The sequence below is a fragment of the Nonomuraea sp. NPDC050680 genome (genome assembly GCF_040654555.1).
Lineage (GTDB): Bacteria > Actinomycetota > Actinomycetes > Streptosporangiales > Streptosporangiaceae > Nonomuraea.
Map to the genome: position 1 here is coordinate 1 of NZ_JBFAIF010000022.1, position 112,242 is coordinate 112,242.

General features: G+C 70.4%; 111 protein-coding genes (1 of these 111 only partly in view). 59 read left to right on the plus strand and 52 right to left on the minus strand.

Features of this window, described 5'->3' with window-relative positions:
• Nucleotides 1-122 precede the first annotated feature (122 nt).
• The 4 genes from infB to rimP form a co-directional block, all read right to left on the minus strand.
• Nucleotides 123-3,305 (minus strand): translation initiation factor IF-2, encoded by a 3,183-nt coding sequence (gene infB / locus AB0H88_RS42745; RefSeq protein WP_357654414.1) that lies wholly within the window; start codon nt 3,303-3,305, stop codon nt 123-125.
• Between the two features lie 112 nt (nt 3,306-3,417).
• On the minus strand, nt 3,418-3,732 hold the full coding sequence (locus AB0H88_RS42750) for a YlxR family protein (protein WP_357654415.1): 315 nt from the start codon (nt 3,730-3,732) through the stop codon (nt 3,418-3,420).
• Nucleotides 3,716-4,720 carry a transcription termination factor NusA gene (nusA, locus tag AB0H88_RS42755; protein WP_357654416.1) on the minus strand — a complete coding sequence of 335 codons (1,005 nt, stop codon included), beginning with the start codon at nt 4,718-4,720 and terminating at the stop codon, nt 3,716-3,718. The genes AB0H88_RS42750 and nusA overlap by 17 nt, the downstream gene beginning before the upstream one ends.
• A gap of 12 nt (nt 4,721-4,732) precedes the next feature.
• A complete protein-coding gene (gene rimP, locus AB0H88_RS42760; RefSeq protein WP_357654418.1) occupies nt 4,733-5,224 on the minus strand; it encodes a ribosome maturation factor RimP in 492 nt (163 codons plus the stop codon).
• Nucleotides 5,225-5,444: 220 nt separating this feature from the next.
• Here rimP and AB0H88_RS42765 point away from each other — a divergent pair, with 220 nt between their 5' ends.
• Both AB0H88_RS42765 and AB0H88_RS42770 read left to right on the plus strand, forming a co-directional pair.
• The gene (locus AB0H88_RS42765) at nt 5,445-5,912 is read left to right on the plus strand and encodes a hypothetical protein (protein ID WP_357654420.1); all 468 of its coding nucleotides are present in this window, start codon (nt 5,445-5,447) and stop codon (nt 5,910-5,912) included.
• Complete coding sequence (locus tag AB0H88_RS42770) at nt 5,909-6,337, plus strand: ferritin-like domain-containing protein (RefSeq protein ID WP_357654421.1); 429 nt, start codon at nt 5,909-5,911, stop codon at nt 6,335-6,337. Before AB0H88_RS42765 ends, AB0H88_RS42770 begins: the two co-directional genes overlap by 4 nt.
• A gap of 45 nt (nt 6,338-6,382) precedes the next feature.
• On the opposite strand, the gene AB0H88_RS42775 is transcribed toward AB0H88_RS42770, so the two are convergent.
• Complete coding sequence (locus tag AB0H88_RS42775) at nt 6,383-7,429, minus strand: DUF5937 family protein (protein WP_357654423.1); 1,047 nt, start codon at nt 7,427-7,429, stop codon at nt 6,383-6,385.
• 68 nt (nt 7,430-7,497) lie between these two features.
• Here AB0H88_RS42775 and AB0H88_RS42780 point away from each other — a divergent pair, with 68 nt between their 5' ends.
• Genes AB0H88_RS42780 through AB0H88_RS42795 form a run of 4 tightly spaced genes read left to right on the plus strand, consistent with a single transcriptional unit; the run spans nt 7,498 to nt 11,303 of the window.
• Complete coding sequence (locus tag AB0H88_RS42780; protein ID WP_357654424.1) at nt 7,498-8,355, plus strand: PHB depolymerase family esterase; 858 nt, start codon at nt 7,498-7,500, stop codon at nt 8,353-8,355.
• Nucleotides 8,352-9,335: a tripartite tricarboxylate transporter substrate binding protein gene (locus AB0H88_RS42785; RefSeq protein WP_357654426.1), complete on the plus strand. Its 984-nt coding sequence runs from the start codon at nt 8,352-8,354 to the stop codon at nt 9,333-9,335. The genes AB0H88_RS42780 and AB0H88_RS42785 overlap by 4 nt, the downstream gene beginning before the upstream one ends.
• Nucleotides 9,332-9,796, plus strand: coding sequence for a tripartite tricarboxylate transporter TctB family protein (locus tag AB0H88_RS42790; protein WP_357654428.1), 465 nt, complete (start codon nt 9,332-9,334; stop codon nt 9,794-9,796). Before AB0H88_RS42785 ends, AB0H88_RS42790 begins: the two co-directional genes overlap by 4 nt.
• A gap of 1 nt (nt 9,797) precedes the next feature.
• On the plus strand, nt 9,798-11,303 hold the full coding sequence (locus tag AB0H88_RS42795) for a tripartite tricarboxylate transporter permease (protein ID WP_357654430.1): 1,506 nt from the start codon (nt 9,798-9,800) through the stop codon (nt 11,301-11,303).
• 86 nt (nt 11,304-11,389) lie between these two features.
• Here AB0H88_RS42795 and AB0H88_RS42800 read toward each other — a convergent pair whose 3' ends face one another.
• Complete coding sequence (locus AB0H88_RS42800) at nt 11,390-13,132, minus strand: proline--tRNA ligase (RefSeq protein WP_357654432.1); 1,743 nt, start codon at nt 13,130-13,132, stop codon at nt 11,390-11,392.
• A 69-nt stretch (nt 13,133-13,201) separates the two neighbouring features.
• Nucleotides 13,202-13,885 carry a hypothetical protein gene (locus AB0H88_RS42805; RefSeq protein ID WP_357654434.1) on the minus strand — a complete coding sequence of 228 codons (684 nt, stop codon included), beginning with the start codon at nt 13,883-13,885 and terminating at the stop codon, nt 13,202-13,204.
• Between the two features lie 123 nt (nt 13,886-14,008).
• On the opposite strand from AB0H88_RS42805, the gene AB0H88_RS42810 reads away from it, so the two are divergent.
• The gene (locus tag AB0H88_RS42810; RefSeq protein WP_357654436.1) at nt 14,009-14,986 is read left to right on the plus strand and encodes an acyl-CoA dehydrogenase family protein; all 978 of its coding nucleotides are present in this window, start codon (nt 14,009-14,011) and stop codon (nt 14,984-14,986) included.
• On the opposite strand, the gene AB0H88_RS42815 is transcribed toward AB0H88_RS42810, so the two are convergent.
• Nucleotides 14,972-15,400 carry a hypothetical protein gene (locus AB0H88_RS42815; protein ID WP_357654438.1) on the minus strand — a complete coding sequence of 143 codons (429 nt, stop codon included), beginning with the start codon at nt 15,398-15,400 and terminating at the stop codon, nt 14,972-14,974. The two genes, AB0H88_RS42810 and AB0H88_RS42815, sit on opposite strands and share 15 nt — an antisense overlap.
• A gap of 151 nt (nt 15,401-15,551) precedes the next feature.
• On the opposite strand from AB0H88_RS42815, the gene AB0H88_RS42820 reads away from it, so the two are divergent.
• The 5 genes from AB0H88_RS42820 (at nt 15,552) to AB0H88_RS42840 (ending at nt 22,070) form a co-directional block, all read left to right on the plus strand.
• A complete protein-coding gene (locus tag AB0H88_RS42820) occupies nt 15,552-16,619 on the plus strand; it encodes an LLM class flavin-dependent oxidoreductase (protein ID WP_357654440.1) in 1,068 nt (355 codons plus the stop codon).
• On the plus strand, nt 16,616-17,815 hold the full coding sequence (locus AB0H88_RS42825) for a hypothetical protein (RefSeq protein ID WP_357654442.1): 1,200 nt from the start codon (nt 16,616-16,618) through the stop codon (nt 17,813-17,815). The genes AB0H88_RS42820 and AB0H88_RS42825 overlap by 4 nt, the downstream gene beginning before the upstream one ends.
• Nucleotides 17,816-17,940: 125 nt before the next feature.
• Nucleotides 17,941-19,446, plus strand: coding sequence for an AMP-binding protein (locus tag AB0H88_RS42830; RefSeq protein WP_357654444.1), 1,506 nt, complete (start codon nt 17,941-17,943; stop codon nt 19,444-19,446).
• A gap of 133 nt (nt 19,447-19,579) precedes the next feature.
• Complete coding sequence (locus AB0H88_RS42835) at nt 19,580-20,881, plus strand: FAD-dependent oxidoreductase (RefSeq protein ID WP_357654446.1); 1,302 nt, start codon at nt 19,580-19,582, stop codon at nt 20,879-20,881.
• A 16-nt stretch (nt 20,882-20,897) separates the two neighbouring features.
• Entirely contained in the window at nt 20,898-22,070 is a 1,173-nt protein-coding gene (locus AB0H88_RS42840) for an aldolase (RefSeq protein WP_357654448.1), read from the plus strand.
• A gap of 97 nt (nt 22,071-22,167) precedes the next feature.
• On the opposite strand, the gene AB0H88_RS42845 is transcribed toward AB0H88_RS42840, so the two are convergent.
• From AB0H88_RS42845 to AB0H88_RS42865, 5 genes are all read right to left on the minus strand, one after another.
• Nucleotides 22,168-22,848 carry a copper homeostasis protein CutC gene (locus AB0H88_RS42845; protein ID WP_357654449.1) on the minus strand — a complete coding sequence of 227 codons (681 nt, stop codon included), beginning with the start codon at nt 22,846-22,848 and terminating at the stop codon, nt 22,168-22,170.
• A gap of 132 nt (nt 22,849-22,980) precedes the next feature.
• Nucleotides 22,981-23,583, minus strand: coding sequence for a GNAT family N-acetyltransferase (locus AB0H88_RS42850; protein WP_357654451.1), 603 nt, complete (start codon nt 23,581-23,583; stop codon nt 22,981-22,983).
• Between the two features lie 198 nt (nt 23,584-23,781).
• Nucleotides 23,782-24,531 (minus strand): GntR family transcriptional regulator, encoded by a 750-nt coding sequence (locus AB0H88_RS42855; protein WP_357654453.1) that lies wholly within the window; start codon nt 24,529-24,531, stop codon nt 23,782-23,784.
• A 768-nt stretch (nt 24,532-25,299) separates the two neighbouring features.
• Nucleotides 25,300-25,734, minus strand: coding sequence for a zinc ribbon domain-containing protein (locus AB0H88_RS42860; protein WP_357654455.1), 435 nt, complete (start codon nt 25,732-25,734; stop codon nt 25,300-25,302).
• Nucleotides 25,735-25,791: 57 nt separating this feature from the next.
• Nucleotides 25,792-26,961, minus strand: a complete 1,170-nt coding sequence (locus AB0H88_RS42865) for an acetyl-CoA acetyltransferase (protein WP_357654457.1) — start codon at nt 26,959-26,961, stop codon at nt 25,792-25,794.
• A 232-nt stretch (nt 26,962-27,193) separates the two neighbouring features.
• On the opposite strand from AB0H88_RS42865, the gene AB0H88_RS42870 reads away from it, so the two are divergent.
• The 8 genes from AB0H88_RS42870 to AB0H88_RS42905 all read left to right on the plus strand — a co-directional run bounded on the left by AB0H88_RS42870 (nt 27,194) and on the right by AB0H88_RS42905 (nt 34,616).
• Nucleotides 27,194-27,715, plus strand: coding sequence for a flavin reductase family protein (locus AB0H88_RS42870; RefSeq protein WP_357654648.1), 522 nt, complete (start codon nt 27,194-27,196; stop codon nt 27,713-27,715).
• Nucleotides 27,716-27,751: 36 nt separating this feature from the next.
• Nucleotides 27,752-28,867 carry an acyl-CoA dehydrogenase family protein gene (locus AB0H88_RS42875; protein WP_357654458.1) on the plus strand — a complete coding sequence of 372 codons (1,116 nt, stop codon included), beginning with the start codon at nt 27,752-27,754 and terminating at the stop codon, nt 28,865-28,867.
• Between the two features lie 23 nt (nt 28,868-28,890).
• Nucleotides 28,891-29,664 (plus strand): SDR family oxidoreductase, encoded by a 774-nt coding sequence (locus tag AB0H88_RS42880; protein WP_357654460.1) that lies wholly within the window; start codon nt 28,891-28,893, stop codon nt 29,662-29,664.
• A 32-nt stretch (nt 29,665-29,696) separates the two neighbouring features.
• Entirely contained in the window at nt 29,697-30,059 is a 363-nt protein-coding gene (locus tag AB0H88_RS42885) for a PadR family transcriptional regulator (RefSeq protein ID WP_357654461.1), read from the plus strand.
• On the plus strand, nt 30,056-31,030 hold the full coding sequence (locus tag AB0H88_RS42890) for a hypothetical protein (protein WP_357654463.1): 975 nt from the start codon (nt 30,056-30,058) through the stop codon (nt 31,028-31,030). The genes AB0H88_RS42885 and AB0H88_RS42890 overlap by 4 nt, the downstream gene beginning before the upstream one ends.
• Before the next feature lie 151 nt (nt 31,031-31,181).
• Nucleotides 31,182-32,441 carry a DUF2252 domain-containing protein gene (locus tag AB0H88_RS42895; protein WP_357654464.1) on the plus strand — a complete coding sequence of 420 codons (1,260 nt, stop codon included), beginning with the start codon at nt 31,182-31,184 and terminating at the stop codon, nt 32,439-32,441.
• Nucleotides 32,442-32,593: 152 nt separating this feature from the next.
• Nucleotides 32,594-33,796, plus strand: a complete 1,203-nt coding sequence (locus AB0H88_RS42900; protein ID WP_357654466.1) for a hypothetical protein — start codon at nt 32,594-32,596, stop codon at nt 33,794-33,796.
• A 73-nt stretch (nt 33,797-33,869) separates the two neighbouring features.
• On the plus strand, nt 33,870-34,616 hold the full coding sequence (locus tag AB0H88_RS42905) for an SDR family oxidoreductase (protein WP_357654468.1): 747 nt from the start codon (nt 33,870-33,872) through the stop codon (nt 34,614-34,616).
• A gap of 23 nt (nt 34,617-34,639) precedes the next feature.
• Here the strand turns inward: AB0H88_RS42905 and AB0H88_RS42910 are convergent, their stop codons facing one another.
• Complete coding sequence (locus AB0H88_RS42910) at nt 34,640-35,422, minus strand: hypothetical protein (protein WP_357654470.1); 783 nt, start codon at nt 35,420-35,422, stop codon at nt 34,640-34,642.
• Between the two features lie 322 nt (nt 35,423-35,744).
• Here AB0H88_RS42910 and AB0H88_RS42915 point away from each other — a divergent pair, with 322 nt between their 5' ends.
• Together AB0H88_RS42915 and AB0H88_RS42920 are read left to right on the plus strand one after the other, a co-directional pair.
• Entirely contained in the window at nt 35,745-36,440 is a 696-nt protein-coding gene (locus AB0H88_RS42915; protein ID WP_357654471.1) for an NIPSNAP family protein, read from the plus strand.
• A gap of 56 nt (nt 36,441-36,496) precedes the next feature.
• The gene (locus AB0H88_RS42920; RefSeq protein ID WP_357654472.1) at nt 36,497-37,021 is read left to right on the plus strand and encodes an AAA family ATPase; all 525 of its coding nucleotides are present in this window, start codon (nt 36,497-36,499) and stop codon (nt 37,019-37,021) included.
• 37 nt (nt 37,022-37,058) lie between these two features.
• Here AB0H88_RS42920 and AB0H88_RS42925 read toward each other — a convergent pair whose 3' ends face one another.
• Together AB0H88_RS42925 and AB0H88_RS42930 are read right to left on the minus strand one after the other, a co-directional pair.
• Nucleotides 37,059-37,976 carry an SDR family oxidoreductase gene (locus AB0H88_RS42925; protein WP_357654473.1) on the minus strand — a complete coding sequence of 306 codons (918 nt, stop codon included), beginning with the start codon at nt 37,974-37,976 and terminating at the stop codon, nt 37,059-37,061.
• A gap of 31 nt (nt 37,977-38,007) precedes the next feature.
• Nucleotides 38,008-38,760 carry an SDR family oxidoreductase gene (locus AB0H88_RS42930; RefSeq protein WP_357654474.1) on the minus strand — a complete coding sequence of 251 codons (753 nt, stop codon included), beginning with the start codon at nt 38,758-38,760 and terminating at the stop codon, nt 38,008-38,010.
• Nucleotides 38,761-38,806: 46 nt separating this feature from the next.
• On the opposite strand from AB0H88_RS42930, the gene AB0H88_RS42935 reads away from it, so the two are divergent.
• The 4 genes from AB0H88_RS42935 to AB0H88_RS42950 all read left to right on the plus strand — a co-directional run bounded on the left by AB0H88_RS42935 (nt 38,807) and on the right by AB0H88_RS42950 (nt 42,269).
• Nucleotides 38,807-39,544 (plus strand): enoyl-CoA hydratase family protein, encoded by a 738-nt coding sequence (locus AB0H88_RS42935; protein WP_357654476.1) that lies wholly within the window; start codon nt 38,807-38,809, stop codon nt 39,542-39,544.
• 8 nt (nt 39,545-39,552) lie between these two features.
• A complete protein-coding gene (locus AB0H88_RS42940; protein WP_357654651.1) occupies nt 39,553-40,326 on the plus strand; it encodes a CoA-transferase in 774 nt (257 codons plus the stop codon).
• On the plus strand, nt 40,313-41,098 hold the full coding sequence (locus tag AB0H88_RS42945; protein ID WP_357654478.1) for a CoA-transferase: 786 nt from the start codon (nt 40,313-40,315) through the stop codon (nt 41,096-41,098). The genes AB0H88_RS42940 and AB0H88_RS42945 overlap by 14 nt, the downstream gene beginning before the upstream one ends.
• 139 nt (nt 41,099-41,237) lie before the next feature.
• Nucleotides 41,238-42,269, plus strand: a complete 1,032-nt coding sequence (locus tag AB0H88_RS42950; RefSeq protein ID WP_357654479.1) for a nitronate monooxygenase — start codon at nt 41,238-41,240, stop codon at nt 42,267-42,269.
• Nucleotides 42,270-42,278: 9 nt separating this feature from the next.
• On the opposite strand, the gene AB0H88_RS42955 is transcribed toward AB0H88_RS42950, so the two are convergent.
• Genes AB0H88_RS42955 through AB0H88_RS42965 form a run of 3 tightly spaced genes read right to left on the minus strand, consistent with a single transcriptional unit; the run spans nt 42,279 to nt 45,637 of the window.
• On the minus strand, nt 42,279-42,950 hold the full coding sequence (locus tag AB0H88_RS42955) for a pentapeptide repeat-containing protein (protein ID WP_357654480.1): 672 nt from the start codon (nt 42,948-42,950) through the stop codon (nt 42,279-42,281).
• 4 nt (nt 42,951-42,954) lie between these two features.
• Nucleotides 42,955-44,433: a glycoside hydrolase family 3 N-terminal domain-containing protein gene (locus AB0H88_RS42960; RefSeq protein ID WP_357654482.1), complete on the minus strand. Its 1,479-nt coding sequence runs from the start codon at nt 44,431-44,433 to the stop codon at nt 42,955-42,957.
• A 52-nt stretch (nt 44,434-44,485) separates the two neighbouring features.
• Nucleotides 44,486-45,637 (minus strand): acetyl-CoA C-acetyltransferase, encoded by a 1,152-nt coding sequence (locus tag AB0H88_RS42965; protein WP_357654484.1) that lies wholly within the window; start codon nt 45,635-45,637, stop codon nt 44,486-44,488.
• Nucleotides 45,638-45,735: 98 nt separating this feature from the next.
• Here AB0H88_RS42965 and AB0H88_RS42970 point away from each other — a divergent pair, with 98 nt between their 5' ends.
• On the plus strand, nt 45,736-46,407 hold the full coding sequence (locus AB0H88_RS42970) for a TetR/AcrR family transcriptional regulator (RefSeq protein ID WP_357654486.1): 672 nt from the start codon (nt 45,736-45,738) through the stop codon (nt 46,405-46,407).
• The gene (locus tag AB0H88_RS42975; protein ID WP_357654488.1) at nt 46,404-47,084 is read left to right on the plus strand and encodes a DNA alkylation repair protein; all 681 of its coding nucleotides are present in this window, start codon (nt 46,404-46,406) and stop codon (nt 47,082-47,084) included. Before AB0H88_RS42970 ends, AB0H88_RS42975 begins: the two co-directional genes overlap by 4 nt.
• Here AB0H88_RS42975 and AB0H88_RS42980 read toward each other — a convergent pair.
• Nucleotides 47,077-47,916, minus strand: a complete 840-nt coding sequence (locus AB0H88_RS42980) for a LysR family transcriptional regulator (RefSeq protein ID WP_357654652.1) — start codon at nt 47,914-47,916, stop codon at nt 47,077-47,079. The two genes, AB0H88_RS42975 and AB0H88_RS42980, sit on opposite strands and share 8 nt — an antisense overlap.
• A 114-nt stretch (nt 47,917-48,030) precedes the next feature.
• On the opposite strand from AB0H88_RS42980, the gene metE reads away from it, so the two are divergent.
• Nucleotides 48,031-50,190 (plus strand): 5-methyltetrahydropteroyltriglutamate--homocysteine S-methyltransferase, encoded by a 2,160-nt coding sequence (metE, locus tag AB0H88_RS42985; protein WP_357654489.1) that lies wholly within the window; start codon nt 48,031-48,033, stop codon nt 50,188-50,190.
• Between the two features lie 64 nt (nt 50,191-50,254).
• Here metE and AB0H88_RS42990 read toward each other — a convergent pair whose 3' ends face one another.
• The 6 genes from AB0H88_RS42990 to AB0H88_RS43015 are packed head-to-tail and all read right to left on the minus strand — an operon-like array spanning nt 50,255 to nt 56,013.
• Nucleotides 50,255-51,100 carry a phosphotransferase gene (locus tag AB0H88_RS42990; RefSeq protein ID WP_357654491.1) on the minus strand — a complete coding sequence of 282 codons (846 nt, stop codon included), beginning with the start codon at nt 51,098-51,100 and terminating at the stop codon, nt 50,255-50,257.
• A gap of 43 nt (nt 51,101-51,143) precedes the next feature.
• Nucleotides 51,144-52,049, minus strand: coding sequence for a carbohydrate ABC transporter permease (locus tag AB0H88_RS42995; protein ID WP_357654492.1), 906 nt, complete (start codon nt 52,047-52,049; stop codon nt 51,144-51,146).
• Between the two features lie 14 nt (nt 52,050-52,063).
• A complete protein-coding gene (locus AB0H88_RS43000) occupies nt 52,064-52,978 on the minus strand; it encodes a sugar ABC transporter permease (protein WP_357654493.1) in 915 nt (304 codons plus the stop codon).
• Nucleotides 52,978-54,390 carry an N-acetylglucosamine/diacetylchitobiose ABC transporter substrate-binding protein gene (ngcE, locus tag AB0H88_RS43005; protein WP_357654495.1) on the minus strand — a complete coding sequence of 471 codons (1,413 nt, stop codon included), beginning with the start codon at nt 54,388-54,390 and terminating at the stop codon, nt 52,978-52,980. Before ngcE ends, AB0H88_RS43000 begins: the two co-directional genes overlap by 1 nt.
• 18 nt (nt 54,391-54,408) lie before the next feature.
• A complete protein-coding gene (locus tag AB0H88_RS43010; protein WP_357654496.1) occupies nt 54,409-55,143 on the minus strand; it encodes an SIS domain-containing protein in 735 nt (244 codons plus the stop codon).
• Nucleotides 55,144-56,013 (minus strand): MurR/RpiR family transcriptional regulator, encoded by an 870-nt coding sequence (locus AB0H88_RS43015; RefSeq protein WP_225299302.1) that lies wholly within the window; start codon nt 56,011-56,013, stop codon nt 55,144-55,146. It abuts the gene before it with no gap.
• Nucleotides 56,014-56,092: 79 nt separating this feature from the next.
• On the opposite strand from AB0H88_RS43015, the gene AB0H88_RS43020 reads away from it, so the two are divergent.
• The gene (locus AB0H88_RS43020) at nt 56,093-57,049 is read left to right on the plus strand and encodes a BadF/BadG/BcrA/BcrD ATPase family protein (RefSeq protein WP_357654499.1); all 957 of its coding nucleotides are present in this window, start codon (nt 56,093-56,095) and stop codon (nt 57,047-57,049) included.
• 4 nt (nt 57,050-57,053) lie between these two features.
• Here the strand turns inward: AB0H88_RS43020 and AB0H88_RS43025 are convergent, their stop codons facing one another.
• On the minus strand, nt 57,054-58,124 hold the full coding sequence (locus tag AB0H88_RS43025) for an acetyl-CoA acetyltransferase (RefSeq protein WP_357654501.1): 1,071 nt from the start codon (nt 58,122-58,124) through the stop codon (nt 57,054-57,056).
• A gap of 289 nt (nt 58,125-58,413) precedes the next feature.
• On the opposite strand from AB0H88_RS43025, the gene AB0H88_RS43030 reads away from it, so the two are divergent.
• The 3 genes from AB0H88_RS43030 to AB0H88_RS43040 are packed head-to-tail and all read left to right on the plus strand — an operon-like array spanning nt 58,414 to nt 60,892.
• Nucleotides 58,414-59,262: a LysR family transcriptional regulator gene (locus AB0H88_RS43030; protein ID WP_357654502.1), complete on the plus strand. Its 849-nt coding sequence runs from the start codon at nt 58,414-58,416 to the stop codon at nt 59,260-59,262.
• Between the two features lie 15 nt (nt 59,263-59,277).
• Nucleotides 59,278-60,018: a MerR family transcriptional regulator gene (locus AB0H88_RS43035; RefSeq protein ID WP_357654504.1), complete on the plus strand. Its 741-nt coding sequence runs from the start codon at nt 59,278-59,280 to the stop codon at nt 60,016-60,018.
• A 10-nt stretch (nt 60,019-60,028) separates the two neighbouring features.
• Nucleotides 60,029-60,892 (plus strand): alpha/beta hydrolase, encoded by an 864-nt coding sequence (locus AB0H88_RS43040; protein ID WP_357654505.1) that lies wholly within the window; start codon nt 60,029-60,031, stop codon nt 60,890-60,892.
• Nucleotides 60,893-60,896: 4 nt separating this feature from the next.
• Here the strand turns inward: AB0H88_RS43040 and AB0H88_RS43045 are convergent, their stop codons facing one another.
• On the minus strand, nt 60,897-61,574 hold the full coding sequence (locus AB0H88_RS43045) for a ThuA domain-containing protein (RefSeq protein WP_357654507.1): 678 nt from the start codon (nt 61,572-61,574) through the stop codon (nt 60,897-60,899).
• 128 nt (nt 61,575-61,702) lie between these two features.
• Here AB0H88_RS43045 and AB0H88_RS43050 point away from each other — a divergent pair, with 128 nt between their 5' ends.
• On the plus strand, nt 61,703-62,464 hold the full coding sequence (locus AB0H88_RS43050; RefSeq protein ID WP_357654508.1) for an SDR family oxidoreductase: 762 nt from the start codon (nt 61,703-61,705) through the stop codon (nt 62,462-62,464).
• 38 nt (nt 62,465-62,502) lie between these two features.
• On the opposite strand, the gene AB0H88_RS43055 is transcribed toward AB0H88_RS43050, so the two are convergent.
• Complete coding sequence (locus AB0H88_RS43055; RefSeq protein WP_357654510.1) at nt 62,503-63,075, minus strand: helix-turn-helix domain-containing protein; 573 nt, start codon at nt 63,073-63,075, stop codon at nt 62,503-62,505.
• Nucleotides 63,076-63,159: 84 nt separating this feature from the next.
• Between AB0H88_RS43055 and AB0H88_RS43060 the strand changes: the two genes are divergently transcribed.
• The 5 genes from AB0H88_RS43060 (at nt 63,160) to AB0H88_RS43080 (ending at nt 70,193) form a co-directional block, all read left to right on the plus strand.
• On the plus strand, nt 63,160-64,809 hold the full coding sequence (locus tag AB0H88_RS43060) for an FAD-dependent oxidoreductase (RefSeq protein WP_357654512.1): 1,650 nt from the start codon (nt 63,160-63,162) through the stop codon (nt 64,807-64,809).
• On the plus strand, nt 64,806-66,242 hold the full coding sequence (locus tag AB0H88_RS43065) for an ATP-binding protein (protein WP_357654514.1): 1,437 nt from the start codon (nt 64,806-64,808) through the stop codon (nt 66,240-66,242). The genes AB0H88_RS43060 and AB0H88_RS43065 overlap by 4 nt, the downstream gene beginning before the upstream one ends.
• A 153-nt stretch (nt 66,243-66,395) precedes the next feature.
• Nucleotides 66,396-67,529, plus strand: a complete 1,134-nt coding sequence (locus tag AB0H88_RS43070; protein WP_357654516.1) for a M20 family metallopeptidase — start codon at nt 66,396-66,398, stop codon at nt 67,527-67,529.
• A 61-nt stretch (nt 67,530-67,590) separates the two neighbouring features.
• A complete protein-coding gene (locus AB0H88_RS43075; protein WP_357654517.1) occupies nt 67,591-68,646 on the plus strand; it encodes an LLM class flavin-dependent oxidoreductase in 1,056 nt (351 codons plus the stop codon).
• Between the two features lie 17 nt (nt 68,647-68,663).
• Nucleotides 68,664-70,193, plus strand: a complete 1,530-nt coding sequence (locus AB0H88_RS43080) for an AMP-binding protein (RefSeq protein WP_357654518.1) — start codon at nt 68,664-68,666, stop codon at nt 70,191-70,193.
• 100 nt (nt 70,194-70,293) lie between these two features.
• Here the strand turns inward: AB0H88_RS43080 and AB0H88_RS43085 are convergent, their stop codons facing one another.
• Complete coding sequence (locus AB0H88_RS43085; protein ID WP_357654520.1) at nt 70,294-70,887, minus strand: TetR family transcriptional regulator; 594 nt, start codon at nt 70,885-70,887, stop codon at nt 70,294-70,296.
• A 106-nt stretch (nt 70,888-70,993) separates the two neighbouring features.
• Between AB0H88_RS43085 and AB0H88_RS43090 the strand changes: the two genes are divergently transcribed.
• Nucleotides 70,994-72,208, plus strand: coding sequence for a cytochrome P450 (locus AB0H88_RS43090; RefSeq protein ID WP_357654521.1), 1,215 nt, complete (start codon nt 70,994-70,996; stop codon nt 72,206-72,208).
• A gap of 32 nt (nt 72,209-72,240) precedes the next feature.
• Here the strand turns inward: AB0H88_RS43090 and AB0H88_RS43095 are convergent, their stop codons facing one another.
• Nucleotides 72,241-73,149 carry a cyclase family protein gene (locus tag AB0H88_RS43095; RefSeq protein WP_357654523.1) on the minus strand — a complete coding sequence of 303 codons (909 nt, stop codon included), beginning with the start codon at nt 73,147-73,149 and terminating at the stop codon, nt 72,241-72,243.
• Between the two features lie 30 nt (nt 73,150-73,179).
• On the opposite strand from AB0H88_RS43095, the gene AB0H88_RS43100 reads away from it, so the two are divergent.
• Entirely contained in the window at nt 73,180-74,442 is a 1,263-nt protein-coding gene (locus AB0H88_RS43100; protein ID WP_357654524.1) for a serine hydrolase domain-containing protein, read from the plus strand.
• Nucleotides 74,443-74,537: 95 nt separating this feature from the next.
• On the opposite strand, the gene AB0H88_RS43105 is transcribed toward AB0H88_RS43100, so the two are convergent.
• The gene (locus AB0H88_RS43105; RefSeq protein ID WP_357654653.1) at nt 74,538-75,365 is read right to left on the minus strand and encodes an SDR family NAD(P)-dependent oxidoreductase; all 828 of its coding nucleotides are present in this window, start codon (nt 75,363-75,365) and stop codon (nt 74,538-74,540) included.
• Entirely contained in the window at nt 75,365-75,970 is a 606-nt protein-coding gene (locus tag AB0H88_RS43110; protein ID WP_357654526.1) for an isochorismatase family cysteine hydrolase, read from the minus strand. The genes AB0H88_RS43105 and AB0H88_RS43110 overlap by 1 nt, the downstream gene beginning before the upstream one ends.
• A gap of 162 nt (nt 75,971-76,132) precedes the next feature.
• Between AB0H88_RS43110 and AB0H88_RS43115 the strand changes: the two genes are divergently transcribed.
• Genes AB0H88_RS43115 through AB0H88_RS43140 form a run of 6 tightly spaced genes read left to right on the plus strand, consistent with a single transcriptional unit; the run spans nt 76,133 to nt 83,198 of the window.
• Entirely contained in the window at nt 76,133-77,932 is a 1,800-nt protein-coding gene (locus AB0H88_RS43115; protein WP_357654527.1) for a protein kinase, read from the plus strand.
• 39 nt (nt 77,933-77,971) lie between these two features.
• A complete protein-coding gene (locus tag AB0H88_RS43120) occupies nt 77,972-78,331 on the plus strand; it encodes a Zn-ribbon domain-containing OB-fold protein (RefSeq protein ID WP_225299262.1) in 360 nt (119 codons plus the stop codon).
• On the plus strand, nt 78,328-78,651 hold the full coding sequence (locus AB0H88_RS43125) for a VOC family protein (RefSeq protein WP_225299260.1): 324 nt from the start codon (nt 78,328-78,330) through the stop codon (nt 78,649-78,651). The genes AB0H88_RS43120 and AB0H88_RS43125 overlap by 4 nt, the downstream gene beginning before the upstream one ends.
• 34 nt (nt 78,652-78,685) lie before the next feature.
• Entirely contained in the window at nt 78,686-80,224 is a 1,539-nt protein-coding gene (locus AB0H88_RS43130) for a class I adenylate-forming enzyme family protein (RefSeq protein ID WP_357654529.1), read from the plus strand.
• Nucleotides 80,225-80,227: 3 nt separating this feature from the next.
• A complete protein-coding gene (locus AB0H88_RS43135; RefSeq protein ID WP_357654531.1) occupies nt 80,228-82,462 on the plus strand; it encodes an acetate--CoA ligase family protein in 2,235 nt (744 codons plus the stop codon).
• On the plus strand, nt 82,449-83,198 hold the full coding sequence (locus tag AB0H88_RS43140; RefSeq protein ID WP_357654532.1) for a glucose 1-dehydrogenase: 750 nt from the start codon (nt 82,449-82,451) through the stop codon (nt 83,196-83,198). Before AB0H88_RS43135 ends, AB0H88_RS43140 begins: the two co-directional genes overlap by 14 nt.
• Here the strand turns inward: AB0H88_RS43140 and AB0H88_RS43145 are convergent.
• Entirely contained in the window at nt 83,192-83,839 is a 648-nt protein-coding gene (locus AB0H88_RS43145) for a PaaI family thioesterase (protein WP_357654534.1), read from the minus strand. The two genes, AB0H88_RS43140 and AB0H88_RS43145, sit on opposite strands and share 7 nt — an antisense overlap.
• A 287-nt stretch (nt 83,840-84,126) precedes the next feature.
• Here AB0H88_RS43145 and AB0H88_RS43150 point away from each other — a divergent pair, with 287 nt between their 5' ends.
• A complete protein-coding gene (locus AB0H88_RS43150; RefSeq protein WP_357654535.1) occupies nt 84,127-86,037 on the plus strand; it encodes a CHAP domain-containing protein in 1,911 nt (636 codons plus the stop codon).
• 646 nt (nt 86,038-86,683) lie between these two features.
• On the opposite strand, the gene AB0H88_RS43155 is transcribed toward AB0H88_RS43150, so the two are convergent.
• From AB0H88_RS43155 to AB0H88_RS43180, 6 genes are all read right to left on the minus strand, one after another.
• Nucleotides 86,684-87,046 carry a hypothetical protein gene (locus AB0H88_RS43155; RefSeq protein ID WP_357654537.1) on the minus strand — a complete coding sequence of 121 codons (363 nt, stop codon included), beginning with the start codon at nt 87,044-87,046 and terminating at the stop codon, nt 86,684-86,686.
• A 109-nt stretch (nt 87,047-87,155) separates the two neighbouring features.
• Nucleotides 87,156-88,355, minus strand: coding sequence for a helix-turn-helix transcriptional regulator (locus AB0H88_RS43160; RefSeq protein WP_357654538.1), 1,200 nt, complete (start codon nt 88,353-88,355; stop codon nt 87,156-87,158).
• Between the two features lie 4 nt (nt 88,356-88,359).
• Entirely contained in the window at nt 88,360-88,878 is a 519-nt protein-coding gene (locus AB0H88_RS43165) for a flavoprotein (RefSeq protein ID WP_357654539.1), read from the minus strand.
• A 120-nt stretch (nt 88,879-88,998) separates the two neighbouring features.
• On the minus strand, nt 88,999-89,832 hold the full coding sequence (locus AB0H88_RS43170; protein ID WP_357654541.1) for a TIGR03619 family F420-dependent LLM class oxidoreductase: 834 nt from the start codon (nt 89,830-89,832) through the stop codon (nt 88,999-89,001).
• On the minus strand, nt 89,829-90,794 hold the full coding sequence (locus AB0H88_RS43175; protein ID WP_357654543.1) for an acyl-CoA dehydrogenase family protein: 966 nt from the start codon (nt 90,792-90,794) through the stop codon (nt 89,829-89,831). Before AB0H88_RS43175 ends, AB0H88_RS43170 begins: the two co-directional genes overlap by 4 nt.
• 71 nt (nt 90,795-90,865) lie before the next feature.
• Entirely contained in the window at nt 90,866-92,035 is a 1,170-nt protein-coding gene (locus AB0H88_RS43180; protein ID WP_357654545.1) for an acyl-CoA dehydrogenase family protein, read from the minus strand.
• A 66-nt stretch (nt 92,036-92,101) separates the two neighbouring features.
• Between AB0H88_RS43180 and AB0H88_RS43185 the strand changes: the two genes are divergently transcribed.
• Both AB0H88_RS43185 and AB0H88_RS43190 read left to right on the plus strand, forming a co-directional pair.
• Complete coding sequence (locus AB0H88_RS43185; protein WP_357654547.1) at nt 92,102-93,148, plus strand: helix-turn-helix domain-containing protein; 1,047 nt, start codon at nt 92,102-92,104, stop codon at nt 93,146-93,148.
• On the plus strand, nt 93,132-94,412 hold the full coding sequence (locus AB0H88_RS43190; RefSeq protein WP_357654549.1) for a MucR family transcriptional regulator: 1,281 nt from the start codon (nt 93,132-93,134) through the stop codon (nt 94,410-94,412). The genes AB0H88_RS43185 and AB0H88_RS43190 overlap by 17 nt, the downstream gene beginning before the upstream one ends.
• A 106-nt stretch (nt 94,413-94,518) precedes the next feature.
• Here the strand turns inward: AB0H88_RS43190 and AB0H88_RS43195 are convergent, their stop codons facing one another.
• The 4 genes from AB0H88_RS43195 to AB0H88_RS43210 all read right to left on the minus strand — a co-directional run bounded on the left by AB0H88_RS43195 (nt 94,519) and on the right by AB0H88_RS43210 (nt 97,767).
• On the minus strand, nt 94,519-95,490 hold the full coding sequence (locus tag AB0H88_RS43195) for an alpha/beta hydrolase (protein ID WP_357654550.1): 972 nt from the start codon (nt 95,488-95,490) through the stop codon (nt 94,519-94,521).
• Nucleotides 95,491-95,716: 226 nt separating this feature from the next.
• Nucleotides 95,717-96,430, minus strand: coding sequence for a polyprenyl diphosphate synthase (gene uppS / locus AB0H88_RS43200; protein ID WP_357654551.1), 714 nt, complete (start codon nt 96,428-96,430; stop codon nt 95,717-95,719).
• A gap of 13 nt (nt 96,431-96,443) precedes the next feature.
• Nucleotides 96,444-97,340 carry a class I SAM-dependent methyltransferase gene (locus tag AB0H88_RS43205; protein WP_357654553.1) on the minus strand — a complete coding sequence of 299 codons (897 nt, stop codon included), beginning with the start codon at nt 97,338-97,340 and terminating at the stop codon, nt 96,444-96,446.
• Nucleotides 97,327-97,767, minus strand: a complete 441-nt coding sequence (locus AB0H88_RS43210) for a hypothetical protein (RefSeq protein WP_357654554.1) — start codon at nt 97,765-97,767, stop codon at nt 97,327-97,329. Before AB0H88_RS43210 ends, AB0H88_RS43205 begins: the two co-directional genes overlap by 14 nt.
• 472 nt (nt 97,768-98,239) lie before the next feature.
• Between AB0H88_RS43210 and AB0H88_RS43215 the strand changes: the two genes are divergently transcribed.
• Complete coding sequence (locus AB0H88_RS43215) at nt 98,240-99,106, plus strand: LysR family transcriptional regulator (RefSeq protein WP_357654556.1); 867 nt, start codon at nt 98,240-98,242, stop codon at nt 99,104-99,106.
• Between the two features lie 47 nt (nt 99,107-99,153).
• On the plus strand, nt 99,154-99,759 hold the full coding sequence (locus AB0H88_RS43220) for a VOC family protein (protein WP_225299235.1): 606 nt from the start codon (nt 99,154-99,156) through the stop codon (nt 99,757-99,759).
• A 71-nt stretch (nt 99,760-99,830) separates the two neighbouring features.
• On the opposite strand, the gene AB0H88_RS43225 is transcribed toward AB0H88_RS43220, so the two are convergent.
• The 3 genes from AB0H88_RS43225 to AB0H88_RS43235 all read right to left on the minus strand — a co-directional run bounded on the left by AB0H88_RS43225 (nt 99,831) and on the right by AB0H88_RS43235 (nt 100,864).
• The gene (locus tag AB0H88_RS43225; RefSeq protein WP_357654557.1) at nt 99,831-99,953 is read right to left on the minus strand and encodes a hypothetical protein; all 123 of its coding nucleotides are present in this window, start codon (nt 99,951-99,953) and stop codon (nt 99,831-99,833) included.
• Between the two features lie 162 nt (nt 99,954-100,115).
• The gene (locus AB0H88_RS43230) at nt 100,116-100,703 is read right to left on the minus strand and encodes a hypothetical protein (protein WP_357654558.1); all 588 of its coding nucleotides are present in this window, start codon (nt 100,701-100,703) and stop codon (nt 100,116-100,118) included.
• Nucleotides 100,700-100,864 (minus strand): hypothetical protein, encoded by a 165-nt coding sequence (locus AB0H88_RS43235; protein ID WP_357654559.1) that lies wholly within the window; start codon nt 100,862-100,864, stop codon nt 100,700-100,702. Before AB0H88_RS43235 ends, AB0H88_RS43230 begins: the two co-directional genes overlap by 4 nt.
• Before the next feature lie 177 nt (nt 100,865-101,041).
• Between AB0H88_RS43235 and AB0H88_RS43240 the strand changes: the two genes are divergently transcribed.
• From AB0H88_RS43240 to AB0H88_RS43250, 3 genes are read left to right on the plus strand one after another with little or no spacing between them, the layout of a single operon-like run.
• Nucleotides 101,042-101,320 carry a GntR family transcriptional regulator gene (locus tag AB0H88_RS43240; protein WP_357654560.1) on the plus strand — a complete coding sequence of 93 codons (279 nt, stop codon included), beginning with the start codon at nt 101,042-101,044 and terminating at the stop codon, nt 101,318-101,320.
• A 56-nt stretch (nt 101,321-101,376) separates the two neighbouring features.
• Nucleotides 101,377-101,748: a type II toxin-antitoxin system RelE/ParE family toxin gene (locus AB0H88_RS43245; RefSeq protein ID WP_357654561.1), complete on the plus strand. Its 372-nt coding sequence runs from the start codon at nt 101,377-101,379 to the stop codon at nt 101,746-101,748.
• Nucleotides 101,745-102,104 carry a helix-turn-helix transcriptional regulator gene (locus AB0H88_RS43250; RefSeq protein ID WP_357654562.1) on the plus strand — a complete coding sequence of 120 codons (360 nt, stop codon included), beginning with the start codon at nt 101,745-101,747 and terminating at the stop codon, nt 102,102-102,104. Before AB0H88_RS43245 ends, AB0H88_RS43250 begins: the two co-directional genes overlap by 4 nt.
• A gap of 271 nt (nt 102,105-102,375) precedes the next feature.
• Here AB0H88_RS43250 and AB0H88_RS43255 read toward each other — a convergent pair whose 3' ends face one another.
• Genes AB0H88_RS43255 through AB0H88_RS43265 form a run of 3 tightly spaced genes read right to left on the minus strand, consistent with a single transcriptional unit; the run spans nt 102,376 to nt 107,169 of the window.
• Nucleotides 102,376-103,152 carry an ATP-binding cassette domain-containing protein gene (locus tag AB0H88_RS43255; RefSeq protein ID WP_357654564.1) on the minus strand — a complete coding sequence of 259 codons (777 nt, stop codon included), beginning with the start codon at nt 103,150-103,152 and terminating at the stop codon, nt 102,376-102,378.
• Between the two features lie 40 nt (nt 103,153-103,192).
• Complete coding sequence (locus tag AB0H88_RS43260) at nt 103,193-105,928, minus strand: ATP-binding cassette domain-containing protein (protein ID WP_357654566.1); 2,736 nt, start codon at nt 105,926-105,928, stop codon at nt 103,193-103,195.
• The gene (locus tag AB0H88_RS43265) at nt 105,925-107,169 is read right to left on the minus strand and encodes an ABC transporter substrate-binding protein (protein WP_357654568.1); all 1,245 of its coding nucleotides are present in this window, start codon (nt 107,167-107,169) and stop codon (nt 105,925-105,927) included. Before AB0H88_RS43265 ends, AB0H88_RS43260 begins: the two co-directional genes overlap by 4 nt.
• Before the next feature lie 146 nt (nt 107,170-107,315).
• On the opposite strand from AB0H88_RS43265, the gene AB0H88_RS43270 reads away from it, so the two are divergent.
• The 3 genes from AB0H88_RS43270 to AB0H88_RS43280 are packed head-to-tail and all read left to right on the plus strand — an operon-like array spanning nt 107,316 to nt 109,327.
• Nucleotides 107,316-108,404 carry an alcohol dehydrogenase catalytic domain-containing protein gene (locus tag AB0H88_RS43270; protein WP_357654570.1) on the plus strand — a complete coding sequence of 363 codons (1,089 nt, stop codon included), beginning with the start codon at nt 107,316-107,318 and terminating at the stop codon, nt 108,402-108,404.
• 36 nt (nt 108,405-108,440) lie between these two features.
• Nucleotides 108,441-108,953, plus strand: a complete 513-nt coding sequence (locus AB0H88_RS43275) for a cupin domain-containing protein (protein ID WP_357654571.1) — start codon at nt 108,441-108,443, stop codon at nt 108,951-108,953.
• Complete coding sequence (locus AB0H88_RS43280) at nt 108,950-109,327, plus strand: VOC family protein (RefSeq protein ID WP_357654572.1); 378 nt, start codon at nt 108,950-108,952, stop codon at nt 109,325-109,327. The genes AB0H88_RS43275 and AB0H88_RS43280 overlap by 4 nt, the downstream gene beginning before the upstream one ends.
• Here AB0H88_RS43280 and AB0H88_RS43285 read toward each other — a convergent pair.
• Entirely contained in the window at nt 109,324-111,537 is a 2,214-nt protein-coding gene (locus tag AB0H88_RS43285; RefSeq protein WP_357654573.1) for an MMPL family transporter, read from the minus strand. The two genes, AB0H88_RS43280 and AB0H88_RS43285, sit on opposite strands and share 4 nt — an antisense overlap.
• Nucleotides 111,538-111,633: 96 nt before the next feature.
• On the opposite strand from AB0H88_RS43285, the gene AB0H88_RS43290 reads away from it, so the two are divergent.
• Complete coding sequence (locus AB0H88_RS43290) at nt 111,634-112,161, plus strand: helix-turn-helix domain-containing protein (RefSeq protein WP_357654574.1); 528 nt, start codon at nt 111,634-111,636, stop codon at nt 112,159-112,161.
• A gap of 6 nt (nt 112,162-112,167) precedes the next feature.
• Here the strand turns inward: AB0H88_RS43290 and AB0H88_RS43295 are convergent, their stop codons facing one another.
• Nucleotides 112,168-112,242, minus strand: partial view of an ROK family transcriptional regulator gene (locus AB0H88_RS43295; protein WP_357654575.1) — the final stretch only. Its footprint extends 990 nt past the window's final position; the window shows 75 of its 1,065 coding nt (coding positions 991-1,065); its start codon lies beyond the right edge, outside the window; it ends in the stop codon at nt 112,168-112,170.

Below are 112,242 nucleotides of genomic sequence, written 5' to 3' on the forward strand. Positions count from 1 at the left end.
TTCTGCCCCACCTCGGGGTGGTGTTTTGTGCCCCCCCCCCCGGCGCGGCGGGTGGGCTCCGCGGGCGTCGCGGGGGGCGCCCCGCCCCCCGCCCGCCCCCCCCCCCCCCCCCCGGCCGCGTGTTACGCTCGCGGCTTCTCCCGCATCTCGAACGTCTCGATGACGTCGTCGATCCGGATGTCGCTGTAGCCGACCCCGATACCACACTCGAAGCCATCGCGGACTTCGGTCGCGTCGTCCTTGAAGCGACGCAGCGACGAAACGGTGAGGTTGTCGGCGACGACGACGCCATCGCGGATGATCCGGGCCTTGCTGTTGCGCACGATCGTGCCGGAGCGGACCAGCGAACCGGCGACGTTGCCGATCTTCGGCACCTTGAAGACCTCGCGGACTTCGGCGGTGCCCATCTGGACCTCTTCGAACTCGGGCTTGAGCATGCCCTTGAGCGCCGCTTCGATTTCCTCGATCGCCTGGTAGATGACCGAGTAGTAGCGGATGTCGACGCCCTCGCGCTCGGCCAGGTCGCGCGCCCGGGGCTCAGGCCGGACGTTGAAGCCGATGATGACCGCGTTGTCGTCGGCGACGGCCAGGTTGACGTCGTACTCGGTGATCGCACCGACGGCGCGGTGCAGGACACGGAGCCTGACCTCGTCGCCGACATCGATCTTGAGCAGGGCGTCTTCCAGGGCTTCCACCGAACCGGACACGTCACCCTTGATGATGAGCTTGAGCTCGTCGACGCGACCCTTCTCGAGGTTGCTGAACAGCTCCTCAAGGGTCAGGCGGCGGCTCGACCTCGCCATGTCGGCGCTGCGCTTGCGCGCCGCGCGCTGCTGGGCGATCTGCCGGGCCATCCGGTCGTCGGTGACGACGATGAAGTTGTCACCCGCGCCCGGCACGGCCGTCAGACCCATCACCAGGACCGGACGGGACGGCGTGGCCTCTTCGACCAGGTCGCCGTTGTCGTCGAGCATCGCCCGGACGCGGCCGTAGGCCTCGCCACAGACGATGGAGTCGCCGACGCGCAGCGTGCCGCGCTGGACCAGGACGGTCGCGGTAGGGCCACGGCCCTTGTCGAGGTGAGCCTCGATCGCGATGCCCTGAGCGTCCATCGCCGGGTTGGCGCGCAGGTCGAGCTCGGCGTCCGCGGTGAGCAGGATGGCCTCGAGCAGCTGCTCGATGCCGGTCCCGTTCTTGGCGGAGATGTCGACGAACAGCGTCGAGCCGCCGAACTCCTCCGCCACCAGGCCGTACTCGGTGAGCTGGGCACGGACCTTGTTGGGGTCGGCGCCCTCCTTGTCGACCTTGTTGACCGCGACCACGATCGGCACGTCGGCCGCCTGGGCGTGGTTGAGCGCCTCGATCGTCTGCGGCTTCACGCCGTCGTCGGCCGCGACCACCAGCACCGCGATGTCGGTCGCCTTGGCACCACGGGCACGCATGGCGGTGAACGCCTCGTGACCCGGGGTGTCGATGAAGGTGACCTTGCGCTCTTGACCCTCGTGCTCGGTGGCGACCTGGTAAGCGCCGATGTGCTGGGTGATGCCACCCGCCTCGCGCGCCACCACGTTGGTCTTGCGGATGGCGTCGAGCAGCTTGGTCTTACCGTGGTCGACGTGACCCATGACGGTCACGACCGGCGGACGCGCGGCCAGGTCGGCCTCGTCGCCCTCATCCTCGCCGAACTCGATGTCGAAGGCCTCGAGAAGCTCGCGGTCCTCCTCCTCCGGGCTGACGACCTGGATGTTGTAGTCGAGCTCGGAGCCGAGCAGCTGCAGCGTCTCCTCGTTGACCGACTGGGTGGCGGTCACCATCTCGCCGAGGTGCAGCATGATCTGCACCAGCGCGGCGGGATTGGCACCGATCCGGTCGGCGAAGTCGGACAGCGACGCACCGCGCGGAAGGCGGATCGTCGCGCCGTTGCCGCGAGCGACCTGCACGCCGCCGATCGCCGGGGCCGACATGTTGTCGAACTCCTGGCGCCTCTGGCGCTTGGACTTGCGGCCACGCGTGGGACGGCCACCGGGACGCCCGAACGCGCCCGCCGTGCCGCCACCGCGGCCACGGCCGCCGCCACCGGGACGACCGGCGAAACCGCCGCCGCCACCGGGACCACCGGTGCTCGTGCCCGGACGACCGGCGCCACCGCCGCCACCGGGACGACCGGCGAAACCGCCGCCGCCGCCGGGACGACCGCCGCCGCCACCGCCACCGGGACGGCCACCGCCGCCACCGCCGCCGGGACGACCGCCGCCACCGCCGGGACGGCCACCGCCGCCGCCACCACCGGGACCGGCGGGACGACCCTGAGGCATCATCATCGGGTTGGGACGCGGACCGCCGGGACGGGGACCGCCCGCACCGGGACCGGGACGCGGGCCGGCCGCACCGGGCGGACCAGGACGCGGACCGGCCGCACCGGGCCTGCCGTCGCCGCCACGACCCTGCGGCGGACGCGGGGCCGCACCGTCGCGCGGCGGACCGTCACGACGCTCGCGCTGCCCGGGACCGCTGCCGCCACCGTCGCGGTTGGCACCGGGACGCGGCGGCCGGGACTGGCCCATGCCGCTGGCGTTGGACGAGAACGGGTTGTTGCCCGGACGCGGACCGCGCGGACCCGGCTTGGGACCGGGACCCGGACGAGGACCGCCACCGGAAGGGGCACGGTCGGACGGGCCGCGATCAGACGGACCACGGTCGGACGGACCACGGTCGGAACGCGGAGCCGCCGGGCCGCCGCCACCGGAGGGCGCGCCGGAACGCGCCGCGGGGCCGGGCTTGGGACCCGGACGGGCGGCGGGACCGGGACGCGGGCCCGGAGCGGGGGCGCCCGGAGCGGGCGCGGGACGGGTGCCGCTGTCGAAACGCGCCTGCGGAGCGCCGGACGTGTCGGCACGCTCGGGCTCAGGCTGCGGCTGGTGCGGCATCGGCACCGGCGGGCGCGGCTGACCGCCGCCCGCAGGACTTGCCGGACTTGCCGGACCCGGACGCGGACCAGGCCTGGGGGCCGGACCCGGACGCGGGGTTGATGTTGGGGCCGACGCCTCCGCGGCGCCGTTACCGGCCAGGCTGTCCGCCGGCCGGGGAGCAGCCCTTGGCGGCTGCGGCTTGGACGACGAACCGCCGCCCCTCGAGGACCCACCCTTGGATGCGCCCAATGCTTCGGTGAGCCTGCGGACCACCGGCGCCTCGATGGTGGAGGACGCCGAACGGACGAACTCCCCCATCTCCTGGAGCTTGGCCATGACGACCTTGCTCTCTACGCCGAACTCCTTAGCGAGCTCGTATACCCGGACCTTCGCCACTGCACTCCCTTACTCGGCCCGGGAGGCTGGCTGTGCCGTCCGGACCGTCGCTACCTTGACATCTTCATCGCCGCGTGCTCATCAGGCGCTCATAGCAATCTGACTCCGCCCATCAACTCGGCGTCCTACATGACATTTCTTGGTTCTCCTTCTCCAGGTGCACCCGCACGCGCGAGACGTCAAGCGGCCCCGGCACGCGGAACGCGCGCGGAAACGCTCGGCGACGCTCGGCAAGCTCCAGACACTTCTCGGACGGATGCAGTGACGCACCTCGACCAGGAAGCCGTCCTCGCAGGTCAGGGATCACGCGATCCTCGACCCGCACCAAGCGGAGCAGGTCGGACTTAGCCGTACGGACCCTGCAGCCCACACAGGTGCGCTGTGGAGCCGCGTGGCCACCATATTCCAGCTTACCGTGTTGACGCATCTACGGAACCGGCAGCATCCTCGGCCTGGGTGTCAGGCCGGATGTCAATCCGCCATCCAGTGAGCCTGGCGGCAAGCCGGGCGTTCTGCCCCTCTTTGCCGATTGCCAGGGATAGCTGGTAGTCGGGCACGGTCACCCGCGCGACCCGGCCTTCGAGATCGAGGACCTCAACGTGAGAAACGCGGGCGGGCGACAGGGCATTCCCCACGAACTCGCCGGGGTCCTCGGACCAGTCGATGATGTCGATCTTCTCGCCGTGCAGCTCGGTCATCACGTTGCGCACGCGCGAGCCCATCGGGCCGATGCACGCGCCCTTGGCGTTGACGCCCTGCCTGCGCGACCTGACCGCGATCTTGGTGCGGTGACCGGCCTCCCGGGCCACGGCGGCGATCTCCACCGTGCCGTCGGCGATCTCCGGCACCTCCAGCGCGAAGAGCTTCTTGACCAGGCCGGGATGAGTGCGCGACAGCGTGACCGAGGGGCCCTTGTGGCCCTTCTTCACCTGCACCACGTAGGCGCGGATGCGCTCGCCGTGCACGTAGTCCTCGCCGGGCACCTGCTCGTTGTGCGGCAGGACGGCCTCGATCTTGCCGAGGTCGACCAGCACCACGCGCGGGTCCTTGCCCTGCTGGATCACGCCGGAGACCAGCTCGCCCTCACGGCTGGCGAACTCGCCGAAGTTGATCTCGTCCTCGGCGTCGCGCAGCTGCTGCAGGATGACCTGCTTGGCGGTGGTCGCCGCGATTCTGCTGAAGTTGCCCGGCGTATCGTCGAACTCTCTGACGATCTCGCCCTCGTCGTCGATCTCGGCGGCGAAGATGGTCACGTGCCCGCTCGTCCTGTCGAGCTCCGCGCGCGCCTTGGGCGCGGCACCCTCGGTCCGGAAGTAGGCGATCAGCAACGCGTCTTCGATCGCCTTGACGACCAGGTCGAAGGAGATGTCCTTCTCCCGCTCCAGGCTGCGCAGGACGCTCATGTCGATGTCCACGAGGCTTTCCCCTTAGCCTTCGTCGCCGTCGACGTCTTCGTCGTCGAACCGGCGGAACTCCACCTGCACCCGTCCACGGGCCAGGTCCTGATAGTCGAATCGGCGTCCGGCGCCGTCGACGTCGAGCTCGACGCCGCTCTCGTCGGCGGAGCGTACGCGGCCCTCCACCACGGAACCATCTCTCATCTCGGCCTTCACCAGCCGCTTGGCCGCACGCCGCCAGTGACGCGGCTCGGTCAGCGGGCGGTCGACGCCCGGTGAGGAGACCTCCAGCGTGTAGGCCGACTGGCCCATCGCGTTGGCGTCGTCGAGTGCCGCGGAGACGACCTGGCTGACGTCGGCCACGTCGTCGAGGCTCACGCCGCCGTCGCGGTCGACGATCACACGCAGCAGCCGGCGCTTGCCGGCCTGGGTGACCGTGACGTCCTCCAGATCGAGGCCCTCCGCGCCGACGACGGGCTCAAGGAGCTTCATCAGGTGGTCGCGGGGTGATGCGCTGCCCATATCGACCTCCCTATTGTCATGTCTCAGCCGGGCGGACCTCGCCTCTGGCTCTCAAGTCGCCTGGCCGCTCAGCCAGCTACGACAGTTGACACCCTATCTGTACGAGGGCACGAAGAGAGCGCCACTCGGCACGTGCGAATGGCGAGCGTCGCCTGACACGGGGAGCGAGCGCGAGACCGTACGATGCTATCTGCGTTCCGTTTACAGGAGGTCCCTGCCCGTGCGCCCGCGTTCCCTCTCACGGCGAGCCGTGCTGGCGGGCGGAGCGGCCGCCGCGGCCCTGTCGGGATGCGGCGCGTCCGACACCCCCCAGCCGTCGCCCACCCCGTCGGATGATCCTGAGCGGGCGCTACTGCGGCAGCTGATCGCCGACAAGCAACACACGATCGCCCTCTACTCCGCGCTGATCGCGGGCGGCGCGACCAAGCTGACCCCGTTCCGTGATCGCCACCAAGCTCACCTCGACGCGCTGCGCAAGCGCCTGCCCGGTGGCCCGACGACGCCCTCGGCCTCGGCGACCGCTCCCGTGCCCAAGACGTCACTGTCGCGGCTGCGTGAGGCCGAGCGCCGGTCGGCGGCGCTGCGCGTCCGCCAGCTCGCCGGTGTCTCACCGCAGCTGGCCCAGCTCATCGCCGCCATCGGCGCCTGCGAGGCCGCCCACGTCCTGGCCCTGCCGAGGTCGGCGTGACACCGGCCGATGTGGAGAAGCTGCGCAAGGCGCTGTCCGCCGAGCACGCCGCCGTCTTCGCGTACGGGCTGATCGGCGCGCGCACCACGGGCTCGCTGCGGACACGGGTCACGAACGCGTTCGACGCCCATCGCGCCAGACGCGACCAGTTGCGCACCGCCATCACCATCCGAGGCGGCACGCCGTCCGAGTCCGAGGGGGGCTACGCCCTGCCGATCGTGCCGTCGACGGCGGCGCAGGCGATCCAGCTCGCGGTCCACGTGGAGGCCGGCATCACGGCCGCCTACCTGGAGCTGGTGGCGTCGGACGACGCGTCGCTGCGCCGGTACGCCGCGCTGGCCATGCAGGAGTCGGTGGCCCGTTCCTACTCCTTCCGCCCCGCGATCACCACGGCCTTCCCCGGCATGTCGGGGCCCACCGGCTGAGGGATAGCCCCTCCGGGGGAGCGGAAGTAATCGGATGCGGGCCGCCTACCGGTAGAGCACCGTCAGCAGGTCGGTGCCCAGGCGTTCGATCGCCTCGGCGTCGAGTTGGTAGTAGACCACCGAGCCGCGCCGGTGCACGTGGACCAGGGCCGCCTCCCGCAGGTGGCGTAGGTGTCTCGAGACCTGAGGGGCGGTCATGCCCAGTTGGTTGGCGAGTTCCGAGGTGGCCACCGGGTTGCGCAGGATGGCGTAGCAGAGCTTGAGACGGGTCGGGTGCTGCAGGACGGCCAGCCGTTGCCGGGCGGTCTCCAGTGACACCCCGGCGGAGGTGCCCACGCCGTACTGGATGACCACCGGGTGGCCCGGGTAGTGCTTGACCACGAAGTGCGGGCGGCCGTACAGGCTGGGGACGAGCAGGCAGGGCCGGTCGGCGCCGATGTGGGCGGTGGCGTTGTAGAGCTTGTCCAGGACGATCCTGCGGCCGCCCTCGACGGCCGTGGCGGTGGGGAAGCCGGCCAGTGCCATGGGGCCGTGCACCGCGATCGCCCGTTCGCGCACCGCGGCCTCGGCGGCCAGGGCCGTCCGCAGGCCCGGCCAGTGCGCCTCGAAGGCCGCGGCGGCGAAGTCCGCCAGGAAGCCGGTCAGCTCGCGCCTGAAGCCCCACGGGTCGTCCCGCACGCGGGTGCCGAGCTCCACCCGGCTGGAGGAGATCAGTCTGAGGCGCTGGAGCACGTCGCCGCCGACGCCGGCGCTGTTCTTGCCGATGAGCGCCTGGAGGGTCATGGCGGTGAAGTCGCCGATCGGCAGCGCCTCGATCTCGGCCAGTTCGTCTTCGAGCGTCCTGGACCGGCCGGCGGACAGCGGCAGCAGGTAGCGGGCCCGGAAGGCGCTCCACAGGGGTGCCCACGCCGTCGCCCTGGCCAGCAGGTCCTCGTCGGCCTCCGTGTGGACCCTGGCCACCCAGCGGGCCGCCGCGGGGTGGTGTCCCGGCTCGTCGAGCGCGTGCAGGCAGGCGCAGAGCTCGGCCAGCGGGGAGACGCCCACGGTGATCGAGGCCGGGTCGGTGGAGGACAGGAGGAGCGTGACGGGCACGTTGCACATTACCGCGTTGGCGGCAATCTCCTTGTCCGAAACTGGTTATATGTCCAGGCTGTGGCGCCATGGTCAAGGCACCCCTACACGAAAGCGGCGGAGTCAAGCACCCCCGGGAGTTCTACTTCAGCGGGTCCACCACCATCTTCGCCTCCCGGTACGACCAGCGCTTCTCCTACTGCCTCTACGTGCCGACGGCCCACTCGCCCGACGGCCCGCCGGTGCCGATCGCCGTCCTGCAGCATGGGACGGGACGGCGCGGGCCGCAGTACCGCGACAACCTCGCCGAGTGGGGTGAGCGGCAGGGCTGCCTGGTCCTGGCGCCGCTGTTCCCCGCGGGCATCGAGGACGCGAACGACCTGCACGGCTTCAAGTTCATCAACTACCGCGGCATCCGCTTCGATCATGTGCTGCTGGCGATGGTCGAGGAGGTCGGCGAGCGCTTCAACGTCGACACCGGGCGGTTCCTCCTGCACGGCTTCTCCGGCGGCGGCCAGTTCGCCCATCGGTTCGCCTACCTGCATCCGGACCGGCTGGCCGGAGTGTCAATTGGCGCACCAGGGCGGATATCGTACATCGACTGGGACAGTCCGTGGTGGATCGGGCTCAAGGGGTTCGAGGAGGAGTTCGGCCAGGCGCCCAGGATCGAGGAGCTCGGGGCGGTGCCGGTACAGATGGTCGTGGGTGCCGAGGACGTCGAGACCTGGGAGATCAACAACCAGGGCGACGCCAACTGGATGGACGGCGCCGACGCCTACGGGACCACCCGTGTCGAGCGGCTGGCGGCGCTGCGTGACAACTTCGCCGCGCACGGCATCAACGTCAGGTTCGACGTCGTGCCCGGCGTGGCGCACCAGCCGATGAGCGTGCTGGAGCCGGTCAAGGACTTCTTCACCTCGATTCTCACCCCCCGGGAGACCTCATGAAGATCATTGTTGCCGCGGCCGCCCTGACGATACTGGCCACCGGTTGCGCGGTCGGCGAGAGCGCCGAGGCGGGCGCCGAATACCCGAGCAAGCCTCTGACGATCATGGCGCCGGGCAGCCCCGGCGGGGGCTGGGACACCCGTGCCCGCGGCATCGCCGGCGCGCTCAGTCAGTGCGAGATCACCACCGCGAAGGCCACGGTCGTCAACGTCCCCGGCGCGGGCGGCACGATCGGGCTGGCCCAGTTCGCCAAGAGCAAGGGCGACCCCTACCAGCTCATGGTCATGGACAGCGCGACCATGCTCGGCGGCATCGTCAACAACCACTCGCCCGTCGACCTGACCACGCTCACCCCGATCGCCGGGCTGAGCAGGGGGCCGAGCGCGATCGTGGTGCCGAAGTCCGCGCCGTACGCGGACCTGAAGTCCCTGCTCGCCGCGATGAAGAAGGACCCGCACGGCGTCAAGTGGACCGGCGGCTCGCTCGGCGGCCCCGGGCAGATGACCGTGGCGGGGCTGGCCAAGGGCCAGGGCATCGACGCCAAGCAGGTTAACTACGTGCCCACGGCGGGCGGCGGCGAGTCGATGAACCTGCTGCTCAGCGGGGCCGCCACCGCGGGCATCGACACCGTCGCCGAGCTTCGCGCGCAGCTCCAGGCCGGAGAGCTCAAGGCGCTCGCGGTGGACGGCGACAAGCGGATCGAGGGCATCGACGCGCCGACGCTGAAGGAACTGGGGCTGTCGGATCAGGCCATCTCCACGATGGCCGGTGTGCTCGCCCCTGCGGGGCTGTCGGCCGAGCAGCAGCGAAACGTCGTCAAGATGATCGACAAGATGCGGCAGACGACGTGCTGGCAGCAGGTGCTCAAGCAGAACAACTGGGTCGACGCCTGGACCCCTGGCGACTCGTTCAAGCAGGTGCTCACCGAGCAGCGCGGGCAGATCACCACACTCCTCGGCGAGCTGGGACTCGGCAAGTGAGCACCCGGCTCGTCTCCGCGGGGTTCCTGGCGGTCGCGCTGGTCGTGCTGGCGCAGGCGTTCATGATCCCCGACGGGGGCGGTTACCAGGCCGTCGGGCCCCGCGCCTTTCCGCTCCTGGTCGGCATCGGCATGGCGGTGGTGGCCGTGATCGGGGTGGTGCAGGCGTTCCGCGATCCGGTGACCCGCGAGGGCGCGGACGAGGGCGCGGACGAGGGCGTGCACTGGCGTCCCGTGCTGCTCCTCATCGGCGCGCTGGCTCTGTACGCCGTCCTGCTCGCGCCTGTGGGCTACTGGCAGGCCACCACGCTGTTCTTCGTCGCGGTCGCCCGCGTGCTCGGCAGCCGCAAGCTGGTGCGCGACATGGTCGTGGGCCTGCTGCTGGCGCTGGCCACGTATGTGCTGTTCGACCGGGTGCTGGGCATCACGCTGCCTCCGGGCCTGATCAGATTGGCGATCTGAGATGAGCGTACTGGGCCACCTGCTCGACGGCTTCGCGCATGCGCTCACCCTGCAGAATCTGCTGCTCGGCCTGCTCGGCGTCACCGTCGGCACGCTCGTCGGCGTGCTGCCGGGCCTCGGCCCGGCCACGACGATCGCGCTGCTGCTGCCCCTGACGATGGTGTTCGATCCGGTGGGCGCGTTCGTGATGTTCGCCGGGATCTACTACGGCGGCATGTACGGCGGCAGCACCACCGCGATCCTGCTCAACATCCCCGGCGAGACGGCGTCGATCCCCACCACGCTCGAGGGATACCCGATGGCGCGGAAGGGCCGGGCCGGGGCCGCGCTGGCCACGGCGGCCATCGGCTCGTTCGTGGCGGGCACGATCTCCACCGTCGTGATCACGTTCCTGGCGCCCGGGATGTCGGCCATCGCCAAGTCGATCCAGCCCGCCGAGTACTTCTCGATCATGGTGCTCGCCTTCGTCACCGTCACCTCGCTCATGGGCGACTCGATCGTGCGCGGCCTGTCCAGCCTCTTCCTCGGGCTGGCGATCGGCATGGTGGGCATCGACCAGATGACCGGCCAGCCGCGCCTGGCCTTCGGCGTACCGGACCTGTACGAGGGCCTGCCGGTCGTGGCGCTGGCCGTCGGCCTGTTCGCCGTGGCCGAGGCGGTCGCCACCGCGGCCCAGCGGAACCGGCGGGAGCAGCCGCCGGTGAAGGTGACCGGGCGCATCGGCATGACCCGCGAAGACTGGCGCCGGTCCTGGCGGCCGTGGCTGCGGGGCACCGCGTTCGGCCTGCCGATCGGCTCGCTGCCCGCGGGCGGCGCCGAGCTGCCCACCTTCCTCAGCTACAACGTCGAGAAGCGGCTGGCCAAGGACCCTGAGGAGTTCGGCCACGGCGCCATCGAGGGCGTGGCGGGGCCCGAGGCGGCCAACAACGCGGCGTTCTCCGGCGTGCTGGTGCCGCTGCTCACGCTCGGCATCCCCACCTCGGCCACGGCCAGCATGCTGCTGATCGCCTTCCAGATCTACAACGTGCAGCCAGGCCCGCAGCTCTTCGACCAGCAACCGGTGCTCGTGTGGACGCTGATCGCCAGCCTCTACATCGGCAACGTGATGCTGCTGGTGTTGAACCTGCCGCTGATCCGGCTGTGGGTGAAGCTGCTGAGCGTGCCGGCCGCGCTGCTGACGGCGGCGATCCTGACGTTCGCGACGCTGGGCGTCTACGCCACCTCGCAGAGCGTGTTCGAGATCCTGGTGGCGTACGGGTTCGGGCTGGTGGGGTTCGTCCTGCGGCGGGCCGGCTACCCGGTGGCGCCGCTGATCCTCGGGGCGGTGCTCGGGCCGCTGATGGAGGTGCAGTTCAGGCGGGCCCTGGCGTTCAGTGAGGGGGATCCGGCGGTGTTCTTCACCCGGCCCGTGTCGCTGGCCATCCTGGTGATCGCCGCCGCCTGCCTGATCGGGCCCGTGGTGCTCCGCCGGCGCGGCAGGATCTCCATCCCCGCGGCCATGGACTGACGCGCCGCACGGCTCCCCCTGGCAAAGCCGCACGGCTCCCCCTTGGACGAAGGGGGAGCCGTGCCGCGCGTTATGAGCAGTTCGCGTTATGAGCAGGCGGCCAGCACGCGGTCGGCGGCCGTGTCGAGCGGGATCTCCTCCTTGGCGCCCGTGGCCCGGTCGCGGAGCTCGACCACACCCTGAGCCAGCCCGCGGCCCACGACCACGATCGTGGGCAGGCCGAGCAGTTCGGCGTCCTTGAACTTGACGCCGGGCGAGACCCCGGCCCGGTCGTCGACGAGGACGCGCAGCCCGCGGGACTCCAGCTCGGCGGCCAGTTGGAGGGCCGCCTCGATCTGGTTGTCCTTGCCCGTGCCCACGATGTGCACGTCGGCGGGCGCGATCTCGCGCGGCCACACCAGCCCGAGCTCGTCGTGGGCCTGCTCGGCGATGACCGCCACGGCGCGCGAGACGCCGATGCCGTAGGAGCCCATCGTGATGCGGATCGGCTTGCCGTCGGGGCCCAGGGCGTCGAGCCCGGCCGCGTCGGCGTATTTGCGGCCGAGCTGGAAGATGTGCCCGATCTCGATGCCACGGTCGATGGACAGCGGCGAGCCGCAGCGGGGGCACGGGTCTCCGGCGCGCACCTCGGCGGCCTCGATGGTGCCGTCGGGGACGAAGTCACGGCCCGCGACCACGTGGGCGGCGTGCTTGCCGCACTCGTTGGCGCCGGTCACCCAGGAGGTGCCGGTGACCACCCGGGGGTCGACAAGGTAGCGGATGCCGAGCTCGCGCAGGACCTGCGGGCCGATGTAGCCGCGGATCAGGCCGGGGTGCTTGGCGAAGTCCTCGGCCTCGAAGATGGCGGGCTCGCCGGGGGCCAGCGCGGCCTCCAGGCGCTTGAAGTCGACCTCGCGGTCGCCGGGCACGCCGACGATCACCGTCTCGACCTTGTCGGAGCCGGGCGTGGTGACCTTGACGACAACGTTCTTCAGGGTCTCGGCGGCGGTGATCGACAGGCCGTGGTGCTCGTTGACGTAGGACACCAGCGACTCGATGGTCGGGGTGTCGGGGGTGTCGAGGACGCGCTGCGGCTCCAGCCCGTCGAGGGCGCGGGCCGGGGGCGCGGTCGTGGTGACGGCCTCGGCGTTGGCCGCGTAGCCGCAGGAGCGGCAGGCCACGAACGTGTCCTCGCCGGTGGGCGTGGGGGCCAGGAACTCCTCGGAGGCCGAGCCGCCCATCGCGCCCGACGTGGCGAACACGATCTTGTAATCGATGCCGAGCCGGTCGAACGTCCGGATGTAGGTCTCGCGGTGCTGCTCGTAGGAGTGCTTGAGCCCTTCGTCGTCGAGGTCGAAGGAGTAGGCGTCCTTCATCAGGAACTCGCGACCGCGCAGGATGCCCGCGCGGGGCCTGGCCTCGTCGCGATACTTCGTCTGGATCTGGTAGAGCGTGACCGGATAGTCCTTGTACGAGGAGTATTCGCCCTTGACCATGTCGGCGAAGAGCTCCTCGTGCGTGGGACCGAGCAGGTAGTCGGCGCCCTTGCGGTCCTTGAGCCGGAAGATCGTGTCGCCGTATTCGGTCCAGCGGCCGGTCGCCTCGTAGTATTCGCGCGGCAGCAGGGCGGGGAACAGCACCTCCTGGCCGCCCATCCGGTTCATCTCCTCGCGGACGACCTTGGCGACGTTTTCCAGCACCATCTTGCCGAGGGGCAGCCACGAGTAGATGCCGGGCGCCACGCGCCGGACGTAACCGGCGCGGACCAGGAGCTTGTGGCTCGGCACTTCCGCGTCTGCCGGGTCGTCCCGCAGGGTGCGAAGAAACAACGACGACATGCGCAGCGACACGGCTACTCCTTGTTCGGCCTGGATATGAGGACTACAGGCTATCGACTCGGAGCGACCCGCCGCGCGGCCTTATCCCGCGACGGGCACCCAGGCGCCCAGCGAACCGGCCACTCCGATCGTGAACAGGCCGACAAGGATCGCCGCCAGCGCCAGCGCGCGCACCCGGCCCGCCACGCTGCGGCGCAGCACGAGCACCAGCACGACGGACAGGGCGCCGACCACGGGCGCGGGACCGGGCAAGAACGCGGGGTCGCTGTGGATGAAGCCGGGCGTCGCGCGGTCGACCACGTCGGCGAGCAGCAGGGCGCCGATGAGACCCGCGGCCAGGTCGCCCCAGCCATCCGACCTCCTCGTCACGTAGGCGAGCAGGCCCAGCCCGACCAGCAGGCAGAGTGTCCAGTTCAGCCCGGCCGCGGAGCCGCCGACGCCCACGCCGCCGATGTCGGGCTCGCCGCGCAGCATGCTGCCGCCCAGAGTCACGACGATCATGGACAGGGAGGCCAGGAACGTGGTGAGCAACGCCCACCCGAAGCCCGCCGCGCTCGCCCCGACGAGCAGGGCCAGGCCCAGATACATGTAGGGGTCATAGAGCCGGCCGAGCCATTGGGGGCCGTGGCCGGCGGCGACTATGCCCACGAGCCCGACGACCACTCCGCCGAGGAAGGCCCCCAGCACATGGCGCTCGATGCAGCGCTGCCCACGGTCGTACGCGGCGAACTCCGCGTAGTCGATCGTGCTCTCCTTTACGGCCATCGCCTGGTCAACCCTCCCTTCGAAGCTTGTCGCAATACCACAACCAGATTATGTGGCCGTCCAGAAAAGGCAAATTTAGGCCAACCGAATGCAACGAAGCAATCGCTTGGTTAAACTGTCCCGGTGACCGTCACAGACGAGCTGCGCTCCGTCGTCCGCGCCTATCTCGCCGACCGCCCCGCCGCGCCCTGGGCGGCGTTCGCGCGCGACCTGGGCACCGCGGGACTCGCCGTCCCCGAGGAGTACGGCGGAGCGGGCTGCGGCCCGGCCGAGACCGCGGTCGTGGCGGGCGAGCTGGGCAGGACCCTGTCCCCGTACCCCTTCCTGCAGAGCGCCGTCCTGGCCGTCGAGGCGCTCAAGGCGGGCGGCGACCAGGCGGCGATGGCCCGGCTGCTGCCCGCGCTGGCCGACGGCTCGGTGACGGCGACCGTCGTCCTGCCGGGCGACGGCGACCTGACCCTCCGGGACGGCCTGCTCACGGGCGTCGTCACGTACGCGCTGGAGGGTGACGTGGTGCTCGCCTACACGGACGGGCTCCTGGTCGAGGCGGTGCCGACGCGGCGCGTGGCGTACACGACCATGGACGAGAGCCGGCCGCTGGCCGAGCTGACCTTCGACCACGTCCCGGCGCGGCCGGCGGGCGACGGCGCGGCGTGGAGCCGGGTGCGCGACCTCGGTGTCGCGGCGCTGGCGGCCGAGCAGGTGGGCGGGGCCGAGCGCTGCCTGGAGATGGCCACGGCGCATGCGCAGCTGCGCCACCAGTTCGGCAGGCCGATCGGCTCCTTCCAGGCCATCAAGCACAAGCTGGCCGACCTGCTGCTGCTCGTGGAGTCGGCCAGGTCGGCGGCGCTGGCGGCGGCCGAGTCAGAGGCCCTCGCGGCGATCGCCGGGTCCTACTGCACCGAGGCGTATCTCACGGCGGCGGGCGAGAACATCCAGGTCCACGGCGGGATCGGCGTGACCTGGGAACATCCGGCCCACCGCTACCTCAAGCGGGCCACCTCCGACGCCCAGCTCTTCGGACCGCCGCAGGCGCACCGCGAGCGGCTGGGCGCGCACGTCTTTCAGGCCAGGTCCCAGGCCCGGCTAACCGCCCAGTAGCGTTTCCCAGGGGCGCGGAGCGTTGGTGGCGCGGGTGGTGTCGAGCGCCTCGGCCAGCCGCCAGAAGCCCGGCTTGTCGCGTACGCGCTCACGGCCCAGCGGATCGATGGCCCGCAGTTCGAAGCGGACACCCATCACCTCGAGCACCGCCGACCGGCTGTCGCCCGGCCCATCGGGCGTGCCGAGCTCGTCCTCGTAGGCGGGAGCGCGCACCTGCTCGGCCAGCAGCGCCGCCACCTCGGAGGCGTACGGGCCGTCACGCCACTCGATGTGCCAGCTGTGGTCGGCGCCCCGCCACCAGGTCAGATCCCGGCAGGACTCGATGAACTCGGCCTCGGTCGCGAGCGCGGCCATCACCCGGCCGAACGCCTCGTAGGTGCGCCCGCTCGTGAGCGAGAAGTCATCGGCCCGCATATCGGGGAGCGTGCCATCTTTCGGCCGCCTTAGCGCGTGCTTTCGCCTCACGTGCATCACTCTGATCGCGAACGCGCCCTTCCCGCAAGTCTTTGGTGCTGGTAGTCTCTACCAAGCGAGCGCTTGTTTCACTACTTTCGCCGGAGGCGCGATGACGTCCCTACGGATCAGCCTGGGCTACGAGCTGGAGGTGCGCGGCCGCTCCCGCGAGGTCGAGCAACAGGCGTTCCAGAACGTGATCGACCAGGTCGTGCTCGGTGACCGGCTCGGCTTCGACACCGCCTGGTTCGTCGAGCACCACTTCACGCGGGGGTTCTCCCACTCCTCCGCGCCCGATCTCGTGCTGGCCGCGATCTCCCAGCGGACCGAACGCATCCATCTCGGGCTGGGCGTGGTGCTGCTGCCGTTCCAGTCGCCGATCCGCACGGCGGAGCGCGTCGCCACCCTCGACGTGCTGAGCGGCGGCCGGGTGGAGTTCGGCACCGGGCGGGGGGCCTCCCCTCTGGAGTACCAGGCCTTCCAGCGGCCTTTCGAGAAGTCCCGGCAGATCTGGGAGGACTCGCTGGACACGACGCTGGCCATCTGGCGGGCCGACGGGGAGCCGGTCAGCCGCTCGAACGAGTTCTTCGAGATCCCGGACGTGGCGGTCTACCCGCGCCCCGTGCAACAGCCGCATCCGCCGGTCTGGGTGGCCTCGACATCGCTGGAGGGCTATCTGGCGGCGGCCGACCACGGCTACAACCTGCTCGGCATGACCATGGTCAAGGGCATCGACGACGTGGCCGCCGACATCGCCCAATACCGCGAGCGCCTGGCCGCCGCCGGGTTCGACCCCGCCTCCCGCCGGGTCGCGCTGATGATCCCCTGGTTCGTCGCGCCCACCCGCGACCAGGCCAACGAGACGGCCGCCGACGCCGTCCTCTGGTACATCCGCCGGCAGGTCAACCTCGTCACCCCGCCGGACTACTACGACGCCCGGCACGCCACCCATCGCGTCCTCGGCCAGCTCGCGGCCGGGATGCCGCCCGAGGAGGCGATGGCGACGCTGCGGGAGCACCTGATGGTCGTGGTGGACGACGTGGCGGGTTCGCGCAAGGCCCTGGCCAGGATCGCCGAGGCCGGGGCGACGGATCTGATCATCCAGGCGCAGGTGGGCGGGCTGGCGCACGAACGGGTCTGCGAGGCGATGAAGCTGTTCATGACCGAGGTGACCAAGTGACCAGCCCGGACACCGGCTCCGTGACCGGCCCCGGCCCCGTGACCGGTTCCGGCTCCGACCCCGTGACCGACCCCGTGACCGGCGCCGTGAGCGGCCGGGACGCGTCGGCGGAGGCCGCCGCCGCGCGGTGGCTGACGCGGGACGACCTCCGCGCGGGCGCGCGGTCCGCGACGGGGCTGCTGCAGGTCGCGCCCGACGCCTCCAGCGCCTTCCCGCTGGGGCCCGGCGACCGCGCGGCGGCGGAGGAGCTGACCGGGGCGGCGCTGCGGGCGGCGGGCGTGGGCGACCGCGACCGGGTGGTGGTGGCGCTGGCCGAACCGGCGGGCGCGCTCTGGGCCACCGCCGCGGCGGATGTGGCGTCGGCGGCCGCCTCGGTGGGCCCGCGAGGCCGCATGCGGTTGATCCACACGCTGTCCGCCCTGGGAGCCACCACGCTGGTCGCCACCCCTACGGGCGCGATGGACCTGCTGGCCAGGCTGCACCTGGAGTTCCTGCTGGACCCCCTTGACCTGGGGCTGCGGCACATCGTCCTGACCGGGGAGATCGCCTCGAAGCGGACGCTCAGCCATCTGGCGGGCGAGTTCGACGCCCACGTGACCGAGGTGTACGCCGACCCGTTCGGCGGCGGCGCCCTGGCCTGGCGGTCGGCGGAGAACGACCCGCTCACCCCGCTGGCGGACGGCCTGCTGCACCTGGCCTCGCTGACCAAGGACGTGCTGCGGCCGTCGGAGCCGTCAGGCGTGGCCGAGCTGGTGATCACGCCCCACGGCCACTCGGCGCTCGGCGACGCCGTCCTGCGTACGGGCCAGGTGGTGCGCACCGACTCGCCCGCGGCCGACCCCGAACTGCCCGCTCCCGTCCACACGGTCGGCGAGTACGTGCTGGTACGGGGCGTGTGGCTGTCACTGCCGCGTGTCGACAAGGCCCTGGCCAAGATCGACGGCGTGTCCAGGTGGGAGCTGGCGATCAGCAGGCAGGGCACGCTCGACGCGGCGGTGCTCACCGTCACGTTCGGGCGGGAGAGTCTCGTGCGCAACCCGATGTGGCGCAACCGGATCCAGCAGGCGATCCAGGGGCTCACCCCGATCTCGCTCGGCGTGGAGATCGCGCCGGAGGTCGCCGAGGCGCCGAGCCCCGGCGTGCTGATCGACCTGCGCGGCCACCACCTGGGCCGCGACCGGGCGCTCATCGTGTAGCCGCCCGCCCGCCCGTCCAGGGTCCGTACGAGAGCCGAGGTCTGTACGACAGCCGGGCGCTCGGCCTGTGGAGCAGGAGGCGCGAACCGATGGGACCGATGCCGGACTGGGGAACGCTCCCCCGCATGCTCCGTGACCAGGCGGACCGCCACCCGGGCACGGTGGTGATCGTCGACGGCGACACGCGCGTCACCATGGCGGAGCTCCGCGCCGGAGCCGCCCGGGTGGCGCACGAGCTGATCGAGCTCGGCGTCCGGCCGGGCGACCGGGTGGCCCTGTGGGGCGTGAACGACCCGTACTGGGTGAGGCACGCCTTCGGCATCTGGGACGCCGGTGCGGTGATCGTGCCGCTCTCCTCGCGCGCCAAGGGCCTGGAGGCGGCGGCGATGATCGAGAAGACCGGCGCCGAGGTGCTCATCACGGGCGAGGGCCCGCCCGGAGTGGTACTCGCCGATCTCCTGCCGCCGGGCGCCACCCCGCGCCACGTCCTGGGCCCCGGCCCACGTCTCATGGAGCCGCCGGGCGTCGAGGCGGAGCCGCCGGGCGTCGAGGAGCGGGCGCTGGCCGTACGGCCCGGCGATCTGTGCGAGATCATGTCCACCTCGGGCACCACCGGCACCCCCAAGGGCGTGATGCTGGACCATGCCCAGGTCCTGCGCGGCTACTGGGACTGGTCCGAGATCGTCACCCTGGACGAGCACGACCGCTATCCGGTGATCGCCCCGTTCAGCCACGGCTTCGGCCTCAACGCCGGGCTGATCGCCTGTGTGCTCCGCCGGGCGACCATGATGCCGATCAGGATCTTCACTCCCGACGCCCTGATGTCCCTGATCTCGGCCGGCCGGGTGAGCATCCTGGCGGGCCCGCCCACGCTGTTCCACCGGCTGCTCGACGAGCTGGACCGCGCCGACTGGGACGTCTCGTCGCTGCGCGTGGCCATCTGCGGCGCCGCCGCCGTGCCCGCCGCGCTGATCACCCGCCTGGTCGAACGGGTGGGGCTGGAGCGGATGATCAACGCCTACGGCCTGATGGAGGGCACGGTCGTCTCCATGACCAGGGCCGGTGACCCGATCGAGGTCATCGCCGCGACGACCGGCCGGGCGGTGCCGGGCATCGAGGTGCGGATCGTCGACGACGACGGCAAGGAGGTGGCCGCCGGGGAGCGCGGGGAGATCCTGCAGCGCGGGTACGGGGTCATGCGCGGCTACTGGGGCGAACCCGGCAAGACCGCCGAGGTGGTCGATCGGGACGGCTGGCTGCACACGGGCGACATCGGCGTGCTCGACCCGGCGGGCAATCTGGCCATCGTGGACCGCAAGAAGGAGCTCTACATCGTCAACGGCTTCAACGTCTCGCCCGCCGAGGTGGAGTCGCTGCTGTTACGCGCGGGCTCGCTGGCGCAGGCGGCCGTGATCGGCGTGCCCGATCCGGTCTCCGGCGAGGCCGGTTGGGCGTACGTGGTGCCCAGACCGGGGATGACGGTCGATCCGGGCACGCTGCTCGCCTGGGCGAAGGACAACATGTCCAACTACAAGGTGCCGAAGCGGGTCATCGTGGTCGAAGCTCTGCCGGCCAACGCCAACGGCAAGATCGACAAGATGGCCCTCCGCGCCCGCGCGTCCGCCTCCTGAAGGCGCTGCCGCCCCATTCGCGAAAGATGGGTTCATTCGTACCGGCGATCGGGGATACATCGATCACAGTGCCGAGTTGTACTGGTGGGACGCATGCCCCGTGTAACAGAATCGCCCACATAGAGGAGGCAGCGTGACGTTGCGCGTGGCGGTCATCGGGTCGGGCCCTGCCGGTATCTACACGGCCGAGGCCCTGGTCAAACAGGCGCAGGAGGACGTCCAGGTGGACGTCGTCGAGCGGCTGCCCACGCCCTACGGGCTCGTCCGCTACGGCGTCGCGCCCGACCACACGTCGATCAAGTCGATCGCCAACTACCTGCGCCGGGTGCTCGAACTACCCGAGGTCCGCTTCCTCGGCGGCGTCACACTCGGCGAACACCTGTCCGTCGAGGACCTGCTGGGCAGCTACGACGCGGTCGTCTACGCCACGGGCGCGATGGTCGACAGGAAGCTCGGCATCCCGGGCGAGGACCTGCCGGGCAGCGTGGCCGCCACCGACTTCGTCAACTGGTACTGCGGCCACCCCGACGTCTCCGCCTCCATGTTCACCCTCGACAGCCCCGAGATCGCGGTCATCGGCGTCGGGAACGTGGCCGTCGACGTGGTCCGCGTCCTGGCCAAGACCGCCGAGGAGCTCAGCTCCACGGACGTACCGCACGACGTGCTCGAACGTCTCGGGGAGAGCCAGGTCAAGGCGATCCACATGATCGGCCGCCGGGGTCCTGAGCACGCCAAGTTCACGCTGAAGGAGCTGCGCGAGCTCGGCGAGCTGGCGAACGCCGACGTCTGCGTGCGCGAGGACGAGGCCGTGGTGCTGGGCGGCGACTTCCCCCGGCAGATCCGCGGCAACATCGACGTCCTGCGGTCCTGGGCGGCCCGCGCCCCCGTCGGCCGCCCGCGCCGCCTCGATGTGCGCTTCTGGCTGCGCCCGGTGGAGATCCTCGGCACCGACCGGGTGGAGGGGCTCAGGCTCGAACGCACCCGGCTGTCGGAGGAGGGCCGGGTGGTGGGCACGGGCGAGTTCGAGACGATCCCGGTCGGCATGGTGCTGCGCTCGGTCGGATACCAGAGCGTCCCGCTGCCGGGGGTGCCGTTCGACGAGCGGTCGATGACCGTGCCCAACGAGGCCGGCCGGATCCGTGAGCGCGAGTACGTGGCGGGCTGGCTCAAGCGCGGCCCCACCGGCGTGATCGGCACCAACAAGTCGGACGCGGCGGAGACGGTCCGTACGCTCCTGTCCGACCTGGCCGGCCACGATCGGCCGCGGTCGGCGCCCATCGACGCGCTGCTGGACGAAAGAGGCGTACGGCCGGTGACCTACGACGAGTGGCTGGCCATCGAGGCGGCGGAAGGCGCCCTGGCCAAGTCGCTGGGCCGCGGCGAGCGGGTCAAGCTCGCCGGCCTGGAGGCCATGCTGCGGGCCTGCCGGCCCTGACGGCATGCGTGTCACCGTGACAGATCAATCCCTGCCCGGGTTCGCCGAGGCCCACCGGGTCCAGCGGGCCCGCTATCCGGCCGCCGAGCCGGGTTGGCAGCCGGACTGGCAGCCCGTGCACACCGTCTACGTCCCGGCCGACCGGGTGTCGCCGAGCACGGTCGCGGGGTGGGGCGCGCAGGCGCTCGGCCTGGTCAAGGAGCATCTGAGCGGCCCGGACGAGCTGGCCGGCCTGTTCGGGCTGCCTGCGGCGCCGGCGCGGGACGTACACGAGAGGGTGCTGCGCAAGCTCGCCCGCGAGCCGATCGAGGACCTGCGGATCGACTTCGAGGACGGGTACGGCGTACGACCCGGCGACGAGGACGGCCACGTCGAGCAGGCCGTCGTGGCCGTGGCCGCGATGCGGGCGGCCGGAGCGCTGCCGCGCCGGTGGGGGCTGCGGGTCAAGTCGTTCGCCGACGGGGATCCCGGACGGTCGGTGCGGACGCTCGACGGGTTCGTCACCGGCATCGTCGAACGGGTGGGCGAGTTGCCCCCGGGGTTCGTGGTCACTTTTCCGAAGGTGCTGATGGAGTCGTATCTGGGACAGTTCTGCGGCTTCCTGGAGCGGCTCGAACGGGAGCTGGACGTCCGGCTGCGGTTCGAGATCCAGGTCGAGGCGCCGCAGACCGTGCTGTTCCTGCGCGGTGAGCTGGCCGAGTCGTTCGGGGGGCGGCTGGCGGCCGCGCACTTCGGGGTGTTCGACTACACGGCCGCGCTCGGGCTGCCGCCGCACGAGCAGCGGCTCGACCATCCGGCCTGCGACCACGCCCGGCACGTGATGCGGACGGCGTTCGCGGGCACGGGGGTCGAGCTCTCCGACGGCTCGCTGGCCGCCGCTCCCGCCTCCGGGTCGGCCGAGGACGTGTACGCGCTGTGGCGGCGGCACGCCGAGCTCGTCAGGCACTCGCTGGGACACGGCTTCTACCAGGGCTGGGACATGCACCCCGCACACCTGGTAAGCCGGTTCGCCACGGTCTATGCCTTCCACCTGGCGCGCTACGACTCCTACCGCGACCGGGTGCGGGCCTGGGAGGAACGGCGCGCGGCCGGGGGCGGCGTCATGGACGAGCCCGCCACGATCAAGACCCTGGTCGCCGCGCTCCACCGCGCCGACGCGGCACTCGCGCTCCCAGGCCACTCGGGCTGAGGCCGCTCGGGCTGAGGCCGCTCGGGCTGAGGCCGCTCGGGCTGAGGCCGCTCGGGCTGAGGCCGCTCGGGCTGAGGCCGCTCGGCGGCCCTAGGGATCAGTCGCGGTCGACCAGGCTGCGCCACTGACGGACGCGGCGCTGGTCGACCGGCAGCGACCAGCTCTCCCGTACGGCCGAGCCCACGTGGAACGCGCGGATGCCGTAGTCCAGCAACGACGGCACGTAGGCCGGTTTGAGCCCGCCGCCCGCCAGGATGATCGAGCCGTCACCCGCGTCCGCCCGGCTCTTGAGCAGCGGCAGCCCGAACCGCACACCGGCGGGTGAGCCCGCCGTGAGCACCGTGGCCAGGTTGGGCAGCAACCGCACCGCCCGCCACGAGGCCTGTACGTCCGCCGCGTGGTCGACGGCCCGGTGGAAGGTCCACGGCAGCGGCGACACCGCGTGGATCAGCGCCTCGGTGGCCGCCAGGTCCACGACGCCCGCCTCATCGAGGAAACCGAACACGAACCCCGCGGCGCCCGCCTGAGCCAGCGCCTTGACGTCGAGACGGAGCCGCTCGAGCACCTCGGCGTCGGCGGTGAAGTTCGCCGCGCGACGCAGCATCACCATCTGGGGCAGCGGGCACTCCGCGGCGATCGCGGCGACCGTCTCCGGAGCGGGAGTGAGCCCGTCGGCACCCATGTCGGCGACGACCTCCAGACGGTCGGCTCCACCCTGCTCAGCGGCCACGGCGTCGCGCACGTTCAGCGCGATCACCTCTAGGAGGGATCCGGTCATGCTGGAGAGGTTATATGGTGCTGTGTCCATTTGTGCCGGAAAGCACCAGGTGACCTGGGCGGGAACGCGGCTTCGGGCCGTGCCCTACCGGGGAGCAGGGCACGGCCGTACCGGCCACGGCCGATCAGGGCGTCAGACGCCGATCAGCTCGGCGACGGTGAGGTCGCGGAAGGCCGTCGTGACGGCCTCCTCAGCGGGCCGCTCGAAGAGGGCGCCCGAGGAGCGGTGCGGCAGATCGACCGTCCGCACGTGCCGGAAGCCGCGGCGCCGGTAGTACTCCTGCAGCCGCGGGTTGTTCTTGGCGCAGTCGAGCCGGAGCCTGCGCAGCCCGGAGGCGTACGCCGCGGAGCCCGCCCAGTCCAGCAGGGCGTCTCCGAGGCCGAAGCCCGCCCAGGGCCGGGCGACGGCGAGCTTGTGCACGTACATGGCGGAGCCCGGGTCGTCGGAGCGGCGCCAGAACTCCGGGTCGGCGTGGTCGTCGAGGGCGATCGTGGCGACAGGCGGGGCCTCGTCGTCCAGTTCGAGGTATCGGAGCTCGTCGTCCACGAGGTAGAGCACCCGCTCGGCGATGAGGGGCTCGATCCGCTCGGGCCCGAAGCCGCCGCGCGGCCACTGCCGCACGCCCTGGGAGTACAGCCATTCGGCCGTGTCGGCGAGCAGGGTCAGGACGCCCGGGAGATCGGAGGCGTCGGCCCGGCGGAGAGCGAGCGGGTGGAGCAGTGTGTTGGAAAGCACGGTTCAGCCCTTCATTACATCGGGTGTCCATGCAGCCACAGAACGTAATGGTTGGAGCGCGCGCTGGGTCGCATGGGGGGTTTGAGGCGATATCTATCGAGAAATCGCGCATGAAGGGAGTGCGCAGGACTCCCTCTGCCCAGCGAGGCGGGAGGCTCGTCTTAGGCGGCCGGTGGGATCACCCCCAACCGAGCTCGCTCAGCGGCGATCGAGCTCGTATCTGATCAAGTGCTTGTCGGCGGGGAGCACCGACACCGCGACACGCACTGGCATGTCGCCGTTGTCATAACCAACGCGGACGTAGACCACGACCGGTGTGCCGAGCTCCAACTGGAGACGCTCGACTTCTTCCTGGTTGGGCATCCGCGCCCAGATGTCATCCACCACCCGCACCTGCTCGTGACCGAGCTCTTCCAGGACCCGGTTCGCCCCCCGCGGAATGTCGCCCGGCCGGGCGATCTCCGTGCTGGCCACCAGGTCACGTGGATAATAGGAATCGTTGGTGTTGTACGGCTGCCCGTCGACGAACCGCAGACGCCGTCGGACGACGGCCAGTTCGCCTTCGGCCAGCTCGAGTCGGCTGGCGATCTCCTCGACCGGGGAGACGGTCAAGACCTCTATGTACTGGCTGGGGGCACGACCTTCCTGCGTCACGGCGAAGGCGAACGCCTCTCGCAGCTCGCCGGACGGTTGCGGCTCCAGCTCTCGCTGCGGGTAGATCAGCAGCGGCCGGCGGTCCCGGACGACCGTGCCACGTCGCGGGGTTCGCGTGACCAACCCTTCGTTGACCAGCTCCCCTAGGGCGAGTCGGACGGTGTTGCGGCTCACCCCATGGTCTTCCATGAGCTGCGCCTCGGTCGGCAGCTGCGCCCCGGGGCCGAGTACACCGGAGTAGATGGCTCTCCTCAGCTCTGAGGCCACCAGCTGGTACAGGACCGACCTTGCCACTTTCACCCCTTTTGTTCCAACAATTTAGACGATCTGGTTCTAACAGGCCACAACCCCTTGACCGATGGCCATTGACAGCCGCATCATCCAATCGTTGGTACAAATCCATCGAAAGGCCGGTGAGGGGGTGAGGGCCGGTGTTACCGGTCCACGCGGGTACGCCATACCTGCCCTGGCATGACCCTTGTGAAGCAACACGTTTACTGCGTTACGCGTTGCCTCGCGAGAGACTCAGCCACACCTATCAGAGCAACGGCAGTGGCATGTCCGTTTTATCCGTGTTGACCGAGGTAACTGTGTGGAGCAAAGACGGTTCCTTCATCTGGAATGAGGAGGGCGCCACCGTCTCACATCCCATCGATGACCCCCTCGGTGCGGCCCAACGCATCGCAGACCACTACCGACATCCGGAGTCCTCGCAAGAGGGTCGCTCCCCCACGAACTCCGTGTGCGAACACTCGACCTAGGACTCCATCCCTCGCCGGAGTCCTGGCGTCGCCGCACACGGGGCAGGAAGCGCGTCCTGGCGGGTCCCCCACGCCCGCCAGGGCGCGCGTTCCTCCTTTTTCTCATGATTTACGGCACTTCGCGCCTTTTACCACCATTTTTCTTGCCAAGTCGTACCCGCGCCATAGACCGCCCCGGTAGCGCCCCGCCCAAGAGTCAGGTAGGCGTGGCCGGCCGCAGGGATCAGGCGGCCGGACCGGGATTGGCCTTTCAGGTCCATTAGTACCTATCGTTCCCGACTTGGTGGCGCCGCGAAGGATTTCACGGGGATGCGTGCCACGCAGTCGGCCGCCAATTGAGCAGTGCCAGGTCATCGCCCATGTCCGCATACACCCCTTCGACCGCCTGACCGTACTCGGGCTCGCGATAGCCGTCCCACCCGCCGTGGATCAGGCAGCCGGGCACGGCGGCGAGCCGGACCAGGACCACGACGTACGGCTCGCTCGCTCCGGGCATGAACGGCCGGCGGTTGACGATCCAGCTCTCCACCGTGCCCGCCGGCTCGACGGCCTCCCAGCGCCAGTCCTCGGTACGGCAGGCCGGGCAGAAGGCCCTGGGCGGGAAGCGGGCCGTGTGGCAGGTGTCGCAGCGCTGGACCGCGAACTCATGACCGGCCAGCCGGGCCCACCAGTCCTTGGAGTCGCGATCAGGCGTCGGCCGTACCCCTTGGGGCGGCCTGCCGTACCGGTCGGACATGGATCGCCCTTTCTGAGGTCGGACATGGATCAACCTCCGCTGAGGTCGGGCATGGGGTCAGCCCCTTCTGAGCAGGAGGGCCGAGGTGGCGGGCAGGATGTAGCCGGGCTGGGCGGTGGACAGGGCCACCTCGGCGCCCGCGACCTGCCGGTCGCCCGCGTCCCCACGCAACTGGGAGACGGCCTCCGCTATGTGGTTGACGCCGTGGACGTAGCCCTCCGACAGGAAGCCGCCGTGCGTGTTGACCGGGAGCGCGCCGTCGAGGGCCGTGGCGCCCGAGGCGACGTACGGGCCGCCCTCACCCTTGGCGCAGAAGCCGTAGTCCTCCAACTGGACGATCACCGAGTAGGTGAAGCAGTCGTACAGCTGCGCCACGTCGATGTCGGCCGGGCCGAGTCCGGCCTGGGCGTACAGGCGCGGGGCCAGCGCGGCGGCGGCCGTGGTGGTGGGGTCGGCCCGGCCGCCGGACAGGTGCGAGTCGCCACCGCCCCAGGCCGCGCCGGAGATCAGCACCGGCGGGCGGCGCAGGGAGCGGGCGCGGTCGGCGGTCGTGATGACCAGGGCGCACGCGCCGTCGGTCTCCAGGCAGCAGTCGAGCAGGCGGAACGGCTCGGCGATCCATCTGCTGTCCAGGTAGTCGTCCAGAGTGATGGGCGTGCGCATGAGAGCGCGGGGATTCTTGACGGCGTTCGCCCGCTGAGTGACGGCCAGCTGCCCGAAATGCTCCGCCTTGGTGCCATATTTCTGCATGTGAGCGCGGGCGTACATCGCGTATTGCTGGGGCGGCGCGAAATAGCCGTAAGGCGCTTGATATTGCACCTCGGGGCTCACCGGAAGGCCCCGGCCGGTGCCGCCCATGCGGAACTCCGACCGGGCGTTGATCGCGCGGTAGCAGACGACGGTCTCCGCCACGCCGGCCGCCACGGCCAGCGCCGCCTGCGCCACGACCGCGTGCGAGACGCTGCCGCCGCCGAACTGGTCGAGGTACCAGGCTGGATCGGCCAGACCGAGCGCGGGTCCCACCAGGGACGGGGCCGCCGAGTCGCCCACGCGATGGGTCGCGAGGCCCTCGACGTCGCCGGGGCCGAGGCCGGCGTCGTCGAGGGCGGCCAGGATGGCGCGGCAGGCCAGGGTGAGCGTGCTGACCCCCGAGTCCTTGGTGAAGGGCGTGTATCCGACGCCCACCACAGCCGTACGATCCCGGAACTCAAGCAAGCGCTTGGCCATCCTGAAACGCTAGATCGGACCGTCCACATATGTCAACGGGGGGTATGCCCCGGCATTTCGCTTGACACCTTTTCCGTCGCACGCCTACCGTCCAAGCAAGCGCTTGGTAAGATACGATGCAGACGGCGATGAGGAGGAGACCATGAGCACACACGCTGCCCGGCTGATCACGCCGGACGGCTGTGGCGGCCCCCCGGTGCCGTACCAGCGCAGGACTCTCAACGGAGCCTCGATGCCGAACGGCCAGTCCCACGAGAGCGGCAACGGCCAGCTCGACAGCCGGAGGTTCAGGTCGGTGCTGGGCAGGTTCGCCACCGGCGTGGTGGCGATCACCGCCCTCGACCCGGCCAGCCGCGAGCCGTGCGGCCTGGCGGCCAACTCCTTCACCTCGGTGTCGCTGGACCCGCCGCTGGTGGCGTTCTGCGTGGCGCACACGAGCACGAGCTGGCCCAAGGTGCGCGGCGCCAAGGTCATCACCGTGAACGTGCTCGCCGAGCACCAGCAGCACGTCTGCGCCCAGCTCGCGAGCCGGGGCGGCGACAAGTTCGCCGGGCTGCGGTGGACCGGCTCGCCCGGCGGCAACCCGGTGCTCGAAGGGACCCTGGCCTGGCTCGACTGCGCGGTCGAGGCCGAGCACATGGCGGGCGACCACGTGATCGTGGTGGCCCGGGTGCTCCAGCTCGACACGCACGCGGACGGCGGCCCGCTGCTGTTCTTCCGCGGCGGCTACGGCGGCTTCGTTGAGCCCCAGTGACGGTGTTCGCGTTGAGCCTGCGGTGAGGAGGCGCACGTGAGCCTGCGCGAGGAGGCCCGCGCCTGGCTGGCCGAGAACCTCACCGGAGACTTCGCGCACGCCCGCGGCCTGGGCGGCCCAGGGCGCGAGCACGAAGGCCACGAGGTACGGCTGGCCTGGGAGCGCCATCTCGGCAAGGCGGGCTGGACCTGCCTGGGCTGGCCCGTCGAGTACGGCGGACGCGGCGCCTCGCTCGCCGACCAGGTCGCCTTCCACGAGGAGTACGCCCTGGCGGACGCCCCCGCCCGCGTGGGCCACATCGGCGAAGGACTCATCGGGCCGACGATCCTGGAGTTCGGCACCGAGGCACAGAAGGCCCGTTTCCTGCCACCGATTCAGCGGGGCGACGAGCTGTGGTGCCAGGGCTACTCCGAGCCGGAGGCGGGCTCCGATCTGGCCAACGTCCAGACGAAGGCGCACCTGGTGGGCGACGAATGGGTCATCACCGGGCAGAAGGTGTGGACGTCACTGGCCCACGTGTCCGACTGGTGCTTCGTGCTCTGCCGTACGGAAGCGGGCTCCCAGCGCCACCGTGGGCTGTCGTACCTGCTCGTGCCCATGGACCAGCCCGGCGTCGAGGTACGGCCGATCGTGCAGATGACCGGGACGTCCGAGTTCAACGAGGTGTTCTTCGACGGGGCCAGGACCGCGGCCGGGAACGTGCTCGGCGCGCCCGGCGACGGGTGGCGCGTCGCGATGGCCACGCTCGGCTACGAGCGCGGCGTCTCCACGCTGGGGCAGCAGATCGGGTTCCGGCGGGAACTGGCCCGGGTGATCGAGGTCGCCGAGCGAACGGGCGCGGCCGACGACCCGGTGCTGCGTGACCGGCTGGTGCGGTCGTGGCTGGAGCTGGAGATCATGCGGCTCAACGCGCTGCGGGCCGATCCGGGGCCGGTGACGTCGATCGCCAAACTGTACTGGTCGGAGTGGCATCGCCGGCTGGGCGAGCTGGCCCAGGCCGTACAGCACAAGTCCGGACTTGTCGCCCGCGACGGCGAGCTCAACGACCTCCAGCGGCTGTATCTCTTCAGCCGGGCGGACACGATCTATGCCGGTTCCAGCGAAATCCAGCGGAACATCATCGCCGAGCGCACCCTGGGACTCCCCCGCTGACGGATCTCTCTGATCGGAGCACTATGGCACCGCCCTATCCGAGAGCGCACGGGCTGCTCGACGGCAAGGTCACGCTGGTCACGGCCGCGGCGGGGGCCGGAATCGGCTACGCGACGGCCAAGCGCTGCGCCGAGGAGGGGGCCACGATCGTCGTCTCCGACCGGCACGAACGCCGCCTGTCCGCCGCGGCCGACTCGCTGACCGAGCTCACCGGCGTCAAACCGCTGGCGGTGCCGTGCGACGTGACGTCGGAGGCCCAGGTGCTGGCGCTGTTCGACGCGGTGGTGGAGGCGCACGGGCGGCTGGACGTGGTGGTCAACAACGCCGGCCTCGGTGGTACGGCCTCACTGGCCGAGATGACCGACGAGCAGTGGCACACCGTCATCGACGTCACCCTGAACGGCACCATGCGCTGCACCAGAGCCGCGCTCAAGCAGATGATCGCCCAGGGCTCCGGGGTGATCGTGAACAACGCCTCCGTGATCGGCTGGCGGGCGCAGCGGGGGCAGTCGCACTACGCGGCGGCCAAGGCCGGGGTGATGGCGCTGACCAGGTGCGTCGCGCTGGAGGCCGCCGAGCACGGCGTCCGGGTCAACGCGGTGGCGCCTTCGCTGGCCGTCCACCCGTTCCTGGCGAAGGTGACCAGCCAGGAGCTGCTGGCGGAGCTGGCGGCCGCCGAGGCCTTCGGGCGTTCGGCGGAGCCGTGGGAGGTGGCGAACGTGATCGTCTTCCTGGCCAGCGACTACTCCTCGTACATGACGGGCGAGGTCGTCTCCGTCTCCTCCCAGCACCCGTGACTATATCCTGAGTGACAGGATATAGTGGGACGGTGAACATAACAGAACCCATGTTCCTGGCGCTCACCGCGCTAGTGGACGAGCCGCGGCACGGCTACGGCATCGTCCAGGAGGTCGATCGGCTGTCCGAGGGGCGGGTGCAGCTCAAGATCGGCTCCCTCTACGGCGTGCTGGACCGGCTGACCGGGGAGGGCCTGGTGGCGCTCGACCGGGAGGAAGTGACACAGGGGCGGCTACGCCGCTACTACCGGCTGACGGACTCGGGAGCGGGGGCCCTGGAGGAGGAGGCGGCCCGCCTGGCGGCCAACGCCCGCGCGGCGGCCACCCGCCTCCGGGACCGAACCACCCGCCTGCACCCCGGAACGGCCACCGCTTTCGCCGGAGGTGCCGCGTGAACGAGTTGCTCGAACAGCGCTACCGCACCGTCCTGTGGCTGCTCCCCCGCTCTTACCGGGCCGAGCGGGAGGAAGAGATGGTGGCCGCGTTCATGGAGTTCTCCGGCGATGTGCCGGATGAGGAGAACCCTCGGCCGCGCTGGGGCGAGATCGCCAGCGTGCTCGCCCTCTCGATGCGCGTACGGCTCGGCGGAGCGGGCGCGACGCCCCGGTTCGTCGCCTGGGGAGCGGCCGTCAGGCTGGTGGCGACGCTGGGGCTCGCCTTCCACGCGGCGGCCGGCACCTTGACCCTCGTCTCCCTCGCCTTCATAACGCCCGACTCGATGATGCGGCCACTCGGTGAAGTCGCGGCGGCTCTCTGGGTGACGGCATTCGTCCTGCTGATGCGCGGTCATGTCCGGATAGCCAAGCCGGTGGCGCTGGCGGCCGGCGCGGCGGCCCTGGTCGAGCTCGTCGACTGGCAGAACTGGGCCAGCCAGTTCGTTCCTCTGGACGCGGTGCCACCGGCACTGAATGTCGTGGTACCGCTGGCGGCCCTGCTCGCCGGCTTCCACCACGACGTCCCGCCGGTGCGGCGAGCCTGGGGACTGACCGTCCTGCCGCTGGCCGCCGGGCTGCTGTTGAGAGCCGTCATCCTTGCCCTTTTGGGGTCCGCGTTGGGGGAGGTGCCGGTGTTGTGGCCGTGGGTGGACCTCATGGGTCTGGCCACGGTGGTGCTCGTGGTGGCCGGGATCGTCTGCCTCGCGCGCGACCTGCCCGCGCACGTGCCGCTCGCGCTGGCCATCCTCGGGACGTTGATGCTGCCGTCGCGACTGTCGTTGGTGGACAACAGCTACCTGAGCTCGGGACCGGCAGTGCTGTGGGCGTCCAGCGTGGGCCAGTGCGTGGCGCTGATCGTCATGGTGACAGTCCTCGCGGTCGCGGGCTTCCGCGGCTTGCCGGCCGTACGAGAGGAACGCGCCACAGTCTAGTCACGAGGGCGGCCGCGTCAGGTCTCCTGCCGACGGGGGGCTGGGACGGGCGGTCCACCCTGACAGGGAAAGACCAGGGTAGGCGGGCGAGCTGGGAAGACTTAAGGTCCGAGACATGGGCACACGCGCTTCCCACCTGCTAGATGTCCTCATGACAGAGTTCGGCGAGTCGATCAAGCGAGACCCCGCGGCATTCAGGCGGAAATTTCGGAAAATGGCGGCCTCCCCTTTTGCCTTCTACCGGGGCAGCGCCTGCCTGTTCTACGCGGACCTCACCGAAGGGTTCGCGGACGCCTCCTACCTTGACGAACCGACCAGCCGCGTATGGATCCACGGCGACCTGCACGCCGAGAACTTCGGCACCTACATGAACGCCTCAGGCGTGCTGGTCTTCAACGTCAACGACTTCGACGAGGCGTACGTGGGCCCGTACATCTGGGACCTCAAGCGGTTCGCCGCCAGCGTGGCGCTGATCGGGTACGCCAAGGCCCTGTCGGACGAGGCGATCAGCGGGCTCGTGAGCGACTTCGCCGGCGCGTACCTGGCCGAGCTGGGCGGCATCGCGCGCGGCGGGGACGACGCGATCGGGTCGCTCACGCTCGACACCACCACCGGCGTGCTGCACCGGGTGCTCCAGACGGCCCGGCTGAGCACGCGCGTGGCGATGCTGGACGTCGAGACCCTGATCGACGACTACGACCGGCGGTTCGCGATCATGGACGGGCGCGAGCCCGTCGACGCGGCGACCCGCGACTGCGTGACGGCGGCGTTCGAGGACTACCTGACGACGCTGCCCACGCAGTCGAACCCGGTCGAGCACGTGATCAAAGACGTGGCGTTGCGCAAGGGCGTGGGGATCGGGTCGGCGGGGCTGCCGTCGTACAACCTGCTGCTGGAGGGGCGGTCGCAGGCGCTGGAGAACGACGTCATCCTCTACATGAAGCAGGCGCAGGTGCCGGCGGTGGCCCGGCACGTCCCCGATGAGAAGGTCGCCCGCTACTTCCACCACCAAGGGCATCGCACCGCGGAGTCGCAGCGGGCGTTGCAGGCGTACGCCGATCCGTGGCTGGGCTACACGACGCTGAACGGCGTGGGGCAGTTGGTCGCGGAGGTCTCGCCCTACTCCGCCGACCTGAATTGGGACGACGTCAACGAGCCGGCGGAGCTGCGGTCGATCATGCGGGATCTGGGCCGGGCGGTGGCGCGCATGCACTCGGTGGCGGACGACGAGTCGAGCCACGACCTGGTGAACTTCTCGACGGAGGAATCCATCATGGCCGTGGTCAACGGCGACAGGCCCGGATTTATCGGGATGTTGGTGGATTTTGCGCACCGTTATGGGGCACAGGCCCGGGAAGACCACCAACGGTTCGTCGACCTCTTCCGCAACGGCCGCCTTCCGGGGGTGTGAGCGCCCCCGTTCCGCGCGAGTGTGGCCGCCCCGCCCCGCGGGTGCGGCCGCCGGCTCTCCCGGCACGGTCCCGAGCGCGTGGCCCGGTTGTTCGGACGTGGTTCGAGCAGAGACGTGGGCTTAGACGTGGGCGGAGACCTGGAAGGAGCATCGTGAGGCGTCTGGTGGGGTTGCTGCTGGGGACGGAAGAGGACTGGCCGTCGGCGTTCGAGACGGTGCTGAGGCGGTTGGGGCCGGTCAAGGGGGTCGGCGAGTTCGACGTGGAGCGCATCACGATCGAGCCGTTCGACCTGCGCGACCAGCCCCGCCACGATCTGGTGATCGACCGGCTGGCGTACTGGTACTACCACCCGCGCGAGTGGCTCAAGAAGATCGCCATGATGGACGACGTCTATCTGCTGAACAGCCCCTTCACCTTCCAGTCGATGGAGAAGCACGCCGCCTACTGCGCCATGATGCGCCTCGGGCTGAAGGTCCCGAAGACGGTGCTCGTGCCGTACAAGAACCCGCCCGACAACACCAAGTACGCCTACACGGCGGCCCGCTACAACCAGCCGTTCGATCTTGACGCGGTCGCGGAGGGGATCGGGTACCCGCTGTTCATGAAGCCGTACGACGGCGGCGCGTGGCGCGGGGTGTCGCTGGTACGGGACCCAGACGAGCTCCATCGGGCCTACGACCAGAGCGGCGAGATGCTCATGCATCTGCAGAAGGCGGTCGACGGCTACGACGCGTTCGCCCGTTCGCTGTCGATCGGAGCGGAGACGATGGTGATGCGGTTCCGGCCCGAGGAGCCGATGCACGCCCGGTACGTCGTGGACCACGAGTTCCTCGCCCCGAGCGTGGGCGAGGAGGTGGTCACGATCGGGCGGCTGGTGAACGCGTTTTTCCGGTGGGAGTTCAACTCCTGCGAAACCCTGGTCAAGGGTGCGGAGGTGCACCCGATCGACTACGCCAACGCCTGCCCGGACGTGGCGCTGACGAGCCTGCACTACTACTTCCCCTGGGCGATCAAGGCGCTGGTGCGGTGGAGCGTGTTCTGCGTGGGCACCGGGCGGCGGCCACGGCTCGATCTGGACACGCGGGAGTACTTCGCGGTCACCGGGTCCTACGAGGAGCGACTGGCGGCCTATCGGCAGCTGGCCGACGCCTACTTCGAGACCGACCGCTACCAGGACTTCTGCGACAGTCGACTGTCCCACCTCGACGAGATCGTGCTGGACTGGGTGGCGGGGCCGGACTTCGACCGGCTGCTGGTGGACACGGTGACGGCCACCTATCCCGCGCACGAGAGGGACCGCTTCGTGGAGCACTTCCGCGGCCTGCTGGGGCTGTGGGTGAAGGATTCCGGCTGAGCGCCGCGCCTTCGAGGCTGGGCTCGCGATGCCCGCTGGCTACCGACCAGTCGGTATGGCATGCTTCCGGAACATGACGCTGTTCTCGGTGGAAGGCAAGACCGTCGTCGTCACCGGCGGCTCCCGTGGCATCGGACGCATGATCGCGACCGGGTTCGTCGAGGCCGGGGCGACCGTGTACATCTCCGCGCGCAAGGTCGCCGAGGTGGAACAGACCGCCAAGGAGCTGGGCTGCGTGGCCGTGCCGGCCGATCTGTCCACACCCGAGGGGGTGGGCGCGCTGGTGGCCGCGGTGGACGGGCCGCTGGACGTGCTGGTGAACAACGCGGGCGCGGCGTGGGGCGCGCCGCTGGCGGACTATCCGGAGCACGCCTTCGACAAGCTCTGGAACATCAACGTCAAAGGGGTCTTCTTCCTGACCCAGCGGTTCCTGCCGCGGTTGCGGGCGGCGGCCAGCGCGGAGAATCCGGCCCGTGTGATCAACATCGGGTCCATCGACGGGATCCGGGTGCCGTCCGTGGAGAACTTCGCCTACTCCGCGTCCAAGTCCGGCGTACACATGCTGACCCGGCACCTGGCCAGGCAGTTGGCGCCCGAGCACATCACCGTGAACGCCATCGCGCCGGGGCCGTTCGAGTCGAAGATGATGGCGTTCGCCCTGGATGATCCGGCCATTCGGGAGAGCATCGCGGCGAGTGTGCCGATGGGCCGGATCGGTCACCCCGACGACATGGCCGGGGCGGCGATCTACCTGTCCTCACGTGCCGGGGCCTACCTCACGGGCACGGTCATTCCGGTCGACGGCGGCATCTCCTGCTGATCCCCGATCCCGGGAGGCGGATCTCAGAGGAGCTCGCGCAGCGCGGTGGCAAGGTTCGCGGCCGCGCTGGGCTCGTAGCGCAGGAACAGGTACGGCTCGGTGAGCTCGACCTCTATGACCACCGGGGTGCCGTCGGGAAGCCGGACCAGGTCGATCCTGGCGTACAGAAGGGCCTGGGGGATGGCGGCAAGCACCTTCTCAGCGAGTTCGACCTGGTCCGGGGCCGGTGTGCGCGGTTCGGCCCGAACCTGGTCCGCGCCCGTCTTTCCCGGGGACAGCATGGGGTTGCGCCGGACGGCATGGCTGAACCGGCGGTTGAAGTACAGCAGTGAGGTCTCGCCCTCCGCCTCGACCATGTCGAGGTAGGGCTGGACCATGGGGGTGCGACCGGCGGCCACCAGCGCGGTGGCGTGCGCCTCGGCCTCGTCGCGGTCGGCGGTCCTGATCGTGTCTCGGGCACCCGCCGAGATGGCGGGCTTGACGACGTACTCCTCCCAGTGCGGCAGGTGTTCCGCGGACCAGTGGGTCGGCACGATGGGCACGCCCAGGTCCCGGAGGTAGGTCTTGTCGGTGTTGGATTCGAGCACGGCGGCCGGGTTGAGTAGCCTGGTGTCGCGCTCCACCCGGCGCGCCCAGGCGAGGAAGTCTCCCCGGCGATCGAGGTAGTCCCAGACCGAGCGGACGACCACCGCGTCATAGGCGCTCCAGTCGACCGTGGGGTCGTCCCATTGCTCTGCACGACCCTCGATGCCCGCCTCGCGCCATGCGGCCAGGGTGACGTCACGCTCATCGTCGTGATCATCCACGTCGCGAAACATCGCATATGCGCAAATAGCCATCCGGCGATGCTAATACGCCGCGAGACCGACCATTCCGGACCGCTCGTGTGACGTACCACCCGGGGAACCATCAGGATCACCGCACCTAGTCGGAAGTGGTGCCGCATGAGACGGCACCGGCTCAAGAGCACACCGCCATCCCCGTTGACCTTCTTTGACCTTTGAGGATCAAAGCCAAAGCGATCATATAACTAAGAGTAGTGAGATCGTTACTCTTAGCGATTAGAACATTCTTCTGGGACTCCGCTACTGACAGTCGGTGTCAGTGATCGGCTCGTAGCCTCCGCGCATGATTTACGAGCTGCGCAACTACACGATGCGTCCCGGCGGGCGTGACACGCTGATCGAGTTGTTCGAGCGTGAGTTCATCGAAGGGCAGGAGGCGGCCGGAATCGGGGTGGTCGGTCAGTTCCGGGACCTGGACAACCCAAACATGTATCCATGGATACGGAAATTTCCGGATATGGAGGCTCGGCGGGCGGCCCTCACCGCCTTCTACGGCGGCCCGATCTGGAAGGCCAACCGGGACGCGGCCAACGCGACGATGATCGACTCCGACAACGTGCTGCTGCTGCGCCCAGTGCCCGTGCCCGCCGCCGGCGCCTCACCCGAAGCCGCTCCCCATCACGATCCCTTTTCCGGTACGGTCCGGCCGCCCGTCGGCGCCACCGTTCTGCCCGAGTCGCTGTACGTCGCGATGATCTACCACGTCGAGGACGGGTTCGCCGAGTTCTTCGCGCGGAAGGCCGTACCCGTGCTCAGTGAAGCCGGGGTGCCGCCGGTGGCGTGCTTCGAGACCGAGGCCGCCGAGAACACCTTTCCCGCCCTGCCCGTACGTACAGGGGAGCAGGTGTTCGTGTGGTTCGCCCGGTTCGATCGGCCCTCGGACGAGCGTGATGTGGCGCTGCCCGGACTGGAGTCCCGGTTGACCTCTCCGCCGCAGCGCCTCCGCCTGGCTCCCACGGCTCGATCAGCGCTTCGCTGAGGCTCCGGGCAACGGGCTGGGTCGAATGTCGGGTCAAAGCGCGGACAATGGTGGGCATGGAGGTAGTGATCGTGTCCGGGCCGCCGGGGGCGGGCAAGTCGACCGTGGCCCAGCTGCTGGCCGATGCCGTCACGCCTAGTGTGCATCTGCATACCGATGACTTCTGGGCGTTCATCCGGCGAGGGGGCATCGCGCCGTACCTGGCGGAGTCTCGTCGTCAGAACGAGACCGTCATGAGCGTGCTGGCGGGCGCGGCGTTCGGGTACGCCGACGGCGGCTATCACGTGGTGGTGGATGGCGTCGTAGGGCCGTGGTTCGTCGATGCCTTCATCAAGGTACGGCGTGCTCCGCTGCACTATGTGGTGCTCCGGCCCGACCGGGAGACGACGCTGGTCAGGGCGACGGGGCGGGGGCTTGACGCGCTTACGGATCCCGAGCCGGTGCTGCGGATGTACCAGCAGTTCGTCGACCTGGGCGAGCTGGAGTCGCACGCCTTCGACTCCAGCGGCCTGACCGCCGAGCAGACGGCCGCGGAGATCCGCACCCGACTGTCCGAGGGCGCCTACCTGCTCATGCCGTAGCCGATTCCAGAGCCTGCCTTCGACCCGTGAACGGGCCTTACGACGGAAGTGGGCCCGTGCCGTAGGCGGGCAGTGGGTCGGGGGCGTCTTTGAGGAGTTTCGCGACCGCGTCGCCCACCTCGGCGGGGGACCAGCGGGCGCCGCGATCCGCGCGTGGGCCGTGGGTCCAGCCGGTGGCCAGGGAGATCACTCCGCCCTCCACCTCGAACACCCGTCCCGTCACCGCCTCCGAGGCCGCCGAGCCGAGCCAGACGACCAGTGGTGACACGTTCGCCGGATGCATCGGGTCGAAGCCGGAATCGGGCGCGGCCATGGTTTCGGCGAAGACCTCCTCGGTCATGCGGGTGCGGGCGGCGGGGGCGATGGCGTTCACCGTCACGCCGTACCGGCCCAGTTCGGCGGCGGCCACCTGGGTCAGCGCGACGATCCCCGCCTTGGCGGCGGAGTAGTTGGACTGGCCGACGCTGCCGAGCAGGCCCGCGCCCGACGAGGTGTTGATCACGCGGGCGGCCGCGGGTGCGCCGGACTTGGCTCGTTCGCGCCAGTACGCGGCGGCGTGCCGCATCGTCAGGAAGTGGCCCTTGAGGTGGACTCGGATGACCTCGTCCCAGTCGTCTTCGCCCATGGAGACCAGCATGCGGTCGCGGACGAACCCGGCGTTGTTCACCAGCACGTCGAGCCCGTCGTACGCGCTGACGGCCGTCTTCACCAGCCGGGCCGCGCCGTCCCAGTCGGCCACGTCGTCGCTGCTGGCCACCGCCTGGCCGCCGAGCGCGCGGATCTCCTCGGCCACGGCCAGCGCGGGCCCGCCGGACCTGCCGTCGCCGCCGAGGCCGGTGCCCAGGTCGTTGACCACGACGCGAGCGCCCTGCCTGGCGAACTCCAGCGCGTGCTCCCTCCCGATGCCCCGCCCGGCTCCGGTCACGATCACGACGCGGCCGTCACAGATTCCCACACGGACCTCCCAGGAAGATCAAGCAGAGATATCAGGAAATGTCGCTCGAAGCCAGGTTTTGCCAGGCGGGAATCTCGCCGCCTCCGTGCACGTGTACCTGCGCCCCCGTCACATAACCGGGCGCGGCCAGCCACAGGCAGACCGAGGCCACGTCGGCGGGCGTCGCCATCCGCCCGGCCGGGATGGCGGTCCCCACGTCCCTGCCGCCGTAGTGGTCGGCGGAGTCCGCGGTGGCGGCCAGTCCGACGACGACCGTGTTGACGCGTACATCCGGAGCCCACTCGGCGGCCAGGCAGTTCGCCAGGTGATGCAGTCCCGCCTTGGCCGCGCCGTACGCCGAGGTGCCCGGCGAGGGCCGCACGCCGCTGGAGCTGCCGATCATCACGACGGAGCCGCCCGAGGCGGCGAGCAGCGGGTAGGCGCGCTGCGCGACGAGCAGCGGGGCGATCAGATTCAGCTCGACGACGCGCGCGTGCAGGCGTGGTGACGTGCCCGCCAGCAGCGCGTACGGCGAGCCGCCCGCGTTGTTGACGACCACGTCCAGCCGGTCGAGCCCGGAGAACAGCCGCTCCAGGTCGTCGGCGTCCCGCACATCGGCCCGCACGAACCGCACCCCGGGGCCCAACGAGGGCGCGCCCACCATCGACGGTGGTGGGTCGTGCCGGGCGCAGACGATCACTTCGGCGCCGGCCGCCGTGAAGGCGGTGGCGATGCCCGCGCCTATCCCCCGAGTCCCGCCGGTCACCAGGACGACCTTGCCCGTGTAGTCGTAAGTCACCGTCACGGGTGCTACCGTACCAAGCAAGCGTTAGGTGCAACCAGGGAGCGGGATGGGAATCACGCTGCGGGACGGCCCGATCGCCGAGGTCGTCGTGGACGTCCCACCGGTGAACGCGCTGCCGGCACGAGCCTGGCACGAGCTGGCCGGCGCCGTGACGGCCGCCGGGCAGGACGAAGCGACCAGGGTCGTCGTGCTACGAGCCGAGGGCCGGGGCTTCAACGCCGGCGTGGACATCAAGGAGATGCAGGCCACGGAGGGTCACACCGCCCTGATCAATGCGAACCGGGGATGCTTCGCGGCGTTCGCGGCCGTGTACGACTGCGCGGTGCCCGTGATCGTCGCCGTGCACGGCCACTGCGTCGGCGGCGGCGTGGGCCTGGTGGGCAACGCGGACGTCGTGCTGGCCAGCGAGGACGCCTACTTCGGCCTGCCCGAGGTGGACAGGGGCGCGCTCGGCGCCGCCACCCATCTGTCCCGGCTGGTGCCGCAGCACCTCATGCGCGCCATGGTCTACACGTGCCGGAACGTGACGGCGGCCGAGCTGCACGCGTTCGGCTCGGTGCTGGAGGTGGTGCCGCGCGACAAGCTGCGGGACGCGGCGCTGGAGGTGGCGGGCCAGATCGCGGACAAGGACCCGTACGTGATCCGCCGCGCCAAGGAGTCGCTCAACGGCATCGACCCGGTGGACGTGAAGCGCTCCTACCGCTTCGAGCAGGGCTTCACGTTCGAGCTGAACCTGATGGGCGCGGGCGACAGGCACCGGGACCGCTTCGTGGAGGGCTCGTGAGCAAGGTCATGTCCGTCGAGGAGGTCGCGGCCGAGGTCGAGAGCGGCATGACGGTCGGCATCGGCGGCTGGGGGTCGCGCCGCAAGCCGATGGCGCTGGTCGCCGGCCTGCTGCGCTCGAACGTCCGGGATCTCACCCTCATCTCCTACGGCGGCCCGGACGTCGGCATGCTGTGCGCCGCCGGGAAGGTACGCAGGGTGGTGGCACCGTTCGTGACGCTGGACTCCATCCCGCTCGAACCGCATTTCAGGCGGGCCAGGCAGGGCGGCACGATCGAGTTCACCGAGTATGACGAGGGCATGTTCATGTTCGGGCTGCTGGCGGCGGCGCATCGGCTGCCGTTCCTGCCCACGCGGGCCGGTCTCGGCTCCGACGTCATGCGGGTGAACCCCGATCTGCGCACGGTCCGCTCGCCGTACGAGGACGGGGAGGAGCTGGTCGCCGTGCCCGCGCTGGCCATGGACGTCGCGCTGGTGCACCTCAACCGGGCGGACCGGCGCGGCAACGCGCAGTACCTGGGCCCCGATCCGTACTTCGACGACCTCTACGCCAAGGCGGCGGCCCGGTGCTTCGTGTCGTGCGAGCGGCTGGTGGACACCGCCGACCTGCTGAAGGAGGGGCCGGTGCAGTCGCTGCTGATCAGCCGGTCGATGGTGAGCGGTGTGGTCGAGGCGCCGGGCGGCGCGGGCTTCACCGCGTGCGAGCCCGACTACGGCCGCGACGAGCAGGAGCAGCGGCGCTACGTGGACACGCCGTGGGAGGAGTTCCATGACCCAGCCTGACGTGCCCGTGAGCAGGGCTGACGTGCCCGTGACCAAGCCTGACGCGCCCGTGAGCAGGGCTGATGTGTGCGTGGTCGCCTGCGCGGAGGCGTTCAGGGGTGACGGGGAGATCCTCGCGGCCGGGATCGGCGGGGCGGTCACCGTGCTGGCGGCCCGGCTGGCCAGGATGACCTTCGAGCCCGATCTGCTCACGCATGACGGCGTCTGCCTGCTGACGGGCGACGTGCCGGCGCTGGGCGAGCGGCCCGAGGTGGTGGAGGGCTGGCTGCCGTTCCGCGATCACCTGTGGCTGGTCCTGAACGGCCGGCGGCACGTGATGCTCGGCGCGAGCCAGATCGACCGCTTCGGCAACTCGAACATCTCCTGCATCGGCGACTGGGCGCGGCCCAAGGCGCAGCTCCTCGGTGTACGCGGCGCGCCGGGCAACACGCGCTGCGACCCGACGAGCTACTGGATCCCCCGGCACTCCCCCAAGGTGTTCGTGCCGCGGGTGGACCTGGTCAGCGGTCTCGGAACCGACAGGGGGGCCCACGACCTGCGGCGGGTGGTGACGAACCTGGCCGTGCTGGACTTCCGCACGCCGGACGGGTCGATGCGGCTGGCCTCGGTGCATCCGGGGGTGAGTGTCGCGGACGTGGTCGCGGCGACGGGGTTCGAGCTGACGGTCCCCGAAGACGTACCCGAGACCCGTGAGCCGAGCGCCGAGGAGAGCAGGCTGCTGAAGGAGGTGCTCGACCCGCGCGGGTCCCGCGAGCGCGAGGTGGCGGCGTGAAGAGAGCATGGAGCGGCCCCAGAGGTGGCGGCGTGAAGAGAGCATGGAGCGGCCCCAGAGGTGGCGGCGTGAAGAGAGCATGGAGCGGCCCCAGAGGTGGCGGTGTGAGGAGAGCGCGGAGCGGTCCCGAGGGGACTGCGTGAAGACCGCGCTGACGGAACTCGTGGGGTGCCGGTATCCGATCGTGCAGACCGGGATGGGGTACGTCGCGGGCGCGCGGCTCGCGGCGGCCACGTCGGAGGCGGGCGGGCTCGGGATCATCGCGGCCGCCACGATGTCCGTCGGCGAGATGACCGAGGCGATCAGCGGCGTTCGGGAGCGGACGGACGCCCCGTTCGGGGTGAACATCCGCTCCGACGCCGACGACGCGGCCGAACGGGTGGAGGTCATGATCCGCGAGGGCGTGCGCGTGGCGTCGTTCGCGCTGGCGCCGCGGCGGGAGCTGATCGACCGGCTGAAGGGCGCGGGCGTGGTCACGATCCCGTCCGTGGGGGCACGGCGGCACGCGGAGAAGGTGGCCGCCTGGGGCGTGGACGCGGTGATCGTCCAGGGCGGCGAGGGCGGCGGCCACACCGGGCCGGTCGCGACGACGCTGCTGCTGCCCCAGGTGGTGGACGCGGTCGACATCCCGGTGATCGCGGCGGGCGGCTTCTTCGACGGGCGCGGGCTGGTGGCGGCGCTGGCGTACGGGGCGTGCGGCATCGCGATGGGCACCCGGTTCCTGCTGACGAGCGACTCCTCGGTGCCGGACGAGGTGAAGAAGGTCTACCTGGCGGCGGCCGACACGCTGGTCACCACCCGGGTCGACGGCGTGCCGCATCGGGTGCTCAGGACGCCGTTCGTGGAGTCGCTGGAGCGCTCCCGGCTACTCAGGGCCGTGGTCAACGGCGCCAGGTTCAAGCGGCTGTCAGGGCTGACGTGGGCCCAGATGATCCGCGAAGGGCGCCGGATGCGGCACGGCCGCGAGCTGACCTGGGCGCAGGTGCTGCAGGCGGCCAACACGCCGGTGCTGCTGCGGGCCGCCATGGTCGAGGGGCGGGCCGACCTGGGGGTGATGGCCTCCGGCCAGGTGGTCGGGGTGCTCGACGACCTGCCGTCCTGCCAGGAGTTGATCGACCGGGTCATGTCCGAGGCGGCGACTGTGCTGGACCGCCTCAGGGCCGAAGAATGAAGGAAGAGCTCAGAGCACCGTGATGCCGCGGGCGGCCAGGATGGCCGCCGCCTGGACGGGGTTGATCGTCGCCCCCTGGAAGGCCCGCAGCTTGGCGTCGTCGGGCTCGCCCAGGTCGGCGCCGCGCAGGTCGGCCTTGGCGAACACGGTTTGGATCAGCTTGGTCCCGCGCAACCGGCAGTCGCTGAACGTCGCCTCGGTGAAGTCGCAGCCCGACAGGTCGGCGTCGTCGAAGCGAACGCCCTCGATGAACTCCCCGCGCAGCGAGCAGCCGCCGAGGTTGGCCATGGTCAGGTTGGACCGGGAGACCTTGAAGCCGGTGCCCCGCGCCGCGGTGAGCGACGTGCCGATCATGCGGCACCCGGTGAAGGTCACGTCCGTCACCAGTGCCCCGCCGAACTGGGCGGAGGACAGGTCGACGTCGGTGAACCTCACGTCGATGAGCTCGGCGTCGTTGAACCTGATCCGCATCCCGCCGCCGCCCGTGAACACCGCGTTGTCGAGGTCGGCCCGCCGGAAGTCGGCCTGTTCGAGCACGCACGACTCGAAGCGGGCGCCGGCCAGCGGGGCCCGCCGGAGGTCGGCCTCGGTCAGGTCACAGTTGCGGAAGACGTGGGTCTCGTCCGGTGCGAGCCGGTCGGTGAGCGTGGTCTGGGAGAGGTCCTCGCCGTCGAAGTTCACGGTGTCAAAGGGTACCGGTGATCACTTCGGCGGCGGCCTGGCCGCAGACCCTGGCCGAGCCGTACGTGGCGATGTGCACCGCGCCCAGGTCGGACCGGGCGGGCAGGCCCATCTCGACCACCACGGCGTCGGGGCGGGCGCTGAGCAGGTGCCGCAGCGCCTCGCTCTGCCAGAGGTGGCGGTGCGCGTCGCGGACCACGACGACGAGGGGGCGTCCGGACGCGGCGGCGATGAGCCGCTCCAGCACGGCCCCGGTCGCCTCGCCGGCCGTCAGGCGGGTCACGGCGGTGCCGGGCAGCAGCCTGCCCAGGGGCTCGCCGACGCCCCACGGCGTGTTCTTGTCGATGGCCAGGTTCATCTCGGGGGCCAGCTCCACCACGTGCGCCGCGGCGGTGAGCGGCAGGACGGGGTCGTTGGTGCGGCGGGTGATCCTGATCGCGCGGCGGGCGGCGGACAGGCCGAGGTAGCCGTCCTCGGGGACCGGGGTGCCCGCGCCGGCGGTCCAGGCGGCCAGCTCGCCGACCCGGCGCGCGGCGTCGGCCAGGCGCTCCTCCGGCAACAGGCCGTCGCGTACGGCTTCGGCGATCGCGTCGCGCACCTCGACGGCGGTCGCCTCGCCTGAGTGCTCGCCGCCGACGCAGATGGCGTCGGCCCCGGCGGCGATCGCGCGGGCGGCGGCGCCCCCGATCCCGTACGGCCCGGAGACGGCGGCCATCTCGATGCCGTCGGTGACGATCAGGCCGTCGAAGCCCAGCTCCTCGCGCAGCAGCCCGGTGAGCACCTTGGGGCTGAGCGTGGCGGGCAGGACGGCGTCGTACGCCGGCACCAGCAGGTGGCCGGTCATGACGGCCTTGACGCCTTCCTGGATCGCGGCGCGGAAGGGGCCCAGCGCGTACTCGATGCCGTCGGTGGCGACCACGGGCACGCCGTGGTGGGAGTCGATCGAGGTGTCACCGTGGCCGGGGAAGTGCTTGGCGCAGGCGGCCACCCCGGCGGACTGCAGGCCGCGGACGAACGCCCTGGTGTGCCGGGAGACCAGTGCAGCGTCGGCGCCGAAGGAGCGCAGGCCGATGACCGGGTTGTCGGGGTTGGAGTTCACGTCGGCCGAAGGGGCGAAGTCGATCGTGATTCCCGCGGCCGCCAGCTCCGCCCCAAGGTCCCTGGCCACGGCCTCGGTCAGCGTCACGTCGTCCACGACGCCGAGCGCGTAGCCGCCGGGACGGCTGCTGCCGGTGGCCACCTCCAGCCGGGTCACCTCGCCCGACTCCTCGTCGATGCCGACCACTATGGCGGGGTTCTCCGCGCGCAGGACGGCGGTCAGCTCGGCCACCTGGGCCGCTCCCGTGATGTTGCGGGTGAACAGCGCCACCCCGGCCAGCCCCTCCCCCAGGCGGCGGCGGAGCCAGTCGGGCGGGGTCGTCCCCTCGAATCCGGGCAGGATGACGGCATCGGCAAGGCACAGCAGGTCACCGCTCTTGAGCATGAACCGCAATCTAATAGGAAAGTTTCCTATTCGCTAGTGGCATCGCCGGACGTCATAGGCGTTCGATGATGGTGACGTTCGCCTGGCCGCCTCCTTCGCACATCGTCTGCAGGCCGTACCGGCCGCCGGTCCGCTCCAGTTCGTGCAGCAGCTTCACGGCCAGGACCGCGCCGGTCGCGCCGAGCGGGTGGCCGAGCGCGATCGCGCCGCCGTTCGGGTTGACCCTGACGGGGTCGGCGCCGCTCTCCTTCAGCCAGGCGAGCACGACCGAGGCGAACGCCTCGTTGATCTCCACGGCGTCGATGTCGCCGATCGTCATCCCGGTCTTGCGCAGCGCGTGCTCGGTGGCCTGGATCGGCGCCGCGAGCATCATGATGGGGTCGCCGCCGCGCACCGACAGGTGGTGCACGCGGGCGCGCGGGCGCAGCCCGTGCTCCTGTACGGCCCGTGGCGACGCGATGAGCAGGGCGGCGGCGCCGTCGGAGATCTGCGAGGCCAGGGCGGCGGTGAGGCGTCCGCCCTCGACCAGGGGCTGGAGCCCGGCCATCTTGGCGGGAGTGGTGTCGCGGCGCGGACCCTCGTCGGTGGCGACGCCCTCGTAGGGGGTGATCTGATCCGCGAAGCGGCCGGTGTCGATGGCGGCGATGGCCCGGCGGTGCGAGTCGTAGGCGAACGCCTCCATGTCCTCTCGGGAGATGTCCCACTTGGCGGCGATCTGTTCGGCTCCGGTGAACTGGGAGACCTCCTGCGTGCCGTACCGGGAGAGCCAGCTCTTGGAGCCGCCGAAGGGGGTGTCGTGCCCGAGCGGGCGGCCGGCGAGCATCGCCGAGGAGATGGGGATCATGCTCATGTTCTGCACGCCGCCGGCCACCACGAGGTCGCTGGTGCCCGAGAGCACGGCCTGGGCGGCGAAGTGCAGCGCCTGCTGCGAGGAGCCGCACTGGCGGTCGACCGTGACGCCGGGCACCTCCTCCGGCAGCCCCGCGGCCAGCCAGCAGGTGCGGGCGATGTCGCCAGCCTGCGGTCCGATGGTGTCCACACAGCCGAACACCACGTCCTCCACGGCCGCCGGATCGGCGCCCGTGCGGGTCATCAGCTCTTGGAGTACGTGCGCGCCGAGGTCGGCGGGGTGGGCGCCGGCGAGGCCGCCGTTCCTGCGCCCGACCGGGGTCCTGACCGCGCCGACGATGTATGCCTCGTTCACTCCCGCATCGTAGCAAGCGCTTGGTCGCGCGCGGAATGCCGGGTGAGCTGGGCGGGTTCGGTGAACAAGCGATTGTCTGAGGGCTCATAATGGAGCATGTGACAACGCGAAAGAACTCCGGGCAGAGCGCGGCCGCCCCGGCGAAGCGCCAGCGCGCCACCTCGTCCGGGCCGGCGTCGGAGCGCCGTGACCACCTCGTCAAGCTCGCCGCGGAGCTCTTCGCCCGCAAGGGCTTCCAGGCCACGACCGTACGCGAGATCGCCGACGAGGCGGGCATCCTCTCGGGAAGTCTCTATCACCATTTCGATTCCAAGGAGACGATCGTCGACGAGGTGCTCTCCACCTTCCTCGACGACCTGGTCGCCCGCTACCGGGCGGCGATCGGCTCGGGCGCCGACCCGCGCTCGATCCTGTCGGAGATGGTGCGCATCGGCTTCGGCACGCTGGAGCCGCACCGGGCCGCGATCACCGTGATGCAGAACGACTGGAACTATCTGCGGCAGTTCGAGCGGTTCAACTACCTGGTCAAGGCCGAGGACGAGGTCGAGCAGATCTGGGTCGCGCAGATCAAGGCGGGCCAGGCGGCCGGGCAGTTGCGCGCCGATGTGGACCCGAAGCTCACCTACCGGATGATCCGCGACACGATCTGGGTGGCGGTGCGCTGGTTCCGTCCCGGCGGACGGCTCAACACGACGGGCCTGGCCGAGCACTACATCACCGTGCTCTTCGACGGCCTGGCCACGGGTGAGCGGACCACCCAGCAGGCATGACCCTTGGCACGGCGGTGCGTAAGGCACTGCGGGAGGCGGCGGAGCCCGCGAAGGCCGCCACGATGCGCGCGTACATGAAGTCCGACATGCCCTTCCTCGGTGTCCAGGCGGTGTCGAGGCGGGCCGTGCTGCGGCGGGTCTTCTCGGCCCACCGCATCGGCACGGCGCCGGAGTGGCGCCGGACGGTGCTCGGCCTGTGGCGCGAGGCCGAATACCGCGAGGAGCGTTATGCCGCGATCGACCTGACCGGCTATCACCATTACCGGGAGTTCCAGACTCTCTACACACTGCCGATGTACGAGGAGATGATCGTCAGCGGCGCCTGGTGGGACCTGGTCGACGAGCTGGCCACGCACCGGATCGGCGGCCTGCTGACCGCCTTCCCCGACTCGATGCGCCCGCTCGTGCTGGACTGGGCGCGCGACGACGACCTGTGGAAACGCCGCACCGCGATCCTGAGCCAGAACCGGTTCAAGGCCCGCACCGACACGGCCCTGCTCTACGCCTGCATCGAGCCGAGCCTGTCCGACAACGACTTCTTCGCCCGCAAGGCGATCGGCTGGGCACTGCGCGAATACGCCAAGACCAACCCGGCCGAGGTCGTCCGCTACGTACGGGCCAAGGGCATCTCAGGTCTGAGCCGTCGCGAGGCCCTGCGCAACCTACCGGCTACCTAGTCCACAGGGCATCCTGTACGGCCTGCACCAGGGCCATCAGCTCGGGCGTGACCCGCTCCCTCGCCCAGGCCAGCGCGTACGTGATGCGCAGGTCACCCACGTCGAGCGGGACGAACCTCAGGTCGTCGCGGCGGATCGTCCTGGCCAGCAGCTGCGGGATCGGCAGCACCCCGGCACCCGCCGCGACCAGGTCGAGCGCGGCGGCGAAGTCGTCGTCGGCCACCATGCGTGAGCGCCCCGGCAGCCCGGCCCAGGCCCGGCTGCCGGGGGTCAGCAGCACCTGCCCGGCCAGGTCACCGGCGACGACCTTGGCCCTCGGCTCCAGCACATGGCCCAGCGGCACCGCGAGCTGGTCCACCGAGACGTGGAACCTGGCGGCGGTGACGAACCGCGCGGGCGCGGGGGTGGCCAGGATCGCCGCCGACACCTCGCCCCGCTCCAGCGCGTCGGCGGCCGCCCCGCGACCGGCGACCGTGAGCTCCACGCCGATGGCCGGCGTGCGGGCCGCCAGCCGGCGGGCGACCCGGGCCGCCAGCGCGCCGACGAGCGGTGGATAAGCAAGGTGAATGGTCGGCCGGGCCAGCCGGGCGGCTTCGGCCGCGAACGCGGCGGCGGCGGTCAGCAGCTCGTCGGCGTGCGGAAGCAGGGCCCGGCCCTCGGCGGTCAGCCGCACCGCGCGGGCGCTCCGGTCGAACAGCCTGGTCCCGGTCGCACGCTCCAGTCTGGTGATGGCCTGGCTCATGGCGGGCTGGGACATGCCCAGGTCGGCGGCGGCGATCGAGAAGCTGAGCCGGGCCGCCACGCGGGCGAAGCACTGGACCTCCTTGAGCATAAGCAGCACGAATACAGGATGCATCAGGTGGGACCGGTGTGGTGAATTTCTCCGCGTTCGATCAATCAACGTTCCATCAATCAACGTTCGATCAGTCAACGCAGGGAGCAGTCGATGTCGTCATTTCCCCGGTCCACCGTGCTCGGATACCCGAGGATCGGCCAGCGTAGGGAGCTGAAGCGGGCTCTGGAGTCCTACTGGGACGGCCGCTCGACCCGGGCGGAGCTGGAGGAGGCGGGCGCCGAGATCCGGGAGCGGACCTGGCGGCGGCTCGACGAGCTGGGCCTGGCCGGGCTGCCGTCCAACACCTTCTCGCTCTATGACCAGGTGCTCGACACGGCCGTACTGCTCGGCGCGGTGCCCCGGCGTTATCTGGCGGCCGAGGACCCCTACTTCGCGATGGCCAGGGGCACCGCCGGGCTGGCGCCGCTGCGGATGACGAAGTGGTTCGACACGAACTACCACTACATCGTGCCGGAGATCGACGACGAGACCGTGTTCGAGCTCGACGCCGCCAAGCCGCTCGCCGAGCTGCGGCAGGCTCGGGAACTGGGCTTCGAGACGCGGCCCGTGGTGGTGGGGCCGGTGACGTTCCTGCTGCTGGCCGGGGCGCTGGAGCGGCTGGATGAGGTGCTCGGCTGCTACGAGGAGCTGCTGGCGATCCTGGCGGCCGAGGGCGTGCAGTGGGTGCAGCTCGACGAGCCCGCGCTGGTGGCCGACCGGACGCCCGAGGAGCTGGCCGCCGTCACCGCCGCATACGAGCGGCTGGGGTCCGCGCCTTCGCGCCCCGGGCTGTTCGTCGCCTCCTATTTCGGTGATCTGGGCGAGGCGCTGCCCGTCCTGGCCGCGACGCCGGTGGAGGCGATCGGGGTGGACCTGGTGCGCGGCGGGCTGGACCGGCTGCCTGCGCTGGCGGGCAAGACCGTGGTGGCGGGCGTGGTGTCCGGGCGGGACGTGTGGCGTACCGCTCCCGGGCGGGCGCTGAGCCTGCTGCGGGCGGTGCGGGAGCACGCGGCGGACGTGGTGGTCAGCACCTCGTGCTCGCTCCTGCACGTGCCGTACGACGTGGCGGAAGAAGCAGGGCTCGACCCGGCGCTGCGGGCGCGGCTGGCCTTCGCCGAGCAGAAGGTGGCGGAGGTGGTCGAGCTGGCGCGCGCCGACTTCCGGGGCGCCGAGGCGCCGGCCGCGTCGGTGGCGCTGGCGGACCCGGTCGTGTTCGAGGGGCGCGGGCCGTACGCGGAGCGCGCCGCGGCGCAGGCCGCGCATCTGCGGCTGCCCGTGCTTCCGATCACCACGATCGGGTCGTTCCCGCAGACCGGCGAGCTGCGCGCGGCCCGCGCGGCCGTGGTGGCGGGGACGCTGCCGGAGGCCGACTACGAGCGGCGGGTCGAGGCGGAGATCGAGCGGGTCATCCGGCTCCAGGAGCGGCTCGGCCTCGACGTCCTTGTGCACGGTGAGCCGGAGCGCAACGACATGGTCCAGTACTTCGCCGAGCACCTCGACGGCTTCGCGGTGACCGCCAACGGCTGGGTCCAGTCCTACGGCTCCCGGTGCACCAGGCCGCCGATCCTGCACGGCGACGTCGGGCGGGCCGCGCCGATCACCGTACGGTGGGCGCGCCACGCGCAGTCGCTGACCGACAAACCGGTCAAGGGCATGCTCACCGGGCCCGTCACGATCGTCGCCTGGTCGTTCGTTCGCGACGACCTGCCGCTGCGCGATGTGGTGTTCCAGGTGGCCGACGCGGTCCGGGACGAGGTACGCGACCTGGAGGCGGCGGGCGTGTCGATCATCCAGGTGGACGAGCCCGCGCTGCGCGAGCTGCTGCCCCTCAGGCGGGCCTCGCAGGCCGACTACCTGGAGTGGGCCGTGGCCGCGTACCGGCGGGCCACCTCGGGGGCCGGCGACCGCATCCAGATCCACACGCACCTGTGCTATTCGGACGCCGACCAGATCCTCGCGGCGATCGACGGCCTGGACGCCGACGTCACCACGATCGAGTCGGCCCGCTCCGGGGCCCGGATCCTGGGCGCCGTGGGCTCCTTCGGGCGGGGGCTCGGGCCGGGCGTCTACGACATCCACTCGCCGAGGGTGCCGGGCGAGGCCGAGGTGGCGGAGTTGCTGCGCGAGACGCTGAAGGTGCTGCCCGCCGAGCGGGTCTGGGTCAACCCGGACTGCGGGCTGAAGACGCGGACGTACGAGCAGGTGGAGGCGGCGCTGGCGAACGTGGTGGGCGCGACCAGGCGGCTGCGCGACGAACTCGGCGCTACGTGATCAGCTGACGGTCCATGCGAGGCGCTATGCGATCAGCTGACGGTCCATGCGAGGCGCTATGCGATCAGCTGAAGGTCCACTCGAGGTGGGCCAGGGCGGCGTCGGCGTAGTGGCGCGGGCCGGTGCTCAGGCCGTAGGCGAGGTCCTCGATGAGCGCGCACCTGGCGTAGAAGACGGCCCTGGCCCGGTCGAGCTCGTCGAAGTCGCGGTCGTAGTGCGCCAGGGTCCGCTCGAAGACCTCGGGGCCCAGGTCGCGGTAGATGAGCGCGAAGTCGTGCGCCGGGTCGGTGAGGGCGGCGTCGGTCCAGTCGATGACGCCCGTCAGCGTGCTGGTCGCGGCGTCGGCCAGGAGGTGCTCGCTGCCCAGGTCGTTGTGGCAGAAGCGCAGGTCGTGCGGCTCATCGGGCGGCGTGTCGCGTAAGAACCGCTCCACCAGCGGACGTTGCTCCGCCGGTACGTGCCGCTCGACGTCGCGATAGTCGAGCCCGGCGTCCACCAGCAGGGTGGGCGCCGGGTAGAGGTCGGGCGGCGCCAGCGTGCGCAGGTTCTCGGTCGGGGCGCTGTGCAGGGCGCCCAGCAGGCGGCCGAGCGGGGCGGCCAGCGACGCGGGGTCCGGCACCGGGTGCTGGTTGAGCGGCTCGCCCGGCAGCTTGCGGTAGGCGATCACGCCCTGCTCGAAGTCGGCGAAGACCACCTCGGGCACCGCCACGGTGGCCAGCTCGCGGACCGCGGCCAGCAGCTCGACCTCGCGCCGCGTGGCCACCGGATCGGCGGCCTTGCCGCCCCTGACGATCAACTCACCGTTGACCTCGTAGACCTCGTGGTCCAGGCCCTGCCCGGACTCGGTCAGAGAGCGCACCTCGACGTCAGGGAGGTGGCGGGCCAGCAACGCGCGGATGTCGCCGATCACACCCGCAGCTTAGGTCCGCCAGGTCGAGCGCGCGAGAGGATATTTACTTGAGCGCCCCCGCGGTCAGCCCCGACTGGATCTGGCGCTGGAAGACCGTGTAGACGACCAGCATCGGCAGGATGGCCAGCGTCAGGGCGGCGAACAGGGCGGACCAGTCCTGGTCGTAGCCCGCGGCCGTCGAGATGTCGGCGATGCCCTGCGTCAGCACCCACTTGTCGCGCTCCTGCAGCAGCACCAGCGGCAGCTGGTACTGGTTCCACTGGCCGAGGATGTTGAAGATCGTGATGCTGACCAGGCCGGGTCTGGCCATGGGCAGCATGATCTGGAAGAACACCCGGGTGTGCGAGGCGCCGTCGACCATGGCCGCCTCCGCCACCGCCGTGGGCAGCGTACGGAAGAAGGCCGACAGGAAGAAGATGGTGAACGGCATCGAGTAGGCGATGTAGACCAGCACGAGACCGGCGTGCGTGTTCAGGCCGATGAACGGGCCGATGAGCGGGACGTTGCCCATGTTCTGCACGACGAAGAACAGCGGCGACAGCGCCAGGTAGACCGGGAAGGCCAGGCCCGACACGAACAGCAGGTAGATGGCCCGGTTGCCGCGAAAGGGGTAGCGCGACAGCACGTACGCGGCCATCGAGCCAAGCAGCATGGTGCCGAACACGCTGAAAATGACCACGATGACGCTGTTGAGCATGTACTGGCCGATGTGCGCCTGATCCCAGGCTCTGGCGAAGTTGTCCCAGCGCAGGCTGGCCGGCAGGGACCAGGCGTCGCCGAAGATCTCGTCCTCGCTCTTGACCGACGCCAGGAACGTCCACAGGATCGGCACCACCGTGAGCACGGTCCACAGCAGCAGCGCGACGTGCGACAGGATCGCCAGCGGCCCGAGCCGCCTGCGGCTCTCCTGGCGGGCCAGCTTACGCGAGGTCGCTATGGTCCAGGGCATCAGTACTCATTTCGCTAAAACTCGATTCGTTCACGCCGCGTGAAGCGCAGCGAAAGGATCGCGAACCCGACGGTGAAGAAGAACATCACGACGCCCAGGGCCGAGGCGTATCCGAAGCGGAAGTATTGGAAGGCGTTGCGGTAGACCTCGGCCGCCATGACCGTGGTCGACCAGTCGGGCCCGCCGTGCTGGTCGGTCATCACCCACACGATCGCGAACACGTCGAGCGCCAGAATGCCGAGATAGACCCAGGCCACCTGGACGGTGTCCCAGAGCAGCGGCAGGGTGATGCGGAAGAACAGGCTCAGCCGCCCGGCGCCGTCGATCTGCGCCGCCTCGAACATGTCCCTCGGGATGGAGGCGAGCCCGGCGGAGAAGAGCACCACGTAGAACCCGACCGCCTGCCACACCATGACGCCGAGCACCGACCAGAAAGCGACGCCCGGGTCCGACAGGAAGCCGATCGGCTTGCCGCCCAGCGCCATCAGCGGCGCGTTCAGCATCCCGCTGCCGTCCGGCCGGAACACCTGCTGGAACAGCACCGCCACGACCGCGACGGCCAGCACCTGCGGGAAGAAGAACACCACGCGGTAGAACTTGGAGCCCCTGATCCCGCCCACGGCCCGCCCGCCGCCGCCCACGTTGAGGAGGAAGGCGAAGAACAGGGCGATGATGATCGTGACCAGGGGCAGCAGGACGAGCAGCGCGGCGTTGTGTGTGACCGCTTTCCAGAACGTCCCGTCTCCGAGGAGCCGGCGGAAGTTCTCCAGCCCGATGAAGGCCGGCGTGGCCGAGACGCCGCGCCAGTCAGTCATCGAGATGTAGAACGCCTGGAGGTACGGGGAGATCACATAGATCAGGTAAAGGGTCACCGGGGCTGCCAGGAACGCGGTGATGAACAGCCCTCGGCGATACCTGTTGAACAACATCAGCGCTTGTACTTCTTGATCGAGGAGTCGTTCTTGATCTCGTCGGACTTCTTCTGGAGGCGCTCCAGGTACTTGTCCGGTGTGAGGCCGCCGGTCATGAGCTCGCCGGTGGCGGCGACGGCCTCGTCCTTGAGCTGGAGGTACCAGGTCTGCCAGCGGTAGTAGACGATGTTCGCGCCGGCCTCGGCGTAGGCCTTGGTCGCGCTCGCGGCGCCCGGGGAGAGCTGACGGCCCTCGCCCGCGCCCTTGACCGTCGAGACGGTCTTGACCATCTCACTGAACTCGCCGGCCGCCTTCTTCGACAGCATGGCCCGCAGGTACTCCATGCCGCCCTGCGGGTTGGCGCCCTTGGCGGGGACGATGAAGTTCTCGCTCGGCTGGCTGTGCAGCGTGCCGTAGGGCATCTTGTCCGAGCTGGTGAAGTCGGGGACGGGGAACATGCCGTACTCGAAGTCGGCCGGGGTGGTGGTCTTCTGCTCGTTCTCCAGCCAGGAGCCGGAGGGCAGCATGGCCACCTTGTACTTGTTCTGGGCGGTCTGGGTCTGCACGTGGTCGAGGCCGGCGGTGCCCTCCATGAGGTACTTGGCGCCGATCTCGGCCCAGGCCGTGGCGGAGGTCTTCATGGCCTCGGTGGTCCAGGCGCCGTCCTCGAGGTTGTCGATGTTGACCAAGACCTCGGGGCCGCCGATCTTCGCGGCCATGGTGAGCAGCACTTCGTACAGATATTGCGGGAATTTTCCGGCGTAGGTGAAGGGGGCCATCTTGCCGGACTTTTTGATTGCCTCGTTGAGCTTGAGGAACTCGTCCCACGTCTTGGGGGGCACCCAGCCGTTGTCCTTGAACGCCTTCTGCGAATACCAGATGCCGAAGATGTAGTTGACGTAGCCGAGCACGCTGAACGTGCCGTCGTAGGTGCCGATGTCGATGACGGCCGGGTCGAGGGTGTCCCTGACCTTGGTGCCCGGGTCGTCCCATGAGGGCGCGTCGAGCAGCGGGGTGAGGTCCTGGAGCTGTTTGTCCTGGGCGAGCGCGCCGAAGTCCATGGCGTTGGCGCCCGAGTTGTCGATCACGTCGGGCGGGTTGCCGCCGGCGAACCTCGGCTGGAGGACCTTGGTGATCTCCTTGGTGGCGTTGTGCTTGATCTCCACCTTCGGATACTTCGACTTGAACAGCGGCTGGTGGATGTTCTTGGCGTAGTCCTGGCCGAAACCGCCGTCGAAGATCCACACCTCGAGCGGCTTGCTGTCCGAAACCCCGAAGGGGTTGGCCGCGCTGGTGGCGACCGGGGCGGCAGACGACGAGGCCGACGGCTTCGCGGCCGGAGTCGCGCACGCGGCGAGCGCGCCCGCCACGGGGACCAGCGCGGCGCTCCGGAGAAGCTCGCGCCTGGTGAAATGGGGGGTGTTCGGCATATTTCTACTCCTGACTAGTCATGCTCCACGTCGGATCCGCCCTGCGTAGCGGCTCTCCAGGGCCTTGTTGTGCTCGTCGCCGCCGGCCACGTTCACCGACAGGTAGATGGGCGGCGTCTCGCCGAGCGCCACGAGCTCGGCCACCGCCTCGGTGACCACCATCTGCGCGAGCAACGCCGAGGTGACGGTCGAGATCGCGCCGTAACCGCCGCCGCCCGGCAGTTCGAGGATCGCGTCCCCGTACGGCGCGCCGTTGTCCAGCACAACGTCGGCCAGGTCGAGCAGCTTGCGGCCCGACGGGTGGCGTGAGGTCATCTGGCTGCTGTGCTGGACCGAGGTCAGCGCGATCAGGGGATGGCCGCGGTCCTTGACGATCGTGGCCAGCTCGACCACGGCTCCGTTGATGCCCGAGCTGGAGATCAGCACGAACACGTCCTGCGGCGCGACGGGCGCCAGCTCATAGATCCGGTGGGCGATCTCCGGATCGCGTTCGAGCTCGGGGGTGAGCACGCTCGGCGGCTGGCCGCCAAACAGGACGAGGTCGCGCGGGGTGAGCCGGTTGCTGGGCACCAGTCCCCCGGCCCGGCCGGCGATCTCCATCGCGATCGCCTCGGAATGCCCGGACCCGAACGCGTTGACCACGCCGCCCGCCCGGATCGACGCGACGAGCAGCGCGGCGGCGCGGCGTACCGGCTCCGCCTGTGTTTCCACGACCTGGTGTGCCAGCTCCAGGGCCTTCGTTGCGAACGTCATTCAGCCTCTCTCCACCCGGTGGCTCTCCACGGCGCTGATCGTGAGCCCGAACGCCTCGTTGGTGCGCTCGTAAGTGCGCTGGGCCACCGCCACGTAGACGGCGTCGAGGACGAACAGCTGCGAATGGACGGCCGCCAGCCCGCCGAGCCGGAAGGTGGTCTCCCTGCTCGCGGTGGTGAGCACCAGGTCGGCCAGCTCGGCCAGCGGCGAGCGGGCGAACGAGGTGACGGCGACCGTGGTGGCGTCGTGGCTGCCGGCCTCGGCCAGGGCCTCCATGACCTCGCGGGTCCGGCCCCGATGGCTGATGCCGATCGCGACGTCGCCCGCGCCGAGCAGCGCGGCGTCCGACAGCGCGACGTGCGCGTCACCCGCGCTCCAGCCCGGGATGCCGATGCGGCGCAGCCGGCCCTCGAACATGGTGGCGACGTTCCCGCTGGTGGAGACGCCGATGAGCAGGACCCGGCGGGCGGCGACGATGGCGTCGGCCACCTGGGCGACGATCTCCGAGTCGAGCTGGGCGGCGGTGTCCTGGATGAGCCGGGCGTCGGCCGCGGCCATCACCTCGATCGCCGAGTCGAGCGGGTCGTCGGGCCCGATCTCGTGCCCCACGCCCGCGCCCCAGCCCGCCTGCGCGGCCCGGCCGGTCTCGGTGGCCAGCGCCACGCGCAGCTCGGCGTACCCGGAGAAGCCGAAGGCCCGGCAGAACCTGGTCACGGTCGCGGGCGAGCTGCCCGCGCGCTCGGCCAGCGCGATGATGGTCGACCGGGCCGCCTCGGCCGGATCGCCGAGGATCACCTCGCCGACTCTGCGCAACGCCTCCGGCAAACCGGGTAGTTCTGTTTCCACACGCCCGAGGGCCCCTGAAGTCACGAATATTCCTTCCGGATACCCGGTCTTCCGCCGAAAATTATTCTTGCTTCTCCGCTGAGTCAAGTCCCACAATCGGACCGTGACCAATTCGCTCTCCATCGGACTCGCCCTTGGGGTTGACGCCGGCGCCACCTCCACCCGCGTCTCGGTGCACGCGCTCGACGGCACCCGCGTCGGGTACGCCAGGGCGGGCGCGGGCAATCCGAGCGCCCACGGCCTGGCGAACGCGGTGGCGGCGATCGAGACCGCGCTCGGCGGGGCTCTGGCCGGGCTGGAGGCGTCGTCGGTCGTCGCCTCGCTGGCCGGGGTCTCGGGGTTCGTCGACGAGATGGTGCCGGCGCTGGCCAAGGTGTGGGCGGGGCATGGCATCGCCTCGGGGCCGCAACTCATGGGGGACACGGTGATCGCGTATGTGGCGGGGTCGCCCGAGCCGGACGGCTCGCTGCTGCTCTCGGGGACGGGGGCGGTGGCGGCCCGGATCACCGGCTACGAGCTGGACGTGATCGCCGACGGGCTGGGCTGGCTGCTGGGCGACGCGGGGTCGGGCTTCTGGATCGGGCGCGCGGGCGCCAAGGCCGTCGTCGCGGCGCTGGATCGCGGCTCCTCGGAGGGACCGCTGGTCGAGCTGGTCGTCGAGCACTTCCTCGGGGCCGAGCGCGGCCCCACGCCGCGCAAGGTGGCCGATCGGATCGTCCGGCTGGCGCAGGCCGACCACATGCGCCTGGCCGCCCTGTCGGCGCTGGTCAGCCGGGCCGCCGAAGCGGGCGACCCGCTCGCGCTCGGCATCGTCCGCCAGGCCGCCGAGCACCTGGCCGCCACCGTGCGGCGGGTGCACCGGTCGGGGCCGGTGGTGCTCGCCGGGAGCGTGCTGACGAGCGAGGGTCCGGTACGACAGGCCGTACACGAACTGCTGGCCGGTGAGACCGTGGCCACGGCGCGGGACGCGGCGGGGGCGGCGGCCTGGCTGGCGGCGCGCGACCTGCTGCCGGAGGCCGACCGGCGGGCCTCGCACGCGGCGTTCACGGCCGGTCCTTGACCTTCTACCCCACCAGGAGCGCCGCGCTGCCGTAGCTGCCGCCGAAGCCCGTTGCCAGCGCCACCTCACGGCCGCCGCGCACTTCCCGGACCGCCTGTGCCACGTTGTTCAGGCCGTGAACATAGCCCTCCGACAGCAGGCCGCCGTGCGGGTTGATCCAGGAGTGCCGTCGCTCCAGCAGGTACGGGCCCAGGTCCTCGCGGCGGACCAGGCCGAAGTCCGCCAGTTGCCGTGGGACCAGCCATGAGTAGGCGTCGTAGGGCAGTGCCGCGTCCACGTCCGACGGCCGCATGCCGGATGCCTCCCACAGCATGGGGGCCACGTACGCGGAGAAGACGGCGCTCACGTCCGGCGCGCGGTCCATCGAGGAGCAGCCGGGGCCGCCGCCGCGTACCACGGCCTGGATGCGCGGGCCGCCGAGCACGCCGCTGACCAGCAGCGCGCACGCGCCGTCGGTCTCCTGACAGCAGTCGGCGGTACGGAGTGGGGTGCACACGTACGGTCTGGCCAGGTACTCCTCGAACGACAGCGGCTCCCGGCGCAGGGCACGAGGGTTGGTCTCGGCGTTGTCCCTGGACTGGGCGACGACGGCGTGGAGGTGTTCGGGGCCGAGGCCGGTGTCGTGCAGGTAGCGGGTCGCGGCCAGGGCGAAGAGCGGGATCGGGCCGGCCATGCCGTAGGTGAACTGCTCCTGGGGGCCGGTGGAGACGGTGTTCATGCGCTTGCCAGAGCGGCCGTTAAGCGCCCGATAGATCAGGATATTTCGCGCTAAACCGGCGTGTATCAGCATGGCCGCATCGCCCAGGATCGAGGCGGCCTGGGTGCCGCCTCCGGCTATGTCGTTGTGCCAGCCCAGCCGGTCGATGCGCAGCGCGCGGGCGACCTGGGTGACGGGGGCCGAGTCGTTCATGTGATAGCTCAGGACCGCGTCCACCTCGGCGGGCGCGATGCCCGCGTCGGCGCACGCCGTACGACAGGCCTCGACCGCCAGGTCCAGCTCGGTGCGGCCGGACTCGCGCGTCAGCGCGGTCATGCCGACACCGGCCACGGCCGCCCGGCCGGCGAAGGGCTGCATGCCACCTCCTGTCTCGCTGAAGGCTGCCTGGCTGACGGGCGTCGGGTCACTCGCCGGGGCGGGGCGCGATCCACCCCGGCGGGTGACGCATGTGGTGCTCGACCGTCACGCTAACGCGGCGGCGGTCTCCACACAAGCGCTTGCTCGGCATCTCCCCACGGGCGTACCGCGAGAGGCACTCACCGGCCGGCCGCGGAAACAGTCACCCCCCGGCAACCTTCACAGCGGCTGGTCCGTTCTGTAATACGGAGGTGCGACGATAGCCCATCCCCATCACCTCGAGGTGACGATGGATCTACGCCACGTACGCTACGCGATCACCATCGCCCGTGCGGGCAGCCTGCGCCGTGCGTCCACCGTGCTCCACATCGCCCAGCCCACCCTTTCCGAGCAGCTCAGGGCGCTGGAGAAGGAGATCGGCGTCGAGCTGTTCACCCGCTCGTCCAGCGGGGTGCGGCTCACCGAGGCGGGTGAGGTGTTCCTGGCCCAGGCCACGGTGGCGGTCGACGCTTTCGAACGGGCGGTGGCCGCCGCCCGGGGCAAGGGGCAGACGGTCCGCCTGGGGGTCGCCGACGGGCTGGGGGATGTGGTGGCCCGGCTCCTGTCGCAGGTTCAGGGGTCGCGGCTGCGGGTCGCTCCCATGTGCACGGCCGAGCAGATCATCTCCATCATGGACGGAACCCTCCAGGCCGGGCTCGGGTACGCCCCCGGCTCGCTGCCCAGAGGCGTGGCCCGGATGCTCGTCCAGCGGGCCCAGGTGCTCGCCCTGCTGCCCCGCGATCACCGGCTGGCCTCGGTCGAGCGGCTGCGGCTCGCCGATCTGGCGACGGAACCGCTCGTCATGCCGGAGTCCGACGCGGTGGCGGGTGCGCGCCGGTTCCTCGAAGGGTTCGTCCGGCTCGGCCTGCATCCCCGGCTCGGTCCCGGCGCGCCCACCCATGACGCGGCCGTCGCCCTGGTCGAATCGGGGGCCGGCTACACGCTCTGCGTGCGCGGCGGCCTTCCGGTGCCGGAACGCCTCACCTTCATCCCCGTCGCCGAGGAGATTCCGCCTCTTGAGGTGGTATTCCTGTGGAACCGGCAGGCCGACGTGGATGATCTCGTGCACGCGGCCCGGCATCTCGCGCGCTCTGGATAGCGCTATTATCTATCGATGCGCGTTTCGGAACTGAGTGTCGAGTCCGGTGTCGCGATCGCGACGATCAAGTACTACCTCCGCGAGGGCCTGCTGCACCAGGGCCGGCAGCTCGCGGCCACCAGAGCCGACTACGACGACTCCCACCTGCGCAGACTCCGCCTGATCAGGGCGCTGCTCGAAGTGGGCCGGCTGCCCGTCGCCGCCATCAAGCAGGTCATCGAGGCGGTGGACGACGAGTCGCTCTCGGTGCACCACATGCTGGGCACCGCCCAGTACGCCCTGGGCCCCACCATCGAGCCGGAGCCCGGCGAGGAGTGGGACGCGGCGCGCGGCCAGGTCGACCTGCTCATCGAGGAGCTGGGCTGGGACATCGCCGCCACCGCTCCCACGCGGGACGAACTTGCCCAGACCGTCGTCAGGTTGGGCCAGCTGGGCTTGTCGACCGACCTGACGGTCTATGCGCAGACGGCTCAGCGGCTCGTGGCCGAGGTGGAGATGGACACGGTGCCGTTCGACGGGCCACGCGAGGCCGCCGTCGAGGCGCTGGTGCTGGGCACGGTCCTGTACGGGAGGGCCTTCGACGCTCTGCGCCGCCTGGCCCACGAGTCGGAGTCTGCGCGCCGGGTCGGCGGCGTCGCGGAAAACCTGAGCGTTGCGGAAAACCTGAGCGGTCCGGAGAACCTGAGCGCTCCGAAAGATCTGAGCGTTCCGGAAGACCCGAGCGGGCGCGTGGATGGAAGCGGTCAGCCGGGGTAGGCGCGGGCGAATGTTCGACGACTTCGTGACCGACCGGATCGACGTGGGCCAGGCCGAGCTGTTCGTCCGGCACGGCGGCTCCGGCCCGCCCGTCCTGCTGCTGCACGGCCACCCGCGCACCCACGCCACCTGGCACCGGGTGGCTCCCCTGCTCGCCCCGGACCACACCGTGGTCTGCCCCGATCTCAGGGGGTACGGGCGCTCGTCCAAGCCGCCGACGACCGCCGATCACGAGCCCTACTCCAAGCGCGCGATGGCCGGGGACATGGTCGCGCTGATGCGTTCGCTCGGCCACGAGCGGTTCGCCGTCGTCGGTCACGACCGCGGGGCGTATGTGGCCCAGCGACTGGCGTTCGATCATGCCGACGCGGTCACGCGGCTCGTCGTGCTCGACAGTGTGCCCATCGGTGAGGCACTCGCCCGTTGCGACGCCGGCTTCGCCGCGAGGTGGTGGCACTGGTTCTTCCTCGGCCAGACCGCCAAACCGGCGGAACGCGTGATCAACGCCGACCCCGACGCCTGGTATCGCACGGGGCCCGAGCAGATGGGCGCCGAGGCCTACGAGGACTTCCACCGGGCGATCCACGACCCCGAGGTCGTACACGCGATGTGCGAGGACTACCGGGCGGGGCTGGGGGTCGACCGGGCGGCCGACGACGCGGACCGGGCCGCCGGGCGGCGCGTCGCCTGCCCGGTGCTCTTCCTCTGGGCGACAAGGGATGACATGGAGGATCTGTACGGCGACCCGCTGGCGGTCTGGCGCGCGTGGGCGTCCGACGTGCGCGGGCACGCCCTGGACAGCGGCCACCACCTGGCCGAGGACGTTCCGGACGAACTGGCCAAGGCCATCCGCTGCTTCGTGGCCGGCGCGTAAGCGCTCAGTCGGTCACGGTCACCGGGCGTTTCAGCAGCCACAGGGCGGCCCGTTGCAGCAGCGTGCGGTGGATCTCGTTCTCGTAGGACCTGACGTCGTGCCCCAGCGCGTCGTACACGACCCTTCCCCGCCGCACCGGCCGCGCCCACACCAGCGGCTGCCCACTGGCCGACGACGCGAGCGACTGTACGTCCGGCAGCACGTCGAGGTCGCTGTAGACCTCGTCCACCAGGTCGAAGTCGCGCAGCCCCTCGACAATGGGGTGGTCGCCGTGCACGCGTACCCCGGTCCAGCCCAGCGGCGGGTGGTGGGACTTGGGCCAGGTCCAGCAGCCGCCCAGCACGCGCGGCCACCCCTGCCAGTCGTCGAAGCAGATGGACGCCGTGTGCATGCACAGCAGCCCGCCGCCCCGGTCGAGGTGGTCGAGCAGGGTGGTGCGGGCCTCGGCGGGCAGTTCGAAGCGCCACTCGTCACGCAGGTCGGCGAAGCGGTCGAGGCCCATCTGCCAGCGCAGCGCGTTGACGGTGATGAGCTGGACCTCCGACGGCTCGCTCAGCGCGCCCGCGATGTCCTCGGTGATCTCGGATTCGATCCCCACCCCGGCGAGCACTTCGGCGAGTGCCGCCGACGTGGCCTCGAAGTCATGGAACAGGCCTCCCGAAAGAATCAGATTTCTCGCCACGTCCCAACCTCATCATGCTTGTCCCGGCATTTCTACCCGCGGCCAGCCGCATCCACGGCCTGTACGGTCTGCTCAAGTCGGACAAGCTCTCACGGATCCGGACCGCCTGACGACCTATAGTCACCCTCATGGATCTGGGCATCAAGGGCAAGGTCGCGTTGGTCACCGGAGGCAGCGCGGGCATCGGTCTCGCGGCGGCCAAGAGCCTGGCGCGAGAGGGCTGTGCCGTCTGCGTCAGCGCGCGTAATCCGGAACGACTGGCCGACGCGGTGGTCGAGCTGCAGGAGTTCGGCGGCGTGGTGCACGCCGTGCTCGCGGACGTGGAGGACCACGACGCCGCGGTGCGGGTGGTCGCCGAGACGCGTGACGTGCTCGGTCCCGTGGACATCCTGGTGGCCAACGCGGGCGGACCGCCGCCGGGCCGGTTCGTGGATGCCGGCCTGGGCGACTGGGACGTCGCGGTGCAGCGCAACCTGCTCGGCACGGTACGCCTGCTGTACGCCGTGCTGCCGGAGATGCGCGCCCGCGGCTGGGGCCGCATCGTCACGATCACCAGCGGATCGGTGCGCCAGGCGATCGACGGCCTGGCCCTGTCGAACGCGACCCGCTCCGCCGTGGCCGGGATCGTGCGTACGCTGGCCCGCGAGGTCGGCGGCGACGGGGTCCTGGTGAACAACGTGCTGCCGGGCCCGATCGATACCGAGCGGCTGCGTGAGCTCGCGGGCGACGACGAGGGCCTGGCCGCGCGGGGAGGCGGGGTGCCGGTGGGGCGCGTCGGGCGTCCCGAGGAGGTGGGGGACGTGGTGGCGTTCCTGGCCAGCGAGCGGGCCTCGTTCGTGAACGGGATCTCGATGCTGGTCGACGGCGGGGAGAGCCGCGTCATCGCCTGACCAAGGTCGCGAGGCTGACGACGGCCGGGAGAGGCGCGTCATCGCCTGACCAGGGTCGCGACGATCGCGGCGGCCCACGCGTCGGCCGGCTGCCGCGGCTCGGTGAAGAAGGACAGGTGGGCGCGGTGGAAGCAGGCGCCCATCAGCAGTGAGGCGGCGGCCCCGGCGTCCATCGCGCCGTCCAGCCTGCCGAGCCCCTGCTCGGCCCGCAGGATCTCGGCGAGTGCCTCGATCGGCAGGTGCGGGCCGGTGCCCGTCGTGGCGAGCATGCGCCTGAACCCGTCCAGAAGCGACGGATCGGACATCATCCCCGAGCCGATGGCGGCCGCCCGGCCGTAGAAGTCGAGGGCCGCCAGCGCGAACTCGGTGAGGTTGGCCGCCAGGTCACCCTGCCCGACGCGCTCGCGCAGCGCGGCCAGCGCCGGGGCGAGCGCGGGCAGCCGTTCGAGCAGCACCGCCAGGATCAGCGCCTCCTTACCCGGAAAATGCTTGTAGAGCAGCGCCTCGGAGCAGCCCGCCTGCGACGCGATGCGTTTCGTGGTCGCCCCCGCCATGCCGAATTCGTGAATGGCCTGCTCGGCGGCGTCGATGATGCGATCGCGCGTGTTCATGGGCGCATCCTAATAGTGAGCGCTCACTGACTTGGCAGAACATGGCATCCTTCCTAAAGGGACATATGTGGGGAAGGCAGAGCCATGGACAAGCCGGTCATCGTGACGGTGGACGACGACCCGGGCGTATCGCGGGCGGTCGCTCGCGACCTGAGACGCCGCTACGGCCAGCAGTACAGAATCGTCCGGGCGGAGGCCGCCGACCAGGGCATGGAGGCGGTGAAGGAGATGCGGCTGCGCGGCGACGACGTGGCCGCGATCTTGGCGGACTACCGGATGCCGCAGATGAACGGGGTGCAGTTCCTTGAGGCGGCGATGGACATGTATCCATATGCGCGCCGGGTGCTGCTGACCGCCTACGCGGACACGGACGCCGCGATCCAGGCGATCAATGTGGTGGACCTCGACCACTATCTGCTCAAGCCGTGGGATCCGCCGGAGGAGAAGTTCTATCCGGTGATCGACGGCCAGTTGGACGCCTGGCACCGTACCGAGCGCATCGAGGTGGCCGAGCTGCGCGTGGTGGGCGACCGCTGGTCGGCGCCGTCGTACAAGGTGCGGGAGTTTTTGGCCCGCAGCCACGTGCCGTACCAGTGGCTGCTGGCCGAGGACCCGGAGGGCGCGGAGCTCGTGGCGGCGGTCGGCGCGGACTGCCGGCTGCCGCTGGTGGTCACCGCCGACGGTGTGTCGATGCAGGCGCCCGACCAGGCGTCGCTCGCCTCGGCCGTGGGCCTGTCGACCACGCCGGCGACCGACTTCTACGACCTGATCGTGATCGGCGGCGGCCCGGCCGGGCTGGGCGCGGCGGTCTACGGCGCCTCCGAGGGGCTCAACACCGTGCTCATCGAGGCGCACGCCTCCGGCGGACAGGCGGGTCAGAGCTCCAGGATCGAGAACTACCTGGGCTTCCCCGACGGCGTGTCCGGCCAGCAGTTGACCGACCGGGCGCGCAGGCAGGCGCTGAAGTTCGGGGCCGAGCTGCTGAGCGCGCAGAAGGTCAGCCATCTGGAGCCGCGCGGCCAGGCCAGGGTGGTCGGGTTCAAGGAGGGCGGCGAGATCGCCGCGCACGCGGTGATCCTGGCGACCGGCGTCACCTATCGCCGCCTGGACGCGCCCGGCCTGGACGACTTCGTCGGCCGGGGCGTCTTCTACGGCGCGGCGCTGACCGAGGCGCCCTCCTGCAAGGACAGCGAGGTCTACATCGTCGGCGCGGCCAACTCTGCCGGTCAGGCGGCCGTCTACCTGTCGGGATTTGCGAGCACGGTTCATTTGTTGGTGAGAGGTGACGGTTTGGAGAAGTCCATGTCGCACTACCTCATCGAGCAGATCACCGCGATCCCGAACATCGAGGTCCACTTCCAGACGCAGATCACCAGCGCCGCCGGTGACGGGCACCTGGAACGCCTCACGCTCTCCACGAAGGGCGAGGAGTGGGTGGCCGAGACGCAGTGGCTGTTCGCGTTCATCGGTGCCGAGCCCTTCACCTCCTGGCTCGGCGACACGATCGAACGCGACGCCAAGGGGTTCGTGCTGACCGGGCCGGACCTGGTGCAGGGCGGCAAGCGGCCGCGCAACTGGACCCTGAGGCGTGAGCCGTACTTCCTGGAGACGAACGTTCCGGGAGTGCTCGCGGCGGGTGATGTGCGGGCCGAGTCGATCAAGCGGGTGGCCTCCGCCGTCGGTGAAGGCGCGATGGCAGTCGCGCTCGTGCATCGTTACCTGGAGAAGCAATGACGATCGACATCGACGAACTCCGCAAACTCTTCCTGTTCGAGCGCCTGACGGACCACCAGCTCACCAAGCTGGCCCTCAGCGGCGAGATGCGCAACTACGCCCAGGACGAGATCATCATCCAGCAGGGCGATCCGGCGGAGTGCTTCGCAGTGCTGGTCGAGGGCGAGATCCAGATGATCCAGGAGACGGTCACGGCCGGGACCGTCGCCATGCCGCGCAGCGCCCAGCCGGGTGTCTACGGCGGGGCCACCAGCGCCTATCTCGGCTCCCGGGCCCCGGAGCGCTACCAGCACAGCCTGCGGGCCACGGCGCCCTCCCGGATGTTCCTGCTGCCGGCCAGGAAGTTCGCGCACATCGTGGCCGAGTGGTTCCCGATGGCGATGCACCTGCTCGACGGCATGATGTCGGGCGGTCGCATGCAGCGGGAGGTCATCGACCGGCGCCAGCGGCTGACCGCGCTCGGCACGATCACCGCCGGGCTCACCCACGAGCTGAACAACCCGTCGGCGGCGGCCGTACGGGCGGTGAGCGAGCTGCGCAAGCTCATCAGGACCTCACGCGTGCAGCTGGCCCAGCTCGCCGAGGACGGCATACCGCCGGAGCGGCTGCGGGCCCTGATCGACATGCAGGAGCAGTGCACCGCCGCCGTCGGCAACCTGCCGCCGCGCTCGCCGATGGAGATCTCCGACGCGGAGGACGACCTGGGCGAGGCCCTGGAGGAGCTCGGCGTGGACGACGCGTGGGAGCTGGCCCCGGCACTGGTCAACGCCGGATTCAGCCGCGTCCATCTGGAGAAGGTGCACAAGAAGGTGGGCCAGGAGCACACGGGCGCCGCGCTGCACTGGCTGGCCGAGGCGGTCGAGATCTCGCAGATGCTCGGGGAGGTGACCGAGGCGACCGAGCGGATCACCTCGCTGCTCGCCTCGGCCAAGCAGTACTCCCAGATGGACCGCGCGCCGTTCCAGGTCTGCGACGTGCACGACCTGCTCGACAGTACGATCGCCATCTTCCGCGGCAAGATCCCGCCCGGCATCACCGTGGTCACCGACTACGACCGGACGCTGCCGGCGATCCCGGCCTACGCCGGCGAGCTCAACCAGGTGTGGACCAACCTCATCCACAACGCGCTCGACGCGATGGATGGGGAGGGCACGCTGACCATCCGCACCGCGCACGACGAGGACGAGGCGATCATCGAGATCGGCGACACCGGCCCCGGCGTACCGGACGCGATCAAGGACCGGATCTTCGAGCCGTTCTTCACCACGAAGTCCGTCGGTCAGGGCACCGGTCTCGGGCTGGACATCTCCTACCGGATCGTGGCCGGCCGGCACGGCGGCGAGCTCAAGGCGCGGTCGACGCCCGGCGACACGTGGTTCGAGGTACGGCTGCCGCTGCGCGAGCCCGCGGCGGCCGCTTCACCGGCCGCATGAAACCAGCCGCATGAAACCAGCCGCATGAAACCAGCCGCATGAAACCGGCCGCATAAGAGGTCTCATAGGTGCCACAGGCTTGGTCCTAAAGGCGTGGAAACTGTCACATTCGCGTCGCGTGTCAGGGTCGTGTCTCCTGGATAAGGGATTCATGTGCCCATCACACGCTGGACCAGCCAAGCACTGCCCGCGATGCTCGACGACCTCCGGACGGTCGTCGAGCTGGAGACCCACAGCTACGACAAGGCCATGCTCACCCGAGGGCTGAGCGTCGTCCGCGCCCTGGTGGAGGAGCGGCTCGGTGTGCCGGACCAGGCGGTCGTGCACGACGGCGGCCAGTACGGCGACGTCCTGGAGCTGACCTATCGCGGCACCGCCCCCGGCGCCGTACTCATGCTCTGCCACTACGACACCGTCTGGCCGACGGGGACGCTCGCGGATTGGCCGTTCACCATGGCGGACGGAAGGATCACCGGGCCGGGCGTGTTCGACATGAAGACCGGGCTCGTGCAGTCGGTCTGGGCGCTCAGGGGCCTGCGCGAGCTCGGTCTGCCGCACCCGAGCCTGACCTACCTGTTCAACGGCGACGAGGAGATCGGCAGCCTGTTCTCCCGGCGGTACATCGAGGCCGCCAGTGCGGACGCGCTGGCCAGCCTGGTCTTCGAGGCGTCGCTTGACGGCCTGCTCAAGACGGCCCGCAAGGGCGTCGGGAAGTTCGAGGTGGCGGTCAAGGGCATCGAAGCGCATGCCGGGCTCGACCCCGAATCGGGCGCGAGCGCCATCCACGCGCTGGCCGAGCTCGTCACCCAACTCGCCGGATCCGACGCGCGGGAGCTCGGGACCACCCTGAACGTCGGGCTGATCAGCGGCGGCACCGGGCGCAACGTCGCGGCGGGCCGCGCCACCTGCGGTATCGACGTCCGGGTCGCGCAGGCGCCGGAGATGGGGCGCATGAACGAGGTGCTCGCCGGCCTGCGCGCCTCCGATCCGCGCGTGACGGTCACGGTCACCGGCGGCTGGAACCGGCCGCCCATGACGCCCAACCCGCCGTCGCGCCGGCTGTTCAAGGAGGCGCGGGCGGTCGCGGCCGGGTTCGGCTGGGAGCTGGAGGAGGCGGCGGTCGGCGGGGCCAGTGACGGCAACTTCGTCTCCGCGCTGGGCCGCCCGGTGCTCGACGGGATGGGCGCGGTCGGCGCCGGCGCGCACGCGCGGCACGAGCACGTGCTGGTCGAGCACATTCCCGAGCGGACCGCCCTGACGATGGGGCTGCTCACCGCCCTCGCCTAGGAAACAGGGCCCGTGGTACTCTCCCAAGCGAGCGCTTGGTTTACCACTGAGGGGCCGCCGCATGAAGTTCTCGACCTTCCACCTCTTCCACCGGTTCGACGGGCAGAGCTTCAAGGACGTCTACGACTACCACCTGGAGCTCATCGAGCTGGCCGAGGAACTGGGGTTCGACGGGGTACGGCTGGCCGAGCACCACTTCCGCGACTACGGCGTCGCGCCGAACCTGTTCACCATGCTCGCCCACGCGGCCGCCCGCACCTCGCGCATCCGCCTGGGCACGGGCATCGTGGTGCTGCCCCTGCACAACCCGATCCACGTGGCCGAGGAGGCCGCGCTGGTGGACGTGCTCTCGGGCGGCCGGCTGGATCTCGGGATCGGGCGCGGCTACCAGAGCTTCGAGTTCGAGGGCTTCGGCATCGACCTGGCCGAGGCCCGCGACCGGTTCAACGAGGCGCTGGAGGTGATCCTGGGCCTGTGGACCCAGGAGGCGTACCAGCACGAGGGCAAGTTCTACCGGACCGGCGCCGAGGTGGCGCTGTCACCGCGCCCCCTCCAGGCGCCGCACCCGCCGATCCACGTGGCCGCCGTCTCCCCCGAGACCGTCACCATGTACGGCGAGCGCGGGCTGCCCATCCTGGCCGACCCGGCGGCGACGTTCCGCAAGGTCGTCAAGGCGGCCGAGACCTGGCAGGAGACGGCCGCCCAGGCGGGGCACGCGGGCGGGAGCGAGCTGGTGGTGGCGCGCAGCGTCTACGTGGCGCCGACGGTCGAACAGGCGCGCGAGGACCAGGCCAGGTTCGAGGCGTCGTTCGACCGCTCGCGGATCTTCAACGAGCGCAGCGCGCCGATCGACCCGAAGACGGGCAAGGCCGCGCAGGGCTTCGAGTACTACCAGGACCGCTACCTCAAGGGCGGCTCCGTGTCGGCCGACTTCCGCTGGGAGCAGCTGGAGGTGATCGGCGACCCGGCGCGGGTCATCGACCAGATCTCACTGCTGCGGGACGCCGGGTTCGCCAACCTGCTCTGCGACTTCGGCAGCACCCGGCCGATGCCGCTGGAGGAGATGAAGAAGGTCATGCGGTTCTTCGCCGCCGAGGTCATGCCCGCGTTCCACTGACGTTCCCAGGAGCTGCGATGATCCACAGCCTGTCGCTGTCCGACGTACTCGCCGAGCACGCGCGCAGCCGCCCCCAGGTGACGGCGGTGGTGGACGGGGAGGTGCGGCTCACCTACCCCGAGCTGGACGAACGGGTCAGCCGCCTCGCGGACGCCCTCGCCGGCGCGGGCGTGACGGCCGGCGAACGCGTGCTCTGGCTCGGCCAGAACTCGCACGCGGTGCTGGAGCTGCTGCTGGCGTGCTCGCGGCTGGGCGCGATCTTCTGCCCGGCCAACTGGCGGCAGTCGGCGGACGAGCTGCGCTTCGTGGTCGAGGACCTGACGCCGCGCGTGGTCGTACGGGAGCCGTCCGACGCCACGGCGGCCCTGACCGACGGCACCACCCAGGCCGACGCCACCACGGCCCTGTCCGCTGGCAACGCGCTCTGGGTGGAGGCCGGAGCCGGCTACGAGCGGCTGGTCGAGAGCGGCACCGCCAGGGACTTCCCGCCCGTCGAGGACACCGAGCCGGTGCTGGCCCTCTATACCGCCGCCTTCGACGGCCGCCCCAACGCGGCGCTCCTCAGCAGCGCGGCGCTGCTGGCCCACGGCGCGTCCCTGCTCGTGGTGCGCCAGATGGAGCCCGGCTTCACCTTCCTCAACAACGGGCCGCTCTTCCATGTCGGCACGATGATGTTCTGCCTGGCCACCCTCCAGATCGGCGGCACGAACGTCTTCACCCCCGCCTTCGACGCCGAGGAGGTGTGCCGCCTGATCGACGCCGAGCGGGTCACGCAGGCGTTCCTGTTCGGCCAGATGATCGACGCCGTGACGAAGGCGAACACCGGCGGCAAGTACGACCTGTCGTCCCTGAGATTCGTCTCGCACTCCGCGGAGTGGGACGCGATGATCACCGTGGACGACTCCCCCTGGTGCCGGTCCAAGATGGGCGGATACGGGCAGACGGAGGTCGGCGGCATGCTCACCTTTCTCGGCTTGGCCCCGGGCGCCGCCGGGTTCGCCGGCCGGCCGTCGCCGCTGGTCCAGGTCCGCATCCTGGCCCCCGACGGCACCGAGCTGCCGGCGGGCGAGGTGGGCGAGATCTGCGCCCGCGGCAAGACCCTCTTTTCCGGATATTTCGCCCGTCCCGACTTAAATGCAGCAAAGTCGGCGTACGGCTGGCATCACACCGGCGACCTCGGCCGTCGCGAGCCCGACGGCACGATCACCTTCATCGGCCCCCGGCTGCGCATGATCAAGTCCGGCGCCGAGAACGTCTACCCGGCCGAGGTCGAACGCGCGCTCAAAGCCCACCCGGCCGTCGCCGACGCCGCCGTGATCGGCGTGCCCGACGCCACCTGGCATCAGGCGGTCAAGGCGGTGGTGGCGCTCAAGGAGGGTGCGGCGGCCACGGCCGACGACCTCATCGAGCACGTCAAGAGCGCGCTCGCCTCCTACAAGAAGCCGCGCGAGGTGGCGTTCGTCGACGCCATTCCCAAGCGCGGTTTCACCCCGGACTACGACGCCCTGGACGCCGCCCACGGCGGCGGCAACTATCCGGGCACCTGACGGTTCACCGGCGCAGGAGGACCCGCGCCTGACGGTTCACCGACGAAGGAGAGCCCGCGTCTGACGGTTCACAGGCGCGGGTGGGCTCGCGCCGGACGGTTCACAGGCGCAGGCCCTCCTCCAGATGGGCGAGGGCCTTGTCGATCTCGGCGGGCCCGTCCACCTTGGAGTCCTCCTTCACCCAGTCGAACCAGACCGCGAAGATCACGCCGGCGATCGCCCCCGTGATGTTGCGGATCTCCGGATCGGACGCGTCCCGCCCCGCCCGCCTGGCCAGGATCTCCTGCATGGACCTGAGCGCTCCAGAGACGTTCGTCAGGCTCGCCGCCCACAGCTCGGGCACCGAGAACATGAGCTTTTCCCGCTCCACCCCTTCGGCGATCTCCTCGTCCGTCCGGGCCGCCGTCACCTCCCGCAGGGCGACGCGGACCGCGCTTATCGGGCTCAGATCGGCCGGAGCGGCGCTCAGGGCCTCGGCGAAGGGCGGGAGCTGGTCGTTGAACACCAGATCCTCCTTCGAGGCGAAATAGCGGAACACCGTGCTGGGCGCGACCTCCGCCGCCTCGGCGATCTGCTCGACCGTGGTCGCGGAGTAGCCCTGCTCGCGGAACAGCCGCAGCGCCTCCTTCTGGATCAGCGCCCGCGTCTTGGCCTTCTTCCGCTCGCGCAGTCCCTGGGCCGGTCGATCGCTCATGTCGTCGATTGTCGGGGTTGCGGCATAGAGCCGTCCACTCACAAGATCCCAAATTTCGCTATACAACTCTCAAATAGGAGTCTACTCTCGAAATATGCGACTTCCCATGGAGAGAACACCGGGCTGCCCCTTCGACCCGCCTCCCGCGCTGGCGAAGCTGGCGCCGATGGCGCGTCTGGACTACCCGGACGGGCACGTGGGCTGGCTCGCGACGGGCTACGAGGCCGCGCGGGCCGTGCTGAGCGACCCTCGATTCAGCTCCCGCCAGGAGCTCAAGCACAGCGCCGTACGCATGACCTCGCAGTTCGGCCAGGACCGGCCCGCGCCGCCCGGCATGTTCGCGACGACCGACCCGCCCGAGCACACCCGTTACCGCCGCCTACTCACCGGCCAGTTCACGGTCCGGAGGATGCGGCTGCTCGAACCGCGGATCGAGCAGATCACCGCCGACCACCTCGACGCCATGGCCGCGGCGGGGCCGCCCGTGGACCTGGTGCGGGCGTACGCGCTGCCGATCCCGTCCCTGGTCATCTGCGAACTGCTCGGCGTGCCGTACGAGGACCACCACTTCTTCCAGGAGCAGACCGCGCGGCTGGTCGCGATCGACGAGGAGGGCGTGCCGGAGCTGGCGGCACTCGTCAGTTACTTGGGCGAACTGGTACGACGCAAGCGAACCGAGCCGGGCGACGACCTGATCAGCGGCCTGACCGACGACCTCGACGACGAGGAACTGACGAACGTCGCGCTCATCCTGCTCGTCGCCGGCCACGAGACCACCGCGAACATGCTGGGCCTGGGCGTCTTCGCACTGCTGGAGCACCCGGAGCAGCGGGCCCTGTTCAGCGGCGAGAGCACGGGCGGGGGCACAGGCTCAGCCGCAGGCGGAGGCGGAGGCGAGGGCACGGGCGCAGGCGCGAGCGCGGTCGAGGGTGCGGTCGAGGAGCTGATGCGCTGGCTGTCGATCCTGCATGCGGGCGCGCCGACCCGGGTCGCTCTGGAGGACGTGGAGGTGGCGGGCGAGCTGGTCAGGAAGGGCGAGACGGTCGCGCTGTCACTGCCGGCGATCAACCGGGACCCAAGCCTGTTCACCGACCCGGACGAGCTGCGGCTCGACCGGGCCGAGGCGCGGCGGCACCTGGGCTTCGGGCACGGCGTGCACCAGTGCCTGGGGCAGCAGCTGGCCAGGATCGAGATGCGGATCGGCTACCGCAGGCTCTTCGAACGCTTCCCCGGCCTGCGGCTGGCCGTGCCCGCCTCCGATGTGCCGCTGAAGGAGCGCTCGGGGGTCTATGGCGTCGAGTCCCTGCCTGTCACGTGGTGATGATCGGGCCCGGAGGATGGGGTTGACCGGGCTCAGAGGATGGCCAGTGGGTTGAGCGGGCTCCCGGTCCCGCCCTCGATCCTGAGCGGGGCCGCGACGAACACGAACTCCGTACGGCCCGCCGCGCTCAGCTCCTCCAGCCAGAGCAGCTCGATCAGGTGGATGCCGTGGCGGTGGAGCAGGATGAGGTGGAGATCGTCGTCGAGCGGCTCGTCGGATAGCTGGTGGGCGTTCAGCCCGCCGATCGCGGCGTTGTCGGCGGCCACCACCGAGACGTCCCGCTCGGCCAGCCAGCGCCCCGCCTCGGCCGACAGTCCCGGCTGTCCCGACCAGTACTCCTCGCGCGAGCGCTCCCACACGGCGGGCCAGCCGGTACGGATCACCGCGACGTCACCCGCGCGCGGCACGGCGATCTCCGCCAGCAGTTCCGCCGGGATACGGAAGTCGGCGGGCAGGTGGTCGAGCCCGAGGTGGCGGGGCACGTCGAACAGGACGCCCCTGGCGACGACCCCGCCCACCTGCTCGATGCCGCACCGGGTGGCGCCGTAGGAGCGTACGCGCGCGGCGGGGTGGCCGTTGTAGAGCTCGTCGCCCGACCACATGTGGCAGAGCGCGTCCATGTGCGTGGTCGTGCCGTGGTGGGTGACGATCAGCGCGTCGTCGGCCATCCGCAGCCCCGCGCCCACCGGCCGGGCGCCGGCCGCGTAGTCACCGCCGTCGACCGACATGAAGTGCTGCGGCAGCGGGCGGCCCTTCAGATGGGGCACGGTGCCGGGCGCGGGCGAGGAGGTGGCGCCCCTGATCGGCATGGACAGGCTGAGAACTTGGCCGGTCCGCGCAGTGGCCAATCCGGCCAGTACCAAGTTGCCAGTGAGCAGGTTGAGCGTGCCCCGTTGATCCTCTGGGCCGAAACGTCCCCAATTGTTAGGCTCGGCTGCCAAGTACGTGCTCCCTTCCTGTCGGAGGTCTTGATGCACTGCGATCCCCGGTTCTCCCGCGTGCGCGAGGCGTTCGAACGCCATTTCGCCGATGGCCTCGAGCTGGGGGCCGCGTTCGCCGTCTACCTCGACGGCGAGCTGGTCGTGGACCTGTGGGACGGCGTGGCCGAGCACCGCACGGGACGGCCGTGGGAGGAGGACACCCCCGCCTTCGCCTACTCCTGCACCAAGGCGATCACCGCGACCGTGCTGCTCCAGCTGGCCGAGCGGCGACAGATCGACGTGACCGCGCCGGTGGCGGAGGTCTGGCCGGAGTTCGGGGTGCGGGCCAAGCAGCGCGTCACCGTCGAGCACCTGCTCAGTCATCAGGCGGGGCTGCCCGCGCTGGACGAGCGGGTGCCGGTGGCGGAGTTCGAGGACCAGCCCGCGATCGCGGCGCGCCTGGCCGGGCAGCGGCCGATCTGGCGGCCCGGCTCGGCGCACGGGTATCACGCCCTGACCTACGGGTTCCTCGTGGGCGAGGTCGTGCGCCGGGTGACGGGCAAGTCGGTGGGTGAGCTGGTGGCGGCGGAGATCTCCGGACCGCTCGGTCTCGATCTGTGGGTCGGGGCGCCCGACGAGGTGATCGCCAGGGCCGCCCGGCTGACGGCGGAGCCCCCGCCCGGCAGCGAGAGCGGCCGAGGCGTGCTCCCGCCAGGTAGCGAGAGCGGCCGGGGCGTGCCCGCGGCCGGGAGCGGGCCCGGCAGCGGCAGCGGCCAGGCTCGCCGCACCCCCGGTGCCCTGCCCCGCGCGCCCATCGGACCGCCGAAGGATCCGATCGCCGCGATCGCCCTGGCCGCCGCGGACCCGGACAGCCTGATGAACCGCACCATGGGCAACCCCCGCATCCAGGACCTTCAGGGCGGGGCCAACAACCCCGTGATGCTGCGGGCCGGGTGGCCCGCCGTGGGCCTCGTCACGACGGCCAGGTCCCTGGCGGCGTTCTATCGCTCGCTGCTCGGCGGCGACCTGCTGCGTCCGGAGACGCTGGCGGACGCCATCCGCCCCCGGGCATCGGGGCCCGACCAGGTCCTGCTGCTGGAGAGCGCGTTCGGGCTGGGCTTCATGCGGCCCGCCATGTCGTTCTTCGTGCCGTCCGTGACCGCGTTCGGGCACACCGGCGTGGGCGGGTCCATCGGCCTGGCCGACCCCAAGTACGGCGTGGCCGCCGGATATGTCATGAACAAGATGGCCGACGTCTTCGCCGGCAACCAGCGGGCGATCCGCCTCATGGAGGCCGTCTACCGATCCCTGTGATCGCGTCGGCCGCACCGGGGTCGTGCGTCGCGTCGTGCGTCGCGTCGTGCGTCGCGTCGTGCGTCGCGTCGTGCGTCGCGTCGTGCGTCGCGTCGTCACTGCATCGTCACGCCGCCGCTGACCGACAGCGTCTGGCCGGTGATGTAGGCGGCGCGTTCCGTACACAGGTAAGCGACCAGGCCCGCCACGTCGGCGGGCGTGCCGAGGCGGCGGAGCGGGACGGTCCTGACGATCTTGTCGACCAGCCCGGGCTCGGCCGCCGAGACGCGCCGGAGCATCGGCGTGTCGGTGGGCCCCGGGCAGACCACGTTGGCGGTGACGTGCGCCCTGGCCGCCTCGCGGGCGAGCGTCTTGGCCAGGCCGAACAGCCCCGCCTTGGTGGCCGCGTAGGCGCCCTCGCCTCCGGAGCCCGCCCTGGCGCCGTCCGACGAGATGAACACCAGCCGCCCCCACCCCCGCTCGATCATCCCCGGCAGCATCAGCTTGGTCAGCAGCATCGGGCCGCGCAGGTTGACCTGCCACATGAGATCCCAGTTCGCCGGGTCACTGGCGACGAACGGCTCGACGATCGACACCCCGGCGTTGTGCACGAGGATGTCGACCGGCCCGGCCGCGTCACAGAACCGCTCGATGGAGGAGGGCGAGGCGAGGTCAACCGCCAAGGCGGCGGCCCCCGGCAGCCTCGCGGCCACCTTCTCGGCTCCGGGCAGTCCAGCCCTCACCTTCTCCGCTCCGGACAGCCCAGCCCTCACCTTCTCCGCTCCGGACAGCCCAGCGGCCACCTTCTCGGCGCCCGGCAGGTCCACGTCGGCGACCACCACCCGGGCGCCCAGCGCGGCGAGGTCCGTGGCGATCGCCGCGCCGATCGCGCCCGCTCCCCCGGTCACGACGGCCGCGCGCCCGTCGAGCCGCATCCCCTCCATCACCGCTCGCCGCCCGCCTTCCACTCTTCGACCAGCTCGGCCGCGGTGGTGCGCGCGGCCAGGAGGGGGATCGTGTGCTTGAGTACGGCCAGCGCGTAGCCGTCCGGTACGCCCGCGACGGCGTCGGTCACCACGGTGACCCGGTAGCCGAGGTTCACCGCCTCCAAGGCCAGCCCGGGGATGCCCAGGTTGAGCGAGAGCCCGACGGCCACCACGTGCGTGACGTCCAGTGAACGCAGTGTCATGTCGAGCGAGGTCCCGGTGAACGGGGAGAACCCGTGGTGGCGCCGGCTCTCCAGATCCGCCTCGGCCAGCAGCTCGGGCAGCACCTCCACGGCGGGAGTGCCCTCCAGCATGTGGCCGGGGTCCTTGAGCAGGGCGGTGATGAACGGGCTGTTGCGGGTGTGGGAGCCGGCCCGGTCGGCGCGGAAGGCGGCGGTGCAGTGGATCACCGGGAGCCCGGCCGCCCTGGCCGCCTGGAGTACGGCGACGGTGTTGCGGACGACGCCACGCTGCTGGCACGCGACCACCAGGTCCGGAAATTTCGTTAGATCGCCGACGACGCCCCGCTGCATCTCCATGACCAGCACGGCCGTACGATCCATGCGAAGCCTCCACTTAGCCGAGCGCTTGCTTGGCTCCGAACATATCACCCGGGCCTCGGGGCCATAATCCCCTGACATCCGGCGAAATATCTGGAGTCGTGACAACCGGAACCCCAGATGAGACCGTCGAACCGAGAGACGGCTGCGTTATGGGGGTTCGCCTTGGTCCCTGGTTACCGAGAAGTACGCCAGCTCGGCGCGGGGCACACGGGCCGCGTGTTCCTCGCCACCTACCAGGCCACCGGAGCCTACGTCGCGATCAAATACCTGAACGCGACCCTGCGCCGGGACACCGAGTTCGTGGATCGCTTCCGGGTGGACGCCCCCTCACTCGTCGAGCTCGACGACCCGAACGTGGTCCAGCTCTATGAGTACGTGGAGACCCCGACCAGGGCCGCGGTGGTGATGGAGCTGGTCGACGGGGTGTCGCTGCGGACTATCCTGGCCGAGCACGGCAGGACCAGCCCGGAGGCGGCGCTGGCGGTGCTGAAGAGCACGCTCCTGGCCCTGGCCGCGGCCCACGACAAAGGTGTGCCCCATCGGGACGTCAAACCGGAGAACGTGCTGATCCAGGCGGACGGCACGGGCAAACTGACCGACTTCGGGGTGGTGGTGCACGCCGAGGAGCCTGGGGTGCCGGCGGGCAGCCCGCCGTACATGTCGCCCGAACTGTGGACGCAGGGGGACGCGGGGCCGCCCGCGGACCTCTACGCGGCGGCGTGCCTGCTGTTCGAGACCGTCAAGGGGCGCCCGCCGTACAAGGCGGAGGATGTTCCGTCGCTGCGGGACAAGCACCTGGTCGAGCCGGTACCACTGGAGGTCGCCCCCGACGCGCTGCGCGACCTGCTCCGGCGCGGGCTGGCCAAGGATCCGGTGGTCAGGTACGCCACGGCCCGGCAGTTCGCGGCGGAGCTGGAGGAGGACGCGCTCGCCGGCTACGGCCCCGACTGGGAGAAGCGCGGGCGCCGCCATCTGGGCGAGCTGGCCACGCTGCTCGCGCTCCGCTTCCCCCTGGCCAAGACCGACACGCCGACCGCCACCCTGGGGGCGGTCCGCGACCGGCGGATCACCGTGCCCAAGCTGCCGCCGCACCTGTGGATCGCGGGCGCGACGGCCGTCGCCGTGCTGATCGCGGTGGTGCTCGCGGACGGGCGGCTGGCCCCCGGCCCGGCGGGCACCGTGCTCATGCCGCCGCCGAAGACGTCCGAGCAGCTGGATCCCACCCCGGTCGACGACAAGACCCCGGTCCGCCGGACCTCGGAGACCAGCCGCCCCACGGCCAGGACGTCGACGGCCGTTCCCGTACCGTCGGCGACCGCCTCCGTCGCCCCAACTCCGTCCCCTTCCCCCGCGCCCTCTCTCACCATCTCCCGGCAGCCTTCCCGGGCGCTGCCCAGTCCGGCCGTGCGGTCGGCGGACATCGTCCAGTGGACCGGCTCGGCGGGCGCGGTGCGCGTGGCCGCCGACGGGCGGGGGCCGGTGCGGCTGCGCATCACGTACACGCGGCGTGACGGCGACGGCCAGGCCCGCACGGTGCACCAGGAGACCCGCACGCTCACCGGCCGGACCGCCTACACCGGCGCCGTGGGCCGCGACCTGGGCGCCGTCGGTTGCGGCAAGCAGGCGCACTTCGGCCTCCTGCTGTCGACCGAGCCGGCGGCGGCCAACGGCCCGCAGGTCAGCGAGGTGACCGTGGACGGGCCGCCCTGCCCCTCGCCCTCGCCGTCCGCCACTCCCACCCAGGAGCCCGCCACCCCGACGCCGTCCCAGCCACCCTTCGCACTGCCCTCCGACTCGCCGCGCACCGCCGACGCACCGGCCTTCGCCTCACCTCGCCCCTCCGACGCACCGGCCTTCGCCGGGCCGAGCGCTGATTCGGTGGCTCCCGGATCGGCTTCGCCGGCCGATTCGCCGACCTCGGAGGAGCCTGTGGCCTCGCTCGCCGAGGAACCCACCAACTAGGGTTGTCGAGCAACCAAGCGTGCGCTAGCTTGGCTAGCGATGACCTGTGACACCTCCGCCTACTGGGCCGCCTGCAGGCGCGGCGAGCTGGTCGTCCAGCGCTGTACGGCCTGCGATCGGCGGGTCCACCTCCCCGAGGCCGACTGTCCCCGGTGCGGTGGCGACCTCGTCTTCGAGCCGGTCTCCGGCGCGGGCGTGGTGCACACGTACACCGTGGTGCACCGCTCGTTCGCGCCCGGCTACCGGGGCCGCGAGCCGTACGTGCTGGCCTGGGTCGACCTGCCCGAAGGCGCGCGCGTGTTCGGTCAGGTCGTGGAGTGCGCACCGGAGGAGGTCCGCATCGGGATGCCGGTGCGGGTGACGTTCGTGGACGACCTACCGCATTGGAGGCCCGCGTGATCGTTGGCAACGTGCTCATACCCGTGGCCGATCTGGACGAGGCGATCGCCTTCTACGGGCTGCCGGTGAAGTTCCGTGACGGCGACAGGTTCGCCGCGCTGAACGGCGGTGGCGTCACCGTGGCGCTGGCCGGGCCCGCCGAGCATGTCACCGCCTCGGCCGCGCCGTCGTTCAAGGTGGACAGCGTACGGCAGGCCGTACCCGATCTGGTGGCGCGCGGCGCCGAAGTGGTGCGTGAGCCCGAGGACGGGCCGCACGAGACGCGGGCCGTGCTGCGCGATCCCTCAGGAAACGTCTTCGTCCTCTACTCACCCCTCTGACGCATTCACCTCTCTGACGACGGAGGCACCCCCGATGGCGCAATCACCGTTCGGCAACTATGGCCACGCGATCCTGACCGCCGCGGCGATGAGCACCCCCGACCGGGTGGCACTCACCTACTGCGGCGAGCGGAGCTTCACCTTTGACGAGCTGAACAGGACCGTCAACCGGCGCGCGCACGCGCTGCTCGCGGCGGGGGTCACCCCGGGGCGGCGGGTGGCCGCGCTGCTGAACGAGACGCTGCACGTGGCGGAGGTGTACCTGGCGCAGGCCAAGATCGGCGCGGTGACGGCGGCGCTGAACCCGTACTGGCCGGTTGAGACGCTGCGCGCGGTGGTGGAGCAGTCGGGGTGCACGGCGTTCATATACGACTCGACCGTGGAGGGGGTGGTCGCGCAGATCAGGCCGTCGCTGCCCGCCATCACCACCTGGATCAACGCCTCCGACCTGTCGGACGGTTCGGAGGAGGAGCCGCCGCTCGGGGGCTTCCACGACGATCCGCTCGCGCTCTACTACACCTCGGGGACGACCGGGCTGCCCAAGCCCGTCGTCCACACGCACGCCTCGTCGCTGGCGACCGCGCAGATCTGGCTCGACGTGCCGCGCGGGCCCGACGCGGTGTTCGGCACGGGCGCGATCATCTGGGGCATCGGCTTCCCGGCCATCGTCGGGCCCGCCCTGTACGCCGGGATGCGGCTGGTGCTGGAGCAGGACTGGGGCCCGGCGAACTTCCTGCGCGTCGTGCCACGCGAGCGGGTCACCCACGTGTCGCAGATCCCGTCGTTCTACGCGGCGCTGCTGGGCTCCTCGGAGCACGAGGCGGTGGACCTGTCCTCCATCCGGGTGATCATGCTGGGCGGCGAGCCGCTGACGGCCACCATGCTCGGCCGGATCAAGGACCGGCTGCCCGAGGCGGGCGTCTACTCCTACTACGGCCAGACCGAGGCCCCCTACACCTGCATGGGCCGGGTGGACGACGGCTCCACGCCGCTCGGCTCCTCCGGCCGGGCGCGCACCGGCAACGCCCTCCGGGTGACCGACCCGTCGGGCCGCCGCGTGGTGGATGAGGTCGGCGAGATCAACCTGGCCGGGCCGCACCGGATGTCCGGCTACGACGGCCTGCCGGACAAGACGGCGGAGGTGCTGCGCGGCGAGTGGTACGTCGGCGGCGACCTCGGCTCCGTCTCCTCCGACGGCGTACTGCGCGTGCTCGGGCGGCGCGAGGACGCGATACTCAAGGGCGGCGTCTGGACCCAGCCGGTCGCGGTCGAGGAGGCCGCGGCCGCGCTCGACGGCGTGGCGGAGGCCGGGGCGGTCGGGGTGCCCGCGCACGTGGAAGGGCAGGACGCGGCCGAACAGCGGATCCTGCTGGCCGTGGTGGCGCGTTCCGGGCACTCGCTCGACGCGGCCAAGCTCGCGCGGGCCCTGGACGACATCCTGGCGCCGCACCAGCGGCCCGACCACATCCTGGTGGCCGACGAGCTGCCGCACTTCGAGGACGCCTCCGGCGGGCCCGGCAAGCTCTTACGCAGGGAGATCAGAGAACGGCACGGCCACCTGCTGGAGAGCTGAGCGGTGGTCGCCGAGCACGAGGCCAAGGAGCTGCTGCGCGAGGCCGGGGTGCCGGTGCCGCGGGGCGTGGTGGTGCGCGACATGGACTTCGCCCCGGTCGTGGAGTTGCGCGAGCCGCTGGTGCTGAAGGCGTACGGACCTGAAATCGTGCACAAGTCCGAGGCCGGGGCCGTGGTGCTCGGGCTGAGCCGGGTCGACGTCCCGATCGAGGCCGCCAGGATGCTGGCCTCGGGCGTGGCGGCCGAGGGGTTTCTGGTCGAAGAGCAGGCTGCCGACGGGGTGGAGCTGATCGTCGGGCTGGTCCGCGATCCGGGTTTCGGGCCGGTGCTGCTCGCCGGGCTGGGCGGGGTGTGGACCGAGACGCTGCGGGACACGGCGCTGGGCCTCTGCCCGATCTCGGAGGGGGACGCGCGGCGGATGCTGGGCTCGCTGCGCGGGTCTCCGGTGCTGTACGGGCTGCGCGGGCGTCCAGGGGTGGACGTGGACGCGGTGGTGAAGCTGCTCATGACGGTCGGCGGGTCCGGCGGGCTGTGGGAGCGGCTGGAACTGGGCGAGTTCGAGATCAATCCCGTCATCGCCACTGAGTCGGGCGTCATGGCGGTGGACGCACGGTATCTCCCGGCGTCCGACGCCTCGCACGGCGGTCAGGACGGCGAGCCCGCAAGCATCGGACCGGTCTCCGAACCCGCGGCCGTCGGGCCGCTCTCCGAACCCCCGGTCGTCGGGCCGCTCTCCGAACCCGTGGACTTCGGGCCGCTCTTCGAGCCCAGGGCGGTGGCCGTGGTCGGGGCCTCCACCACAAGGCCGAACTTCGGGAACATGTTCCTCGAGTTCTACAAGGCTGCCGGCATCCCCCTGGTCGCGGTGCATCCCGAGGCGCGGGAGGTGGGCGGCGTACCCGCCGTGCCGTCCCTGGCCGTGGCGGACGTGGACTACGCGCTGGTGGCGGTGCCCGCGGAGCGGTGTGCCCAGGTCGTACGCGAGGCGTCCGGCGTGCCGTACGTGCAGGTCATGAGCGGCGGCTTCGGCGAGGCGGGACGGCCGGAACTGGAACGGGAGCTCATCGCCGCGGCGCGGGCGTCCGGGACGCGGCTGCTCGGCCCCAACTGCATGGGCGTGTACTGCCCGCGCGGGCGGCAGACGTTCGTCGGCGGCGGGCTAGGTCCGGCGGGGACGATCGCGCTGATCTCGCAGAGCGGCGGGCTGGCCGGCGAGGTGATCAAGGTCGGCGAGCGTCGTGGGCTGGCCTTCAGCCGGGTGGTCACCGTGGGGAACGCGGCCGACGTCACCCCGGCCGAGCTGCTCCGCTGGCTGTCGGCCGACTCCGAGACGCAGGCCGTCGGGCTCTACCTGGAGGATCCGCGTGACGGGCGGGCGCTGTACGAGGCGCTGGCGGCCGCTCCCGTACCCGTGGTGCTGCTGGTCGGCGGGCGCAGCGCGCAGGGGCAGCGGGCCGCGGCCTCGCACACCGGCGGGCTGGTGAGCGACGGGCGGATCTGGCAGGCGCTCGCCGACCAGACCGGGGCGACGCTGGTGACGTCCCAGGACGACCTGATCGGCGTCCTCGCCTTCTTCCAGGCGCACGGCGCCCGGATCGTAGGTCCGGACGGCGGGACCGGGGTCTCGGGCGGCCAGACGGGCTCCTTGGGCGGCGCGCCATCGCAGGGCGAGGGGACCCCCCAAGACGCGGCGGACGGCGGGACGGGCTTCCAGAGCGTCGAGTCGCGTGGCGGAGCGCTGGTGATCGGGCCGAGTGGTGGGGCGAGTGTGCTGGCCGCCGACGCCTTCGACCGGGCCGGGGTGCCGCTCGGACCGCTGCCGGACTCGGTGCTCGGGGAGTTGCGCGGGCTCGGGCTGGGGACCGGCTCCTCGCTGGCCAACCCGCTGGAGGTGCCCGTCGGTCCCCGCGGCGCGCCGGACCTGGTCCGGCGGACCGTCGAGGTGATCGTGCGGCACCGGCCGTACCCGGATGTGGTGGCGCATGTGAACGTACAGAGTTTCTTCACCTACGGGACGCGGGCCGAGCCGCTGTTCGAGTACGCGCGGGCGCTGGCGGCCGCACAGGACGCTCTCCCGGGGACCAGGCTCACCCTGGTCACCAGGAACGGCGAGTGCGCGCCCCCCGGTGTCGAGGACGAGGTCAGGGCGATCGTGGCGGCGGCCGGGATCCCCGTCTACCGAACTATGGAGGCGGCCGCGGTGGCCGTCGCGGCGGGAGGTCGCAATGGGAATGCTTGACGGCAAGGTGGCACTGATCACCGGCGGGGCGCGCGGTATGGGCGAGGCGCACGTGCGGCTGTTCCTGGCGGAGGGCGCGCGCGTGGTGTTCGGTGACGTACTGGATGAAGAGGGCAAGGCGCTGGCCGAGGAGACGGGCGCGACCTTCGTCCATCACGACGTCACCGCTCCAGAGGACTGGGACCGGGCGATCGCGACCGTCGTCGACCTGCACGACAGGTTAGACATCCTGGTCAACAACGCCGGGATCCTGAAATTTCGGCGAATCAGCGATATGACGATCGACGAGTTCGACCGTGTGATCGACGTGAACCTCCGGGGCACCTGGCTTGGCGTCAAGTCCGCGATCGCGCCGATGCGGGCCGCCGGGCGCGGCTCGATCGTGAACATCTCCTCGATCGAGGGCTTCGTCGGCGCCGAGGGACTGTCGGCGTACGCGGCCTCGAAGTTCGCCATTCGGGGTGTCACCAAGTCAGCCGCTCGGGAGCTGGCCCGCTACAAGATCCGCGTCAACTCGGTACATCCCGGGGCGATCAACACCTCGATGGCCATGGATCCGGAGATCATGAGCGAGGTGGACGCGGACGCGTTCCTGCGCAGCATGGTCATCAAGCGCTTCGCCAAGCCGGTGGAGGTGTCGCACGTGGTGGCGTTCCTGGCCTCGGACCGGTCCAGTTACTGCACGGGCAGCGAGTTCACGGTGGACGGCGGCCTACTGACCGGCGCCGGCTACTGACCCGTGGGGGCCGAGGGTATCGGGGGGCCACCGTTCAGCCAGGCGGTCGGAGTGATGAAGATGGCCGTCGCCTCGGCCAGCAGCGTGCCGTCCGGAAGCGCCACGCGGCCGTCCGCCCACGCCTTGCGCCCCTCCGTACGCGTGTGCTCAGCCGTCACGACCACCGGCCGGTCGTACGGTACGGGCGCCCGGTAGCGGATGGTCAGCGTGCCCGTCATGCCCGCCAGCCCGGCGACGGCCACCGCCTGCCCCAGCAGGTGGTCGAGGGCCATCGCGATGATCCCGCCGTGCACGGCGCCGGGCGGCCCCTCGTGCAGCGGCCGGAACGACACCTCCGCCCGCACCCCGCCACTCGCGAGCCGCTCCACGACCAGCGGCACGGCGAACGGGTTCGCGGCGCCGATGGCGGCGTTGCCCAGGTGGCGTACGGTGCCGTCCGGCGCGATGTCGTAGGACCGCGGTGACACGCGGACGGTCGCTTCGAGCCGTTCGGTAAGGGCGGTGAGCTCGGCGGCCACGGCCACCAGCTCGTCTTCCTCAACGCCAGTGCCTATCACCGCGTCCATCAGTTCTCTGGTCTGCTGTGCCAGGGCACACAGCGCGGCGGTGCGGGGCTCACCGGCGGCGACGTCGATCGTCATGGCCGCATCTTAGAACAGGTTCTACCAAAACACGTTCTAGACACCCAAAGGTAGATCTTTTACTATCAACCAGTCTTCTTTGGGACATTTCTGGCAAGCTTTTGACCTGCGGTTTAGGGTCGCATGACCTCTTGGAGCTACCTTGACCCGTACCTGACCTGCCCATTCGTCACGGTAGCCTCCTTCAGCACGGAAGACGACAGGCCGCCGGTTTTGCCACATGTGTCCCTCTACCCAGGGCTGTGTGGGTAAACCCGGTCTTGCCCGGAAGGTTCCCTCGCACGTCAATGACGCCTGAGATGAAGAAGTACATCGACCTGCTCGAGAGCCAGCTCGGCTACTCCGAGAAGGCCGACGCGTACACCAAGTTCGGCCACTGGTACGGCAAGAACGTCGAGTTCGACGCCGACTACAGCTCCGCCCCTTGGTGTGACATGTACCTGTCGTGGGCCGCTCACAAGCTCGGCTACCAGGACTGGATCGGCCAGTTCGCCTGGACGGTGGGGCACGCCGAGTGGTTCAAGGAGCAGGGCGCCTGGGGCCACCAGCCCAAGCCCGGCGCCTTGGTCTTCTACGACTGGAGCGGCTCGAACGACATCGACGCCATCGACCACGTCGGCCTGGTGACCAAGGTCGAGGGCGACAAGATCTTCACGATCGAGGGCAACATCGACGGCGGCGTCGCCAAACGCAAGGAACGTGACACCAGCAAGGTCGTCGGCTACGGCTACCCGGAGAAGATCAAGACCCGCCTGGAGAACGAGGCCACCAAGAACCAGGTCGAGGGCGAGTGGGACGCGCAGCACCGGGCGACCGAGCAGACGTCCACCTCCACCACCTCCGCGACCGACGTGGGCAAACTCCAACTCCCCGACGGCACCCCGCTCGTCGACATGATCCCTCGCATCGGCCAGGGAGGGGCCCCGCTGGCCGCCCGCCCCAAGCAGGCCACCGGCGCGGACACTCCCCAACAGGCCGCCTCCCCCGCGCCCACGGCCACCCGCAAGTCGTCGCCCTCGGCCACCACGAAGGCCGCCGAGCAGGCACCCAAGAAGGGCAAGCACGCCAAGCCGGCCACCGCCGACACCAACGCGGTCACGAACACCGCCCCCATACCCGTAATCGTCGACGCGTCGTCCGCCACACCCGCGCCCACCCTTTCGTCTCCCGCACTGATCGGCTCCGCACTGGTGGCCGCCCTCGCGGTCCTCGCCGTCGCCAAGACCAGGCAGCTACGCGTACGCCCGGCCCGCGCGGCCGCCCTCGTCACCCCGGCCCCAGCCCCCACCGGCCACCGGCGCCGCCGCAAGCCCCGCACCGAAACGGCCCCTGTCCTGGCCCGCGCGGCCGCCCAGACCCTCACCGCCCCGGACCTCACGACCCCTGTCGAGCTCATCACTCCGGTCGAACTCACCATCCCGGCTGAGCTCACCGCCGCGAACGACTTCGGCTTCGCCGCCCCGGCGCAGATCGCCGCGTCCGCGCTCGGCAGCGAACCGCGCCTCGATGTGACCGACCCGCGTCTGGTCACCGGGGTGAGCAGGTCGATCCTGGACCGCTTGAAGCCCTTGGAGCCGATCGCCGAACTGCTGGAGCGAGCCTCGGCGCCCATCCCCGAGGCGACGACGCAGTTCGACGCGTTCACCCCCGTACCCGGTGCGACGCCGCGCTTCGACGCCTTCACTCCCTCGGCGCGCCATGACAGCACGCCACACCAGCCCAGGCCCGGAATCGCGCCACAGCACCTCGGTTCGCACACCATGCCGCAGCACTCCGGCTCGCGTACGCCGTACAGGCGCGCGACCGAGCCCTGGCCCATCGCCGAACAGATCCAGAACCCTCAGACGAGCGGGTACTACGGACGGCGCCACCGCACCGGACACCCTGTCGACGAGACGGCCCCCTTCGCCCCGGACAGCCCCCTGCGCGGCCGGCGCCACCGTTCCACGGGCCGCCCCTTGGGCAGTGCCCTCGGCACGGAGACATTCGCCCAGGACGCGCCGTCCCGCGGCCGCCGCCACCGTCTCACGTCGGCGGTCGCGCCCCAAGCAGAATTTTTCGACACCGCTTTCCAAGCCCGCCACCACGACGTCCACGAGGCCCCGGCCTCACGAGCGCAAGCCGTCGCCGTCGCGCCGCCACATCCCGAGACGCGCACAACCCGCCCAGGATCACGCAGAGGCCGCCACCGCGCCTGACGCCCTGGAGTTTGCCCAACGACCAGTTGCCGCCTTCCCCGACCACCACAGAGAGATCCGCATCGGCGACGCCCACGTCTTCACTGGCGCTCAGAACCTCCAACGCCAACTCGATGCGCTGAATGCGGCAGCGCATCGAGCCTCCGTCAGCCCAGCCAGTCGTGCCGATAGGCCGCCCGAGCCGACTCCTCGTCTTTGAGGTCTGGGTCTTGTATTAGCCGGACGCAAACTGGGCAGGCTCGTCGGGCCGTAGGCACGAAGGGCAGGGACCAGCCGCATACCGGCAATGGGCGGACATCTGTCGCACACAGGGCCTTCTGCTCATCCAGCGTCGGCACCGCGTGCAGGACCACCGCGCCGCCGACACCGGAGATGCCCATGACGTACGAGCTGTCCGCCTGATGAGAGGCCTGCACAGCAGGCTCAATGAGTAGATCGTCCAGGTGCACCGGCCAACGCCGCACGCCAGCGGGCAACTGGTGTGCCTTACCGTCGAGTTCGAGCAGAGCGACCGAGCCGTACCGCAGCAGAGCCCCGATTAGACCGCATCGGCCGAGCAGCCACCTTGAGCAGGAACGAGTTCGCGCCGGACTGTGCAGCAGATCAACGACCTTCGCTCTACTACCGACCACCGATCGAGGCCCGTTCATTGCGGGAACTCACCCGCCGAACCGTTGGCAGCGGCAAGATCTGTGATCACCGCCGACAGCGAGTCCGACCGCCGAAGGATCGCGTAGCGGAAGGCGATGCGGCGAGCAGCCCGCTCAGGCTCCAGGGTGGGGTGCCATGCATAGACGACGCTCTTCTTCCGTGCGTCCCAGCCCGCACGCCACCAGTACCGGTCAGAGTCGCACCACACCACCAACCCGACCCAGATGGAAACCAAGGCGAGCCCATACCCGTCATGGACATCGGCGGCGATGCCGTGATCCTTTAGGGCCATCCGGAGGTGTTCGGCGGCCAGGGCGGGAAGGGAAGTCGCCTGCTCATGCTCGGCGGGAACGCTCATGGGTAGTACCTCCTGACGCCGGGGGATCGGGTCAGCAGGAACCATAGGCAGGGCCGATCAGAACAGCCCGCAGTGCTGTGAAGGTCAAAAACCCGCAGAGAAGTGCGGGTCAGACGATGCCGGCGCGGTGTGCCAGCGGCCGGAGCTCAGGGGTGCTCGCCTGGTGCTCACGTTTGAGAAGCTGGGTCAGCAGGTCGCGAGGACGCCCGCCGTACCGCACAAGCTCGGGCGAGAGCCGTTCCGCTTGAAGGAGCATGTTCACCGATGCGGCGTCCTTGCGCTGCACCGCGTACGCCCGCGCGAGGTCCAGATGTACCTGAGCCCGTCGCCCGACGAGGCCGGTTGCCAGCGCCGACAGGTTCAGGGACTCACCCGTGCTGATCGCTCGCCGTGCGTCACCGAATTCGACAGCTGCCGAGACCTCGTGGATGGCCACGTTCGTCATGCCGAAGGCCGTCCAGAAGTCGTTTCGATCTTCGCCGATCGTCTCGGCTGCCTGCCTTGCCTGAGCGAGGAAGTCCTGTACACCGGCCCGGTCGTAGGCTGCCGCAGCGGCCGTGACGGCGACCAGGTAGAGAGCGCCGAGCACGGGCAGAGATCGTGGGCTCCGGCGCAACGAGTCAGCCGCCCCGAGGACGAGTCGCAGCGCCCGCTCTGTCTCATGCAGCCTGATCAGGACGTACCCGAGCCGGTATGCGCTCACGGCCACCAGCAGCGGCCGGTCGGCCTCCTCCGCAGCGGCGAGAGAGCGATCCGCCGCCACCCACGCCAGCTCAGGCTCACTCACACGCCGAAGCGTGGTCGTGGCGCAGTGGTACGTCAGCGACCGGAGGGTCTGATACGCCCGCCGCGCGCCCGCGGGCGCGTGACGGCTGCCCAGTTCCGTCGCCACGATCAGGCGCGGCAACCTTCGACCGACCTCGTCATAGCGCGTCGCCTGGTACAGCGCATTCACCCTGCGGATCTCATGCTGGAGCCAGACAAGGGATTCCGCCGATCCTTCGGCGAGGCGAGAGTCAATGGACGAGGACAAGCCGTCGTAGCCCATCATGGCCCGCCGAATGCCGGGGGCGGCGTCGTAACGCGTCATAGCGGCACTCTTCTTCGCGGTGAGTTCGTCGAGGGGCAGGCCCAGGATCTCGGCGAGAGCGTTGATCACGGTGTGATTGTCTACTGAGCGTTGTCCTCGTTCTACCTGGCTCAGCCAGCTCTCGGAGCGGCCGACGAGGCCGGACAGGACGGCTTGTGACAGGCCCCGCCGACGGCGGGCGCGGGCGATACGTTCGCCGATCTCCTGCTGGACATCCATGACATCACTCCCGCGCCTGTCGCTCCCCGACCACGGTGTGCAGCTCCCGCATGATGCGTCCCCAGGATGGCATGCGGGACTCCGGCGGGGCGTCGGGATCGAACAGGATCCGCACGCCCATCTCCTCAAGGCAGGCGACGTTGCGGACAAAGGCCATGTGCCGGGCGAGCGCCGCCTTGAGAAGGGGTACGGCCAGGATCGGCACGCCGAAGCCCATCACCTCACACAACAGACCGACAGCGAACGTGTCGGCGATCCCACCCGCCCATTTGTTGATCGTGTTGAAGGTGGCCGGAGCGACGATCACGGCGTCTGCGGGAGGCAGACCCTTCGGCTCCTCCGGCATCCGGTACGTGCTGCGCACCCGATCGCCGGTCAGCCGCTCGAGAGCCGGAACGTCGAGGAAACGCTCGCCCATCGGTGTCGTGACGACATGCACCTGCCAGCCGGCCGCCTGGGCCAGCGGAACCAGGTGATGCAGATCGGCCGCCGCAGGTGCGGCGCACGCGATGACGTAGAGCACGCCGCGCGTACCAGCCACAGGTCCCATACGGCGTGATCCTAATCCGCGTGTTGCCTGGCGATCTGCCGAGCGGTGGAAATCTCTTGTCAGGCGACTCCGGCTCAAAACCCCTTCGAACCGCTAACGCGACGTGACGCCGTATTCGGCGGCGAAGGTGGCCAGGCTGGAGACGGCGTCGCGGCTGCGTTTCCACGGGCGGACGATCAGCCGGTCCACCCCTAGCTCCGCCCAGTCCGTCACCTCCTCCGGCGACGCCAGCGAGTACGCGTGCGCCGTCACCGAGCAGCGCCGCTCCCCCCGCAGCGCCGCCAGCCGGGACAGCTGCGGCCTGATCGACTCCAGGGTGTGCGGCATGCTGATCCAGCCGTCACACAGCGACGCAGCCCGGCGCAGGGCGGCCGGCGACTCGCCGCCGCACAGGATCGGCAGCCGGTGCTGTACGGGCTTGGGCTCGAAGGCCACCTCCGGAAAGGAGTAGAACCGCCCCGAATGTGTGACCACCGGCTCGCTCCACAGCCGCCTGGCCACCTCGATCGCCTCGTCCAGCCGGGTCCCGCGCGAGGCGAACGGGATGCCGGCCGCGTCCCACTCCCCCCGGTACCAGCCCGCCCCTACCCCGCAGATCGCCCGGCCCGACGACACCACGTCCAGCGTGGCGAAGGCGCGGGCCGAGACGAACGGGTGGCGCAGCGCGAAGAGGTGTACGGCCGTGCCGAGCCTGATCCGGGAGGTCAGCGCGGCCAGCCAGCACAGGTACGCGGGCGCGTCGAACAGCGGCGTGCCCGGCTTGATGCCCGGCTCGGAGGTGCCCGGGTAGAGGGCCAGAGACAGGTCAGTGGTGAAGATGAGGTGCTCGGGCACCCACACGGACTCGAAGCCCAGCTCGTCGGCGGCCACCGCCACGTCCTTCCAGGCAGCCGGGTGGACGAGTCCGAGCGGGACGCCGTACCTCACGGGTACCGCCTCAGATCGCCGCCGATCACCGAGTCCCGCACGCGGGCCCGGTGTACGGCCGAGCCACCGTACGCGGCCGACAGCGACCACGCCCGCGCCAGCCAGAACCGCAGGTCCAGCTCGTCGGTGTAACCGATCGCGCCGTGCACCTGCAGCGCCACCCGAGCCGCCAGCTCGGCCGCCTCACCCGCCGCGGCCTTGGCGGCACTGACGTCCCGATCCACGGTCGGCACCACCGGCTCGTCCACCGACAGCGCCGCGCGGTGGACGAGTGGGGCGGCGAAGTCCAGTGCGATGGCCACGTCGGCCAGCTGGTGCTTGACCGCCTGGAACGACCCGATGGCCGCCCCGAACTGGGTCCTGACCTGGGCATGCGCCACGGCGGCCGCCAGCAGCTGCCTGCCCACCCCGATGAGCTGCGCCGCCGTCGCCACGGTGGCCCGCCGCAGGGCTGGGACGTACGAGCGGTCCAGCAGTACGGAGTCGTCGAAGGAGACATCGAACAGCCTCCGGCACGGGTCGACACCGGGCCGGGGCGTCAGCCGTACGGACTCCTTGGAGACCAGGTGCAGGCCGTCCGCGCGCGCGACCACGAGCAGGTCGGCCAGGTCGGCGTCAGGCGCGTACACCTGACTGGGCAGCAGCACGCTCACACAGACCGACCCGGAGGCGAGCTTCGGAACGTCGTCCAGCAGGTACGGCGCCGCCACGGCGGTCTCCACGACCGGTCCCGGCAGGCAGGCCCGACCGGTCTCCTCCAGCGCGGGCAGCGCGTCCACCAGCCTGAGCCCGAGCCCGTCGGCGTCCGGCGGCAGGAGCAGCCCGAAGAACCCGATTTCGGCTAGCTGCTCCCAGGCCGGGCGGCGCTCGGAGCGTAGCGCGGCGGGTGGACAGTGGGCGCGCAGCACATCCCGTACGGTCGCCGCCAGGGCCAGTTGCTCGTCGGTGAAGGCGAAGTTCATGGAGCCGCCGTTCGTCGAGCCAGAGTTCGTCGAGCCAGAGTTCGTCGAGCTGGAGTTCGTCGAGCTGGAGTTCATCGCGGCAGCCCCAGCACTCGTTCGGCGATGATGTTGCGCTGGATTTCGTTCGTGCCCGCGTAGATGGGCCCCGCCAGCGCGAACAGGAACCCGTCGAGCCACGGCGCCTCCCCCGCCCGCTCGCCGAGCAGCTCCATGGCCAGGGTGTGCATCCGCAGATCCAGCTCGGACCAGAAGACCTTGCCCATGCTGGACGCGGACCCGATCTCGGCGCCCGACATGAGCCTGCGGGCGGTGGCGAAGGTGTGCAGGCGGTACGCCTCGGCATCGGTCCAGCAGCGGACCGCCCGGTCGACAAGCTCAGGTCCCGCGTCACCGGCCAGAAAATCGCGGTCCACGTCGTCACGGGACAAGTCGTCTCGGGACAGGCGGTCGCGGGCCAGGTGGACGAGCCGGTCGGCGGTGGCCAGGAAGCGGCCGGGGCTGCGCAGGGCCAGACCGCGTTCGGACGAGGTGGTGGCCATCGCGATCCGCCAGCCCTCCCCAGGCGCGCCGAGCACCATCGAGTCAGGCACGAACAAACCGTCGAAGAACAACTCGGCGAACCCGGGCAGCCCGTCAAGCTGCGCGATCGGCCGAACCGTCACCTCGTCGAGGTCGAGCGGGAACATGAAGTACGTCAGCCCCCGGTGCCGACCCTCCTCCGAGGTACGAAAGAGGCCGAACCCGTGCGAGGCGTAGGCGGCGCGAGAGCTCCACGTCTTCTGCCCGTACAGCCGCCAGCCCCCATCCACCCGGGTCGCGCGGGACTTCAGCGCGGCCAGGTCGCTGCCCGCCTCCGGCTCGGACCACGCCTGTGCCCAGACCTCGTCGGCCTTGGCCATCCCGGGGAGCCAGCGCCGTCGCTGCTCCTCCGTACCGAACGCCATCAGGGTCGGGGCCAGCAGGAAGATCCCGTTCTGGGTGACCCGGCCGGGGGCGCCAGCGGCCCAGTACTCCTCCTCGAAGATCAGCCACTCGATCAGGGAGGCGTTCCGCCCGCCGTACTCCTCCGGCCAGGAGACGGCGGACAGCCGGGCGGAGGCGAGCAGCGCCTCCCACGCGCGGTGCGCCTCGAAACCCTCGGGAGTGTCCATCGACGGCAGCCCATCGGGTACGTGACGGGCCAGCCAGTCGCGAACCTCGGCACGGAAATCCTGCTCGGCCGCGGAGAAGTCGAGATCCACGAGCACCAACCTAGCGCACGCTTGGTCACGTCGCCAGATAGCGGTATCCGGACATACCCTGAAGCGGTGCAAGGACTGCTGCTCCGCCTGTCGACACTGGACACCGACGCGGAGAGCGCCGTGCGCGTCATCGCCTACTTCGACTCGCTGGTACGCGACCACGTGAGCGTCCCGGTGCTGCTCTCGGCGACCGCCCACCTGACCCAGTGCCCGGTGGGCCTGCTCGACGCGGCCACCGGCAGAGCCACCCGCAGGCACCCCGGCGGTCAGGTCGACCACATCGAATACATCGACCAGCCCGGCACGGTCAGAGAACTGGCCTCCGGTCTCGGCACGGTCTGGATGGAGCGCGAGGGCACCCCGCACGGGCTGGACGAGATCGTCCTCGAACGGTTCGCGGCCGCGGCGGAGGTCACGCTGGAGCGCGCCGTCGCGCTGGCCCGGGAGGGCAGGGACCCGGCGCTGGTGGAGCTGGCGCTGTCGGCGGAGACCGGCGAGGCCGAGCGGGCGCGGGCGCTGCGGCTGCTGGGGTTCGATCCCGCGACGCCGCTGCAGGCGCTGGCCATCGCGGTCCCCGCGGACGAGGGCTTCGCCCTGGTGCCCGGCTTGCGAACGATGGGGCACCACGTCCGCGCGGCCAGGATCGGCGACACGGAGGCGGTGCTGGTGGCCTCCGCGCTGCCACGACTGCCCGACTCGGCGCGGGTCGGCATCGGTCCCGAGCTGCCCGGTTCGCGGGTGGCCGAGTCGTGGACGGGCGCGCGTACGGCGCTGCGCTTCACCGGTCCGCAGGACCGCGTGGTGCGCTGGACCGAGCTGGGCGCGCTGGCCCTCTACGCCGACGTGCCGGACGCGGCGATCGCCGAGCTGGCCGACGTGCGGTCGATGGAGCGGCTCGGCGGCGAGGCCCGCACGGCCGTGCGGGCGCTCTGCGCCGAGGGCTCGGTACGCCGGGCCGCCACCGTGCTGCACCTGCACCACAGCTCTATGGCCGTGCGGATCGCACGGGCGGAGTCGACCCTGGGCTTCTCCCTCGCCGACTCCGCCGGGCGGCTCCGCGCCCATCTGGCCCTGGCCCTTGTACGGCTGCGCGCCAATGGCGAAACTGGATGATCTTCAGAAATGGGATCAGGTGACCGAGAATCAGAACGGCCGGCCAGGACATTGGATTCCGCCCGGCAAACCCACCGACGTCCCGCCGGGCGTGCAGCCGGAGTCCGAAGGCAAGCTCCTCTGCCTGGAATGCGGCTTGTGGTTTAGACAGCTCGGCCAGCATGTCGTGGCGAAACACGCCATGTCAGCCGATGACTACCGGCGCGACCATGAACTGCCGCGAGGCTTCGGCCTGCACTCCACCCCGGTCAAGGCGGTCCGCAGGAAGACGCAGCGCGCCAAGTGGGACACCGATCTGGAGTTCCGGGCCACGCTGCGCCCCAAACGCTCCCGGCAAGAGCTGGCCGAGCTGTCGAAGGTGGCCGGGCGGGACTCTCTGACCCGCGCGGGCGTACGGGCCGCGCGCCGCACTGGCGGAACCGTGGCCAAGTACGGCCATCTGGGGACCGCGGCGCGCAAGGCCAAGCTCGCGGCCGAGGTCGCCGAGCTGTGCCGGGCGGCGGGGTTCGCCGGCATCGAGCAGGTCTTCACCCTCCACCCGGAGCTGACCAACCAGGAGATCGCCGCGCTGCTGGGCATGTCGAAGGGCCGGGTCGACAAGCTGCGACGGCGGCTGGGGTTCGAGGCGCCCGGCCGCTGGGCCAAGGACTATGTCGTGAAGAATCCGTCGCTGCTCCCGCCGATTCCGACCGACGAGCTCGCGGCCGTACCGCACGGCACGCAGCCCACCCGCAACGGTCACCTGTTGTGCCTGGAGTGCGGGCGCTGGTTCAAGACCCTGGTCCAGCACGTGTCGGTGATGCACGGCGTCAAGATGGCCGACTACCTGGCCCGGCACGGCATCGACCCGCATGAGACACGGGCCCGCGAGCTCGGGTACACCTCGCTGACCGACCTGCTCGCCGCCACCGCCGACTGGAACGGCACCGACCTGGCCGAGCTGCTGGGCGTCACCCAGCGCAAGACCCGTGAGCTACGCCACCGGCACGGCTTCACCCCGCCCCGGGGCGCGCGGCCGGTCGGCTTCGTGCCCCGGACGCCGCGCCCCCATCCGCCTCTGTCGGCGGCTGAGCTGGCGGCGGTGCCGTACGGCCGGCAACCCGAACGGGACGGCCAGCTCGTGTGCCTGGAGTGCGGCACGTGGACCCGCGGCCTGGCCGCGCACGCCAAGGCCAAGCACCAGATCGGCGCGGAGGACTACCGTGCCCGCCACGGCCTGCCCTCCGACCTGAAACTCCACCGACGCCCGACTTCGGCTCCGTAGCCGCCCGGCGATCAGCCGCGCCGCGACCCGTCCTGCCGGAACACCGCGCCACGGTCAGCCGCGCTACGAGCCGTCCTGCCGGAACACTGCGCCGCGATCTGCCGCGCTACGAGCCGTCCGACCGGTACGCCCGCCGGAGCGCCGCCAGCCGAGCCGCCCGCGCCCGTCTGCTCAGCTCCGTGTCGGGAATCAGCCCGTCGGACCCGTGGAAGGCCCCCGGATAGAGGTGGAACTCCGTCGACACCCCGGCCTGGACCAGCCGCTGCACATAGTCGATGCACTCGTCCCTGAACACCTCCAGCTCGCCCACGTCCACGAACGTCGGCGGCAGCCCGGACAGGTCGGTGGCCCGTGCCGGAGCGGCGTAGGGAGAGACGTCCTCGGTCCCGGCCTTGTCACCGAGCAGGGCCTTCCATCCGAACAGGTTCGCGGCCCGGTTCCAGACCACCGCCTCGGCGAACTCGTGGCTGGACGGCGTGATGTTGCGGTCGTCGAGCATCGGGCAGACCAGCAGCTGGAACGAGATGTCGGGGCCACCCCTGTCACGGGCCAGCAGCACAGTGGCCCCCGCGAGCCCGCCGCCCGCGCTCGCCCCGCCCACGGCCAGCCTGGCCGGGTCGATGCCGAGATCGCCGGTGTTCTTGGCGGTCCACACCAGTCCGGCGTAGCAGTCCTCGACCGGCGCCGGGTGCGGGTGGTCGGGCGCGAGCCGGTAGTCCACGGAGACGATCACAGCGTCGAGCTGCTCGGCGAACCCGATCATCATGAGGTCGTCCATGTTCGGCGTGCCGAGGATCATGCCGCCGCCGTGGATCCAGTACAGGCCGGGCCGGCCGGTGTCCGTCCCCGGCTTCCGGTAGATCCGCAGCCGGATGTCGGGCGCGCCTTCGGGCCCCGGCACGTACCGGTCCTCGATGACGACCTCGGTGTCCGGCCTGGGGGCGGACGCGAGCATGGCGTTGATCTGCGCCCGCTGCCCGCTGAGATCGAAGGCCGGGTCGTCGAGATCCGTCGACGGCATGACCAAATGGTCGAGTGCCGCCCTCAGCTCCGGGTCGAGATTGGGATGAACCGCCATGTCGCTTCCCTCCACGAGACCTCACCGTACGTCTCGATGATGGAAGGGCGGCAGCAGGGGGACAACCGCCAAGCGGCGGCGTTTCCCCCTCCTTTGCCCGCCAACCGGTCAGCTCAGCACGTCGCGCCGCAGGTAGGGTAGCTGGTCACTGCTCCTCTGGGGATCCGTCATCGACGACGGAGCCGGGTTCCTACGGGACGTCTCGGGGCGGGTCGTCGTCGGTGTGCTACTCGACATTCCCGAATGACCGCTCCGCTCGGGCGTACAGCTCCAATGCGCTCATCAGGTCCGGCTTGCGGAAATCCGGCCACAGCACGTCGGTGAATACCAGCTCCGCGTACGCGGTCTGCCAGAGAAAGAAGTTCGACAGGCGGAAATGTCCGCCAGTCCTGATGAAGAGATCCACATCGGGGGTATCCGGCCAGTAGAGGTGCCTGCGGAACGTCTCCTCGTCGAACTCTTCAGGACGTATCTCCCCTGCCATCGCGGCTCTCGCCAGGCCGACCGCGGCATCGACCAATTCCTTGCGGCCGCCATAGTTGAGCCCGAACTGCAGCGTGACGTGACCGTTCGCGGAGGTGGTCTTCTCGATCGCTTCCACTGTTCGACGCAGGTCAGCGGGAACCTCCAGCCTGCTCCCGGTGAGCCGGAATCGCACACCAAGCTCGTTGAAGTCGTGCAGTGACAACTCAAGCACTCGGCTGAACAGTTCTATGAGCTTGCGGACCTCCGGCTCAGGGCGTCCCCAATTCTCGGACGAGAACACATGGATCGAGAGATAAGGTATGTTCAGCTCGACGCAGGCGGAAAGGACTGACGCGAAGGCTTCCCGGCTGGCATCGTGTCCCGCGGATCTGGGCAGTCCCCGACTCGTCGCCCATCTTCCGTTACCGTCGGCCGATATGGCGATGTGCCGGACGGGCCGAACTACGGGTACCATTGCTGTACCTTTCTCATCGCTTCGGAGGCGCCGCGGTTTCCGAACGCGACGCGATCACGTGGAAATACTGGACCTCCCCTGCTCGGTACGCACTCAGCATGGCGGAATGAAAGTGCGCCGTTTCCCGCCGACGAATCTCGGTACGGTCTCTCTCTGCAAGGGATGAATAGGCGAGGCTGAGCCGCCAGTAGGGGAGCTGACTCTCGGATGCGTCGACAACCAATCTGATCCGGTAGCCCGCCTGTTCGATCGCTGACAGACAGGTTTGCAGGTCCCCGATTGCGCTCACCCAGTAGGTGTTGTAATAGCGCGCGATCGAGCTACTACAACTGCTGACGAAGTGGTCTGCGATCGCGAGTACACCGCCTGCCGGTTGCATGGCCGCAAGCGAAGGGAAGAGGGTCGCCGGGTCCCCTATCTGACAAACCGCGTCCAGCGCGATGACGAGGTCATATGCCGTGCCGTTCCACCAGGTGTCAGAGTGCGCGTCGCCGACCACAGGGACGACCTTGCCCTGTAGGGCCAGTTTCGCAGCCTGTGCCGCGATGAAGTCCACCTGCTCCGGCACTATGGTGAGCGACGTCATGTCGATTCCGTACTGATCCGCCAGGAGAAAAGACGTTCCGCCGAGCCCGGCTCCGCAGTCAAGCGCCTTGGATATGTTTCCATGCCACCGGCGGGCCCTTCTCAACAGCACGTGAACGTTACGCTCCTGCCCATCGTGCATCGTTGCCCGTAATCGGTCGGCACCTATTTCCGGGCGGATCCAACCTGGGGCGAAGAGGTTCTGCTCGGTTTCCGAATCATGGCACCCGACATGCGCGTGGACCCGGCCGTCAACTCCGTACTTGCCGAGGTATTCTGCCTGTTTCCAGCGATAGTACTCGATGATCTCTTCATGGCTCGGCAATGTTTTCTCCTTGGGCCAAGGATTTGCTCATCGATAGTGGTGCCTTCTTTGCGGCAGCCGCCCATCTGTGGTCGAACCAATCGCGAACCAGCCCGACGAAAACCGCATCAGTGAATTTTATCGCGGTGTAGGTGGTGAGTGTAGGGAAAGCTATGACGACCTCTCTTCTCGACAACCCCTGCAAGCGCAGGCGATTGTCGCGCAAGCCGGCCACGGAAGCCGACGCGATGTTTTTGAACAAGGCGAGGAACTCGGGCAGCGCCGGATGATCCAGCGTGACCAGATAGCGGAACGTCACGCCGCGGGACGCCGCCGTCATGATCCGATCGTGCACCTGGCCTGGAAAGTTCTGCAGGCCGACGGTCTGCGCCCATATATCATCGCCGTCGCCGGCGCGCTTGTACTGCTCGAGGAGCGAGTCGATCATGTCTTCCCGGCTCCAGAACACAACCACCGATCGATCGGAGTTCTTGGAGATGGACTTCCGTTCTAGGTGGTAAGTCCTGCGCGCATAATGCACTGCGGCTATTGATGTCAAGAAGCTTATAATGCCGAAAATGACAGTCAAAATATTAGCGCCCGTGAAGAGGTCTCGCAAATGATGTCCCTCCTCCTAGGAAAGGATTGGGTTTGTGAGCCAGTATGTGGGTGTATGGCCCGGCGGGCAAGCGCCCTACGGGTACAGAGTTGTTTGAGTGCCGGAAGTGGGTGTTGGGCCCGCGAAGAGCGCCCGATGGCGGCGCCTGGAGTCCCATAAACGACGTTTTCCTCGAATGTACTAATCAGGGCCATTAAGTTTGTCGGCCGTCCCCAGCCACACGCTCTCGTGGACGACCGGGCTGCCGGGCCCCGTACGATCACAGGGGTCTCGGGCACGTAGTAGCCATCAAAATATTGATATGCCCCTCTCACTCGACCTGCTCAGGACCTTTCTCACGGTCCATAGGACCGGCTCCATCACGGCCGCCGCGCAGACGCTCGGGCTGTCGCAGCCCGCGGTGACCGCGCAGGTCAAGGCACTGGAGGTGGCGCTGGACCGGCCGCTGTTCGACCGGCTGCCGCGTGGCGTCGCGCCCACGGCCGCCGCCGACGAGCTGGCCCGCCGGGTGGCCGCCTCGCTGGACGCGCTGGACGCGGTCGTGGACAGCGAGCTGCCGTCCGGGGAGGCGGTCCATCTCGGAGGCCCTTCCGAATTCCTCTCGGAGGTGGCGATCCCGCTGCTCGCGCCACTGGTGCGCGACGGGTTGCGGCTGCGCACCACGTTCGGGCTGTCCGACGGCCTGCTCGCCGATCTGGCGGCCGGACGGCTCGACCTGGTGGTGTCCACGATCCGGCCGCGCGTCCGAGGCGTCCAGGCGGAGCCCGCGTACGACGAGGAGTTCCTGCTGGTGGCCAGCCCCGAACTGGCCGCGCAGGAGGACTGCGGAACCAGGCCGCTGATCGCCTACGCCGAGGACCTGCCCATCGTGCGCCGCTACTGGCGGACGGTCTTCGGCAAGCGGCCGTCGATGGCCGCGCAGGTGGTGATCCCCGACCTGCGGGGCGTGCTGAACGCGGTGCGGGCCGGGATGGGCGTCTCCGTCCTGCCCGCGTACCTGTGCCGGGCCGATGTGGCGGCGGGCCGGCTGGTCACACTCGCGGAGCCGGAGCTGGCACCGATCAACACCGGCTACCTCGCGGTCCGCTCGGGCGGCCTGGCCAGGGCCGCCGTCGCCAGGGTGCACGCGCACCTGCTGGCGGCACTCAAATCAGCCCCCGCTTACTGACACGAGGCCTCATAGCCAGCGATAGTTGAAAGGCGTACGGTCAACTTATGGCTGAAACCCCCGAAACGGTGCACTGGCGGGGTGTGCACCACCTCGCCCTGGTCACCGCTGACATGGACGCCACGGTGCGCTTCTGGCACGGCGTGCTCGACGCCCGCCTCGTCACCACGCTGGCGATCCCCGCGTTCAAGCACTACTTCTTCGAGGTGGCACCGGGTAACACCGTCGCCTTCTTCGAATACACCGGCCAGGAGCTCGACAGCTTCGCCAAGCCCGCCGGCGTCCCCTACGCCAAGGCCGCCCAGTTCGACCACCTGTCGCTGCACCTGCCCGACGAGGACGCCCTGGTCAGGCTGCGCGACCGGCTCAAGGCGCACGCCTGCGAGGTCACCGACGTGATCGACCACGGCTTCCTGCGGTCGATTTACTTCAGTGACCCCAACGGCATCGCGCTGGAAGCCTCCTGGTGGACGATCGACCCCACCGGCCGGCCGGTCGACTACGCGGACGAGCGCCTGTTCGCCGACCCCGACCCGGTGCCGGCCGTACGGGAGCTGCGCGAGAACGGGCGGCTGGACCACACGGTCAGCACCCGGCTGGTGGACGGGATCATCGAGGACCTCCGGCGTGAGGGGATCACCCTGGAGCCCTGACCTTGGCGGAGAGGCCCGGCCGACCGCGACGGCCTCGGGGCTCTCGCCGTGGGCGAGAAGCACGCTCGTGATCAGCGTCTGGTGGCCCGCCCCCACACCCAGCTCAGCCAGTCCCAGCCGAGCAGGCCGCACACGATGATCACGGCGCCGACGCCGGCGGTCAGACCGAAGGCGGACAGCATCTGCAGGTCCATTCGAAGCTCCTAAGAGGGGTTGTGAGAGAGGGGTCTCCGCCACCGTCCCTCCAGATCCGGACGGAGACCCCGCGACCCCGGCGAGACCGTCGCAGTGACGTACGGCGAGCTCGCAGGGGGCATGAAGACCCGGCCCTTGCCGTCGGGCAAGGGCCGGGCGGTTTAGGGGGCCGGCTCGGGCAGCAGGTTCGATACGTGCACGATCAGAGCCCTGGCAAGGGTGAATTCCAGCGTGCAGAGATCGGTTAGTGGGACGTCCTGGAGAGTCGGCCAGCCGGAGGCGGAGAAGACGGTTCCCTTCACGCCCCACGGCTCATAGTCGGGCGAGGTGTAGACGTGGGCTTCGCGCTGGAGATACGGGCACGTGACACGTGCCTGCGGGATACACCGCAGGCATGTCGGCGGCTTGCTGAGGCGGCCGGACACGGCGGGTACCTCCTCGTGGAACAGCCAGGACAGACGCCCGGTGGCGGGATCCATCGCGGGGGCCTGGCACACCTGGCAGAGCCGGTGCAGCATGCACTCCCGCTGCCGGAGCGTGTGCATCTCCTCGTAGTTGACCTTCCCGCGCTGATCGCGCTTCTGCCTGGCCCACAGCACGCTCATGTCCCAGTCGCTCGCCGTCGGGTCGGTGTAGGACAGCCGACGCCCGTTCAGCGCCCAGACGTCGTGGATGACGGCGAGGTTGAGCGCGACGGTTTCGACCTCGTAGGCGACGACGTACGGCACCCGGATGGCGGTCGAGGTCATGCCGCGATCTCGGTACCGACGATGAGCGCCTGGTGGTAGGTGGCGACTGCTCGTGTGCGGCCGGAAGCCAGGTGCGTGAGCAGCCCAGTGGGGTCGTCTCGCCACTCGAGGTCGCATTCGGGAACGTACGGCGGGGCCAGCGTGCCCGTAGGCTGTGTCATGGGTCGCACTTCCAGTGTGCGATCAAGGGCCCGTCCTGGCGCGCGAACGCCGGTGGTCGGGCCCGACTCATGTCAAGCCGATGACGGCATGACCTTGTCCACACTATAGGACCTCTTAAGACCTCTTGGGAGGTAGTCAATCGTTCGGGCAGGTCACCGCCCCAATACCGTCTGATCATGGCGTTGGAAGACCGAAGCGACCGGATCCGTCACCACGGGCCGAAACTCGTCTGGCAGCAGGTCGCCGATGACATCGAGGCCGACATCACGTCTGGCCATCTCGCTCCAGGCGCCAAGCTGCCGAATGAGCGGGAGATGGCGGAGGCTCAGTACCGCGTCGCGCGGGTGACGGTCCGTCGTGCTGTGAAGGAGCTGGCGGAGCGCGGCCTGCTGGTGGTCGTCCATGGTCGGGGCACGTTCGTCGCCGAGAAGCTCAACCGGCAGGACGACGAGTAAGGCCTGGTACTCATCAGCGCCACGGGTTACCATCGAGTGCATATACTATTGATGGTATGCCTCAGTGGGAGATCGACCTAGAGCCGGAGGTGGAGTCTTGGCTGGACGGACTTTCTTTTCCGCTCTACCAACGGGTTATGCGAAACGTGGACGACTACCTCGCCACTGGTGGCATCCCTGATGGGGATCACGTAAAGAAGCTGAAGGATGCGGAAGGTGTGCACGAGTTGCGTGTTGCTCTTGACCGCACGACCTGGCGGTTGACCTTCTGGAAGCCATCTAACAAGGTGATCGTGATCCTGACGGTCTTCCGCAAGACACAGGATGGGACGCAGACCGCCGACATCGACCGAGCGATCGCTGCCAAGAAGCGGTGTGAGGCAGAGCACGACCTAACCACCACGCACGTGTTCGAGAGGAGCGCATGATGGGTCACAGCCGTTGGGAAACCTACAAGGCGAAGCGTCTGCGCGAGATGGAAGCGGATGCGCAGTCCCACTCCGAATACGAGCAGGCGGGCCGTGACCTGGAGCTCGGCGACCAGCTGCGTGAGATCCGTAAGCGCCGAGGCTTGTCTCAGAAGATCGTAGCGGAGCGCTCTGGGATGTCCCAGCCCGCCCTGTCTCGCATCGAGGGCGGTGGCGGCATTCCGGACATAGCGACACTGCTGCGCCTCGGTGCGGCAATGGGGGTTCGGTTCCGCGTCGAGCTCGTCGTCGACGACGACACCACCACTGAAATCGAGCCTCTAACGGTGCATCACCGACAGCTCGCGAACGCATAAGTTGCAGGCGGCCGCTTCGAGGCTCAGTCCGTTGGCGTCCACTACTCCTTCCGAGGAGCGGTCTTCAGCCGCGACAGGCTTGTTCGAGAGTCGGTGCCAGGGGAACGAAGAGAGGCCCAGTTCTAGATCACATTCTTGAGCTGGGCCTTCGACGTTGGAGCGGGTGACGGGAATCGACCCGATATTGCCGACGAATTTCAGGCGCAGGACACTAGCCGAACGACAGTCCTGCACGGTTTAGCTGTCCTCATTCTCAATGAGGAGAATCATTTCAGCCGAGGTAGGCGGCCCGCACCACGGGGTCGTCGCGGACCTGCGCCGGGGTGCCGGTGGCGATGACCCGGCCGAGGTCCAGGACGACGAGCCGGTCACAGGTGTCCATGACGAAGCCCATGTCGTGCTCGACCAGCAGCACCGTGGTGTCCAGGGCGGCGACGACCGCGCGCAGCCGTACCGTCTGGTCCGCGTCCAGGCCCGAGGTGGGCTCGTCGAGCAGCAGGAGGCGCGGCCGGTCGGCGATGGCGCGGGCCAGTTCGACAAGCCTGCGCTGGCCGACGGGCAGCGCGGCGGCGTAGGCGTCGCGCTGCGCGGCCAGCCCGCACAGCTCGAGCACCTCGGCCACGCGCGCCCGCCGCTCGCGTTCGAGCCGCCGCCGCGCGGGCAGGCCGGTCAGGTCGGCCAGCAGGCCGCCCCCGCCGCCGTGCCAGTCGAGCGCCGCCAGCACGTTGTCGGCCACGGTGAGCCGCCCGAAGACCTGCGTCCGCTGGAAGGTACGGCGAACGCCCGCGCGAGCCCGCCTGACCGGCGGCACCACGGTCACGTCCGCGCCCGCCACGCGCACCTGGCCGCCGCTCGGCCGGCGCAGCCCCGACACCACGTCGAACAACGTCGTCTTGCCCGCCCCGTTCGGCCCGATCACCCCGCAGACCTGCCCCTCGGGCACCTCGAACGACACCGCGTCCAGCGCCGTGACCCCGCCGAACGCCACCGACACGTCCTGCACGGCCAGCATCACATCGGTGCGCTCGGCGTCCTGCGCGACGGACATCACGTCACCTCCAGGTAATCGGCGTCCCGCGCGACAGACATCACGTCACCCCCAGGTAGGCGGCGGTCAGGCGGTCGCCGTCCACCTCGGCGCGCGGCCCGGCCCACACGACGCGGCCGAGCCGCATGAACGCGACCCGATCGGCGATGGCCAGCGCCTCGGTGGCCTTCTCCTCGACCAGCAGCAGCGCCACCCCGCGCTCACGCAGCTCGGCGAACACCTCGAACACCTGCCGCACGATCAGCGGTGCCAGGCCCAGCGACGGTTCGTCGGCGATCAGCACCCGGGGCGGCCGGGCCAGCGCGGGGGCGAGGGTGAGCAGCTGCTGCTCGCCGCCGGACAGCGCGCCGGCGAGCACCGTACGGCGGGCCGCGAGCTGGGGCATCCGCTCGTAGACGGCGTCGGGCTCGGCCAGCCAAGTACGCAGGTTCTCCTCCACGGTGAGACCGGGGAACACCCCCCGCCCCTCGGGAGCCAGCAGCACCCCCGCCCGCGCCCGGCGATGGGCCGGCCAGGCGGTGACGTCGACGCCGTCGAGCAGCACCCGTCCGGCGGACACCGGCCGATCGCCGGCCGCGACGGCGCAGGTGGTCGACTTGCCCGCGCCGTTGGCGCCCAGCAGCGCCACCACCTCGCCGGGCCGCACCTCGAGATCCACACCCCGCAGGACCGTGCAGTCGGCGTACCCCGCCACGACCCCGTCCAGCCGGAACAACGGCTCTTGGGCCCCGCCTGCCACTCGGGTCGAGGCGGATGCGCTTGACAAAGCGGACGCGCCTGACGAAGCGGACGCGCCTGACGAAGCGGGTGCGGGAGCGGGTGCTGGCTGCGCCGACGCGGGTGCGAGCTGCACCGACGCGGACACGGCCGGTACCGGGGCGGCGGCGGTGGCCCGCGCCTGACGCCGCCGATGGCGGGACTCGGCGAGCTGGGCCAGCACCCCGTCCGGATGCTTGGCCAGGATCATCCCCCCGGCCCCGAACAGGATGGCCCCCACCTGCGCCGACACCCCCCACGTGGCCAGCAGCTCGGGCACCGCCACGGCCACGAGCCCGCCCACCACGGCCCCGCCGATCCGCCGTACCCCCTGCAGCACCACCACCGCCAGCCAGACGAACCCGGAGAAGGCCGGCAGGTCGGTGGCGGTGATGGACCCCTTGGACACGGCGAACAGCACCCCGCCCAGCCCCGCGATGGCCGAGGCCAGCGCGAACAGCACGATCTTGGCCCGCGGCCCCGACAGCCCCGAGGTGCTCGCCGCGGCCGGAGCCGAGCGGACCGCCAGGATCGCCCGCCCGGACGCCGATCGTTCGAGGTTGCGTACCAGCAGCCCGACCAGTCCGATCAGCGCGAGCAGCAGCACCACCCGCACCCGCGGATCCGAGGTGTCGGCGAAACCGAAGCCGAGCGCGGGCAGCGCCCAGCCGATCGTCCCGTTGCTGAACGCGTCCACCTGGAACAGCACCTGGTCGGCCAGCAGGGCCAGCGCCAGCGTGGCCAGCGTGAGGACCCGCCCGCCGAGCCGGAGCGCGGGCAGCGCCACCAGCATGCCCACCGCGCTCGCCGCCAGCACCCCCACCACGATCGCCGGGAACAGCGGCCACCCGGCCGAGAACGCCCACCCGCAGGTCAGCGCCGCCATGGAGGCGAAGGCGGCCTGTGCCAGGTTCACCATGCCGCCGATCCCGGTCACCACCACGAACGAGCAGAAGATCAGCGCCAGCACGAGGCCCTGGGCGGCCAGGCCCACGTAGTACTCAGAACCGGCGAAGGTGAAGCCGAGCAGCGCCACCAGCCCGATCACCCACGGCAGCCGCCGTCGCCACAGCGGCACGCCCGCCAGGTGGTCGGGCGGCGGCGCGTCCTCGGCCGCGCTCCCGGCCACCCGTTCGCGCGACCTGTTCAGCAGCACCAGCCCGGCGAACAGCAGGATGACCGGCACCGCCGTCCGCAGCCCGGTGATCTCCTGGAGGAAGTCGGTGTATCCGGCGACCAGGTTCTGCACCACGCCGAGCGCCAGCCCGGCGGCGAACGTCCACGGGATCGACCGCAGCCGCCCGAACACCGCGGCCGTCGCCGAGGCGAACAGCAGCACGGTGTAGGCGGTGGCGTCCAGCCCGAGCACCGGCACGGCCAGCACCCCGGCGAGTCCCGCCAGCCCCGACCCGAGCATCCAGGCCAGGGCCGAGGTGGCGTCCACGTCGATGCCGCGCAGCGTGGCCAGCCGCCGCCGGTCGACGGAGGCTCGCATGCGCAGCCCGTACGGCGTGTGCCGCATGAACGCCCACAACCCGAGCGCGGCCACGGCCGAGAAGCAGAACGTGATGAGCTGGTCGGTGTCGAGGCGCGCGCCGAGCACCTCGAAGCCGAGCGCCGGATGCGGCCCGAGTCCGCGCGGCAGCGTCGTGCCGTCGGCGCTCGGCAGCCCGAGCAGGTCCACGACGAACAGGCCGAGCGCGGGCAGCGCGATCGTCAGGCCGATCGTGCCGACGATCTGCGCGGTCTCCCCCGCCTGGCTCAGCCCCCTGAACATGGCCAGGTGCAACAGGTAGCCCAGCGCGGGCGCGAACATCCCGGCGGCCAGCAGCGCCGCCAGCCACGCGGGCAGGCCGGCGGCCAGGTTGAGCTGATAGAACAGCAGGGCGGTCAGGAACCCGACGGCGCCGTGGGCGAAGTTGAACACCCCGGTCGCCGCGTACGACAGCGTCAGGCCGGACCCCATGACGGCGAAGATCGCCCCGGTGACCAGGCCGCTGAGCAGGTAGCCAAGGATCATTTGAGCGGCACGTTGTCGAAGCACTTCATGCTCTTGGCCACCTGGAAGGCGCCGCCCTCCAACCTGACCAGGGCGCCACAGCCGTTCGGCTCATTGTGGTCCTTGGGGTACTGGACCCGGCCGAAGCCGGCGTTCTCGTAGGTGTACGAGCCGTTGCCGGTGGCCAGGAACTTCTCCCTGGTCAGGTCCTTGCCGGTCTTCTTCAGCATGTCGAGGAAGATGTCGGCCGCCCAGTAGCCGATGGCCATGTGCTGGGTCAGCGTGGCGCCGGGCGACACCTTCTCGACGTCGGCCTTGAACACGGCGATCTCCGGCGCGGTCGACTCGAACGGCTCGAACATCGGCGCGGCCACCACGCCCTCCAGCGCCTGCGCGCTGGCCGGGTCCTTCAGGATGGCCGGGTCGTAGCTGGTGGCGTCGGTCAGCACGCCTTTGTAGCCGGCCCGTTTCAGCGCCGAGTAGAGGCCCACGTTGAACTTGGTGCCGGCGATGATCGACACCAGGACATCGGGCGCCTTGCCGCCGTTGGACGTCATGATCTTGTTGACGTACGGCAGCCAGTCGGGCGGCGGCGCCGCGGCCGGCAGGCCGGAGTTGAGCCCGACCAGCTTGAACCCCGCCGCCTGGAACGACTGCGAGATCGTGGTGCCGCCGTACTTGCTGCCGCTGGAGTCGGTGGTCTGCACGTACACGGTCTTGCCGCTCGCACCGCCGAGCAGGTCGGCCATCTGGCTGCCCCACCAGGTCTGCGAGCCCGCGCCCTTCTTGGGCGCCAGGCAGCCGCTGTAACCGAATCCGGTCTTCGTACCGCACCACTGCGGGCCGGTCGCCCAGCCGAACCACGGCACGCCCTGCTGCTCCAGGAAGGCGGCCCCGCCGAAGTTGGGCGCGTGCACCGGCACCAGCGCGAACACCTGGTCCTTCTGCACAAGCTTCTTGGCCGCGGCGTCGCCCTTGGCCGCGTCCTGCCCGTCGTCCTCCGCGCCGACGAACTCGATCTTCCGTCCGTTGACGCCGCCTTCGGCGTTGGCCCGCTCGAACCTGGCCTTCGCCCCGATCTCGGCGTCCTTGGTGGAGTAGCCGCTGGCGCTGGTCTTCGTGAGCACCCCGCCGACCTTCACGCTCGTGTCGGTCACGCCCGCCGTGCCACCGGCGGCGCTCTTCTGCTGGGCCGCGCACCCTGCCAGCAGCGCTACCGCCAGCATCACCGCCGCGCCCCGCCGTTGATGTCGTCGCACCATCGTTCTCACCTTTGTACGGCAAGGCGCGCAGCCGCTTTGGCCTAGCGCTCGCTTGGTTTTGGTCAGCGTAAATTTGCCCGCGAGGGGTGTCAACGGTGCCGAGCAATCGCTTGCTCACAATCAACCGCCCGGCTAGCGTGAGGCGCATGCTGATGCGCGCGGCCGTACTGACCGGTTTCCACCAGCCCATGGAGATCCGCGAGGTGGAGATCGCCGATCCCGGCCCTGGAGAGGTACGCGTACAGATCAAGGCGTCCGGCGTCTGCGGCTCCGACCTCAAGGCCATCGACGGCAAGAGTCCGGTCGTCCACAAGCTGCCGTTCGTCCTCGGCCACGAGAGCGCCGGCGTCGTCGAGAGCGTCGGCACCGGCGTGACCGCCGTCAAGCCGGGCGACCATGTGATCATTTCTATGAGCGGGCCTTGCGGCAAGTGCCGTAACTGCGGCGCGGGCCGCTTCCCCCTGTGCTCCGGCCCGGCCAGGATGACCGCGATCATGGGTGGCGAGCCGCGGATCACCCTCGACGGCCAGGAGACCCGGCGGTTCATCGGCATCGGCTCGTTCGCCGAGTACGCCGTGGTCCGCGAGGCCACCTGCGTGAAGATCCCCAAGGACGCGCCCTTCGCCGCCATGTGCCTGCTGGCCTGCGGCGTCGTCACGGGCGTGGGCGCCGTCATGAACGTCGCCCAGGTCGTGCCCGGCTCCAGCGTCCTGGTGGTGGGCTGCGGCGGCGTCGGGCTCAACGTCATCCAGGGCGCGGTGCTGGCCGGCGCGACCACGATCATCGCCGCCGACGTGGCCGACCAGAAGCTCAAGCTGGCCGAGCGGTTCGGCGCCACCCACACCCTGGTGCCCGACGACCTCCCCGCCCAGGTCGGCGAGCTGGTCAGGGGCGGCGTCGAGTACGCCTTCGACGTCACCGGCGTGCCCGGCGTGCTGGCGAGCGCGTTCGCGGCGACCGCGCCGGGCGGCACCACGGTCATGGTCGGCAGCCCGCCCGCCGGTCAGCCCGTCGAGATCGACCCGGCCTTGCTGTTCTCCTCGCGCCGCCTGATGGGCACCCAGGGCGGCGACGCCGCCCCGCACCGGGACCTGCCGATGCTGGCCGGTCAGTTCCTGCGCGGGCGGCTCGACCTCAACGGGCTGATCACGGAACGGGTGGCGTTGGAGCAGCTCAACGAGGCCGTCGAGCAGGTACGGCGGGGCGCGGTGGCCAGAACGGTGGTCGTCTTCTAACCTCGCATTCCATAAGGAACAGCGAGGAGTCACGACATGTCATACCCTGACGCGCGATACCTGGCCGACACGGGTGAGGCCAGCGGCGTCCTGCGCCCGGCCACCACGCCACCCGACCTCCGCATGTACGCCCCCGGCGCCGACCCCCGGGGCACCGACGTCCACTACCTGGGCACCGGCGCGTCGACCAACGGCGCGTTCGGCCTGTACCGCTGGGAGATGGGCCCGCGCCCCGGCGGCGCCGGGGCGCACTTCCACCGGACGATCACCGAGTCGTTCTACGTCCTGTCCGGCACCGTCAATCTCTACAACGGCAAGCAGTGGGCGGAGGGCAAGCCCGGCGACTTCCTGCACGTGCCGGAGGGCGGCGTGCACGGATTCCGCAACGAGTCCGGCGCGCCCGTCTCGATGCTGATCCTGTTCACGCCGGGGGCGCCGCGCGAGGCGTACTTCGAGGAGCTGGCCGACATCGTCAGCACCGGCAGGCAGCTCACCGACGAGGAGTGGACGGACCTGTACCTGCGCCACGACCAGTACATGGTCCCGTGACGACGCCACATTTCAGCCTCTCGGCCACCGTGCTGGAGTCCACGGACGCCAAGGCCCTGGCGATCTTCTACCAGCGACTCCTGGGCTGGCGGATCGGAGAGGACGAACCCGGCTGGGTGACCCTCCGCCCCCCGCACGGTGGCGGCGCCGGGCTGTCGTTCAGCACCGACGAGGCGCACGTGCCACCCGTCTGGCCGGCCGGCCCCGGCGACCAGCAGATGATGATGCACCTCGACCTCGAGGTGGACGACCTGGACGAGGCCGGCGCCCACGCGGAGGCGGCCGGCGCGACCCTCGCCGACTACCAGCCACAGGAGGACGTCCGCGTCTACCTCGACCCTGCCGGCCACCCGTTCTGCCTGTGGATCCGCTAGCCGGCCGCGACCAGATCCTTGGCGGGCGCCTCGGCGGCAGGCTCCTCCTCGTGCCCCTCGACCGACAGGTTCGGCAGGAGGCGGTCCAGCCAGCGAGGGCACCACCAGTTCAGGCGGCCGAGCAGCACCATGGTGGCCGGGACGAGGAAGCCGCGGATGATCGTGGCGTCCACGGCGACGGCCACCGCCAGCCCCACGCCGAACGTCTTGACCATCGGATCCGGATAGGCGATGAAGGCGACGAACACCGCCACCATGATGAGCGCCGCCGAGGTGATCACCCGTCCGGTCGCGCCCAGCCCCTCGGCGACCGCGCGGCTGTTGTCGCCGTGCCTGAGGTACGCCTGCCGTACGGACGTCAGCAGGAAGACCTCGTAGTCCATCGAGAGACCGAACAGCACCGCGAACAGCATCAGCGGCACATAACTCTCGATCGGCACACTGAAGAAGATCGTCTGGAGGTACGAGGCGTTGGACGGCGCGTCCATGCCGACCAGCCCGCTCCCCAGCCCGAAGGAGAAGACCAGCGCCAGCGCGCCGAAGGCGGCCCCCAGAGACACCAGGTTCATCAGGGCCGCCTTGATCGCGACCACCGGCGCGCGGAAGGCCAGCAGCAGCAACAGCGCGCTGAGCAGCACGACCACACCGATGACCAGCGGCGTACGCTCGGCCATGCGGTCGCCCGCGTCCACCATGGCGGCCACCTTGCCGCCCACGTGCAGCCCGACGCCCGGCACGGAGATGGCCCGGACCTCCCGCACCACCTCGGCGGCGCGGTTGTCGCTCGGCGCGTAGTCCGGGATGGCCTGGATCATCACCGAGCGGCCTGAGGTGTTCACCTTGGCCGGGGCGACGTGCGCGATGCCGTCCACCGCGTCGATCTCCCGGGAGATCCGGTCCACGATGGGATCGGTGGCCTTCGCGACCTTGCCGGGCAGCGTGGCGATGACGATCAGCGGGCCATTGCCGCCGGGGCCGAACCCGGTGGCCATGAGCTCGTACGCGCGCCGCGAGTCCGTCCCCTGCGCGCCGTACCCCGCGTCCAGAGGTCCGAGCTTGAGCGCCAGGGCGGGAGCGGCGAGGGCGCCCAGCACGAGCACGCTCGACAGCAACGCCCGCCACGGCCGCCGCGCCACCCACGCGCCCAGACCGGCCCACCCGGACCCCTCGGGCCGCCTCCTGCCGAGGAACGGGATCCGCAGCGAGTTGACGCGGTGCCCGAGCAGCCCCAACAGGGCGGGCACCAGCGTGACGGAGGTGAGCACGGCGCTCACCACGGAGACACCGGTGATCCACCCGAGCGTGCTGAGCAGCGGGAAGCCGCCGAACATCAGCGCGCTCAGCGCGATGATCACCGTGCCGCCCGCGAACACGACCGCGCCGCCCGAGCTCGCCACGGTACGCCGGACCGACTCCGCCACGCCCACGCCGGACTCCAGCAGCCGGCGATGCCGCGACAGCAGGAACAGCGCGTAGTCGATGCCCACGCCCAGCCCGATCATCGTGGCCATGATGCCCGCCTGCTTCGGCACGTCCACGACGTACCCGAGCAGGCCGATCACGCCCAGTCCCGCGGTGACGCTGACCAGCGCGGTGAAGATCGGCACCAGCGCCGCCGTGAGCGTCCCGAACGCGAACACCAGCACCAGCAGCGCGCACACCACGCCGATGATCTCGCTGGGCCCGGTCTTGATCTCCTTGTCGGCCGGGGTCGAGGCGTCCGCGGGCACGACCTCCAGCCCGGCGGCCCGAGCCGGGTCGGCGGCCTTCGACAGCGCCTGCGTGGTCTCGGCGAGCTTGGTGTTGTCGTGCCCCTCCATGCGCACGGTGATGAGCCCGATGCGCAGGTTCGGGGCGAGGCCGCCCCGGAAGGACGGCGTGTCGACCGCCACCACGTGCGGCACCGTGCGGATGCGGTCCGCGGCCTGCTCCACGGCCCGCTTGCTGGCCGGGTCGATGAGCGTGCCCTTGTCCGAGTAAAGGACGAGCTGTACGGTCCCGCCCGGCGCGAAGCCGGGGCCGAAGCCCGTGAGCATCAGGTCGTGCGCCCGCTGCGCGTCGGTGCCGGGGATCGTCACGTCGCTGCTCACCGGACGGCCGAGCGCCAGGCTGCCGCCCATCAGTCCGGCCGCCGCGATCACCCATAACGCCAGCACGATCCGCCCGTGCCGCGCGCACCAGCCACCCAGTCGTCCAAGAAAGCGCGTCATCGCCAGCTCCCCCAACTCGACGGCCGTCCTGTACGGTCGTACAGGGCTACGTTAAACACGAAATATCCGGAAGGCTGTAGATCACGGGGAAATGAGATGATGAACACACCCGACGACACGCGTTCCCGGATTCTGGCCGCCGCCAGGGAGCTGTTCGCGACCCATGGCTACGCGGCCACCTCGCTGGCCGACATCGCCGCCGCCGTGGGCCTGACCAAGACGGCCGTGGCCTACCACTTCCATCCCAAGGACCGGCTGGCCGCCGAGCTCACCGCGCCCGCCGGCGACGACGTCCTCGTCCTGCTGGACACCGACTTCGCGGGCGACAGGCAGGCGTTCGTCGAGGCGCTGGCGACCTTCGTGGTACGGCACCGCACGGTGATCCGCCTGCTGATGGAGGACATCGTCGGCGCCGACGACGCGCTGCCGGGCTCGCGGGGCGAGGCCATCAGGCCGTTCAGGGACGAGATCTTCGCCAGGCTCGCCGGGCCTGACCCCGACGCCGGTGCCAGGATCCGTGGCTGGGCCGTGATCGGCGCCCTGCAGTGGGGCGTCGTGCAGACGATGGACCTGCCCGAGGAGACGGTACGCGACCTGCTGGTCCGCACCGCCCTGGCCATCTAGAGGCATCTAGAGGCCCAGCACCTCGCGTTCGACGTGGTCGAGCGCCAACCGCACCCCGCCCAGGGCTACGGACTCGTCGCC

Bases quoted from the DNA above. Each gene is read 5' to 3' on its own strand.
- AB0H88_RS42750 (WP_357654415.1), bottom strand. From the start codon at position 3,732: ATGCGTCAACACGGTAAGCTGGAATATGGTGGCCACGCGGCTCCACAG.
- rimP (WP_357654418.1), bottom strand. From the start codon at position 5,224: ATGGGCAGCGCATCACCCCGCGACCACCTGATGAAGCTCCTTGAGCCC.
- AB0H88_RS42780 (WP_357654424.1), top strand. From the start codon at position 7,498: ATGGTCAAGGCACCCCTACACGAAAGCGGCGGAGTCAAGCACCCCCGG.
- AB0H88_RS42785 (WP_357654426.1), top strand. From the start codon at position 8,352: ATGAAGATCATTGTTGCCGCGGCCGCCCTGACGATACTGGCCACCGGT.
- AB0H88_RS42795 (WP_357654430.1), top strand. From the start codon at position 9,798: ATGAGCGTACTGGGCCACCTGCTCGACGGCTTCGCGCATGCGCTCACC.
- AB0H88_RS42805 (WP_357654434.1), bottom strand. From the start codon at position 13,885: ATGGCCGTAAAGGAGAGCACGATCGACTACGCGGAGTTCGCCGCGTAC.
- AB0H88_RS42815 (WP_357654438.1), bottom strand. From the start codon at position 15,400: ATGCGGGCCGATGACTTCTCGCTCACGAGCGGGCGCACCTACGAGGCG.
- AB0H88_RS42820 (WP_357654440.1), top strand. From the start codon at position 15,552: ATGACGTCCCTACGGATCAGCCTGGGCTACGAGCTGGAGGTGCGCGGC.
- AB0H88_RS42830 (WP_357654444.1), top strand. From the start codon at position 17,941: ATGCTCCGTGACCAGGCGGACCGCCACCCGGGCACGGTGGTGATCGTC.
- AB0H88_RS42845 (WP_357654449.1), bottom strand. From the start codon at position 22,848: ATGACCGGATCCCTCCTAGAGGTGATCGCGCTGAACGTGCGCGACGCC.
- AB0H88_RS42860 (WP_357654455.1), bottom strand. From the start codon at position 25,734: ATGTCCGACCGGTACGGCAGGCCGCCCCAAGGGGTACGGCCGACGCCT.
- AB0H88_RS42865 (WP_357654457.1), bottom strand. From the start codon at position 26,961: ATGGCCAAGCGCTTGCTTGAGTTCCGGGATCGTACGGCTGTGGTGGGC.
- AB0H88_RS42870 (WP_357654648.1), top strand. From the start codon at position 27,194: ATGCCGAACGGCCAGTCCCACGAGAGCGGCAACGGCCAGCTCGACAGC.
- AB0H88_RS42880 (WP_357654460.1), top strand. From the start codon at position 28,891: ATGGCACCGCCCTATCCGAGAGCGCACGGGCTGCTCGACGGCAAGGTC.
- AB0H88_RS42895 (WP_357654464.1), top strand. From the start codon at position 31,182: ATGACAGAGTTCGGCGAGTCGATCAAGCGAGACCCCGCGGCATTCAGG.
- AB0H88_RS42905 (WP_357654468.1), top strand. From the start codon at position 33,870: ATGACGCTGTTCTCGGTGGAAGGCAAGACCGTCGTCGTCACCGGCGGC.
- AB0H88_RS42915 (WP_357654471.1), top strand. From the start codon at position 35,745: ATGATTTACGAGCTGCGCAACTACACGATGCGTCCCGGCGGGCGTGAC.
- AB0H88_RS42920 (WP_357654472.1), top strand. From the start codon at position 36,497: ATGGAGGTAGTGATCGTGTCCGGGCCGCCGGGGGCGGGCAAGTCGACC.
- AB0H88_RS42935 (WP_357654476.1), top strand. From the start codon at position 38,807: ATGGGAATCACGCTGCGGGACGGCCCGATCGCCGAGGTCGTCGTGGAC.
- AB0H88_RS42940 (WP_357654651.1), top strand. From the start codon at position 39,553: ATGTCCGTCGAGGAGGTCGCGGCCGAGGTCGAGAGCGGCATGACGGTC.
- AB0H88_RS42945 (WP_357654478.1), top strand. From the start codon at position 40,313: ATGACCCAGCCTGACGTGCCCGTGAGCAGGGCTGACGTGCCCGTGACC.
- AB0H88_RS42960 (WP_357654482.1), bottom strand. From the start codon at position 44,433: ATGCTCAAGAGCGGTGACCTGCTGTGCCTTGCCGATGCCGTCATCCTG.
- AB0H88_RS42975 (WP_357654488.1), top strand. From the start codon at position 46,404: ATGACCCTTGGCACGGCGGTGCGTAAGGCACTGCGGGAGGCGGCGGAG.
- AB0H88_RS42980 (WP_357654652.1), bottom strand. From the start codon at position 47,916: ATGCTCAAGGAGGTCCAGTGCTTCGCCCGCGTGGCGGCCCGGCTCAGC.
- metE (WP_357654489.1), top strand. From the start codon at position 48,031: ATGTCGTCATTTCCCCGGTCCACCGTGCTCGGATACCCGAGGATCGGC.
- AB0H88_RS42995 (WP_357654492.1), bottom strand. From the start codon at position 52,049: ATGCCCTGGACCATAGCGACCTCGCGTAAGCTGGCCCGCCAGGAGAGC.
- AB0H88_RS43000 (WP_357654493.1), bottom strand. From the start codon at position 52,978: ATGTTGTTCAACAGGTATCGCCGAGGGCTGTTCATCACCGCGTTCCTG.
- ngcE (WP_357654495.1), bottom strand. From the start codon at position 54,390: ATGCCGAACACCCCCCATTTCACCAGGCGCGAGCTTCTCCGGAGCGCC.
- AB0H88_RS43010 (WP_357654496.1), bottom strand. From the start codon at position 55,143: ATGACGTTCGCAACGAAGGCCCTGGAGCTGGCACACCAGGTCGTGGAA.
- AB0H88_RS43025 (WP_357654501.1), bottom strand. From the start codon at position 58,124: ATGCAGCCCTTCGCCGGCCGGGCGGCCGTGGCCGGTGTCGGCATGACC.
- AB0H88_RS43030 (WP_357654502.1), top strand. From the start codon at position 58,414: ATGGATCTACGCCACGTACGCTACGCGATCACCATCGCCCGTGCGGGC.
- AB0H88_RS43035 (WP_357654504.1), top strand. From the start codon at position 59,278: ATGCGCGTTTCGGAACTGAGTGTCGAGTCCGGTGTCGCGATCGCGACG.
- AB0H88_RS43040 (WP_357654505.1), top strand. From the start codon at position 60,029: ATGTTCGACGACTTCGTGACCGACCGGATCGACGTGGGCCAGGCCGAG.
- AB0H88_RS43050 (WP_357654508.1), top strand. From the start codon at position 61,703: ATGGATCTGGGCATCAAGGGCAAGGTCGCGTTGGTCACCGGAGGCAGC.
- AB0H88_RS43055 (WP_357654510.1), bottom strand. From the start codon at position 63,075: ATGAACACGCGCGATCGCATCATCGACGCCGCCGAGCAGGCCATTCAC.
- AB0H88_RS43060 (WP_357654512.1), top strand. From the start codon at position 63,160: ATGGACAAGCCGGTCATCGTGACGGTGGACGACGACCCGGGCGTATCG.
- AB0H88_RS43065 (WP_357654514.1), top strand. From the start codon at position 64,806: ATGACGATCGACATCGACGAACTCCGCAAACTCTTCCTGTTCGAGCGC.
- AB0H88_RS43075 (WP_357654517.1), top strand. From the start codon at position 67,591: ATGAAGTTCTCGACCTTCCACCTCTTCCACCGGTTCGACGGGCAGAGC.
- AB0H88_RS43080 (WP_357654518.1), top strand. From the start codon at position 68,664: ATGATCCACAGCCTGTCGCTGTCCGACGTACTCGCCGAGCACGCGCGC.
- AB0H88_RS43085 (WP_357654520.1), bottom strand. From the start codon at position 70,887: ATGAGCGATCGACCGGCCCAGGGACTGCGCGAGCGGAAGAAGGCCAAG.
- AB0H88_RS43090 (WP_357654521.1), top strand. From the start codon at position 70,994: ATGGAGAGAACACCGGGCTGCCCCTTCGACCCGCCTCCCGCGCTGGCG.
- AB0H88_RS43100 (WP_357654524.1), top strand. From the start codon at position 73,180: ATGCACTGCGATCCCCGGTTCTCCCGCGTGCGCGAGGCGTTCGAACGC.
- AB0H88_RS43105 (WP_357654653.1), bottom strand. From the start codon at position 75,365: ATGGAGGGGATGCGGCTCGACGGGCGCGCGGCCGTCGTGACCGGGGGA.
- AB0H88_RS43110 (WP_357654526.1), bottom strand. From the start codon at position 75,970: ATGGATCGTACGGCCGTGCTGGTCATGGAGATGCAGCGGGGCGTCGTC.
- AB0H88_RS43120 (WP_225299262.1), top strand. From the start codon at position 77,972: ATGACCTGTGACACCTCCGCCTACTGGGCCGCCTGCAGGCGCGGCGAG.
- AB0H88_RS43130 (WP_357654529.1), top strand. From the start codon at position 78,686: ATGGCGCAATCACCGTTCGGCAACTATGGCCACGCGATCCTGACCGCC.
- AB0H88_RS43140 (WP_357654532.1), top strand. From the start codon at position 82,449: ATGGGAATGCTTGACGGCAAGGTGGCACTGATCACCGGCGGGGCGCGC.
- AB0H88_RS43145 (WP_357654534.1), bottom strand. From the start codon at position 83,839: ATGACGATCGACGTCGCCGCCGGTGAGCCCCGCACCGCCGCGCTGTGT.
- AB0H88_RS43150 (WP_357654535.1), top strand. From the start codon at position 84,127: ATGACGCCTGAGATGAAGAAGTACATCGACCTGCTCGAGAGCCAGCTC.
- AB0H88_RS43155 (WP_357654537.1), bottom strand. From the start codon at position 87,046: ATGAGCGTTCCCGCCGAGCATGAGCAGGCGACTTCCCTTCCCGCCCTG.
- AB0H88_RS43160 (WP_357654538.1), bottom strand. From the start codon at position 88,355: ATGGATGTCCAGCAGGAGATCGGCGAACGTATCGCCCGCGCCCGCCGT.
- AB0H88_RS43175 (WP_357654543.1), bottom strand. From the start codon at position 90,794: ATGAACTTCGCCTTCACCGACGAGCAACTGGCCCTGGCGGCGACCGTA.
- AB0H88_RS43190 (WP_357654549.1), top strand. From the start codon at position 93,132: ATGGCGAAACTGGATGATCTTCAGAAATGGGATCAGGTGACCGAGAAT.
- AB0H88_RS43195 (WP_357654550.1), bottom strand. From the start codon at position 95,490: ATGGCGGTTCATCCCAATCTCGACCCGGAGCTGAGGGCGGCACTCGAC.
- uppS (WP_357654551.1), bottom strand. From the start codon at position 96,430: ATGGTACCCGTAGTTCGGCCCGTCCGGCACATCGCCATATCGGCCGAC.
- AB0H88_RS43210 (WP_357654554.1), bottom strand. From the start codon at position 97,767: ATGATCGACTCGCTCCTCGAGCAGTACAAGCGCGCCGGCGACGGCGAT.
- AB0H88_RS43215 (WP_357654556.1), top strand. From the start codon at position 98,240: ATGCCCCTCTCACTCGACCTGCTCAGGACCTTTCTCACGGTCCATAGG.
- AB0H88_RS43220 (WP_225299235.1), top strand. From the start codon at position 99,154: ATGGCTGAAACCCCCGAAACGGTGCACTGGCGGGGTGTGCACCACCTC.
- AB0H88_RS43225 (WP_357654557.1), bottom strand. From the start codon at position 99,953: ATGGACCTGCAGATGCTGTCCGCCTTCGGTCTGACCGCCGGCGTCGGC.
- AB0H88_RS43230 (WP_357654558.1), bottom strand. From the start codon at position 100,703: ATGACCTCGACCGCCATCCGGGTGCCGTACGTCGTCGCCTACGAGGTC.
- AB0H88_RS43235 (WP_357654559.1), bottom strand. From the start codon at position 100,864: ATGACACAGCCTACGGGCACGCTGGCCCCGCCGTACGTTCCCGAATGC.
- AB0H88_RS43240 (WP_357654560.1), top strand. From the start codon at position 101,042: ATGGCGTTGGAAGACCGAAGCGACCGGATCCGTCACCACGGGCCGAAA.
- AB0H88_RS43245 (WP_357654561.1), top strand. From the start codon at position 101,377: ATGCCTCAGTGGGAGATCGACCTAGAGCCGGAGGTGGAGTCTTGGCTG.
- AB0H88_RS43250 (WP_357654562.1), top strand. From the start codon at position 101,745: ATGATGGGTCACAGCCGTTGGGAAACCTACAAGGCGAAGCGTCTGCGC.
- AB0H88_RS43255 (WP_357654564.1), bottom strand. From the start codon at position 103,152: ATGTCCGTCGCGCAGGACGCCGAGCGCACCGATGTGATGCTGGCCGTG.
- AB0H88_RS43260 (WP_357654566.1), bottom strand. From the start codon at position 105,928: ATGATCCTTGGCTACCTGCTCAGCGGCCTGGTCACCGGGGCGATCTTC.
- AB0H88_RS43265 (WP_357654568.1), bottom strand. From the start codon at position 107,169: ATGGTGCGACGACATCAACGGCGGGGCGCGGCGGTGATGCTGGCGGTA.
- AB0H88_RS43270 (WP_357654570.1), top strand. From the start codon at position 107,316: ATGCTGATGCGCGCGGCCGTACTGACCGGTTTCCACCAGCCCATGGAG.
- AB0H88_RS43275 (WP_357654571.1), top strand. From the start codon at position 108,441: ATGTCATACCCTGACGCGCGATACCTGGCCGACACGGGTGAGGCCAGC.
- AB0H88_RS43285 (WP_357654573.1), bottom strand. From the start codon at position 111,537: ATGACGCGCTTTCTTGGACGACTGGGTGGCTGGTGCGCGCGGCACGGG.
- AB0H88_RS43290 (WP_357654574.1), top strand. From the start codon at position 111,634: ATGATGAACACACCCGACGACACGCGTTCCCGGATTCTGGCCGCCGCC.